Consider the following 92,010-nt stretch of genomic DNA (forward strand, 5'->3'; position numbering starts at 1 on the left):
AGGCCCCGAGCGCCGCGCCCGAGGCTCCCGAGCAGCCCGACTGGGAGGAGCGGATCACCGAGGGCCGCTTCGCCGGGCAGACCGTCGTGGTGACGGGGGCGGGCTCCGGCATCGGCCGCGCCACCGCGTCGCGCGTCGCCCGCGAGGGCGGCCGCGTGATCGCGCTCGACATCTCCGCGGACCGGCTGACCGCGTTCGCGGCCGAGCACGACGGCCTCGACATCACCACGGTCACGGCCGACGTCACCAAGGACGAGGACATCGCGCGGGTGCTCGAGGCGGCGGGCGGTGCCATCGACTCGCTCGCGAACGTCGCGGGGATCATGGACAACATGACCCCGCTCCACGAGGTCTCGGACGAGGTCTGGGAGCGCGTGTTCGCGGTCAACGTCGTCGGTCTCATGAAGCTGTCGCGGGCCGTGCTGCCCCGCATGCTCGAGGCCGGCCGCGGGTCGATCGTCAACATCGCCTCCGAGGCCGGCCTGCGCGGCTCCGCGGCGGGCGTCGCCTACACGGCGTCGAAGCACGCGGTGGTCGGGATCACGCGGTCGAGCTCCTTCATGTACGGCCCGAGCGGCATCCGGGTCAACGCGGTGGCGCCCGGCGGCGTCATCACCAACATCGAGGCGCGGTTCGACTCCACGCTCGGCCAGGACCGCGTGATGGGGGCCCTGGCCGTCGCCCCGCCGCCGGTGACCGCGGACCAGCTCGCGGCGTCGATCTGCTTCCTCCTGAGCGACGACGGCGTCAACCTCAACGGCGTGATCCTCCCGTCCGACGGGGGCTGGTCGGCGATCTGAGCCACCGCATCGTCCCGCCGAAGGCCCCCGGAGCGTGTCCGGGGGCCTTCGCTACGGTGGTCGCATGATCCTCACGCATCGCGGCAAGTCCCCGACCATCGATCCGACCGCGACGGTGGCGCCCACCGCCGTCGTCTGCGGGGACGTCCGCGTCGGGCCCGGCGCACGCATCCTGCACGGCGCCGTGCTGACGGCGGAGGACGGCCACGTCAGCGTGGGCGAGGACACGGTGGTGATGGAGAACGCGCTGGTCAAGGCGCGTGCGGGTCATGACGTCCGGATCGGCGACGCCGTGGTGATCGGGCCCCATGTCCACGTCAACGGGGCCGAGGTGGGCGACGAGTGCTTCATCGCGACCGGCGCGGCGATCTTCCCCGGCGCGGTGATCGAGCACGGGTGCGAGGTGCGGATCCGTGGCGTGGTGCAGGTCAACACGCGGCTCACGACCGGGACCGTCCTGCCCATCGGATGGATCGCCGTGGGCACCCCCGCGGCCATGCTGCCCCCCGAGCGCCACGAGGAGGTCTGGGCCATCCAGCAGGACCTCGACTTCTCGGGCACCGTGTACGGCGTCGACCGCACCACGTCCATGCGCGAGCTGCTGCGACGCCAGAGCGAGTTCTACGGGGCGCACGCGGACGACGAGGTCATCGGCTGAGGTTCCCCTCGCCGGGAGGCCGGCACGACGCGAGCGAGGCCCCGAGGGCGCGTCCCTCGGGGCCTCGCGGCGTCCCCGGACTCGTGCCGCCGGGGGCGGGCCGGGCGACGGTCTCGATCCGCCGCCGTCCGGTCACGTCAGTCGGTGCTGACCTCGATGCGGCGCGGCTTGGCCGACTCGGCCTTGGGCACCGTCACCGTGAGCAGCCCGTCCTTGTAGGTCGCGGCGACCTTGTCGGGGTCGACGCGGTCGGGCAGGCGCACCGCGCGGTGGAAGCGTCCGAAGCGCCTCTCGACGCGCCGGAAGCCCTCGGCGTTCTTCTCCTCGTAGAAGTCGCGCTTGCCGGAGACGGTGAGCACGTTCTCCTCGAGGGACACGTCGACCTCGTCGGGCTTCACCCCGGGCAGCTCCACGTGCATGGTGAAGCCGTCCTCGGTCTCCTCGACGTCGAGGGCGGGGCTGAAGGCGCCGGACAGGGTGGTGTCGGTGTCGCCGAGGAACTGCTGGACGATCCGCTGGAAATCGTCCGGCCACGGCGTCGCGGCTGAAGCCGGAACGGAGCGACGGAGAACCTCTCGTGCCATGATCTGACCTCCTGAACAGGACTCGTGGCCCGGGAGGGATGGCGCCCTCTCGGGCGAGCGCGGGATGCGCTCCGCCTTCAGGATAAGACTTGAGCGGCCTGGACTCAAGTCTTGTTCCACCCCTCTCCGGACGGTCCGCACGGATCTCGCCGGGACACGCCGTCCGGGGACCGCGCGGACCTGCGACACGCCGCGGAACCAGGACCGACTCCGTGCGGAGCGTCCGAGGGCGGGCGGGGCGGCGGGGCGCGGAAGTGCCGCCGGCGGGGCCGGGAGTAGTCTCGGGACACCGACGTCGGCCGCCGCCGGGCGGCCCGGTCGCAGCGAGAGGGGCCCCATGGCCGACTTCGATGGCATCCTCCAGCCGGGGGACCGGGTCCCCGACGGCGCGCGCTACCTGCCCGCGGACCCGGCGCTCGTCCACTGGGGCCGGCTGCCGCGCCGCGGCGACGCCGCCGTCATGGCGGTGGACCCCGGCGAGGAGCTGGTGGTCGACACCGTGAGCCACGAGGGCATCCTCGCGGACCAGGGCTCCGACCCCGTCGGATTCTTCGGTGGCCACGGGGTCGACCGGGAGGGCGTCCTGGACGACGCGGTCGCGATCGCTGCGACCCGGACGCGCGAGGCGGCGGACGGACCGCACGTGGTCACGGGGCCCATCGAGGTGCGGGGCGCCCGGCCGGGCGACCTGCTCGCGATCACCCTGCTCGACGCCACCCCGCGCGTCGACTACGGGGTCATCTCGAACCGGCACGGGCGCGGAGCCCTGCCGGGCGAGTTCCCGCAGGCCCCGGGGGAGGTGAGCGTGTTCAGCCCGATCGCGCGGGACGATGCGGAGGGCGAGGACGGCGGCGGATGGACCGGTCGGCTGCCTCTCACCCCGGACGGCGAGCGCGTGGTGCGGTTCCCGCTCGCCCCGTTCCTCGGGATCATGGGCGTGGCCACCGATACCAGCGAGCGCGCTCACTCGGTACCTCCGGGCGCGCACGGCGGCAACATCGACATCCGCCACCTCACCGCCGGTGCCACCCTCTACATCCCGGTCCAGGTGCCGGGCGCGCTGGCCTACGTGGGTGATCCGCATTTCGCGCAGGGTCACGGCGAGGTCTCGCTCACCGCGCTCGAGGCCTCGCTGCGCGCCCGGATCCGGCTCGACCTGATCGACGCCACCGCGGCGGCGCGCGACTTCGGCGATCTCGCCTCGCCGCTCGCCGCGGACGCGACCCATCTGATGCCCACCGGCCTCGACGAGGACCTCGACGAGGCGATGCGGGCCTGCGTCCGCCAGGCCATCGCCCTGCTGGGCGCGCGCTACGGGATGGCCCCTCACCTCGCCTACGCCTACCTGTCCGCCGCGACGGACTTCGAGATCTCCCAGGTGGTGGACCTGGTCAAGGGCGTCCACGCCCGCATCCGCCGCTCCGACTTCGAGGGGGTCGCCCGTGCCTGAGCCGATCATCCATGTGGCGGGAGCGGCTCCCGCTCCCGCTGGCCTGGTCGACGCCGTGCTCGGCTACGAGGCGGCCCTGATCGCCGACGACCTCGACGCGCTGGCGGACTTCTTCGAACCCGGTCCCGACACCGTGCGTGCCGACCGCTCGGGTGTGCTCGCCGGGCACGACCGCATCACCGGCTTCCGCGGCCGCCGCGGCGGGATCGGGGCGCGACGCGTGGTCGAGATGCGGATCCACCCGGTCGACCTCCACTCCGCGCACGTGGTGACCGTCAACGCACCCGCCGCGGGCGGCCGTGGGGCCGTGTCGCAGCTGTGGCGCCGTGCCGCGGACGGCGCCTGGCGCGTCGCCGCCGCGCATGTGTCGGCGCCCGCGCCGGCGCTCGACCGCTCCATCTGGCGCGAGATCGGCTCGCCGCTGGTGCCGGGCAGCCCGGACGGGCCCCTCGCCGGTCACACCGTCGCGGTCAAGGACCTGTTCGCGGTCGAGGGCCGGCGCATCGGGGTCGGGGTGAAGGCGTTCCTCGCCGAGGCGCCGGTGCAGCACGCGAACGCCCCCGCGGTGCAGGCGCTGCTCGACGCGGGAGCGGATGTGCTCGGCATCGCGCAGACCGATCAGTTCGCCTACTCCGTCGCGGGGCTCAACCCCGACTACGGGACCCCGCCGAACGGCGCGGTCCCCGGGGCGATCCCCGGCGGATCGAGCTCCGGTCCCGCGAGCGCGGTCGCGCTCGGCCACGCGACCATCGGGCTCGGCTCGGACACCGCCGGCTCGATCCGTGTGCCGGCCTCCTATCAGGGACTCTGGGGTCTGCGGCCGACGCACGGGGCCGTGAGCCTCGAGGGCGTCCATCCGCTCGCGCCCCGGTACGACACCGCGGGCTGGCTCACCCGCGACGGCGGGACGATGCGCACGGTGGCCGAGGCCTGCCTGGTCGGGCGTCCCGCGGTGGCGCCCGCGACGCGGCTGGTCGCCGCCCCGGCGGTCGGGATGGCGTGCGCACCCGAGGTGCGCGCCGCGTTCCACGCCGCGCTCGAGCGGCTGGTCGAGGGCGGGCGGGAGATCTCGCCGGTCGACGTCCCGGACCTGGGCGAGCTCCTGATGGCGTTCCGCGTGACGCAGTCCGCGGAGGCGTGGCGCAGCGACGGCGACTGGGTCGCGTCGCACCCGGGCGCGCTCGCACCCGACGTCCAGGCGCGCTTCGACTGGGCGCGCGACGTCACGCCCGAGCGCGAGCAGGACGCCCTGGCGGACGTCACGCGCCTGGCGATCGCGATCGAGGAGTCGCTCGGCGACTCGGTGCTGCTGCTGCCGTCCGCCGCCTCCGCAGCCCCGTCCCTGGACGCGGACGAGTCGACGCTCGAGTCGCGGCGGCAGGCGACCCTGAGCATGACCGCCATCGCGGGGCTCACGGGACGTCCGGGGCTCTCCGTCCCGCTGCTCCACACCCCCGGGGGGCCGGTCGGGCTGTGCCTGGTCGGTCCCAAGGACTCGGAGCGCGCCCTGGTCGCCCTCGGTCTCGCCCTGGAGCGCGAGCTCGCGCCGTAACAACGGCGTCACACCCGTCCGTCACACTGTGTAGGTCACATCAACATTCCCGGAGGCGCGCATGTCCCTGCCCGGCCCGATCGATCCGCCCGCCCGGCTGCTCATGGGCCCCGGCCCGATCACCGCCGACCCGCGGGTGCTGCGGGCCATGTCCGCGCAGCTGGTCGGCCAGTACGACCCGTTCATGACCGACGCGATGAACGAGGTCATGGGGCTGTACCGGCAGGTGTTCGTCACCGGGAACCAGCAGACGCTCCTGATCGACTCGACCGCCCGCGGTGCGATCGAGGCCGCGCTGGTGTCGCTGCTCGAACCCGGGGACCGCGTGCTCGTCCCCGTCATGGGACGCTTCGGGCACCTGCTCGTGGAGATCGCCCAGCGGTGCGGAGCGGAGGTCCACACGGTCGACATCGAGTGGGGCCGGATCGCCGAGCTCGACGTCATCGAGGCCGCCCTCGAGCGCGTGCGTCCGACGCTGCTCGCGACGGTTCACGGCGACACCTCGACCACGGTGCTGCAGCCCTTCGACGGGCTCAAGGAGCTGTGCGAACGGTACGACTGCCTGCTGTACGCGGACGTCACCGCGACCATCGGCGGCAACCCGTTCCTCACCGACGACTGGGGCGTGGACGCCGCGACCGGCGGCCTGCAGAAGTGCCTCGGCGGGCCCTCGGGCTCCGCGCCGGCCACCTTCTCCGCGCGCGCGGTCGAGGTGATCGAGCGGCGCAAGTCGATCGAGGCCGGCATCCGCGCCGAGGGCGACGCCGTCGCGGCGCACCCGATCCGGTCGAACTACTTCGATCTGGGCATGATCTTCGACTACTGGTCGTCGCGCCGCCTCAACCACCACACCGAGGCCACCACCATGCTCTACGGGGCGCGCGAGTGCGCGCGGCTGGTGCTCGAGGAGGGGCTGGAGGCCTACCAGGCGCGTCACGCCCTCCACGGGCGGGCGATGCTCGCGGGCGTCCAGGGGCTCGGCCTCGAGGTGTTCGGTGATCTCGAGCACAAGATGGCGAATATCGTCGGCGTCGTCATCCCCGACGGCGTCGACGGCGAGACCGTCCGCGGCACGATGCTGGCGGACTTCGGCATCGAGATCGGCACCTCCTTCGGGCCGCTCGCGGGCAGGGTGTGGCGGATCGGGACCATGGGGTACAACGCCCGGACCGACGCCGTCCTCACCACGCTGAGCGCCCTCGAGACCGTGCTGCGCCGCGTCGGCGTCGCGGTGCCGACGGGCGGCGGCGTCGACGCCGCGTACGACGCCTACGGCACGGCGGCATGACCCGCGCCGACCAGGCGACCGCGGTCGACGCCGCTGAGGTGCTCGCGCGGTGCGACCACCTCGGCACCCTGACCGCCGTGCCCGGCATCATCCACCGCGCCTACCTCACGCCGGAGCACGCGGCGGCGAACGCGGCGACCGCCGCGTGGATGGCCGCCGCCGGCATGGACACCTGGACCGACGCCGCGGGCAACATCGTCGGACGCTACGAGGGCGCGGACCCGGAGGCGCCGGTGCTGCTGCTCGGCTCGCACCTGGACACCGTCCCGAACGCCGGCCGCTACGACGGTCCGCTAGGGGTGATGCTCGCGATCGCGGTGGTCGCCCGGCTCCACGAGCGCGGCGAGCGCCTGCCGTTCCCGATCGAGGTCATCGGCTTCGGCGACGAGGAAGGGACGCGCTTCGGCTCGACCCTGCTCGGCTCGCGCGCGGTCGCCGGCACCTGGGACGCGCGCTGGTGGGAGCTCCGCGACGCCGAGGGCGTGACCCTGGTCGAGGCGTTCCAGACCTTCGGGCTGGACCCGTCGCGCGTCGGCGAGGCCGCCCGCGACCCGCAGCGGGTGCTCGGCTACCTCGAGGCCCACATCGAGCAGGGGCCGTACCTCGAGGAGGCAGGGCGACCCCTGGGCGTGGTGTCCGCGATCGCGGGAGCGCATCGTTTCCAGCTCACCATCACCGGCAAGGCCGGCCACGCGGGCGGCGTCCCGATGGACCGCCGGCGCGACGCGCTCGTGGGTGCGTCGCAGGCGGTGCTCGACATCGAGCGGCTCGCCCGCGAGATGGACTGCGTCGCGACCGTGGGGATGATCGAGGTGGCGCCGGGCGCGGCCAACGTGATCCCCGGCGAGGCGAGCTTCTCGCTCGACGTGCGCGCCGCGACGGATGAGGGGCGTGACGCCTGCTGGCGTGCGATCCAGGACGCGATCCAGGAGTTCTGCCAGGAGCGACGCCTGGTCCTGTCCATCGAGGAGACGCACTCGGCGCCCGCGGAGGCGCCCGCACCGCGCCTGGTCGACGCCGTCCGCGCGGGGATCGCCGCGACCGGCGACGACGACCCGCTGGTGCTCCTGTCGAAGGCGGGCCATGACGCGATGGCGATCGCCGCGATGACCGACTGGGCGATGCTGTTCATCGCGTGCGCCGGCGGCGTGAGCCACCACCCCGCCGAGGCCGTCACGGAGGCCGATGTCGCGGCCGCTCTCGACGCCTTCGAGGCCGCGGTGGTGAGCCTCGTGCGATAGCGGCGGTACAGTCGAGTCCTCATCGAGTGAGGGGCACATCGTGAGGACTCTGGTGGAGGAGCGCGGCCGCGTGAGCGTGGTCCGGCGCGGCAACCTCCGCTGGCACGTCGCCGGACAGGTCATGGTCGGCGCCTACCTGCTGCTCCTGGTGCGCAGCGTGCTGCTGGTCAAGGGCGGCGCGATGATCCTCACGGTGCTGCCGCTGGTCGCGGGCGGGGCCATGGCGCTGCTGGTGCCGGGGATCGTCGTGATCCTGATGGTGGGGCGCGACGGGCGCACCCGCGTCGCCGAGATCGTGCGCGAGACGCCGTTGTCCGACGGAGTGCTGCTCACCGTCAAGGACGTCTCGGGCAAGGTCCGTGAGTACCTGGTGACCCGCGAGCTGGCGGACCGCTGCCGCGCGGCGATGCGTCGCGGGAGCGCGCGGCGCAACCCGCGCTGAGCGGGTGCTACTGCGCGTCGACGTCGTCGGCGGCGCCGAGCCCGGTGCAGTCGACCTCCGTCACGTGGTGCGCGCTCAGGTAGTGCGCCGCGCCGCGCGAGCCGCCGACCGTGGCGAGCAGCGGCCCGAGGTGCGCCCCGCCCACGAGCACCGGGTGTCCCGGGCTGCCACCGTCGTTGGCACGGGCCAGGACCGTCGGGTCGCCCGTCCACAGGGCGGCGACGCGGGTGACCGCCTCGGGCTCCAGGTGCGGCAGGTCCACGAGCGTCACCAGCACGGCCTGCGCGTGCACCGCGCGCGCCACCTCGATCCCGGCGTGAAGGCTCGCGCCGATGCCCTCGCGCCAGCGCTCCGCGACCACGCCGTGGGCCCCGTGAGGCAGCAGGTGGCGCGCCTCCTCGGCGCCCGCGCCCAGCACGGCGATGACCGTGGAGCAGCCGGCGTCCGCGAGCAGCCCGCACGCGCGCGGGAGCCAGGCCCCCGCATCGTCCCGTGCCAGGGCCTTCGGCATGCCGAAACGGGTGCCCGCACCCGCGGCGAGCACCACCCCGACCAGGCCTTCCGCCATGTCTCGCATCCTAGGATGGAAGCATGATCGAACCCACTCGGAACGACCTCCTCACGTGCCTGCGAGTCGAGCGCTGGGCGGACACGGTGGCGTCGCGCGCGTACGGGGGCATGCTCGAGCTCGAGCGGGCCGCCGTCTCGGCCGCGACGCCGTTGACGCCCACGGAGATCGAGGAGGCGCTCGCGGCGCACCCGCGGATCGGGGATCGCCGCGAGGGCGAGGATGCGGAGGCGCGGTTCTCGCGCGCCGAGCAGGCGTCCTCGGAGTCCGAGGACGAGGCGCTCGCGGCGCACCTGGCGGACCTGAACGCGCTGTACGAGAAGCGGTTCGGGCGCGTGTTCCTCATCCGCGCGGCCGGGCGGTCGCGTGCGGAGATCGTCGCCGAGCTCGAGAGGAGGCTCGGCAACGACGACGTGGCCGAGCTCGCGGAGGTCGCCGACCAGCTGCGCGGCATCGCCCTGCTGCGCCTGCGCCAGATCTATGGAGGTGAGTCATGAGCCACGTGACCACGCATGTGCTGGATTCCGTCCACGGCCGCCCCGCGGCCGGGCTGAGCGTGCGGCTGCTGCACGGCGACGTCGAGGTCGCCACGGGGGTGACGGACGCCGACGGCCGGGTGTCCTCCCTGGGTCCCGATCAGCTCCACGAGGGCACGTACCAGCTGGTCTTCGCCACGGGCGCCTGGTTCGCGGACCGCGGCATCGCGACGTTCTACCCCGAGGTGCGCATCGCGTTCGGGGTCGACGGTGACCCGCACTATCACGTGCCGCTGCTCCTCAGCCCCTTCGGGTACTCGACGTACCGGGGCTCCTGAGCGGACCCGCACGCCCCCGGTCCACCGGCGGGGCCGGATGTCCGACCACCCCATGAAGCGATTCGTGTCGGACTCCCCGCCGGAACGGTCCCCATGAAGGGAATCCGGACGGCCCGAGGGTAGTTGACGCGTCCAGGAATGGAGCCGGAGTCGTGTACGTTCTGCGGGCATGACTATCGAGATCGAGATCTGGTCGGACATCGCGTGCCCCTGGTGCTACCTGGGCAAGAGGCGGCTCGAGGAGGCCATCAGCGCCTCGGGCGACGACGTCGCCGTCCGGTACCGCAGCTTCCAGCTCGACCCCACCATCCCCGCCGGTCAGGCGACCCCGCACGCCGAGGCCCTCGCGAAGAAGTTCAACACGACGCCGGACCGTGTCAAGGAGATGAACGGCCGGCTCGAGTCGCTCGGCGCCGAGGCCGGCATCGCCTACGACTTCGACCGGTACATGTCGACCAACACCCGCGACGCTCACCGCGTGCTGCATCTCGCGCACGCGCACGGGCTCGGCGCGCAGATGAAGGAGCGCCTGATGAAGGCGCAGTTCTCCGAGGGTGCCGTGGTCTCCGACGCGGACACCCTGGTGGCGCTCGCGACCGAGGTGGGGCTGGACGCGGACCTGGTGCGCGGCGTGCTCGACTCCGACGCGTACGACGCCGATGTCCAGGCCGACATCGACCAGGCCGCGGCCTACGGTGCGACCGGGGTGCCGTTCTTCGTGTTCGACCGTGCGTTCGCGGTGTCCGGCGCCCAGCCGGTCGAGACCTTCGCCCTCGCGCTGTCCAAGGCGCGCGAGGCGCGCGAGTCCGCGACCGTGTGACGCGACGAGGGGCCGGGTCCCGTCGGACCCGGCCCCTCGTGTCAGTCCCGCGGGACTACGAACGGTTCGCGCGGTAGTACGCGATCAGCGCCTGGGTGGACGCGTCCTGCGCGGCGAGCGCCGCATCGTCGCCCTCGATGGCCGGGGCGATCTCGAGGGCGAGCTTCTTGCCCAGCTCGACGCCCCACTGGTCGAACGCGTTGATGCCCCACACCACCGACTGGGTGAAGGTGATGTGCTCGTACAGTGCGATGAGCTGGCCCAGCACCGACGGCGTGAGCGACGGCGCGAAGATCGAGGTGGTCGGGCGGTTGCCGGCGAAGGTGCGCGCGGCGACCAGGGCGCCGGTGGTGCCCTCCGCCTCGACCTCCTCGGCCGTCTTGCCGAAGGCGAGTGCCTTGGTCTGCGCAAGGAAGTTCGCGAGGAACAGCGCGTGGACGTCCTGGCCGCCGTCCTCGAGCGGGTACGCGGGGTTGACCACCGCGATGAAGTCCGCCGGGATCAGCTTGGTGCCCTGGTGGATCAGCTGGTAGAAGGCGTGCTGGCCGTTGGTGCCGGGCTCGCCCCAGAAGATCTCGCCGGTCTCGGTGGTGACGGGGGTGCCGTCCCACTTCACGGACTTGCCGTTGGACTCCATGGTGAGCTGCTGGAGGTACGCGGCGAACCGGTGCAGCTGCTGGGCATAGGGCAGCACCGCGTGCGACTGGGCGCCCAGGAAGTTGACGTACCAGACGTTGAGCAGGCCCATGAGGACGGGCACGTTCTCCTCGAGCGGGGTCTCGGCGACGTGGCGGTCGACAGCGTGGAAGCCGGCGAGCAGCTCGCGGAACACGTCCGGGCCGAGCGAGATGGCGAGCGACAGGCCGATCGCCGAGTCGACCGAGTAGCGGCCGCCCACCCAGTCCCAGAAGCCGAATGCGTTGGTCGGGTCGATGCCGAAGGCCGCGACCTTGTCCAGCGCGGTGGAGACGGCGACGAAGTGGTGGGCGACGGCGGCGTCCTTCTCCGCGTCGGTCGAGACGGGCACGCCTGCGGCGCCCAGCGTCTCCCACAGCCAGTCGCGCGCGAGGCGTGCGTTGGTGAGCGTCTCGAGGGTGGTGAACGTCTTCGAGGCGACGATGAACAGCGTGGTCTCGGGGTCGAGGCCCTTGACCTTCTGGCCCATGTCCGTGGGGTCGATGTTCGACACGAAGCGCGTCTCGATGCCCGCGGTCGCGTACGGCTCGAGGGCCTCGTAGACCATGACGGGCCCGAGGTCCGAGCCGCCGATCCCGATGTTGACGATGTGCGTGACCTTCTTGCCGGTGACGCCCTTCCACTCGCCGGAGCGGACCCGGGTGGCGAACGCGTCGATCGCGCTCAGCACGGACTGGACGTCCGTGTCGACGTCCTGGCCGTCCACGACCAGCGCGGGCTGTGCGCCCGCCGGGCGACGGAGCGCGGTGTGCAGCACCGCGCGGTCCTCGGTCGTGTTGATGTGCTCCCCGGCGAGCATGGCCGCGTAGCGCGAGGCGACGCCGGTCTCCTCGGCGAGCTTGACCAGCGACGCGAGGATCTCGTCGGTGACGAGGTTCTTCGACAGGTCGACATGGAGGTCCGCGAGGGGGAGCGAGAAACGCTCGACGCGGGTCGCGTCCTCGGCGAACCAGGCGCGGAGGTCGGGGGCGAATCCGTCCTTGAGGGCGGAGAGCTCGGCCCAGGCGGACGTGGTCGTGGGATCGATGGGTGCAGTCACGGTTGCCAGGCTAGTCCGAGTCGGGACGATGCGCGTAGGACCTGGGTGGGGCGGCGTCAGGCGGACTCGGTCGCCCGGGCATCGGTCCTCGCCGCGGCATCGGCGGCGCCGCGCGGCGCGAGCGTCTGGATCACGACGGCGGCTCCGACGAGCGCCGCCGCGAGCGGCATCGCGAAGTTGTGCAGCACCGCCGTCACGATCCCGAACACGTGCAGCGCGGGCTCGGCGTTGAAGCCCACCACGTCCTGGAACCAGACCAGCAGGTTGGTGCCGTAGACGGACATCAGCACGCCCACGGCGAGCAGCACCCCTGCCCAGATCAGGCACCTCTTGGCGACCGGATGCATGTGAACCCCCCCCTCGTACACGCCGTCCTGTGGAGCCTACAGCTCCGGCGTGACCGCCCGCCTGCCCTGGACGTAGACGCCCGCGATCGCGGGCTGACGCATCCCGACCAGCAGCGTGAAGAGCTCCTCGAGCGTGGCCTGCTCCTCGTCGTCGGCGCGGATGCCCATCGACAGCATCCCCTCGAGCGGCTCCCAGCGGGACGTCTCGATCAGCAGGAAGTCCGCATCCTTGCCCACGTCGAGGTTGCCGAACGCATGCTCCATGTCGAGGGCCCGCGCGCCCGCGAGCGTGGCGGCGAACAGCAGCTCCGCGGGGTGGAGGGCGGTCCCCGCGTCGCCCTCCTCCGAGATGTGGACCTTGTAGGCGTCGCCCGCGACGCGGGAGATCAGCCACTCGTCGCCGGCCCCGATGTCCGTGCCCAGCGCGATGTTGACGCCGGCCGCGACGGTCGCCCGCCACGGCATCGTCCCGGAGCCGAGGAACAGCTGGGAGGTCGGGCAGTGGGCGATGGACGTCCCCGTCTCCGCCATGCGGTCGAGCTCCCGCGGCTGACAGTGCACCGCGTGCGCGAGGGTGGAGCGGCGCCCGAGCAGCGTGTGCCCGCCGGTCTTCGAGCCGGGTAGGAAGCGGCCGTCGTAGGTGTCGAGGTACGCCTCGACGCCGTAGCTCCCGAGCACGGCCGCGATCTCGCCGTCGCCCTTGCGGTTGTTCTCGTTGAGATGGCTGTGGAAGTACACGCCGTCGCCGCGCGCGTGGTCGTACAGCTCGCCCAGCGCGGCCAGCGTGCGCGGCGTGACGGACAGCGAGAAGCGCGGCACGACACCCACCTGGATCCGCGCGGTGCGCGGGTCGCCGGTGTCGATCGCGTGCCACCGGTCGATCTCCTCGGCGGTGAGCCGGATCGCGTCCCCCTCGGACGTGATCAGGGACGATGCGGCCGCCGGCCCCACCGTCTGGATGCCGCGCCCGGAGACGATGCGGAGGCCGGCGGCGTCGGTCCACCGGTACAGGGCGTCCTGAGCGACCGGGAAGGCGGAGCCGAACACCATCGCGGCGGTGGTGCCGGCGGCGATGCGGCGGCGGGTGAAGTAGCGCGCGGCGCGGTCCGCGAACTCCGGGTCCGCGAACTGCGACTCGGTGGGGAAGATGCAGTGGTCGAGCCACTCGAGCAGCTGGCCCCCGCCGTGCGCCGCGGTCGCGTACGACTGCGGGTAGTGCAGGTGGCTGTCGACGAATCCCGGGAGCAGGTAGTCGGCGCGGGTCACGGGCGCGTCGGCGAAGGCGTCGGGCAGGTCCGCCCACGGGCCCAGGTGGACGATGCGGCCGTCGCCGTCGACGACCAGCGCGCCGTCGGGGTGGCTGACGAGGGCCCGGTCGACCTGGTCCTGCGCGGGCGAGCCGGCGATGTGGAAGATGTGCGCCCGATAGACGTGCATGTCAGACCAGGCCGCTGTACTGGTCCCAGGCGGGACCCGCGTCCGGCGCCCCCTCGACGGTGACGGAGGCCTGGATGAGCCCGTAGGGACGGTCGTCGGCGTGGAAGACCTCGTTGTGGTTCTCGATACCGAAGCGCGCGAGGTCGTAGGCGAAGTGATGCTTGTTGGGTGCGCTGAGACGCACCTCGACCAGCTCGGGCACGGCCTCGATGGCGGCCTTGCCCATCTGGAACAGCGTCTGCTGGAGGGCGAGCGAGTGGAAGGAGGCGAAGGTCTCCACCATGGCGGTCGTGATCGCGGCGTAGGCGGCGTCGAAGTCGAACGTCGCGACGTCGACCGCGCCGAATCTCCACTTCGCGACCAGCGAGGTCGCCATGATGCGGTCGGAGGTCGGCTCGAGCACGGTGTACTCGTCCTCGAGGAAGCCGTGGAACTCGGAGCCGCTCGACTTGAGCACCACCAGGTCCTTGAGCCCGCCGGTGATCCACGCCGAGCCGTCCGCGTCCACGGTGACCGCCACCGTCCGGACCTCCCGGCCCGAGCGGACCCAGCTGAAGTCGTGCTCCGCGCCCCCGACGCTCACGCGCTCCCAGGCGAACTCCTCGAGCTCGACGCGCGCCTGGTCGACGGGCTCGACGTCGTCGACGAAGTGCACGGCCAGGGCGTGGGCGTACCGCTCCAGCGACGCGAGACCCACGGTCTTGGCGTACGCGTACGACGTCTGCTTCTGGGTGTCCGTGGGCAGCACCTCGCCCTGATCGCCCGTGAGGTGGGCCGCGTCGAAGCGTCCGCGGAGGCACGTCGAGACGTTGACGTCCCGGATCTCGTGCCGCGGGGTGTCACGCACGATCCGGACGATGCGGTTCTCCGCCTTGCCGTACTGGTGGTCGCCCAGGATGATCGCCATGGTTGCTCCTCGGGGTGGGAACGCGTCGCGTCGAGCCGTCGCTCACACGCTACGCGGTGTTGATTTCATCGACATTTCTGCCAGGGGAGTCGCGGCGGATCCGGCCCCGCCACGCATCACGGCCTGCGGAGCTGCTCGCCCTCGCCGCTCTCGGATCCCGCGAGCCAGACGCGCGCCGCGCGCCCCACGAGAGCGTGCCCGTCGAACGCGCTCACCGGGTTCTTATGCGCCAGCTCGGCGGCGTGCACCTCGAAGGGCGCCTCCGGGTCGAAGGCCACCAGGTCCGCGTCGCGGCCGACCTGGATCGCGCCCTTGCGCTGGAGCCCGGCCCAGGCGGCGGGCCTGCCGCTCATCCAGGCCACCGCATCGTCCAGGCGGTAGCCGCGGGCCCTGGCCCCCGTCCACACGGCTGCGAGCGAGACCTGCAGCCCCGCGATGCCGCCCCATGCCACCCCGAAGTCGCCACCGCCGGCGAGCTTGAGGTCCGCGGTGGCGGGAGAGTGATCGGACGCGACGAAGTCGATGGTTCCCTGCGCCAGGGCCTCCCACAGCCGCTCGCGGTTCTCCGCCGACCGGATCGGCGGGCAGCACTTGTACTGCGTGCCCCCGGCCGGGATGTGCTCGGCGTCGAAGGTGAGGTAGTGGGGGCAGGTCTCGACGGTCAGAGGGAGACCCTCCGCCTTCGCGGCGCGGATCGCCGGCAGCGCGGCCGCCGAGGACAGGTGGAGGATGTGCGCCCGCACCCCGGTCGCCCGGACCCCGTCGATGACCGCGTCGATCGCGGACGTCTCGGCAGAGTCGGGCCGGGACGCCACGAACGGCGCGTAGTCGGCGCCCGCGGGCGGCGGCGCATCGTCGAGCACCTCGGGGTCCTCGGCGTGCACGATCAGCCGACCGCCGAACCCCGCGATCTCCTGCATCGCGGCGCGCAGCCGGGCGCGGTCGAGGTGACCGAACTCGTCGACCCCCGAGGGTGCGAGGAAGCACTTGAAGCCGAACACCCCCTCGTCCCACAGCGCCTCGAGGCTGCCCAGGTTCTCGGGCACCGCGCCTCCCCAGAAGCCCACGTTCACGTGGGTCTTGCCGAACGCCGCCGCCTTCTTGGTCTCGAGAGCGGCCGGCGACACGGTGGGCGGGATCGAGTTGAGCGGCATGTCGATCACCGTGGTGACGCCGCCCGCGCGGGCGGCACGCGTCGCGGAGTCGAAGCCCTCCCACTCGGTGCGGCCCGGCTCGTTGATGTGGACGTGCGTGTCGACGGCGCCCGGGATCAGGACCTGGCCGTGGGGCAGCTCGACCTCGGCGTGCGCGGCGAACGGCTCGTCCTCGGCGCCGATCGCCGCGATCGCGCCGTCCGCGATCGCGACGGCGGCCGGCATCGTCCCATGGGGCAGCACCGCGTGCGTCGCGCGGATCACCAGGTCGTATGTCATGAGCGGGTCCTTCCAGACGGTGGGCGGGGAGCGGTGGCGGCCCGGCGGCACGCGCCATGGCCCGCCCTACACTGGCCAGCATGTTCGAGATCGCGGCCCAGGCGCTCGCCGAGCTGGACGCGGGCCGCGCCCTCGGCGTGGTCGTGGTCACCGGCGTGCACGGCTCGACCCCGCGCACCCCCGGCTCCGCGATGGCCGTCACGGCCGACGGCCGCGCGATCGGCGCCATCTCGGGCGGCTGCATCGAGGCGGAGGCATACGAGCTCGCGCGCGAGGTGCTGGCGAGCGGCGATGCGCAGGCCCTCACCATGGGCGGCGAAGGCGACCTGCTGCGTCCGGGGCTCGCGTGCGGCGGCGCGGTGGACGTCGTCGCGGTGCGCGTGGGTCCGGGCGACGAGACCGTGGTCGACCCGCTGCGGGCGAGCCTCGGCGACGGCGCCGTCGCGCTCGCGCTCGCGGGGCCCGACGGGCCGGTGCGGCTGGAGCGTCCGCGCGCGCCGCGACTGGTGATCGTCGGCGCGGTCGACTTCACGCCCGCGCTCGCGTCGGCGGCGCGGCTGATGGGCTTCCGCGTGGTCGTCGTGGACCCGCGGCCCGTGTTCGCCACGCCGGAGCGCGTCCCTGACGCCCATGAGGTCATCATCGCCTGGCCGGACGCCTGGCTGCGAGGTGAGGCGCTGGGGGAGGACGATGCGGTCTGCGTGCTCACGCACGACGACCGCCTCGACGTCCCCGCGCTCGAGGCCGCGCTCGCGACCCCCGTCCTCTATGTGGGCGCGATGGGTTCGCGTCGGGTGGACGGGCGCCGCCGCGAGGCGCTCGCCGAGCGCGGCGTGGGGGACGATGCGCTCGCGCGGCTCCGCTCGCCCATCGGGCTCGACCTGGGCGGCTCGACGCCCGCAGAGACCGCGATCGCGATCATGGCCGAGGTGCTGCTCGCGCGCGCGGGCGGCACGGGGCTCCCGCTGCGTGAGGTCTCGGGGCCGATCCACCGTCGCCAGGAGGACTGAGCGTCCCGACGGGCGCGGTTCCTCGCGGATCGGAGGACTGAGTGTCCCGACGGATGGCGGGCGGGTCATGAGCCGCGCTGCGAGGCCGCCCGCCAGACACGGTCGCGCGTCATCGGCAGCTCGTGCAGGCGCACCCCGAGGGCGCGACGGATCGCGTTCGCCATCGCGGGTGCCACCGGGTTGTACGGCGCCTCGGACATCGACTTCGCCCCCCGCGGGCCGAGCCGGTCGGACGTCGAGGCGAAGAGCACCTCGGTGACGGGAAGGTCGGCGATCTGGGGCACGCGGTAGACCCGGAAGGCGGGGTTGCCGACGGTGCCGTCCTGGTCGACCAGCACCTCCTCGTACAGCGCCGAGCCGATGCCCTGCGCCACGCCGCCCTCGATCTGGCCCCGCAGCTGCGCGGGGTTCATCACCACGCCGGCATCGGCCGCCTGGACCGAGCGAAGGATGCGCACGGCGCCGGTCTCGGGGTCGACGGCGACGCGGAAGCCCTGGACGTTCCAGGCGAGCGAGCGCACGGCGCCGTCCTCCCGCCCGGTGCCGCGGACGCCGTCGGCGTCGCGGGTCTCGGCAGGCGCGGCGGCGATCAGGTCGGCGAGGCCGACCCTGCGCTGGGCGCCGTCGAGAGAGACGGCGACGGCGCCCAGCGGGTCGAGGGTCCACTCCACCCCGTCCCCATCCCGCGTGCCGGCCACCGCGGCGGCCGTCTCCAGCAGGATCCCCCTCAGGTCCATCGCGGCGGCGTGCACCGCCTTGCCGGCGATCACGACGCCGGTCGAGCCGTACGCGCCGGTGTCATGCTCCGTGGCATCCGTGTCGGACGCGACCAGGCGCACCCGGTCCGGGCTGGTGCCGAGGGCGTCCGCGGCGAGCTGCGTCTGCACGGTCTGGGTGCCGTTGCCGAACTCGGCGGTGCCGACCCTGACCACGTAGGTCCCGTCCGGAGTCGCGGACACCGACGCGGTCGCGTGGTGCCCGCGCGGCGGCGCCGTCGCGATCATCGCGAGCGCCATCCCCTCGCCGACCGCCCAGCCGTCGGGCACGGGGACGGCGGGCGCCGCATCGTCGCGCGCGAGCGCGTCCCTCACCAGGTCGAGGCACTCGTCGAGGCCGAAGGAGCCGAAGATCAGGTCGTCGTGCGGCTCGAGCGAGGTGATCGCCAGCGGGTCGCCCGGTCGGACGGTGTTGACCCGGCGCAGCTCGAACGGGTCCATCCCGAGGGCCAGGGCCAGCTCGTCCATCGCGCACTCGATCGCGTGGATGACCTGCCCGAGCCCGTAGCCGCGGAAGGCGCCCGCGGGCACGGTGTTCGTGTAGACCGCCTCGGCGTCGACGCGCTTGGCGGGGGCGTTGTACGCGGCGACGGACTCCGAGCACCCGTGGAACAGCACGCCCGCGGCGTGGTTGCCGTAGGCGCCGGTGTTCGAGAGCACGTCGACCTTCATCGCGGTCAGCCGGCCCTGGGCGTCCGCGCCGAGCGTCGCGGTCACGCGCATGGGGTGGCGCGTCGCCGTGCGCTGGAACTCCTCGGCGCGCGTCATCTCGTAGGCGACCGGGCGCCCGGTCGCGAGGACCGCGAGGCCCACGATGTCCTCGGTGAAGATCTCCTGCTTGCCCCCGAAGCCGCCGCCGAGCCTCCTGGTGAACACGCGCACGCGGTCGCGGTCCAGGCCGAGGACCACCGCGAGCTCGTCGCGGACCAGGAACGGCACCTGCGAGGAGGTGCGCAGCGTGAGGCGGCCGTCGTCGTCCAGCCAGCCGATCGACCCGTGGGTCTCGAGCTGTGCGTGGGTCACGCGTGCCGACGACCAGGTCCCCGTCGCCACGGCGGCCGCCCCGGCGAGGCCGGCGTCCACGTCCCCGTAGCCGCCGTGGATCGCGGCCACGACGTTGCGAGCCGCATCCGCGACCCCGTCCTCGGGCGTCGCGTCGGGATGGATCGACGGGGCGCCGGGGGTGCGGGCCTCCTCGGGATCGGTGACGTGGGGGAGCACCTCCCACTCGATCTCGATCAGGGCGCACGCCGCCTCGGCGATCGCGGCGGTCTCCGCGACCACGGCGGCGACCCGCTGACCGGCGAAGCGCGCGACGGAGTCGAGCAGCCGGGTGTCGCGGGGGTCGTCCAGCCGGTTCTGGTGCCTCCCGGTCGAGTAGCGCACCGCGGGCGCGTCCTCGTGGGTCAGGACGGCGACCACGCCGGCGAGCGCACGGGCGCGCGACGTGTCCATGGCGACGATGCGCGCGTGCGGGTGAGGCGAGCCCAGCACCTTGAGGTGGGTGAGGCCGGGCACCGCGGTGTCGAACGTGTACTCCTCGCGTCCCTGGACCACCGCGGTCGCGGCGGGCGGTCGCACGGAGGACCCGACGGCCGCGCCCGATCCGGGGCCGCAGACCCCGGGGCAGGAGCCGTCGACGCCGCAGCCGCGCACGCTGTGCTCGACCGCCTCGCGGATGGGCCGGTAGCCGGTGCAGCGGCACAGGTTGCCCTTGAGCCGGCGGTCCAGGTCGGGCAGGTCCTCCTCGGTCAGGGTCGACGCGGTCACCGTCATGCCGGGCGTGCAGAAGCCGCACTGGAACGCGAAGTGCTCGACGAAGGACTCCTGGACGGGATGCAGCTCGCCCTCGGGTGCGAGCCCGGCGGCGGTGGTGACCTCGCGGCCCTCGGCGCGCACGGCCGGGTAGATGCACGAGTGGACGGGCGTGCCGTCGACCAGCACGGTGCAGGCGCCGCAGTCGCCGGAGTCGCAGCCCTTCTTGACCTCCGTGCGGCCGTGCTCGCGCAGGAACGTCCGCAGGCACTGGCCGGGCGCGGGGATGCCGTCGAGGGGTGCGCCATCGGCGACGATGCTCATGCGTCCTCCTCATCGCCGTGCGCCAGGTCCGTGGCCACCCGCGCGGCCAGCGCGCCGGCGACGTGCCGCCGCCAGTCGGCGGCGCCCAGGGGATCCGTGTAGAAGTCGTCGGCGGAGCGCGCGGCGTCCGCCGCATCGTCCGGCCGCGGGGGAGCGTCGAAGCGCAGCACGTGCGGCGTGAGGGTCGCCGCGGTGACCACGATGACGGTGCGCCCGTCGGCGTGCGCCCGGCCGCTCACCACGGCGCCGGAGCGCCCGAGCTCGGCGAGGGCGACCTTCCGGAGCGCGGTCCGCGTCGCCAGCTCCTCCGCGCCGATGCGCACGCTCTCGATCAGCTCGCCATGGCCGAGCACGGTGGTGCCGTTGCCCGTGGGGAGGGAGGCGACGGGGACCGTGCGACGGCCGCCGTCGACGCCCCGGACCGTGGCATCCGCGTCGAGGGTCGCGCAGGCCGCCGTCATCGCGCCGGCGGCGAAGGCGCGGGCGATGTTGCCCAGCACCGTCGCCTCGTTCCAGATCTTGAAGCCCGCGAGGAGCGCGTTCGCGGCGTCGCGGAACAGCGGCTGCGCGGTCCACCCGGGCTGCGGCTCCAGCGCCAGCAGCCGCGCGATGGTGCAGCCGGGCCCGAGCGTCAGGCCGGCCCGGTCCGCGGTGAGATGGGGCCCGGGGAGGGTCGTGACGTCGACCAGCCCGGTGACGTCGCGGTTGGGCTCGGAGAACATCCAGGTGCCCCCGGCGAGGTAGCGCTCCCCGGGCGCGAGCGTCAGGTCCGCGTCGGAGGTCGCGCGGCGGTAGGCGCTCACGGTGGTGAGATCCATGCCGCCTCCCAGGCTCCCTGGGGCCCGTCCGAGCCCGTCTGCGGGCAGTGTGACATGTCCAGATGACGCGATCGTTGCACGATCGTTAGCCGATTTAACGTCCGCGAAACCAGGATGCGCATGTTGGCGAAATCTACATTCCCTAGGGTCGCCGCGTGGCGTGGTGAGGCACCGGAAGGGCGGTGACCCGCGCTCCACCGAATCAAGGGAGACACACATGAGTTTCACGTTCGGTCGCGCCGGCAAGCGCACCGCCATGGTGGCCGCTGCCGCGGTCGCCTCGTTCGCGCTGGCGGCCTGCAGCTCGAGCAGCGCCGACGTCGAGGCCAGCGGCGTCGCCGCCGGCGAGTCGATGGAGGCCGAGGCCCCGGCCTACGGTGACTTCACCGTCCAGCTGTCCTGGATCAAGAACGAGGAGTTCTCGGGCGAGTTCTTCGCGACCGAGAACGGCTACTTCACCGAGTCGGGCTTCGACTCGGTCGAGCTGGTGCCCGGTCCGTCGACCGGCGCCGCCGAGCTCGTGTCGAACACCGTCGACGTCGCGCTCTCCGACGCCGTGTCGATCGGTGCGGCCGTCGCGAACGAGGGCGCCCCGCTGAAGATCATCGGCGCGACCTACCAGAAGAACCCCTTCACCGTGCTGTCGCTGGCCGACGGCGGGAACATCCTGACGGCCGAGGACATGGTGGGCAAGAAGATCGGCGTCCAGGACTCCAACATGTCGCTGTTCCTCGCGCTGCTGGCCGCCAACGGCCTCACCGAGGACGACGTCGAGATCGTGCCCGTCCAGTACGACCCCGCGCCGCTCACCAACGGCGAGGTCGACGGCTTCATCGCCTATCTGACCAACGAGTCGATCACCGTCTCGATGGCCGGCTACGAGACCGCCAACCTGCCGTTCGCGGACAACGGCCTGCCGTTCGTCGCGGAGACCTTCACCGTCACCGACGAGTCGATCGCTGACAACCGCGACGCCCTCAAGGCGTTCCTGGTCGCCGAGATCAAGGGCTGGGCCGACGCGGTCAACGACCCGGCCGAGGGCGCCCGCCTGGCGTACGAGGTCTACGGCGTCGACCTGGGTCTCGACCCGGAGGCCTCGGAGGCAGGCGCGATCATGCAGGCCGAGGAGCTCGTCGTCTCGGACGAGACCGTGGCCAACGGCCTGTTCACCATCTCGGACGAGCTGCAGTCGGAGACCATCGCCTCGCTGGCCGGCGCCGGCATCGAGATCGAGGCGGCCGACCTGTTCGACCTCTCGATCCTCGCCGAGGTCTACGCCGAGAACCCCGATCTGGTCGCGTACGCGGGCTGATCCCAAGGATCCTCGTGAGCTCCACCGCGAAGGCCGGTGCCCAGGGCGACGCCCTGGGCACCGGCCTGCAGATCTCGAACCTGTCCAAGGTGTTCACCACGCGCGGCCGTCAGGTGGTCGCGCTCCAGGACACCGACCTGCACACCGACCAGGGGACCTTCCTGGCGCTGCTGGGTCCCTCCGGATGCGGCAAGTCGACCATCCTGCGGATCCTCGCGGGGCTCGAGGAGCCCACGACGGGCAGCACCCGGGTCGACGGGCGCAGCCCCAAGGACCTGCGGGCGTACAACGAGCTGGGCATCGCGTTCCAGGACTCCGCGCTGCTGCCGTGGCGCTCCGTGTACGCCAACATCAAGCTTCCGTTCGAGGTCGCGGGCAAGCCCGTCGACCACGCCTACATCGAGGAGCTCATCGCGCTGGTCGGGCTCAAGGGCTTCGAGAAGGCCAAGCCCGCGCAGCTGTCGGGAGGCATGCGCCAGCGCGTGTCGATCGCCCGCTCGCTGGTGCTGAAGCCCTCCGTGCTGCTGCTCGACGAGCCGTTCGGCGCGCTCGATGACATGACCCGCCAGAAGCTCAACGTGGAGCTCATGCGCATCCTCGCGGCGAAGCCCGCCACCACGCTGCTGGTGACGCACGGCATCTCCGAGGCGATCTTCCTCGCCGACCAGGTCGCGGTCATGAGCCCGCGGCCCGGGCGCGTCAAGGAGATCATCACCATCGACCTGCCCCGCCCTCGCACGCCCGACATCATGCGGTCGCCCGAGTTCCACGCGTACGTGGACCAGGCGTCGGAGCTGCTGTTCGGCGTCGGAGGAGCGGCCGCGGACGAGGACCACTGATGGCCCGCCGCCTCCCGCCGTGGGCCACGGGGCTGATGGGCGCGCTGGGCATCCTCGCGTTCTGGTGGATCTCCTCCGTCACCATCTTCGCGAACGTGGGCTCGGGCAACACCAAGGCCATCCCGACGCCCGTCCAGGTGATCCAGGGCTACGCGGACGTGGGCTGGGACTTCTACGCCAGGAACTTCGCGGTCACGCTCAACGAGGCCGCCCAGGGCTACCTCTGGGGCAACGGCCTCGCGCTGGTGCTGGCGGGCCTGGTGCTCGTGGTGCCCAAGCTCGAGGGCGTCGTCAACCAGCTCGCGGTGATCACCTACTGCATCCCGATCGTCGCGATCGGGCCGATCGTGCTCCTCATCGTGGGGCCGCCCAAGTCGGGGGAGCCGTCGGGAACGGCGGTCTTCCTCGCGGCCCTGTCGGTGTTCTTCACCACCGTGGTGGGGGCCCTGCTCGGGCTCAAGTCGGCGGACAAGGCGAGCCTCGACGTGGTCGAGGTGTACGGCGGCTCCCGCATGGCGCAGCTGCGCAAGGTGCGCGTCATCGCCGCCGCGCCGGCCATCCTGACGGCGCTGCAGATCGCCGTCCCGGCCGCGTTCCTGGGCGCGGTGCTCGGCGAGTACTTCGGCAAGGTCGAGACCGGCGTGGGGCCGGCGATGGTGATCGCCCAGCAGTCGCTCAACTCGCCCCGCGTGTGGGGGATCGCCCTCGCCTCGGGCGCCGTGGCGCTCACCGGCTACCTGCTCGTGGGGCTGCTCACGCGTCTCGCGACGCCCTGGTCGAGGGGGGCGGCGGCATGAGCCTCGCATCGTTCACCGGCACCCAGCTGGCCGTCGACCTCAAGCGCCAGTCGCGCCGCGCCACGCTCCGCGCGCTCGGCTCCTCGCTGCTGACCCTGGTGCTCACGCTCGTCGCGGTCCTGGTGCTCTGGCAGGGCGCCATCTGGGCGTTCGACCTGTCGCCGTTCGTGGCCAAGAGCCCCGCCGACGTGCTCGAGTTCATGCTCACCGACGAGGACGCCTCGGAGGTGTTCGAGAACCTCCTGGTGACGCTGGGCGACGCAGCGGTGGGGTTCGTGGCGGGACTCGTGGTCGCGCTGCTGGTGGCGTCCGGCTTCCAGCTGTCCAAGGGTTTCGAGCACGCGGCGATGCCGATCGCGCTCCTGCTGCGCTCGGTGCCGCTGATCGCGTTCGCGCCGGTGATCATCATGATCTTCGGACGGGACTTCATGACAACGGCGGTCATGGGCGGGATCGTCGTGCTGTTCCCCGCGCTGGTGAACATCGCGTACGGGCTCAAGAGCGCCTCGCCGCAGATGCACGACGTGGTCTCCGTCTACGGCGGCTCTCCCGCGACGGCGCTCCGGAAGGTGTCGCTGCCGAGCTCGCTGCCGGCCTTCTTCGCCGCCGTCCGCATCTCGGCGCCCGGCGCGATCACCGGCGCGCTCCTCGCCGAGTGGCTCGCCACCGGGCGCGGCGTGGGCGGCTCGATCGGCGGCTACATCTCGTCGGCGCAGTTCTCGCTGGTGTGGGCGTCGGTCGTGGTGGTCACGCTGGTCTCGCTGCTGCTCTACAACGTGGTGCTGACGGTCGAGAACACGGTGCTCGCACGGATGGGCATGCACCCCGAGAAGCGCGTCTGAGATGACCGAGTCGACGACGACGTCCGATGAGGGCGCCGCCCGGCTCGGCGCGCGCCTGCGGGAGCTCCGCCAGCAGCGCCGTATGACCCTGGTGCAGCTGGCGGCTGCGACCGATCTGTCGCATCCGTTCCTCAGCCAGGTCGAGCGCGGCCTCGCGAACCTCTCCCTCCCGTCGCTGCGGCGCATCGCGCGCGCGCTCGAGACCAGCCCCGTCGAGCTCATGGCCGCGGCCGAGTCGGACGATGCGCGCCGCCGCCGGGTCGAGGTCACCCGCGCCGCGGCGCGACGCCCGACGCCCGACGGCTTCGCTCGCGGGGTCGCCCAGGCGCTGGTCAAGGCGGGCCGGCCGTTCATGCCGATCCTGGTGGAGTCGGAGTCGGAGGATCCCGAGGAGCCGTTCGTGCACGCGGAGGACGAGTTCGTGCTGGTCCTCGACGGCAGGGTCGTGCTCGAGACCGACGGGCGTCGCCACGAGCTCGGGCCCGGGGACTCGGTCTACTTCGCCGGCGGGGTGCGCCACCGGGTCTGGTCGCAGGGCGGGCCGTACCGCCTGCTCGTCGTGAAGGAGCAGAAGGGGACGTAGGCGCGGTCAGCCGCGGAGCCGCTGCCCCTCGGCGACCACGCGCCGCGCGATCGCCGCCTCGTCGGCCCGCACCAGGCGGCCGTCCGCGACCACGTCGCGGCCGTGCACCAGCAGCCTCCGCAGGACCGGCAGGGAGCCCAGGCCGAGCGCCGCGACCGGGTCGGCGATCCCCGCGTGCTCGACCGCGCCGAGCTCCCACACGGCGATGTCGGCGAGCTTGCCGGGCTCCAGCGAGCCGATCTCGGCCTCGCGCCCCAGCACCCGGGCGCCACCGATCGTGGCGAGCCGCAGCGAGTCGCGCACCGACATCGCGCCGGCACCGTCGCGCAGGCGTGCCGCGAGCACCGCCTGGCGGATCTCGCCGCCCAGCCTCCCGTGCTCGTTGGAGGCGGCGCCGTCCACACCGAGCCCGACCGGCACGCCCGCGTCGACCATCGCGCGCACCGGAGAGATTCCGGCCGCGAGCCGGGCGTTCGAGGAGGGGCAGTGCGCGACCCCGGTGCCGGTGTCCGCGAAGCGCGCGATGTCGTGATCCGACATGTGGACGCAGTGCGCCATCCACACGTCGGCGCCGAGCCACCCCAGGTCCTCGAGGTAGTCCGTCGGGCCCATGCCGAAGCGCTCCTGGCAGAAGGCCGCCTCCTCGACGGTCTCGGAGCCGTGCGTGTGGAGGCGTGCGCCCAGGTCGCGCGCGAGCGTGGCGGACTCGCGCAGCAGGTCGGAGGTGACGGAGAACGGGGAGCACGGTGCGATCGCGACGTGGACCATCGACCCGGGGCTCGCGTCGTGGTAGCGGGTGACGGCTGCGGCGGAGGCGGTCAGCGCATCGTCCGTCGTCTCGACCGCGAAGTCCGGCGGCAGCCCGCCGTCGGACTCGCCCAGGTCCATCGAGCCGCGCGTCGCCGTCAGGCGCAGGCCCAGGTCGTCGGCCTCGTGCACGATCGCGCCCACCAGGTCGCCCGCGCCCCGCGGGAACACGTAGTGGTGGTCGGCGACGGTGGTGCATCCGGAGCGCGCCAGCACGGCCATCGCGCCCGCGGCGGCGGCGCCCACCGAGTCGGCGTCGATCCGCGCCCACGTCGGGTACAGCGCGACCAGCCAGTCGAACAGGATCGCGTCCTGCGCCATCCCGCGGGTGAGCCACTGATAGAGGTGGTGGTGGGTGTTGACCAGGCCGGGGGTGACCAGGGCTCCGGAGGCGTCGATCCGGTCGGGGAAGGCGTCGCGGACGTCCGACGGCGCAGCGCCCTCGCCGAGGGCGACGATGCGGCCGTCGCGGACGGCGATCCAGCCGCGGGCGTGCTCGGTGCCCGCGGCGTCGACGGTCACGACGTGTCCGCCCTCGATGAGCATGCTGGGTGCCAACGCGTCAGCCTCCGGTCGCCGAGAAGTGCATCCAGTCGTCCAGATCGGTCCAGGTGCCGCCCCAGGTCCAGCCGAGCGCGGTGAAGTCGGCGATGGTCTGCTGCTGGGTCTCGATCATCCCGGGGCGCAGCCACTCGCGGTCGATGTAGGCCTCCGCCAGCTCGGGGAAGACGTACCCGTCGCGCACCCACGGGTTGTGGAACGGGTTGATGTCGACCGCGAGACCGCTGGCGTGCTGGCTCCACACCGAGAAGCCGCCGGTGACCTTGCGGCACTCGAAGGAGATGGTGACGTTGAGGTCGCCGTAGTGGGTGCCGTTGACCTCGTCCCACGTCGTGACGCGCATCTCCTCGATGGGGAAGCGGCGCTCGTACATCTTCTCGAACACCGAGACCAGCTCGTCGGCGTGCGCGGCGTTCGTGATCATCTCGCCGGTGTGGGGCTGCAGGTCGAAACCCCAGAACGTCATGACGATGTACGAGAGCTCCTCGGGTGCGACCGGGCACTCCTCGCGCCAGCTCGAGCGCGCGAGCACGTCGGCGGGCACGGCGGTGACGGTGGCCGCCCACTCGTCCGTCTCAGGGTCCGGGTACGCGCCGGGCCGCGGCTCCAGGCGGCGGTCGCGCAGCTCCGCGGGCGTCTCGCCGGGGTCGCCCAGGTCGTTGTCGTTCTTCACCAGCGGCGTGGTGGCGAGCCACGCGGGACGTGCGAAGGGCGTCGCGGTCTCCGTGACGGTGGGGCCGGGGACGATGCTCGGCTCGGGTGTCGCGGTGACGGTCGCCGTCGCCGTCACGGTCGCCTGCGGGGCCGGGGTGATCATGCTGCATCCCGCGAGCGCGGCGACGGCGACGGCCAGGGCGGCGAGCGGGGCGGGACGCATGCGCACAGGGTAGCGGGGCAGGATGTCCGGCAGATGGCGTGTGGGTGTCGGACCGTCGTGGTGGGATAGGGGGCGTGACCGACCCCCGCGCCCGCCATCAGCAGCTCGTCCAGGAGATCGAGGCGCACCGCCACGCCTACTACGAGCTCGCCGCTCCCACGGTCTCGGATGCCGGGTACGACGCGCTCGAGCGGGAGCTGCGGGACCTCGAGGCGCACTGGCCCGAGCTCGTGACCCCGGAGAGCCCCACGCAGACGGTCGGCGGCACGGCCGCGATCGGCTTCGCGTCCGTCAAGCATCGCGAGCGGATGATGAGCCTCGACAACGCGTTCTCGGTCGAGGACGTCGCGGCGTGGTTCGCGCGGGTCGAGAAGGACGCGGGTCCCCAGCGCGTGGTCTGCGAGCCCAAGATCGACGGCCTGTCCATCTCTCTCACCTACGAGCGCGGCGCGCTGGTCCGCGGCGTCACCCGCGGCGACGGCACCACCGGCGAGGACGTGACGGCCAACGTCCTCACCATCGCGGGACTGCCGCGCCGGCTGGCGGGCGAGCACGTGCCCGCGCTGGTCGAGGTGCGCGGCGAGGTGTTCCTGCCGGTCGCTGCGTTCGAGGAGCTCAACGCCCGCCTGGTCGAGGACGGCAAGGCGCCGTACGCGAACCCGCGCAACACCGCGGCGGGGTCGCTCCGCCAGAAGGACGCGACTGTCACCGCGACCCGGCCGCTCGCCGTCACCACGTACGCCCTCGGCGCGCTCGACTGGGGGGCCGCGGAGCCCGACCCCCGCGCATCGTCCCAGCACGGCATCTACGAGGTGCTGGCGTCCTGGGGCCTGCCCGTGACCGAGCACGCCCGGGTGGTGGAGGGCCTCGACGCGGTCGAGGAGTACCTGCGCGACCTCGAGGCGAGGCGCCACGCGCTCGTGCACGAGATCGACGGTGCGGTGCTGAAGGTGGACGACCGGTCGGTGCAGGGCGCGCTCGGGTCGACCAGCCGGGCGCCGCGGTGGGCCATCGCCTACAAGTTCCCTCCGGAGGAGGTGCACACCACGCTCGAGGACATCCGCGTCGACGTCGGCCGGACGGGCCGGGTGACCCCCTACGGCGTGATGACGCCGGTGCTGGTCGCGGGATCGACCGTGACCTACGCGACCCTCCACAACGCGCACGAGGTCGCGCGCAAGGGCGTCATGATCGGCGACACGGTGGTGCTGCGGAAGGCGGGAGACGTCATCCCCGAGATCGTGGGCCCGGTGGTCGCGGCGCGCACCGGGGAGGAGCGGGCGTGGACCATGCCCGCGGAGTGCCCCTCGTGCGGCACCGCGCTGGTCGAGCAGAAGGAGGGCGACAAGGATCTGCGCTGCCCGAACTCCGAGGCGTGCCCGGCCCAGATCATCGACCGGATCGCCTTCATCGGCTCGCGCGGCGCGTTCGACGTCGAGGTGCTCGGGGAGAAGGCCGCGGCCGCGCTCGTGGAGTCCGGCGTGCTCGTCAACGAGGCAGGCCTCTTCTCGCTCACGGAGGAGGACCTGCGGCGGGTGCCGCTCTTCACGTACGAGGTGGATGAGAAGCTCTCCCGACGTCAGCTCGAGGCCGGCGTGCAGGGGCGCAAGGCGGGCGACGTGTCCGCCAACGGGATGCGACTGCTCGAGAACCTCGGTGCGGCCCGGACGCAGCCGCTGTGGCGCGTGCTCGTGTCGCTGTCCATCCGCCACGTGGGTCCGACGGCCTCGCGCGCGCTCGCCACCGCCTTCGGGTCCATGGAGGCGATCCGCGGGGCCTCGGAGGAGGAGCTGGCCGCGGTCGACGGCGTCGGGCCGGTCATCGCGGAGTCGGTGCTCCAGTGGTTCACGGTGCCGTGGCACGTGGAGATCGTGGAGCGGTGGAGCGAGGCCGGGGTCCGCATGGAGGACGAGCGGGACGACTCGGTCGCGCGCACCCTCGAGGGGCTCACGATCGTCGCGACCGGCTCGCTCGAGGGCTTCACACGTGACTCCGTGAAGGAGGCGATCATCTCCCGCGGGGGGAAGGCGGCGGGCAGCGTGTCGAAGAACACGGACTACGTGGTGCTCGGCGCGAACGCGGGCTCCAAGGCCGCCAGGGCCGAGGCGCTCGGCGTGCCGATGCTCGACGAGGCCGCGTTCGTCCGCCTGCTCGAGGGCGGCCCCGCCGCCCTCGCCTGACACGGCGATCTAGCAGGCCGGACGCGGTCCTCGGGTTTCGCCCTGCCGTAAGCGGTTGCGGCTATGTAGTCTGGAGATGAGGCCCAGCGGGGCCTCGTGGAGGAGCCATGGACGTCAGCATCATCATCGGCATCGTCGCCGGCGTGATCGTCCTCGCCGCCGTCGTGTGGGTCATCGTCTCCACGCTGCGTGCGAAGCCGAAGCCGCCCGAGGATCCGGGCCGCGGGCCGACCGGCCAGAGCGAGGACCCGACCATCGGGACCCCCTCCGAGACCTCGACGCCGCACTGGGACCGCCGCCCCGAGGGCCGTGAGGGCCCCCTGTGACGTCGATCCGGGTGGTGGCTCCCGACGAGAAGTCACGACTGCAGGAGATCGGCGAGCTCACGGCGCTGGCGTATCTGGCGGACGGCCTGATCGACCACGCCCACCCGTACGTCCCGCAGTTGCGGGACGCCGAGGCCCGCGCACGCCACGCCGACCTGCTCGCGATGTTCGACGGCCAGGACGGCGCGGGCTCGATCGTCGGCACCATCACGCTGGTGCCGCCGGGGAGCCCCTTCACGGAGCTCGCGCAGTCGGGCGAGTACGAGCTGCGGATGCTCGCGGTGTCACCCATGGAGCGGGGTCGCGGGATCGGTCGCACGCTCGCCCGCGCCGCGATGGACCGGGCGGTCGAGCTCGGCGCCCAGCGCATCGTCCTGTCGACCATGGACACCATGCACGCCGCCCACCGGCTCTACGAGAAGATGGGCTTCGCGCGCCGGGAGGACCTCGACTGGGTGGTCGAGGACAACGCCGACGGCACGGTGTCGCGGCTCGACCCCGACGTGATCGCCACCGAGCCCTCGCGCGCCCAGGCCGGCGTGCGGCTGCTCGGCTACAGCTGGGAGCCGTAGGCCCCGGGCGGGTCCCGCCCACGCACTAGAATCGCCACCATGTCTTCCCTTGAGAGAAGCGATGTGGCGCGCCTGGCGGCGCTCGCCCGCATCGAGATGACCGACGCGGACCTCGACCGGCTCTCGGGCCAGCTCGCCGTGATCGTCGACGCCGTGGCCAAGGTGGCCGAGGTGGCCGGCGAGGACGTGCCCGCGACCAGCCACCCGATCCCCATGGCGAACATCCACCGCGCCGACGAGGTCCGTCCGTCGCTCGCGCAGGACGCCGCGCTGTCGGGGGCCCCGGAGGCCGAGGACGGCCGCTTCCGTGTGCCCCAGATCCTGGGGGAGGAGGCATGACCGCCGTGGACGCAGCCGCCCGCGACTGGACCCGTGCCACCGCTGCGGAGATGGCCGACGCCCTCGCCACCGGCGAGGTGACCTCGGTCGCTCTGGTGCAGGCGCACCTCGACCGCATCGCCGCCGTCGACGGCACGGACCCGTCGAACGGCGTCCACGCGTTCCTGCACGTCAACGCCGAGGAGGCGCTCGCGACGGCGGCCGCCGTCGACGCCGACCGATCCGCCGGCGTCGCGCTGCCGCGCATGGCGGGCGTGCCGATCGCGGTCAAGGACGTGGTGGTGACGCAGGGCATGCCGTCGACCGCCGGCTCCCGCATCCTCGAGGGCTGGATCCCTCCCTACGACGCGACGGTCACGCGCAAGGTCCGCGAGGCCCGGATGCCCATCCTGGGCAAGACCAACATGGACGAGTTCGCCATGGGCTCCTCCACCGAGCACTCCGGCTACGGCCCGACCCGCAACCCGTGGGACCTCGAGCGGATCCCGGGCGGCTCGGGCGGTGGCTCCGCCGCGGCGCTCGCGGCGTTCGAGGCGCCCCTCGCGATCGGCTCCGACACGGGCGGCTCGATCCGCCAGCCCGCCTCGGTGACCGCGACCGTGGGGGTGAAGCCGACCTACGGCGGGGTCAGCCGCTTCGGCGCGATCGCCCTCGCCTCCTCCCTCGACCAGCTCGGACCGTGCGGCCGCACCGTGCTCGACACGGCGCTGCTGCACGAGGTCATGGGCGGGCACGACGTCATGGACGCCACGTCCCTCGACGAGCCGGTGCCGGCCGTCGTCGAGGCCGCCCTCGCCGGTGCGGCCATGGACCTCACCGGCGTGAAGGTCGGAGTCGTCAAGGAGATCTCCGGCGAGGACGGCGGCTTCCAGGACGGCGTCAAGCAGCGGTTCGAGGAGTCGCTCGACCGGCTCCGGGCCATGGGGGCGGAGACCGTCGAGGTCTCCTGCCCGTCGTTCGAGTACGCGCTCGCCGCCTACTACGTGATCCTGCCCTCGGAGGCCTCCTCCAACCTCGCGAAGTTCGACTCGGTCCGCTTCGGCATGCGGGTGGAGCGCGAGACGGTCGAGAAGACGATGCTCGCGACCCGCGCGGAGGGCTTCGGCGACGAGGTCAAGCGACGCATCATCCTGGGCACCTACGCGCTGAGCGCCGGCTACTACGACGCCTACTACGGCTCCGCGCAGAAGGTCCGCACGCTGGTGCAGCGGGACTTCGACGCGGCGTTCGCGCAGTGCGACGTGCTCGTGTCGCCCACGACGCCCACGACGCCGTTCAAGATCGGCGAGCGCATCGACGACCCGCTGGCGATGTACCTCAACGACGTCGCGACCATCCCCGCGAACCTCGCCGGCATCCCCGGCATGTCGCTGCCCGCGGGTCTTGCGCCCGAGGACGGGCTCCCGACCGGCTTCCAGATCCTCGCGCCCGCGCACGAGGACGCCCGCCTCTACAAGGTCGGTGCGGCGCTGGAGGCGTCGCTCGTTGCCGACTGGGGCGGCCCGCTGACCGCACAGGCTCCGGAGGTGGCCCAGTGACCACGATGACCTACGCGCAGGCGATGGACGAGTTCGACCCGGTCTTCGGCATCGAGGTCCACGTCGAGCTCAACACCAGGACGAAGATGTTCTGCGGCTGCGCGAACGAGTTCGGCGCGGAGCCCAACACCCAGGTCTGCCCGGTGTGCCTGGGCCTGCCCGGCGCGATGCCGGTGACGAACGAGAAGGCCGTCGAGTCGGCGATCCGGCTGGGCCTGGCGCTCGGCTGCTCGATCCGCGAGTCCTCGCGCTTCGCCCGGAAGAACTACTTCTACCCGGACCTCGCCAAGGACTACCAGATCTCGCAGTACGACGAGCCGACCTGCTACGAGGGCGCCCTCGACGTGGTGCTCGACGACGGCACCGTGGTCGAGATCGGCATCGAGCGCGCGCACATGGAGGAGGACGCCGGCAAGAACACCCACGTGGGTGGCACGGGCGGCATCCAGGGCGCCGACTACTCGCTGGTCGACTACAACCGCGGCGGCGTGCCCCTGGTCGAGATCGTCACCAAGCCGATCACCGGCATGGGCGACCGCACGGCCGAGGTGGCACGCGCCTACGTCGCGACCATCCGCGACATCGTGCGGGCGCTCGGGATCTCCGACGGCCGCATGGAGCAGGGCTCCGTCCGCGCCGACGTCAACCTCTCGCTGCGACCCAAGGCCGTGGCGGGGGAGTCGCAGGACGACGTCCCGTTCGGCAAGCGCTCCGAGACCAAGAACGTGAACTCGCTGCGTGCGATCGAGCGCGCGGTCCACTTCGAGGCGGCACGCCAGGCGTCGCTGCTGCTCGCCGGCCGACCGGTGGTGCAGGAGACCCGTCACTGGCACGAGGACACCTCGTCGACCACGCCGGGCCGCTCCAAGGAGGAGGCGGAGGACTACCGGTACTTCCCGGAGCCCGACCTGCTGCCGGTCCAGCCGGCCCGCGAGTGGGTCGAGGAGCTGCGCGGCACCATCCCCGAGCACCCCGCCAAGATGCGGGCGCGCCTCAGGGAGGAGTGGGGCTTCTCGGATCTCGAGATGCGCGACGCGGTCGCGGCGGACGCGCTGGGCCTCATCGCCTCCACCGTCGAGGCGGGCACCACCGCTCAGTCCGCCCGCAAGTGGTGGATGGGCGAGCTCTCGAGGGTCGCCAACGACCGCGAGGTGGCGCTCGGCGAGCTGCCGGTGACACCGGCCGCGGTGGCGGAGCTCCAGGGCCTGGTCGACTCGGGCAAGATCAACGACAAGCTCGCGCGTCAGGCGCTCGAGGGCGTCCTCGCGGGCGAGGGCTCGCCCACGGAGGTGGTCGCGTCCCGCGGCCTCGAGGTCGTGTCGGACGACTCGGCGCTCGAGAAGGCCGTGGACGATGCGCTCGCCGCCCAGCCCGACGTCCTCGCCAAGATCCAGGACGGCAAGGTGCAGGCGGCCGGCGCCATCGTGGGGGCCGTGATGAAGGCGACCCGCGGCCAGGCCGACGCCGCGCGCGTGCGCGAGATCATCCTCCAGCGCGCGGGAGTCGAGGGCTGAGCCCCGGCTCGACCGGCCCACCTGGCCCCGCCGAATCCCGACTGCAGAGCGAGCACCCATGCTGACCGAGACCCCCGTGAGCCGCGCGGCCCGCGGGGGTCTCGACGCATCGGTGCCCATCGCTGCGCTCACGTTCGACGACGGCCCCAACGGCGCCGACACGCTCCGCCTGCTCGACCACCTGCGCGAGCGGCGCATCCGGGCGGTGTTCGCGGTCATCGGGGAGAACATCCTCGCGCCGGGCGGGGGCGACCTTCCCTCGGGCGCCGAGGTGCTGCGCCGCATCGTCGCCGACGGCCATGTGCTCTGCAACCACGGCATGTCCGACACGGACATGGGGGAGTGGGACGCGTTGACCGTGCGCGACGATCTCCTGAAGGTGCTCGACGTGATCGAGCAGGCGGCGGGTGACGCGGTGCCGGTGCCCTACTGGCGCGCGCCCCGCGGATCCTGGGGCGTCACCGCCCCCGTCGCGACCAGGCTCGGCATGCAGCCGCTCGCGGTCACCGGCACGATCGGCGACTGGGAGGAGCAGGACCCCGCGGTGCTCGCCTCCCGGCTGCGGGTCGCCATGGAGCCCGGCGCCGTGGTGCTCGCCCACGACGGTGGTGGCGATCGCGCGGGAACCATCGACGCGGTCATCGAGGTGGTGGACGAGCGCCTCGCCGACGGCTGGCGCTTCGTGCTCCCCGAGATGCCGTAGAGGGCTCTCGCTCGCGGCTGGCTGGACCTTCAGCACCTACCGGTCCGTGCCCGGGTGGCGACACACGCCACGACCGCGAGCGTCGCACCTGGCAGATGGCTCGAGGGTTGCGCTGGCCCGAGATGAGATCGAGCCGGTAGGCGCCCAGCGACCACCTACCCGACCTCCACCACCGGCAGCCGCGGCTCCTCTCCCGTGAGCCGGCGCACCGGCCCGACCAGGTCCACGGTCACGGTGGCGCGGCGCCGCTCGCTCGTCCCCGTCCACAGCTCCACCTCGCCCGGCTCGACCACGCGCGCGAGATCCACGCCGGAGAACGCCAGCCGGGACGTCGGCACCCGGAATCGGACGATGCGCGACTCCCCGGGCGCGAGCGGCACCCGGGCGTACGCGAGCAGCTGGGCGACGGGCCGGGGCAGCGAGGCGCGCACGTCGCGCCCGTAGAGCTGCACCACCTCGGTGCCGGCGCGCGCGCCGGTGTTCACCACCGAGACCTCCGCCTCGATCCAGCCGTCGGTCGCCGCGGGCCCCGCCACGCCCAGCTCCTCGTGCGAGAAGGCCGTGTACGACAACCCGTGCCCGAACTCGGCGGCGGGCGTCGGATCCACATGCGTCACCTCGGTCGCGCCGCCCAGGCGGCTGTGCAGGTAGGTGTACGGCTGGGCGCCCGCGGAGCGCGGCAGCGTGATCGGGAGCCTCCCGGACGGGTTCACGTCGCCGGCGAGCACCGCCGCCAGGGCCCCGCCCCCCTCCTCCCCGGGGAAGTACGCCTGGACCACGGCCGCGCATCGTTCCATGGCCCAGCCCAGGGCGTACGGCCGCCCGGTCAGGGCCACCAGCACCACCGGGGTGCCCGTCTCGAGCACGGCCTCGACGAGCGCGCGCTGGACTCCGGGCAGCTCGAGCGAGTCCGCGTCGCAGCCCTCGCCCACCGTGCCGCGTCCGAACAGGCCGGCGTGGTCGCCCACGGCGATCACCGCCACGTCGGCGCCGCGCGCCGCCTCGACGGCCGCGTCGAATCCGGATCGATCGGGGTCGGACACCCCGCAGCCCCGCGCGACGGTGACGGGCGCCTCCCACCGCGCGGCGAGGGCCGCCGCCATGGTCGGCGCCTCGATCCCCATCGCGACGCCCGGCCGCTGGGCGAGCACGTGGTTCACGAACGAGTAGCACCCGAACAGCGCCTGCGCCCGGTCCGCGTTGGGGCCGATCACGGCCAGGCGCGAGGCCGGCGACAGCGGCAGGGTGCCGTCGTTGGAGACCAGCACGATCGACTCCTCCGCCAGCGCTCGGGCCACGGCACGATGCTCCGGAGAGTCCAGGTCCACGCCGCCGGGGGGCGCCCCGGCGAAGTCGCGGTCGAGCAGCCCCAGCCGCTCCTTCTGCGCGAGCACGCGCACGACGGACCGGTCCACCAGCTCCTCGGGCACGGAACCCGCGCGCACAGCCGCCGCGAGCGGCGCGAGGTACGCATCGCCCGTGGGCAGCTCGACATCGACGCCTGCCGCCAGCGCCATCGAGGCGGCCTCGCCCAGGTCGGCGGCCACGTCGTGCAGCACGTGCAGGAAGGCCACGCCGAAGTAGTCCGCGACCACCACGCCGTCGAAGCCCCACTCGTCGCGCAGCAGCACGGTGAGCAGCCGCCGGTCCGCGACCGAGGGCACCCCGTCGACCGCCGTGTACGCGTGCATCACCGCCCGCGCGCCACCATCCTTCACCGCCATCTCGAACGGCGGCAGCACCGTGTCCGCGAGCTCGCGCGGGCCCATCGACACCGGCGCGAAGTTCCGCCCGGCCGCCGAGGCCGAGTAGCCGGCGAAATGCTTGAGCGTCGCGTCGACGCCGGCCGACTGGAGCCCGCGGACGTACGCCGTCCCGATCGACCCCACCAGCAGCGGGTCCTCGGAGATCGCCTCCTCGGTGCGCCCCCAGCGGGGATCCCGCACCACGTCGAGCACGGGCGCGAGCCCCTGGTGGATCCCTAGCGCCGCCATGGACGAGCCGATCAGCGCGCCCATCCGCTCGACCAGCGCATCGTCGAAGCTCGCGCCCCACGCGGGCGGCGACGGGAACGTCGCCGCCTTCCAGGCCGCCAGCCCGGTGAGGCACTCCTCGTGCACGATCGCGGGGATGCCCAGGCGCGTCCCGGTCACCAGGGCGCGCTGGCGCTCCCACAGCCAGGCCGCGCGCTCGTCGGGCTCGACGGGGTTGGTCCCGTAGGCGCGGGTGATCTGCCCGAGGCCGTGCCGCATGGCCTCGCCCGCGCCGCCGGTCGAGGACAGCTCCCCCTGGAGCGGCGCGACCGAGTCGCCCTCCTCGCCCTCCCAGAAACCCACCAGCTGGGCGAGCTTCTCCTCGAGCGTCATCTCCGCGAGCAGCGCGGCGACGCGAGGGGACACGGGTACGGCGACGGCGGTGGTCACGGCGCTCACCCCTTCACCGCGCCCGACAGGCCGCCCACGATCCGCTTCTCCATCAGCGTGAAGAACGCGAGGGCGGGCAGCATCGCCACGGATGTGAACGCAAGGATCGCGGCCGTGTCCGACGAGTACTGCGAGGAGAACCGCGCGACGCCGAGCGGCAGCGTGTACGAGTCGGGCGAGGTCAGCACCAGCAGCGGCATCAGGTAGGCGTTCCAGCTCGCGACGAACTGCAGCACGCCCACGGTCACCATCGCGGGCACCGCCAGCGGCAGCAGGATCCGGAAGAAGAACCCGACCCTCGTGGTGCCGTCCACGAACGCGGCCTCCTCCAGCTCGCGCGGGATCGCCTTGAGGAACGGCCGCAGGATGATCACCGTGATGGGCAGCGCGAACGCGACCTGGGGGATGATCACGCCCCAGTGCGTGCCCAGCAGGTGGAGGTCGCGCAGCTGCAGGTACAGCGGCAGGATCGCGACGCCGATGGGGAACAGCAGGCCCAGCACGAACACCAGGTAGAGCGCCTCGCGCCCGCGGAAGCGGTAGCGGGCCAGCGGATACGCGGCCATGGTGCCCGTGATGATCACGCCGGCGGTCGTGCCGACCGCGATCAGCGTCGAGTTGAGCACCTGCTGCCAGAAGTCGCCGGAGCTCAGCACCCTCCCGTAGTTGGACAGCACCCACGGGTCGGGCAGCGCGGTGGGGGCGGAGGCGATCTGGCCGTTGGTCCGGAAGCCGGAGGTGATGACGTACAGCACGGGGACGATCGTCACCGCGATCACCGCCAGGACGATCACGTACTGCAGGATGGTGCTCGCGCGCAGCGGCGCGCGGCGGGACGATGCGGCGGCCGGGGGCGTCGGCGGGGTCGCGGGCGCGGGGCGGTCGGCGAGGGCGGTCATGTCACGCCTCCCTGTCGTCGGACGAGGTGTTGTCGGAGCGGAGCACGAAGCGGATGTAGACCAGCGCCGCGACGAAGCTGATGGCGAAGAGGATGACGGCGACGGCCGAGCCGTAGCCGAACTGCGAGCGTTCGAAGCCCTGCTGGATCATGTAGGTCGCCATGGTGTGCGAGGACCCGGCCGGTCCGCCGTTGGTCATCACCTTGACCATGTCGAACAGCTGGAGCGAGCCGATCACGGACACGAACGCCCAGATGCGGATGGTGGGGCCGAGCAGCGGGATGGTGATGCGCCGCTGGATCTGCCACCACGAGGCGCCGTCGATCGCGGCGGCCTCCTCGAGCTCGGGGTTGATGCCCTGCAGGCCCGCGAGGAACAGGATGATCGCGAAGCCGATGTACTTCCAGCTGATCACCAGCAGCAGGGTCCACAGCACCACGTCGGTGTCCGCGAGCCATAGGGGCCGCGGGCTGTCGACGCCGAGGGTCTGCAGCAGCCCGTAGACGGGGGAGAGCGCCCAGTCGACCAGCCCGTGCGGCTGAAGCATCAGCGTGAACATCACGCCGGCGATGACCTCGGACAGCACGTAGGGCACGAAGATCAGCAGCCGGAACGCGCCACGGCCGCGCATCCTGCGGTTCATGAGCAGCGCGACGCCCAGGGCGATCGGCAGCTGCACCGCGATCGAGCCGACCACGAAGAACAGGTTGTTGCGCAGGGCGCGCAGGAAGTCGTCGTCGGTGAGCGCCCGCGTGTAGTTGTCGAGGCCGATGAACTTGGTGAGCTCCTCGATCCCGTTCCAGTTGTAGAGGCTGTAGTACCCGGCGCGAGCCACGGGCACCAGCACGAAGAGGATGAACAGCAGCAGCGCGGGGGCCACGAAGACCCCGATCTCGAGCCACTTGCGGGCGGTCTGGGCGCGCCGCGCGGGGGCGGCCTTCGTGGACGGCTCGTGCGAGCCGTCCACGAAGGCCGCTGCGCGACCCGGCGTCTCCGTCATGGTCACGGCGATCCCTGCTCGAGGGTCAGCCGTTGTCCGCGGCGGCCTGCATGGCAGCCGGGATGTCGGCGGCCGAGGCCTGACCGGAGAACATGGCCTCGACGGTGTCGTTGAGCGCACCACCCACGTTCGGCCCGAAGCCGATGTCCATCCACAGCTGGACGTAGGCGGCGTCGGACGCGACCTCGATCTGCTCCTGGGTGGTCGGCTGGGAGACGCCGGCGGCGGCGGCCGGGATGACGGGGACGCCGCCCACGATCTCCGCGAAACGGGTCTGCACGTCCTCGGAGAGGATGTACTTCAGCAGGTCCACGCACGCGGTCGGAGCGTCGACGTAGCAGGAGAAGCCGTCGCCTCCGCCCATGGCTGCGGTCGGGTCGCCCGCGCCCTCGACCTCGGGGAACGGGAACCAGTCGAGGTCCGCCGTCAGCGCGTCGGGGTCGTCGACCAGGCCCGTCATGACGAACACGTTCCAGTGGCCCATGAGCTCCATCGCGGCGTTGCCGGTGGCCACCAGGCCCGCGGAGCTGGACGCGCCCTGCTGGGCCGACGTGCCCGCGAAGCCCTCCTGGAACGGCTCGGCCGCGAGCAGCTCCTCGACCTTCTCGCCTGCCGTGACGAAGCACGGGTCGGAGAAGTCGCCGTTCGCGCCCGCCTCGTTGATGGTGTCGAGCGTGCACGAGCGCAGGGCGAAGTTGAACCACCAGTGCGCGGCGGGCCACTGGTCCGCGGCGCCGACGGCGATCGGGGTGACGCCTGCGGCCTTGAGCTTGTCGACCGCGGCGTACAGGTCGTCCATCGTGGACGGCTCCTCCGTGATGCCGGCCTGCTCGAACAGCGACGGGCGATACCAGATGCCCTCGATGCCGAACTGGAAGGGCAGGCCGTAGTAGGTGCCGTCGACGCTCCACGGGGCGGCGGTGCCGCCGATCGCGGCGAGCTCGTCGTCGACCAGGCCGGTGAGGTCCATCAGGTGACCGGCCTCCGCCTGCTGCGCCATCTCCCCGCCGCCCCACTGCTGGAACAGCGACGGGGCGTCGCCGGACTGGAGGGCGACCGCGATGCGGGTCGAGACGTCCTCGTTCTGGATCGCCTCGATCTCGACGGTGACGTTCGGGTTGGCCGCCTCGAACTCGTCCGCGACGGTCTGCCAGAAGCTGTTGAGCGGGTCCTCGGTGCCGTTGTGCCACCAGGTGAGGGTGACGGGGCCGTCACCGTCGGGGGAGTCGGACGAGCCGGTGCTCGCGTCTCCCGAGCTGCATGCGGCGAGCAGCACCGCCGCCGTGGTGGCGAGCGCCGCTGCCGCGCCTGTGCGCCTGCGAACCTTCATGTATCCGGGTCCTCTCTGTCCTCGTTGACATCTCCGGTGCTGTCGAGTCTGTGGCCGGTCCCAGGCATCGTCAAACGTTTTCGACAACGTTTTCGTTTCCGTGACAATCCTGTTACCATCGCCGCCATGGAGCCCGAGGGAAGGGTCAAGCTCGCCGACGTCGCCGAGCTCGCCGGTGTGTCGATCGCGACCGTGTCGAAGGTGGTGAACGGCCGCTACGGGGTGGCCGCGCACACCGTGGCGCGGGTGCGCCGAGCGATCGACGAGCTCGCCTACGTGCCGAACCTGTCCGCCTCGAGCCTGCGGTCGAAGAGCACCGGGGTGCTCGGCTTCCTGGTCGCGGACTTCGAGCCCTACGCCGCCGAGCTGATGAAGGGCGCCGCGCGCGCGGCGCACGGCACCCAGTACGAGCTGATCGCCCACGCGGGCGGCTGGTCGCCGGGGTGGGAGCGACGCTCCCTGGCCCGCATGGGCGGCACCCTGGTCGACGGTGCGGTGGTCGCCACGCCCACCGTCCAGCACGCCTCGACCGCGATCCCTGTGGTCGCCGTGGACCCGCACTACGGCCCGAACCAGGTCCCGACGATCGACTCCGACACCTTCGAGGGCGCCCGGGAGGGCACCGCGTACCTGCTGTCGCTCGGGCATCGTCGCGTCGCCTTCATCGGCGGCCGCAAGGACCTGGGGACGTCCCGCCTGCGCGAGGCGGGCTTCCGCGCCGCGATGAAGTCCGCCGGCGTCCCCGTCGACGAGTCGCTGATCGCGTACGCCCGCTACGAGCCGCAGCTCGCCGGCGAGGCGGCGCGCGCGATGCTGGGGGTGGCGCGCCCGCCGACCGCGATCTTCGTCTCCAACGACGTGATGGCGATCCGCGTGATCGAGGTCGCCCAGTCGCTGGGGGTGCTGGTGCCGGAGGACCTCTCCGTGCTCGGCTTCGACGACGTCCCCGAGGCCTCGATGGTGCCGCGCGGGCTCACCACGGTGCGCCAGCCGCTCCAGGCGATGGGCTTCGCCGCGATGGAGATGCTGCTGCGCCTCCTGCGGGGGGAGCCCGGGAGCGAGCACGTGCGGATGCCGACCGAGCTGATCGTGAGGGGGACGTGCGCGCCGCCGCGCAGCGTGTGATCCCCGCTCCGCTGCGCCCGCGGAGTGCATCGCGCGACGGTTCCAGCCCGATGCGTCGCGCGGTGCACTCACAGCGCGCGCCGGTGCGGCGGGGCAGCGCTTGACCTTCCCGTCCGCTGGAAGGAATAACGTGCGGAGGCGTTGACTCTTCCAGGAGGTCCCCATGAGCCACGAGCACGGCCGCGACACCATGACCGCGGATCACGACCACGACCACGACGCCCACCACGGCCACGACATGAGCGGCGAGGAGCCGCACGGCGACCACGGCAAGGGTGGTCACGAGATGACCGGCCACGAGCACCATGGCACCGACCACAGCGGCCACGCGATGGTGTTCAAGCGCCTGTTCTGGTGGAACCTGCTGGTCGCCATCCCCGTGATGGCGACCAGCACCATGGTCGAGGGCTGGTTCGGCTACGACCTCCCGGGCAGCGCCTGGATCCCGCCGATCCTCGGCACCGTCATCTACCTGTGGGGCGGGTGGCCGTTCCTCAGCATGGCCTGGCGCGACGAGATCACCGTCCGCCGACCCGGCATGATGACGCTCATCTCGCTCGCCATCACGGTCGCGTTCGGCGCCTCGCTCGCCGCGACGTTCGGCGTCGGCGACTTCAACTTCTGGTGGGAGCTCGCCGGCCTGATCGTCATCATGCTGCTGGGGCACTGGCAGGAGATGAAGGCGGTCGGCCAGGCGCGCGGCGCCCTGGCCGCCCTGGCCGAGCTGCTCCCAGACGATGCGGAGCGCGTCTCCGGCGACGGCGACGCCACCGAGCACGTCAGCATCGGCGACCTGGTCGAGGGCGACGTCGTGATCGTCCGCCCCGGCGGTCGGATCCCCGCCGACGGCGACATCGTCCGCGGCGACGCGAGCGTCGACGAGTCGATGATCACCGGCGAGTCCGCGCCCGTCGCCAAGGCCCAGGGCGACCGAGTGGTCGCCGGCACCGTCGCCACCGACGGCTCCCTCCGGATCGAGGTGACCGCGACCGGTGACGGCACCGCCCTCGCCGGCATCCAGCGCATGGTCGCGGACGCGCAGAACAGCCGCTCCGGCACCCGTCGCCTCGCCGACCGCGCCGCCGCGTGGCTGTTCTGGATCGCGCTCGGCGCCGCCGCGATCACGCTGCTCGTGCACGCGGTGCTCGGGGACCTCGGCGGCGGCCTGACCGCCGCGGTGTCGGTCCTCGTGGTCGCGTGCCCCCACGCGCTCGGCCTCGCCATCCCGCTGGTCATCGCCATCTCGACCGCGCAGAGCGCCAAGCACGGCATCCTCATCAAGGACACCGCCGCGCTCGAGGCGATGCGTACCGTCGACTCCGTCCTGTTCGACAAGACCGGCACGCTCACCGAGGGGTCCCACCACCTCACCGGCATCGCGACCGTCGACGGCTGGAAGGACGATGCGGTGCTCGCGCTCGCGGCGGCCGTCGAGTCCGAGTCGGAGCACCCCATCGGGCGCGCGGTGGTCGCCGCCGCGAAGGATCGCGGCCTCGACATCCCTGCGCCGAGCGACGTCGACACGGTTCCCGGGAAGGGTGTGAGGGCCGCCGTGGACGGGCAGGAGGTCGCGGTCGGTGGCCCCGCGCTGCTCGAGGAGCTGGGCGTCGAGGCGCCGGGCGGCCTGGACGATGCTGCGGACGCCTGGCGTGAGAAGGGCGGCGCGGTCCTGCACGTGGTGGTCGACGGCACGGTGGTCGGCGCGTTCACGACCGCCGACCCCGTACGTCAGGAGTCCCGCGCGGCCGTCGACGCCCTGCACTCGCGCGGCGTCGAGGTCGCCCTCATCACCGGAGACGCGCGATCCGTCGCGGACGCGGTCGCGGGCACCCTCGGCATCGACGACGTGTTCGCGGAGGTCCTGCCGGACGACAAGGACCAGGCGGTCGAGGACCTGCAGGGCACGGGCAAGCGGGTCGCGATGGTCGGCGACGGGGTGAACGACGCGCCGGCCCTCGCGCGCGCCGACGTGGGGCTCGCGATCGGCGCGGGCACGGACGTCGCCATGGAGGCCGCAGGCGTGGTGCTCGCGAGCTCCGACCCGCGCGGCGTGCTCGGCGTCATCGAGCTCTCGCGCGCGACCTACCGGAAGATGCGCCAGAACCTGGTGTGGGCCACCGCCTACAACGTCATCGCCATCCCCATCGCGGCGGGTGCGCTCGCGCCGCTCGGCATCACCATGCCGCCGGCGATCGCCGCGATCGCGATGAGCCTGTCGACCATCGTCGTCGCGCTGAACGCGCAGCTGCTGCGTCGGGTCGAGCTCGACGGCGACGTGCTCGCACCCAAGCGCTCCGACTGGGCACGCTGACGGCCGACGCTCCGCACCTACCGGCCGGGCTCACGGCGGTGGCTGCACATTGCGGCGCAGCGTCATCCCTGCTAGATCGGTGCCGGCTGGCAAGCCCGGGGGTGACGGGTCGCGGCGGTAGGTGCGCAGCGTCCGGGACGGGCGGCGTCAGCCGAGGACGCCGACGCCGATCATCGCGTACACCATCAGCGCGATCGCCACCCCGGTGGCGACCAGCACGGGCATCCCGTAGCCGAGCCAGAGCGCGATGATCGCCGACTTGCGGTTCGAGGCGCTGCCCGAGCGCTGCCGGCGGAGGCTGACGTGGCCCATGGCGATCGCGAGGGGGAACAGCAGCACCGCGGCGGCGGCGAGGGCGGCCTTCGCGATCCAGTCGTCGCGGTGGAGCGGATGCACGCCCAGGTACGGGTGGTAGCCGTGCGGCAGCTCCGGGTGCCCGACGTAGCCGAGCTCGTCCTTGTAGGTCATGACGCCCTCCCCAGGCCAGGCGCCGGGGGGCGCCCGATGGGAGCAGGGTAGACCCGTCGCGGTCTCGGCGGAAGGGTGCACACAGGACGAAGCCCTCGCGACCCCACAGAAAAGGAAAAGGAAGAGGACGCGAGGGCTCCGCCGGGACAATGCTACGGCGTCGGAACTACCCCTCCTGGGACCCGAGGCCCTTCAGCAGGAGCGTCTGGGCGACGATCATCCTCTCGATCTCCTCCGGGTCCACGCTCTCGTCCGAGGCGTGGATCCGGGAGCCGGCCATGTCCTCGGGTCCCCACAGGACGAACTCCGCCCGCGGAGCCACCCCGCGCAGGGTCTCGAGCAGCGGGATCGACCCGCCCGAGCCGACCTCGGACACCGCTCGGCCGAACGCCGCCTCCATGGCACGCTGCGCGGCGGTGACCAGCGGGCCGTCCGTCGAGCACAGGAACGGCGGTGCGGTCTTGCTGGGCGTGACCTCGACCTGCGCGCCCCACGGCGCGTGGCTCTCGAGATGGGCGACCAGCGCGGCCAGCTCGGCCTTCGGGTCCGTGCCGGGGACGATCCGCATCGACACCTTCGCGCTCGCGGCCGGATGGATCACGTTGGAGGAGTCCGCGATCGAGGTGATGTCGACCCCGATCGCGTTGATGGAGGGCTTGGCCCACAGCCGGTCGCCGATGCGTCCGGTGCCGATGGTCTCGACGCCCGGCAGCAGCGCGGCGTCCGCGCGGAACTGCTCCTCGCTGACGGACGTCCCCGGCCACGTGCCGCCGGTGACGCCGGCGACGGCCACGTCCCCCGCATCGTCCACCAGCGTCGACAGGAGGCGCGCGAGCGCCATCATCGCGTCCGGCGCGGCGCCGCCGAAGACACCGGAGTGGAGGGGGTGGTCGAGCGTGCGGACCGTGACGGTGCACGACACGTCGCCGCGCAGGCCCGTGGTGAGCACGGGCTCCCCGACCACGAGGTTGCCCATGTCGGTGATGACGAAGAGGTCGCAGTCGAACAGGTCGGGGTGCGCCTCGACGAACTCCTCCAGGTTGCTCTCCGTCTCCTCCATGCCCTCGAGGATGATGCGCAGCGTGACCGGAGGCTTCCCGCCGAGCGCGCGCAGGGTGCCCAGGTGGGTGACGATGCCGGACTTGTCGTCGGCGGCTCCGCGGCCGTAGATGCGACCGTCGTCCTTGCGCGTCGCGGTGAACGGCTCGGTGGTCCAGCCCTGGCTCACGGCGGCGGGCTGCACGTCGTAGTGGGCGTAGAGCACCACCACGGGGGCGTCGGGCGGGCCGGGGATCTCGCCGTAGATGGGCGGGTAGCCCCAGGGGACGTCCATGAGCTCGGCGTTCGCGAAGCCGGCCTCGCGCACCAGCTCGAGGGTGCGCCGCGCCATGCGCTGGACGGGCTCCTCGGGGTAGCCGGGGAAGGCGATCGAGGGGATCGCGATGAGCTCCTCGAGGTCCGCGATGACGCCGGGCATGAGCCCCTGGACGGTGGCGATGATGTCGTCTGAAGTCACCCGATCGATGCTACCGACCGCGCCGACCGCCCCTCTCTCTCCTCCCGCCCCCGGACAGTCCGCACGGATCTCGACGCGACACGCCGCGCATGGCGGCGGCTACGGGGTCGACACGCCGCAGACCCGGGACCAGCTCCGTGCGGACTGTCCAGGGAGGGGGAGGCGGGCGTCAGGGGAGGTAGGACGATGCCGCCGCCGTGTAGGCCTCCATGATCTCGGGGCGGGTGTCCTTCGCGGGCGCCGCGACCACCGCGAGCGGCCACTCGGGACGCGATCCCGTGAGCGCCCACGCGGCCTGGACCGCCGCGCCGGCGGCCACGTACTCGCCGGGCTCGGGCACCTCGACAGGCACGTCGAGCACCTGCGCCGCGATCGCCTGCACGGCGGCGTTCTGGGCCGAGCCCCCGACCAGCAGCGCGCGCTTCGCCACCACGCCCGCGGACAGGATCGCCTCCATGCCGACCGCCTGCGCCGCGAGCATGCCCTCGATCGCGGCGCGCGCGATGTTTTCGCGCGTCGTGTTGGCCAGCGTCATGCCGTGCAGGGACGCGGTGGCCTCGGGCAGGTTCGGCGTGCGCTCGCCCTCGAAGTACGGGACCAGCGTGAGGCCGCCGGCACCCGGCTCGGCCGCCATGGCGAGCGCGCTCAGCTCGTCGTAGCCCACCCCGAGCACCGTGGCGAAGGCGTCGAGCACGCGCGAGGCGTTGAGGGTGCACACCAGCGGCAGGTACTCGCCCGAGGCGGAGGCGAAGCCGGCCACGATCCCGGTCTCGTCGCGGAAGCCCTGCTCGGTCACGGCGAACACGGTCCCCGACGTGCCGAGCGACACGACGACGTCGCCCACGGTCGCCCCGAGGCCGAGCCCGGCGGCGGCGTTGTCGCCCGCCCCGGGGCCCACGATGCAGGTCGCGCCACCGGTGAGGTCGCCGTGCACGGTGCCGGCGCTCTCGCCGGCGCCCAGCACGCGCGGCACCACCGCATCGTGCCCCAGGGCGGCGATCAGCAGGTCGCGGTCGTACTCGCCCGTCGCGGGGTTCCAGTAGCCGGTGCCCGACACGTCCGAGCGGTCGGTCGTCAGCTCGGACAGCACCGGACCGAGCGGCGACGATGCGGCGGGCCCGTAGCCCCGCAGCCGCCAGGTCAGCCAGTCGTGGGGGAGGGCGACGGCCGCGACCCGCGCCGCGTTGTCCGGCTCGGCGTCGCGCAGCCAGCGCAGCTTGGTCGAGGTGAACGATGCGACGGGCACCAGCCCCGTGCGCTCCGCGAGGGCGGTGGCGCCGAACTCCTCGGTGAGGTCGCGCGCGGCGCCCGCCGAGCGGGTGTCGTTCCACAGCAGCGCGTCGCGCACCACCTCGCCGTCCGTGGACAGCGCGACCATGCCGTGCTGCTGGCCGCCCACGGAGATCGCGGCGACGTCGGCGAGGCCGCCCGCCTGCTCGATCGCGGCGAGGAGGGCCGTCCACCAGGCCGCGGGGCCGACGGACGTGCCGTCGGGGTGCGAGGCGCGGCCGGAGCGCACCACCTCGCCGGTCGACAGGTCGCGGACGACCACCTTGCAGCTCTGCGTCGAGGAGTCGACGCCGGCGACGAGCGTCATCGCGCGTCCTTTCTGATCACGTTCGAGAGGGAGAGGCCGATGCCCGCTCGCCCCAAGGAGGAAGGGCGGGCGGGCATCGGCGGGGGAGGGGGTGGGTCTAGCGGGCGCCCATGAGGTGCTCGACGGCCAGCTGCTGCAGCTTGACGAAGCCGAAGCCCTTGCCGTCGAAGTAGACGTCGGGCTCGAAGTCCTCGTACGCCGAGGGGTCGGCCAGCAGGTCCGCGGTGGTCTCGCCCTCGCCGAGCGTGGTCTGCGCGAGATCGCCCTGGCGGGTGGCGGCGATGGCTTCCTGGACCTCCGGGTCGGCGCGGAAGGCCGCGGCGCGCTCCTTGAGCAGCAGGTACATGCGCATGTTGGCCTTGGCCGACTCCCACACGCCGTCGATGTCCTCGGTGCGCGACGGCTTGTAGTCGAAGTGGCGCGGGCCCTCGTAGGCCTTGCCGCCGCCGGGGCCGCCGTTCTCGAGCAGGTCGACCAGCGAGAACGCGTTGATCAGGTCGCCGTGGCCGAACACCAGGTCCTGGTCGTACTTGATGCCGCGCTGACCGTTGAGGTCGATGTGGAACAGCTTGCCGTGGTCGAGCGCCTGCGCGATGCCAGCGGTGAAGTTGAGACCAGCCATCTGCTCGTGGCCCACCTCGGGGTTGAGTCCCACCAGCTCGGGGTGGTCGAGCGTGTTGATGAACGCCATCGCGTGGCCCACGGTCGGCAGCAGGATGTCGCCGCGAGGCTCGTTCGGCTTGGGCTCGATCGCGAAGCGCAGGTCGTAGCCCTTCTCGAGGACGTAGTCGCCGAACAGGTTGGCGGCCTCGCGGTAGCGCTCCAGGGCGACGCGGATGTCCTTCGAGAAGTCGTACTCGGCGCCCTCCCGCCCGCCCCACATCACGAACGTCTTCGCGCCCAGCTCGGCGGCGAGGTCGATGTTGCGCAGGATCTTGCGGATGGTGAAGCGACGCACGGCGCGGTCGTTCGACGTGACTCCGCCGTCCTTGAACACCGGGTGGGAGAACGTGTTGGTGGTGATCATCGGGATGGTCATCCCGGTCTCCTCGCACGCCTTCTTCAGCGCGTCGATCGCCGCGCGCCGGTCCGCCTCGGAGCAGCCGAAGGGGAACAGGTCGTCGTCGTGGAAGGTCATGCCGTAGGCGCCGAGCTCGGCGAGCTTGTGGATCGCCTCGACCGCGTCGAGCGGCCCGCGCGTGGCGGAGCCGAAGGGGTCGGCGGCGTTCCAGCCGATGGTCCAGAGGCCGAACGTGAACTTGTCGGCCGGGGTGGGCGTGATCGCCATGCGAGCTCCTCTGCTCTGTGCGGGTGCACGTGATAAGTTTCTGGCATAAACATATGACGGGTGGGGCGTCGTGTCAAAGCGACGGCGGGGGATCGCGGCGCGACGATGCGGCGGTTTCAGCATCGTCCCTCGGTCCCGGCATACTGGCGGGCGACACAGGAGGTGCGCGTGGGCGCAGGCGACGCGACGATGGCGGCCGAGCAGGCCGCCTCCCCGGCCATGCGCGCCCGCGGGAGCCGCAACGACCAGACGAGGCGCCACAACCTGTCCGCGCTGCTGACCGCGGTCCACTACGGCGGGCCCCTGACCCGCGCGCAGCTCACGCGCGACACCGGTCTGAACCGCTCGACCATCGGCGGGCTGGTCGCGGAGCTCGCGGACCTGGGCCTCGTCGTCGAGGACTCGGCGGCGGAGACGGGCGCGGTCGGCCGCCCCAGCCTGATCGTACGGCCGCGCACGGACGTGGTCTCGCTCGCGATCCACCCCGACGTCGACGCGCTCGAGGTGGGGGCGGTCGCGATCGACGGCACCGTGGTGGGACGGCGCCGCGTCGCCCTCGACGCGCCGCCGAGCGCGGAGCGCGCCGTCGAGATCGCCGCCGCTGAGGCACGGTTCCTCCTGGGCTCGATGCCGGGCGTGCGGGTCGCGGCCGCGGCCGCGGCGGTGCCCGGCCTGGTCGCGATGGACGCGTCGACCGTGGTCGACGCGCCGCACCTGGGCTGGCGCGGCGTGTCGTTCGGCGAGCGCCTCTCCGACGCGCTCGGGATCCCCGCGACGGTCGGCAACGACGCGAACCTCGGCCTGCGCGCCGAGTGGGGCTACGGCGCCGCGAAGGGCCACGACAACGTCGTGTACCTCAACGGCTCCGCCTCGGGCATCGGCGGCGCCGCGCTGCTCGGCGGCGTCATGCTCCGCGGCGGCCGCGGCTACGGCGGCGAGTTCGGTCACATGATGATCCGCTCCGAGGGGGTCGAGTGCTCGTGCGGTCGCACCGGCTGCCTCGAGACCGAGCTCAACGCCGTCGCCCTCGACGCCGCGGCCCACGACGACGACGCCCTCGACGCGCTCGCGAGGACCCTGGCGCGCGCGGTCGCCAACCTCGAGTGCGCCTTCGACCCGGACGTGGTGCTGCTCGGCGGGTTCCTCGGGACGCTCTACGAGGAGCGCGAGGCGCTCATCGAGACCGAGGTGGACCGCCACAGCTTCCTGCCCAAGGCCGAGGGGGCCTCCATCGCCCGCGCGGCGCTGGGCGGCAACCGGCTGCTCATCGGCGCCGCGGAGCGCGCCTTCATGCCGCTGCTCGCGGACCCGGCGGGCACCGTCCTCATCCAGCGCTGACCGATCCCGAGGGCTCGAGCCGCCCACCCGTCCCGTCCTGGCAGACTGGCGGCATGATCACCGTCTCCGTGCCGGCACAGGAGGTGGCGGACGCCCTGGGCGACCTGGGGTCCGACGCCCGCGTCATCGTCTGGGATCCACGCGAGTCCGACCCGCCCGCCCACGAGCGGGAGCGGATCACCATCGCCTGCCTGCCGCACTGGAGCGGTGGCCGGAAGGTCTACGGCCGGCTCGGCATGTGCCCCGACCTCAAGGTGATCCAGATCGCCTCCGCCGGCTACGAGCACGCGCTGCCGTTCATCCCCGCGGGCGTGGCGCTCGCGAACGCGCGCGGGGTCCACGACACGCGCGTGGCGGAGATGACCCTCGCCCTCGCGCTCGCCTCGCAGCGCCGCCTGCCTCAGTTCCTCGACGCCCAGCGCCGCGGCGTCTGGGAGCCGGACTTCTCCGCGCCCTCGCTCGCGGACTCGCGCGCCCTGGTGGTCGGCTACGGCAGCATCGGCGAGGCGATCGCGACGCGGCTGCGGGCGTGCGAGGTCGAGGTCGAGGGGGTCGCGCGGTCCGCGCGCATCGCGACCGACGGCACGCTCGTGCACGCCGCCGCGGACCTGCTGAGCCTGCTGCCGCACCAGGACGTCGTGGTGGTGGTCACGCCCCACGACGAGTCGACCGACAAGCTGGTGGACGCCGCCTTCCTGGCGGCGATGAGGGACGGCGCGCTGCTCATCAACGTCGGCCGCGGCAAGGTCGTCGACACCGACGCGCTCGTCGCCGAGCTTCAGACCGGCCGCATCCGCGCGGCGCTCGACGTCACGGACCCCGAGCCGCTGCCCGAGGGCCACCCGCTGTGGAATGCGCCCGGGTGCATCGTCGTGCCGCACGTCGCGGGGGTGGAGACCCTCCTGAACCGTCGCTACACCGACCTGGTGCGCCGCCAGGTGGAGGCGCGACGGCACGGCGACGACCCGGTCAACTTCGTGATGATGGGGGCGTTCCCGGCCTAGGGATCGCGGCGGTCAGGCGGCGTCGCGCATCGCGATCCAGGCCTGCACGATCGCGGTGAGCTCGTCGCGTCGCTCCTCGGCCTCGGCGATCGAGATGAACGTCATCGACCGCCCCTCCTTGCCGTCCCCGAGCAGGTGGGGGAAGGTGCCGGGGATGAGCGCGCCCTGGTGGAACATCAGGGACGCGTGGCGGGTGGCCTTGGGGAAGAAGCTCGCGATGTTGCCCTTGTAGGTGAAGGTCGGTGCCTGCCACTTGATGCATTCGTCGACCCGGTCGTCGGCGTGAAGCATGATCCGCCTGACCCGCTCGACCACGTCCTTCATGGGGTTGTCGTAGCGAGTCATCCACAGGTCGACCTCGTTGTCCGCCATGAGGTCACCGTACTCCCGCGGTATCAGTCCTGGAAGGGCCGTTCGTGCTCGAGCAGCCAGCGCTTGCGCTCGACCCCGCCCGCATAGCCGGTGAGGGAGCCGTCAGCGCCCACCACCCGGTGGCACGGCACCAGCACCGTGAGCCGGTTGCGGCCGATGGCGCCGGCCACGGCGCGCACCGCGGTGGGGCGGCCGATCGCGTCCGCCACCTGCGCGTACGTCCGGGTCTCGCCGCACGGGATCGCGGAGAGCGCGGCCCAGACGCTGCGCTCGAAGTCGGTACCCGCGGCGAGCGTCGCTACCGGCGGCACCGCCGTCGGGTCCTCCAGGTAGGCGGCGTAGGCCGCCTCGGCGGCATCGAGCACGGCGTGCACCGGCGGGCGGTCGAGGCCGTCGAGCTCGGGGCGCCGGCGGTGGTCGTCGAAGTAGGCGCCGACGAGCGCCTCCTCCGAGGCGACGAGCGTGAGCGGACCCATCGGCGTGGGGATGTCGCGTGCGACCTGGGTGGTCATGGGGTTCTCCCTTCAGAGACGGCGGTCCACAGGTGGAGGGCCGCGTAGGCGCGCCAGGGCCGCCAGGCCTCGGCGCGAGAGTCCAGCTCACGGGGGGTGAGGCCCGCTGCCTTGGCGAGCACCAGGTCGGTCGCGGGGAACGCGTCCGGGTCGCCGAGCGCGCGCATCGCCAGGTACTCGACCGTCCACGGGCCGATCCCGCGGATCCCGAGCAGGGTCGCGCGCGCGGCGTCGCGGTCGGCGCCGGGACCCAGGTCCAGGTCGCCATCGAGCATCGCCTGGGCCACGGAGGAGATCGCTCGCCAGCGCGCGGCCGGCAGCAGCCCGGAGCCGGGATCGACGTCGACGAGCGCCTCGGGCCCCGGAAACATCCCGGTCGGGACGCTCAGTCCTCCGGGAGCGCCCTCATGCGAGCCTGCCGGGACGCTGAGTCCTCCTCCGTACGCCTCGACCAGCCTCCCGAGCGTACGCCGCGCACCGGCGACGGACACCTGCTGCCCGACGATCGCCCGCACGGCCATCTCGAAGCCGTCGACGGCGCCCGGCACCCGGAGCCCGGGCGCGGCGGCCACGAGCGGCGCGAGCAGGGGGTCGGAGCCCAGCGCATCGTCCACCGCGACCGGATCCGCGTCGAGGTCGAGCAGCCGGCGCACCCGCGCGACGGCCGCCGCGAGGTCGCTGACGTCGGCGAGCTCCAGCACCGCGCGCACGCCGCCGGCGACCGCGCTCAGCGCGACCCGTGCGGCCCCGCGCGGCAGCCGCATCGTCCGCTCGTAGGTCTCGCCGTCCCAGGTCTCGACCCCGTCGATCGCGCGCACCCCCAGGAAGGCGAGGGTGCGCCCGAGCGTCGCGGGCGCGCGCAGCCTCAGCCGCAGCTCCACCCGTGCGTCGCCGGTCGCGCGGGTCCCCGCGCGACCGCGCACCTCGCCCGGCGTGAGGTCCCAGGCGCTGCGGGCCGCGTCGTTGAACTGCCGCACCGAGCCGAAGCCCGCCGCTCGCGAGACCGCGTGCACCGGCAGATCGGTCCCCTCGAGCAGGGTGCGGGCGTGCTGGAGGCGATGCGCGATCGCCAGCGCGAGCGGACCCGCACCGAGCTCCTCGGTGAGCAGCCGCGACACGTGCCGCTCGGTGTAGCCCAGGCGCGCGGCGAGGCCCGCGACCCCCTCGCGCTCGATGACGCCGTCGTCGATCATCCGCATCGCCCGCGACGCGACGTCGGCGCCCACCCGCCAGCGGGGCGAGCCGGGAGCATCGTCCGGGAAGCACCGGCGGCATGACCGGAAGCCGGCCCGCTGCGCTGCGGCCGCGCTGGGATAGAAGTCGACGTTCGCGCGGGCGGGGGTGCGGGCGGGGCAGGACGGACGGCAGTAGATGCCGGTCGAACGGACGGCCGTGACGAACTGCCCGTCGTAGCGTGCGTCGCGTCCGCGGATCACCGCGTAGCGCGTCTCGTCGTCCCACATGCCTCGAGTGTCGCGCATCCTGGGCGCCGCGGATGGCGGATTTCGGACATCGCGGTGCGGGGTTGCCGCCGGCGGCGGCGCGTCAGCCGACGATCAGCCGCGCGGTCGCGGCGCCCTGACCCAGCACCACCAGCGAGATGAACGCGGCGAGGGCCATGAGCGCCGCCATGTAGCCCAGCCCGAGCGCGAGCGGCGCCCGGGACGATGCATGGGCGCGCCCGTCCCGGACCGCCCGGATCGAGAGGTGCCCGAGCACGAGCGCGACGGGGAACAGCCCGATCACCGCCGCGGTGAGCGCCGCGCGGGCCATCCAGTCCTCCGGGCGCTCGCGACGATGCGCGAGGTAGGGGTCGTAGCCGTGCGGGAGCTCGGGATGGCCGATGAAGCCGTGGTCCGATGAGGTGGCGCCCATGCGTGCCCTTCCTGTCCGGGCGGCACGCGAGGGGCAGGGCGCGGCCGGTGGCCGTGCGCCCAGGCGGGCGCCCTCGTTGGCTTTCCGCCACCGTAGCCCGCGCGCGTTACGACGGGATGACCGCGGTGCTACGTCTCAGCGCAGCTCCTTGCCCCGCTGGAAGTCCGCGAGCGAGACCTCCCGTTCTGCCTTGTGGTCGACCATGGGCTCCGGGTACGCCGGGGTGTCGAGCTCGGGCAACCAGCGCTCGACGTAGCGCCGGTCGGGGTCGAACTTCTTCGCCTGGGACTCGGGGTTGAAGATCCGGAAGTACGGCGCCGCGTCCCGTCCCGTGCCGGCGACCCACTGCCAGTTGAGCTGGTTCTGCGCGTGGTCGTAGTCGAGCAGCGCCTTGCGGAAGTACGCGGCGCCGCGCTGCCACGGCAGATGCAGGTCCTTGACCAGGAAGCTCGCGACCACCATCCGCACGCGGTTGTGCATGGTGCCGGTGGCGGCGAGCTCGCGCATGCCCGCGTCCACCAGCGGGAACCCGGTGCGCCCGTCGCGCCAGGCCATGAACGCCTCGTCCGCCTCGGACCCCGTCGCCCATGCGTCCTCGGGGATCACCGGCGTCAGCGATTCGCGCTGGGCGCGGGGGTGATGGTGCAGCACATCGGCGTGGAACTCGCGCCAGGCGACCTCCGACTCGAACTTGCGCGCGGCGTCCGAGCGCAGGCGGGACGATGCGGCGAGGACCGTCCGCGGATGGATCTGCCCGTAGGCGAGGGGCACGGACAGGTGCGACGTGGCGTCGAGATCGGGCCGGTCGCGCTCGCTCGCGTAGCGGTCGATGTCACCGGCGAGGAAGTCGGCGAGCTGGTCGCGGATGCGTGCCTCGCGGAACTCGGCGCGCTCCGCGAGCGGGTCGTCGGCGTCGCCGTGGGCGGCGCGCTGGTCGAGGTCCACATCGCTCTCGACGCGCACGAACCCATCAGGATCGGCATCCGGGGCGGGGGAGCGCCAGCCGTGCTCGCGCCAGGCGCGCAGGAAGGGCGTGAACACCTTGAACTCGGTCCCGTCGCCCTTGCGCACCCGCCCGGGCGCGACCGCGTACGGCGAGCCGATGAACCGCAGCTCGCGCCCGTCGGCCCGCAGCGCCGCCGCGACGGCCTCCTGCTCGCGCACGCCGGCGGGCGAGAACTCCTGAGCCGCCCAGACCACCGGCGCATCGTGCTCCCGCGCGACCGCGAGCACCGCATCGTCGGCGGGACCGCGACGGACGCCGAGCGCACCCCCGGTGTCCTCGCGCAGACTCCACCAGACGCGGGCCAGGTGGGCGCGGCGACGTCCCGACCAGAGGTGGATCGCGGGGGTCCACACGGCGGCGGCGGCGGCGGGGCCGTCCTCCAGAGCGCTGACCAGGGCGGGATTGTCGGCCAGGCGCGCGTCGCGCCGGACCCACCACACGGATGTCATGTCCGGCACAACACGAGGGGCCCGCCGGAAGATTCCGGCGGGCCCCTGAGAGGTGGGTGAGCGTCAGGCGCCCACGGCCACCGGCGCGTGCGCCTCGACGTGCGCGACCGCGGCGGCCAGGAAGCCGGACAGGATCGCCTTGACCGCGTCGTCGACCACGGCGCCGTCCGGGCCGAAGGCGGCGGGGTTGTACTGGAAGAACACCTCGGGCTGGCCCATGGTCAGCGCGTTGAAGTGGCCCAGGATCGCGCGCAGGTGCTGCTGCGCGGCGGCGGTGCCGACCGAGCTGATCGAGGCGCCGGCGATCGCGACGGGCTTGCCGTTGAAGGAGTTGGTGCCCCACGGACGGGCCGCCCAGTCGAGCGCGTTCTTCAGGGAGCCGGGCAGCGAGCGCGAGTACTCGGGCGTGAGGATGATGATGCCGTCGACCGACTCGATCGCGTCCTTCCACGCGGTCGCCTCGGCCGGGTAGTCGGCGTCGTAGTCCGGGGTGTAGAGCGGCAGGGCGCGGAAGTCGAGCTCGACGAGCTCGACGTCGGCGGGTGCGAGACCGACCAGCGCCTTCGCGACCTGGCGGTTGATGGACGTGCTCGAGAGCGATCCGACGATGTAGCCGATGCGGGTCATGAGTGTCTCCTCAGGGGTAGGGGGGTGGAGTCTCCGACGACGCTGGCGGACAGTCACGAGAACTACGGTGACACGTCAACTATTCCAGAAGATGACAAGTCAACAAAATGCCCTGGTGCGCGCGGCGCGTCGCTGTGAGGGCGGGGGAGCGATGTGGGGAGGGGACGATGCGGCCGGCCGCAGGAGCCGGCCCGCGCCTCAGCCCGGCGCGCCGGTGGTGGTCTCGGTGGAGAACGCGAGGATCGCCGGATCCCCGGTGGCCACGAGCGGGTCGATGGTCGACGCCGTGTCGACGAAAGGGCTCGGTGTGCCGTCGACCGGGCTGGCGGGACCGCCGTCGCCCCTCACCTCGAGCCGCTGGAGCACGCGCATGGGACGGCGGGTCTCCTCGGTCGACAGGCGGCCCGCCGCCGTGTCGATCACGGGGCGCTCGGCGGTGGCGACGCGCTCGCGGCTCAGATGCGCGACGTAGCCCGCGGCCGCCGAGACCAGCTCGCTCACCTGCGAGTCGAGCTCGGCGTCGACGCAGCGTCCGGATCCGCCGAAGCAGTGCGGGGCGACCGCGAGCGTCCGCTCGGGCTGCCCCATCAGGCGCGCGCCGGCGTCGTTGAGCACGGTGCGCAGGTGCTGCAGCGCGGCGAAGTATCCGGAGCGGGGCGCGGAGGCGCCGGCGATCACCACGGGCTTGCCCTCGAGCGAGCTCGGCGAGGCGGACGCCCAGTCGATCGCGTGCTTCAGGGCGCCGGGGATCGAGCGCTCGTGCGACGGGGTGATGATCAGCAGCCCGTCGACGTCGGCGAGCGCACGCTTGAAGGCGATCGCCCCCGCGGGCGTCGGCATGTCGGCGTAGGGGGCGTGGAACGGCAGCTCGGCGGTCGAGATCTCGACCAGGGTGGTGCCGCTCGGCGCGGCGGCGTGAAGCATGGTGGCGAGCTGGCGAGCAGTGCGGGCGTGCGGGAGCTGGCCCAGCAGCAGTCCAATGACCGGCATCTGCGGTCCTTCCTCGGAAGCGATGATGTCTCGACACTGCGACCGCAACCCCTCGCGGACACCCTCACCAACCAGGGGTGACGCAGAGACATTCCCGACACCTGCTCAGCCGCGGTGTCGAGAGGCCGTGCTCAGTCTGACAGACCGCTCGCGTACACGGCGATCGCGTCCCGCAGGAGCTCGGCCGTGCCGTCGCCGAACTTGTCGTACGTCGCCCGGAAACGCGGGTCATCCGCGTACATCCGGCCCAGGCCTTCGTAGGCCTCCCGGCCCGGCGTCCAGAACAGCGACACCCAGGCATGGTGGCGCGCGATCAGGGCCTGGAGCTCCTGGTCCTCGGGCGAGACCTCGGCGGCCGCGAGCCGCGCGACGCCCTCCGCGATCGCCGTGTGCTCCGCCTGGTGGCGGCGCTGCCCCTCGACCCCGAGCGAGGCCCAGACGGCGTTCGACGTCTCCACGGCATCGTCCCCCCAGCGCTCGCGCGCCTCCGGCTCGTAGCGGTGGTGGTCGAAGCCCTCGAACATGTCGGCGGGGGTCATCGGCAGTCCCTTCTCGAGGTGGGTGAGGGTGGTCTCGACCGTCTCCGCCAGGGCGGCGTAGCGGTCGCGGCGGGCGAGGAGCGCGGCGTGATGGTCGCGGAGGAACGATGCGGTGAGCGCCGGGTCGTCGGTGTCGACGATGCTCGCGATGGTCTCGAGCGGCACGTCGAGCTCGCGCAGCACCAGGATGTGCTGGAGCCGGAGCAGCCCGGGCTCGTCGTAGTGCCGGCGCCCGTCGGGTGTGGTCCACGCGGGAGGCAACAGGCCGATCGCGTCGTAGTGACGCAGCGTGCGGCTGCTGACGCCGGCGAGTCGCGAGAGCTCCGAGATGTCCATACCCACCACGGTAGAAGTTGACGTAGCGTCAAGCGCAAGCGGTGATGCGCGCGGACCGGGGATGCCTCGCTCTCCACGCTCCCGTGTTCATGCACGAGCGCGCATCGTCACGGTGGGCGGGGTGAGGAGGCACCCGTTCGTTCGTGCATGAATACGGGAGCGTCCGGCGAAGGGGTAGGCGACGCCCCGTAGACCGCGCCGCGGTGACACGAGGGCCCCGGGGCCGGCGTGACGGAGCCGGCCCCGGGGCCGCGCGCGAAGCCGGCCCGCGCATCGTCCTAGACTCGGCACATGAGCCAGACCCCCGACATCAAGCCCCGTTCGCGCCAGGTCACCGACGGCCTGGAGGCGACCGCCGCGCGCGGCATGCTGCGCGCCGTCGGTCTCGGTGACGAGGACTTCGCGAAGCCGCAGATCGGCATCGCGTCCTCGTGGAACGAGATCACCCCCTGCAACCTCTCGCTGCAGCGCCTGGCGGCCTCGTCGAAGAACGGCGTGCACGCCGCCGGCGGCTATCCGCTCGAGTTCGGCACCATCTCCGTCTCCGACGGCATCTCGATGGGTCACGAGGGCATGCACTACTCGCTCGTGTCGCGCGACCTGATCGCGGACTCCGTCGAGACGGTGATGATGGCGGAGCGTCTCGACGGCTCCGTGCTGCTCGCCGGCTGCGACAAGTCGCTGCCCGGCATGCTCATGGCCGCGGCCCGCCTCGACCTGGCGAGCGTGTTCCTGTACGCCGGCTCGATCATGCCGGGCCACGTGACGCTGTCGGACGGGACGTCGAAGGACGTCACGATCATCGACGCGTTCGAGGCCGTGGGTGCGTGCGCCGCGGGTCTGATGTCCGAGGAGGACCGCCTCGCGATCGAGAAGGCGATCTGCCCGGGTGAGGGCGCCTGCGGCGGCATGTACACCGCCAACACGATGGCGTCCGTGGGCGAGGCGCTCGGGATGTCGGTCCCCGGCTCCGCGGCCCCGCCGAGCGCGGACCGCCGCCGTGACTACTACGCGCACAAGTCGGGCGAGGCCGTGGTCGAGATGCTCCGGAAGGGCATCACCGCCCGCCAGATCATGACCAAGGAGGCGTTCGAGAACGCGATCGCCGTGGTCATGGCGTTCGGCGGGTCGACCAACGCCGTGCTGCACCTGCTGGCGATCGCGAACGAGGCGCAGGTGGACCTCACACTCGACGACTTCGCCCGCGTCGCCTCGAAGGTGCCGCACCTGGGCGACCTCAAGCCGTTCGGCCAGTTCGTGATGAACGACGTCGACCGCGTGGGCGGCGTCCCCGCCGTCATGAAGACCCTGCTGGACGCGGGCCTCATGCACGGCGACGTCATGACCGTGACCGGCAAGACCCTCGCCGAGAACATGGACGAGCTCAAGCCCGCCAAGATCGACGGCCGCGTGGTCCGCGCGCTCAACAACCCGATCCACAAGACCGGCGGCATCACCATCCTCAAGGGCTCGCTCGCTCCCGAGGGCGCGGTGGTGAAGTCGGCGGGCTTCGACGACGACGTCTTCGAGGCCACCGCCCGCGTGTTCGACCGCGAGCGTGCCGCGCTCGACGCGCTCGAGGCCGGCGAGATCCAGAAGGGCGACTGCGTGGTCATCCGCTACGAGGGCCCGAAGGGCGGTCCCGGCATGCGCGAGATGCTCGCGATCACCGCGGCGATCAAGGGTGCGGGCCTGGGTAAGGACGTGCTGCTGGTCACGGACGGACGCTTCTCGGGCGGCACCACCGGCCTGTGCGTCGGCCACATCGCCCCCGAGGCGGTGGACGGCGGGCCGATCGCGTTCGTGAAGGACGGCGACAAGATCACCCTCGACGTCGCCAACGGCACCCTCGAGGTGCTGGTGCCGGCCGAGGAGATGGAGGCGCGCCAGGAGGGCTGGGCGCCGATCCCGGCGCGCTTCACCACCGGCGTGCTCGGCAAGTACCAGAAGCTGGTGGGCTCGGCGTCGAAGGGCGCCGTGCTCGGCTGAGCCTCCGCGTCGTCGAATCGCAGGAGCCCCGTCCGGTCCGTCCGGGCGGGGCGTTCCGCGTCACCGGCCGGTGAGGGACCGCCGCACGTCGTCGAGCACGGTGGTGGCGATGCCGAGGCCCAGCAGCACCAGGATCGCCGCGATGAGCCAGTCCTGACGCACGACCTCGATGAGGACGAGCACGGTCAGGACGGCGGCCAGCGCGAACTCGATGCGTGCGGAGCGCGGCGGCACCCGGGTGGTGTCGATCGGCGTCATCGGCGATCTCCTCATGTCATCGGGAGACGTCATCGGCTCCCGGTGTTTCGAAAACTAGCAGACCCTGCGGCGTGCGGATGAGACGCAGGTCCCGGGTGGAGACACCCACCCCCCGCCGTCCCGCCCCTCCCGCGTGTCGGGACACTCAGTCCTCAATCTCGGGCGCATGCGCGCCTGCCGGGACACTCAGTCCTCGTGAGCGCGCGGCACCGTCCACGCAGGTCGCGATCCGCCGGACCGTGGCTGCTCTCGGCGGGGTCGAGGCGATGAGGACTGAACGTCCCGGGAGGCGCGGGAGGGCCTCGATAGGAGGACTGAGTGTCCCGAGCGCCACGAGGGGGCTGGATACGCCACGCCAATCTCACTATTCAAGATCGTGAACCAATATGTGAGATAGTTGGTCCGGATGGTGAGCCGTTGCCCCGACCCCGGCGTAGAGTCGCTGCATGCAGACGATCCTTGTACGAGTTATCGGGCGCGCGGACCGCACCCCGTAACCCACGCAGACGTCCGCGCGCATCCCCCGACCGGCCACCGGGCAGGGGGACTTTTCATGCGAGGCGGACGTGAGGGCCGCCGCAGTCCACGAACCCAGGAGAGAAGATGGCACAGGTCCAGGCCAAGCCGGGCGTTCCCGCGTCCCGCATCGCCCGTGAGCCCGCGAGCGTCACCTCGCTCGCGCAGCCCACGCCTCAGTCGAACCCGGATCCGTCGCTCAACGGCGTCGAGATGACCGGTGCTGAGGCGATCATCCGCTCGCTCGAGAGCGCCGGCGCGACCGACGTCTTCGGACTCCCCGGTGGAGCGATCCTCCCGACCTACGACCCGCTGATGGACTCGACCAGGCTCCGTCACATCCTGGTGCGCCACGAGCAGGGCGCCGGCCACGCCGCCCAGGGCTACGCGCACGCCACCGGCAAGGTCGGCGTCTGCATCGCCACCTCGGGTCCCGGCGCCACCAACCTGGTGACCCCGATCGCGGACGCGAACATGGACTCGATCCCGCTGGTGGCCATCACCGGCCAGGTGGGCGCCTCGATGATCGGCACGGACGCCTTCCAGGAGGCGGACATCGTGGGCATCACCGCGCCCATCACCAAGCACAACGTGCTGGTGACGGACGCCGCCGACATCCCCCGCGCGATCGCGGAGGCCTTCTACATCGCGAGCCACGGTCGGCCCGGCCCGGTGCTCGTCGACATCGCGAAGTCCGCGCAGCAGGCGACCACCACGTTCCAGTGGCCCGGCCGCATCGAGCTGCCCGGCTTCAACTCGGGCGCGCGCCCGCACCACAAGACGGTGCAGGAGGCCGCGCGCCTGCTCGCGACCGCCCGTCGCCCCGTGCTGTACGTGGGCGGCGGCGTGATCCGCTCCGGCGCGAGCGCCGGCCTGCGCAAGCTCACGGACCTGTCCGGCGCGGCCGTGGTCACCACCCTGATGGCGCGCGGCGCCCTGCCCGACAGCCACCCGCAGAACCTGGGCATGCCCGGCATGCACGGCACCGTCCCCGCGGTGGCCGCCATGCAGAAGGCCGACTTGATCGTCGCCCTGGGCGCCCGCTTCGACGACCGCGTGACCGGAGCGCTCAGCAGCTTCGCGCCGCACGCGACGATCGTGCACGCGGACATCGACCCTGCGGAGATCGGCAAGAACCGCGCCGTCGACGTGCCGATCGTGGGCGACCTCAAGGAGGTCTTCGAGGCCCTGGTGCCCGCCCTCGCGGAGGAGCACGTCAAGCACGGCAAGCCGGACCTCGAGGCCTGGTGGGCGCAGCTCGACGACTGGCGCACCACCTACGCGCTCGGCTACACGCCCACCAAGGACGGCCTGTCGAGCCCGCAGCATGTGATCCAGCGCCTGGGCCAGCTCAACGACCCGGAGCAGACGATCTACGTCGCCGGCGTGGGCCAGCACCAGATGTGGGCCAGCCAGTTCATCAAGTACGAGCACCCGAACACCTGGATCAACTCCGGTGGCCTCGGCACCATGGGCTTCTCCGTGCCCGCCGCGATGGGCGCCCAGGTGGGCATGCCCGACAAGCAGGTGTGGGCGATCGACGGCGACGGCTGCTTCCAGATGACCAACCAGGAGCTGGTCACCTGCGCGATCAACGAGATCCCGATCAAGGTCGCGATCGTGAACAACTCGTCCCTGGGCATGGTGCGCCAGTGGCAGACGCTGTTCTACAACGAGCGCTACTCGAACACTGACCTGCACACCGGCCACGGCACCCGCCGCGTCCCCGACTTCGTCAAGCTCGCGGACGCCATGGGCTGCGTGGGCCTGCGCTGCGAGTCGGACGCTGACGTCGACGCGACCATCAAGCGCGCCAACGAGATCGACGACCAGCCCGTGGTGGTGGACTTCACCGTGTCGCGCGACGCGATGGTGTGGCCGATGGTGGCCGCCGGCAAGTCGAACGACGAGATCCAGTACGCCCACGGCATCGCACCCCAGTGGGACCGGGAGGACTGAACCCCATGACCAAGCACACCCTGTCCGTGCTCGTCGAGAACAAGCCCGGCGTGCTCGCGCGCGTCGCCGGCCTCTTCTCACGCCGCGCGTTCAACATCCACTCCCTCGCGGTGGGCCAGACCGAGCACCCGGAGATCTCCCGCATCACCGTCGTGGTCGACGTCGACGAGCTCCCGCTCGAGCAGGTCACCAAGCAGCTCAACAAGCTGGTGCACGTGCTCAAGATCGTCGAGCTCGAGGACGAGCGCTCCGTTCAGCGCGACCTGCTGCTGGTCAAGGTTCGCGCGGACGCGCGCCAGCGCACCGACGTCCTGCAGATCGTCGACCTGTTCCGCGCCCACGTCGTCGACGTCGCCCCGGACTCGCTGATCATCGAGGCCGTGGGCAACCCCGGCAAGCTCGAGGCGCTCCTCGCGGCCCTCGCGCCGCACGACGTCCGCGAGATCGTCCAGTCCGGCACCGTCGCCATCGGCCGCGGCGCCCGCTCCATCACGGAGCGCGCGCTCGATCGCGTCGCCACCGCCTAGCAGCACGCGGGACGATGCGGCGGTCACCCTCGCATCGTCCCTCCCGCAAGAATTCCCTACGTCAGAGAAGAAACTGAAGGAGATCCCCAGCATGGCTGAGCTGTATTACGAGCAGGACGCCGACCTCTCGATCATCCAGGGCAAGAAGGTGGCCATCGTCGGCTACGGGTCGCAGGGCCACGCCCACGCGCAGAACCTCCGCGACTCCGGCGTCGAGGTCCACGTCGCGCTGCGCGACGGCTCGAAGTCGATCGCGAAGGCGGAGGAGGACGGCTTCACCGTCCAGAACGTCGCCGACGCCACCGCGTGGGCCGACGTCATCATGATCCTCGCGCCCGACCAGCACCAGCGCGGCATCTACAACGACGAGATCAAGCCGAACCTCACCGAGGGCAAGGCGCTCGCCTTCGCGCACGGCTTCAACATCCGCTTCGGCTACATCCAGGCGCCCGAGGGCGTCGACGTGATCCTGATCGCGCCGAAGGCCCCCGGCCACACGGTGCGTCGCGAGTACGTCGCGGGCCGCGGCATCCCGGACATCATCGCGGTCGAGGTGGACGCCACCGGCGGCGCCTGGGACCTCGCGAAGTCCTACGCGAAGGGCATCGGCGGCACGCGCGCCGGCGTCATCAAGACCACCTTCACCGAGGAGACCGAGACCGACCTGTTCGGCGAGCAGGCCGTGCTCTGCGGCGGCACCTCGCACCTGGTCCAGTACGGCTTCGAGGTCCTCACCGAGGCGGGCTACCAGCCCGAGATCGCCTACTTCGAGGTGCTCCACGAGCTCAAGCTGATCGTCGACCTCATGTGGGAGGGCGGCATCGCGAAGCAGCGCTGGTCGATCTCCGACACCGCCGAGTACGGCGACTACGTCTCGGGCCCGCGCGTCATCACCCCGGAGGTCAAGGAGTCGATGAAGGCCGTGCTCGCGGACATCCAGTCGGGTGCCTTCGCCACCCGCTTCATCGCGGACCAGGACAACGGCGCGGTCGAGTTCAAGGAGCTGCGCGCCAAGGAGGAGTCGCACCCGATCGAGACCACCGGCAAGGAGCTGCGCGCCCTGTTCAGCTGGTCCGGCGCGAGCGCGGACAAGGATTACGTGGACGGTTCGGCCGCGCGCTGACCCCACCGTCCTGACCCGCCGAGGGGGAGGTCCCGTCCGGGACCTCCCCCTCGTCGTGCGTCAGGACGATGCGGTGGGCGGCGTGCGACCGAAGCCGCACGTCGATCGCCACGGGCCGAACGCGGCGAGGTGGGTCTCCCACTCCTGGGCCGTGAGGTCGCGACCCGCCGACGCGCATGCCGCCCGGCGCAGGATCTCCGGGTCGAGCGACCAGACGTCGATGCCCTCGCCGGTGGTGACCGCGAGCTCCAGCCCGTCGGACCGGAGCGCGACGGGCCAGGGGTACGGCGAGTCCGAGGCGAGCGGCCCCGCGATCCGGGTGGTGGTCGCCGTGTCGAACACCATGGAACCGTCGCCGTCGTCGCCGACGACGAACAGGTCGCCGTCGGCGCTGAACCGGATGACCGTGATGTCCTGGCCGGGCATGTCGAAGCGGCGGCGCGGCTCGAGCTCCGCGGAGAGCGTCGAGACGCCGCCCGGAGCGCCGGCCGCGACCACCCCGTCGTCGTTGATGGCCGCCTTCCACAGCTCGGGGGTGAAGGTCGAGACGGGCGCGCCGGTCGCGGTCTCGAACACCTGCACGCCGGAGGTGCCGTCGTCGGCGACGCTCGAGATCGCGACGAGGCGTCCGTCCGGCGACGACGCGACCAGGGTGGCCTTGCCCTCGACGTCGGCCGTGAGCGTCTCCGGCGCCCCGGTCGCGACGTCGATGCCCCAGGGGCGGTCGCTCCCGTCGACCACGTAGATCATGGTCCGATCGCGTGACAGGGTGAGCTCGGTCGAGGGTGCCAGGAAGAAGGTCCGCCCGAGCGCGCCGTCGGCGAGCGAGAACAGGCCGGACTCGCGAGTCTCGAACGAGAACGCCACGACCGACTCGTCGTTGACCCACGCGTAGCCCGTGACGCCGTCGTACCGCCGCACCTGCGCACCTGTGCCGACGTCCCAGGTGCTGAACTCGGTGTAGAGGTCCCACCCGACGTCGTCGGGGCGCCGGGTGCTGGTGAGCAGGCGGGTGCCGCTGGGCGAGTAGCCGTCCAGCAGGATCTGACCCTGCGCGATCGACCGGCGCACCGGGCCGTCGCCGGTGGTGGTCCACCGGGTGACCACGGGCGCGGTCGAGCCGAAGGCCGCGAGCTCGCCGTCGCCGCACGCGAGCGCCCCGGCGTGCTCCGGCTGCGTGCGCAGGACGCGGCCGGTGAGCTCCCCGGTCGCCAGATCCCGCTCGCTCACCGCGCCGTCGACGTCCGCGCAGTACAGCAGCGAGGCGGCCTCGTCGGTCGCCATCCAGGCGCACGGGCCCGAGGCCTGAGGGTCGAGCGGAGACAGCCACGTCGTGGTGCCCGAGGCGAGATCGACCGCCTGCATCGCGCCCGCGCCGGCGGTGATGAGCACGCCGTCGCGGGTGACGGTGGCGGACAGGCCGGACGTGGAGCCCATGAGCCGCGAGGACCACACCTCGGTCGCGGTCTCCATGTCCACCAGCCTGACGTTTCCCGGCTGCACGATCACCAGGCGCCCGTCCGGGGCGAGCGTGAGCGCCACCTCGTCGGTCCGGGCGCCCGAGACGCCGATGGATCCGACCGGCTCCAGGGTGGCGAGGTCACGGATCTCCACCGCGCCGTCGCCGCTGTCGACGGTCGCCACGGTGCTGCCGGCGGCGTCCACCTGGGTCTGGAGCGGATGGCTGCGCTCGGTGGGGATCGCGCCGGTGACGATCGCCGAGGCGAGCAGCCGACCGGTGGCCGTGTCGACGCTGCTCAGGACCCCGCACGGAGCAATGCCGGGGCACTCCGCGGCCTCCGCGAGCACCGCGATCCGCGAGCCGTCCGCCGCTGCGGCGACATCGCGCCGTCCGTCGGCCGCCCACGTGTCGAGCGCGGCAACCGTCCACGCCGCCGCGTTCGAACCCGGCTCGTTCAACGTGACCCCGGTCCCGGTGACCAGGACCTGGCCCTGGCCGCCGAGGTCCGCGAATCCGAGGCCGCCACCGCCGTCGAGGACCGTCGCGTCGAGCAGGTCCGGGTGCGCGGCGGCCGAGTCGAAGAGCGCCGCTCGAGCGCGCGGGTCGTCCGGGTCCCGCGACCAGATCTCGACGGCCAGCAGCGCCGCGACGGGACGCGCCCAGGTCGCCATGTCGCGCACGCGTGCGCTGATGGTGGCGACCGCGGCGTCCTGGCGACGCTCCTCCGCGATGCCGCGCAGCCCGGCGGTGGCGAGGCTGAGCGCGACGAGGGCGAGGCTGGATGCCGCGACCCATGCCCGGAGCCCCCGCGAGCGTCGCCGGATCCGTCGCTCGCGGTCGGCGGCCGCTGCCGCGACGGCCGCGGAACGGGCGAGGAACTCCCGTTCCACCCGCGTCAGCGCCGCGTCCGATCCATCGCGCCAGGTGAGGGCCGCGGCAAGGCGGGCGCCGCGGTACAGATCGTCGTCGTTCCGGTCGCCGCGGTCCCACTCCGTGGCCGCCTCCGTCAGGTGGGCGACGATCCGGCTGGTCTCCGCGTCCTGCTCCAACCAGGCCCCCAGCCGCGGCCATTCGCGCGTGAGCGCCTCGTGGGCGAGCGCATAGCCGTCCTCGCGCGCGACCACCAGGCGGGCGCCCACCAGCCGTGCCAGCGCGGCGGCGCGCGCGGCCGTCGCCTGCGCGACCGCCGGGACGACCGGATGGAGCAGCACGCCGCCGTCGGTGGACACCTCGACCAGGCGGTGCATGAGCGCTCGGCACGCGTCCCTCTCCGCCTCGCCCAGGTTGAGGTACAGGCGCTCCGCCGCGCGCGCGATCGCTCCGAGCAGCCCGCCCGTCGCCTCGTACGCCTCGATGGTGAGCGTGCCCCCGTCGCGCCGCTCCCAGGTCGCGGCCAGCGAGTAGGAGAGCAGCGGAAGGGCGGTGTCCACCCGCGCGGCGTCGTGCAGGATCACGTCGACCAGGCCGTGCTCGATCGACAGTCCGCTCCGCAGCGCGGGCCGCTCGACCGCCGCGCGGATCATGTCCGGTGTCGGGGGCGCCATGAAGTGCAGCCCGCCGCCCACGAGCGCGCCGATCGCCGGCTGCGCCACGCACCCGTCGAGCTGGAGCGACTGGACGGCGAGGATCACGCGCACGCCCCCGGCGTGCGCGTCCGCCAGCGCCTCCGCGAGAGCCGCTGCGCGAGGGCGGTCTGCGAACTCGCGGCCGATGTCGTCGAGAACCATCGGGCGGCGCCGTGAGCCTGCCGCGACGTCGCTCGGAGAGGCGCCGGGGCCCAGCAGGATCGGATCGAGCCCCCGCCGGCGAAGCGCAGGGATCACGCCGGCGCGGAGCAGCGACGACTTCCCGACCCCGGACGGACCCGTCACGGTGACGAAGCCGGTGCGGTCGAGGACCGCGAGCACGGCCGCGACGTCCTGGTCGCGTCCATGGAACAGGTGTGCATCCTGCGGCTCGTACGGTCGCAGGCCCCGGTAGGGGCAGTCGGGGCTCGGAGCACGCGCCTCGGGCGGAGCGAGCAGCGCCTCATCGTGGCGGAGGATCGCCTCCTCCAGCGCGACCAGCGGCGCCCCGGGATCGACGCCGAGCTCGTCGGCGAGCAGGCGTTGCGCACGACGAGTCGTCTCGAGCGCGTCCGCCTGGCGTTCGCACCGGTACTGCGCGAGCGCGAGGCAGCGCCATCGGCGCTCGCGGTACGGCTCGGCCGCGACGAGCGCGGTCGCGCCCTCGGCCACCGCACGGTGATCCCCGGCCGCGAGGCGCGCCTCGAGAAGGTCGTCCGTGGCGGCCTCGCGCAGCTCCGCCAGCCGCGACGCCTCGTCGCGCGCCGCCGGCCAGTCCGCGATGTCCTCGTACGGGGCGGCGCGCCACAGACCCAGCGCCCGTTCCAGCGTGGCCACGGCGCGGTGGTGCTCACCGTCGGCCGCATACTCGCGTGCTCGCGCGACCGCCGCCTCGAACTCGTCGGCGTCGGCGACGACGGTGCCGCCGTCGGCGCTCGGGACGATCCGGTACCCGGCGGGCGTGGTGGCGATCGCGTCGGGTCCGAGCGCCTTGCGCAGGCGTCCGATCGCGGCCTGGAGCTGCTTGGGCCAGGTCGCGGGCGGCGCATCCCCCCACACGGCCTCGGCGATGCGCTCGGGGCTGGCGGCGACCGGTCGGGCCACCAGCAGCGCCTCGAGGACGGCGTGCTCCCGCGGGCTGACCCCCGGTTCCGCCGAGGCGCCCGTGCCGCCCAGGACGGACACCCTCACTCTTCGAGTCTGGATCCGATGGCGGGCCCGGTCAAACGGTCGCCGCCGCATGCATACCGGGCGGATACCGACCGCTCCCGGGCGCATACCGGGGCCATACGCGCGAGGTGTGTCCTGAAGGTGCCCACGGAAGGAGGGCAGGATCATGAGGACTCGGATGAAGGTGAGGAGCCATGGCGGTGCAGCCGTCCTCGTGAAGGGGATGGGGGCCCTCGCGGGCCTGGCCGCGGCAGCCACGCTGTCGTTGGCGGCATGCGCCGACCCGAACACGGCGGAGAACCAGGCGGGTGCGGGTCAGAACGTCGGCTACGTGTACTCCGGGGGGTCGTGGGGCTCGACGCAGAGGCTCAGCGACACCGGGCTCGTGCGCGAGCCCATGACGGGAGGCCTGCCGGCCTACGCCGTCCCGGCGCCGGTCGCCGAGGAGTACGAGGCGATGCCATGCGTGCCTGACGCGTCCTGCGGTCGGGACACGGTGGGGGACGCCGTCGAGCCGATGGGCGGCATGCCGGACTACGTCCGCGAGAGCCTGGGCGACCAGGTCGACCACTACGAGCCGCTCGGAGGGGTGCCCGAGTACGCGTACTCGAGCGTCGACGAGTAGCGCACGGGGCGATGTCGGCACCTTCTCGAAGGGTGTCGGCATCGTCTTGCATGTTGAGACAATGTTGCCACCAGGTGGACAGCGGCCCTACGATACGAGGTGTTCGACCGGCGTCGCCGCCCCGCGCCCACGCGGCCGGCAGGGTGGCGCTCCGGGCCTCGTTTCGCACCGCAGGGAGACCTTGATGACCACGTACCGCCTCGCCGTCGTCGCCGGTGACGGGATCGGTCCCGAGGTGGTCGCGGAGGGGCTCAAGTGCCTCGCCGCCGCCACCGAGGGCACCGACCTCGCCTTCGAGACCACCGAGTTCGACCTGGGCGCGAAGCGCTGGCACGCGACGGGGGAGACCCTGACGGACGCCGACCTCGCCGCGATCAAGGACCACGACGTGATCCTGCTCGGCGCGATCGGCGACCCGACGGTCCCCTCGGGCGTGCTCGAGCGCGGCCTGCTCCTCAAGCTGCGCTTCGAGCTCGACCAGTACGTCAACCTGCGTCCGTCGCGCCTGTATCCGGGCGAGGTCTCGCCGCTGAGCGAGCCCGGCGACATCGACTTCGTCGTGGTCCGCGAGGGCACCGAGGGCCCGTACGTCGGCAACGGCGGCGCGCTGCGAGTCGACACGCCCCATGAGATCGCGACCGAGGTCTCCGTCAACACCCGTCACGGCGTCGAGCGCGTGGTCCGCTACGCGTTCTCGGTGGCCGCCGGCCGCGAGCGCAAGCACGTGACCCTGGTGCACAAGCACAACGTGCTGGTGCACGCCGGCCACCTGTGGCGCCGCACGGTCGAGGCCGTCGCGCCCGAGTTCCCCGACGTCACCTGGGACTACCTGCACGTGGACGCGGCGACCATCAAGCTGGTCACCGCGCCCGCGTCGTTCGACGTGATCGTGACCGACAACCTGTTCGGCGACATCCTCACGGACGAGGCGGCCGCCATCTCCGGCGGCATCGGCCTCGCCGCGTCGGGCAACGTCAACCCCGACAAGACCGGCCCGTCGATGTTCGAGCCGGTCCACGGCTCGGCGCCCGACATCGCCGGCAAGGGCATCGCGGACCCGTCCGCCACCGTGCTCTCCGTCGCGATGATGCTCGACTTCCTCGGCCACCCGGAGCTTGCCGCGAAGGTCGAGGACGCCGTCGCCGCCGACGCGGCCGCCAAGGTCGCCGCCGGCGCCGCGGGCTCGCAGCGCACCACCGCCGAGATCGGCGACGCGCTCGCCGCCCGCATCCGCGGCTAGCGGTATCCCGCCGGGACGATGCGGTGACCGCCGCATCGTCCCGGCGCTACTCTCTCCCCACGACACCAGGAAGGCAAAGAAGTGACCGACACTCTCGACTCGTCCACCTCGGAGGCCTTCCGCGTCGTCCGCCACCCGAGCCCCGCGACGGACGAGGAGCGCGCCGAGAAGCTGCGCGACCTCGCCTTCGGCCTCCAGTTCACCGATCACATGGCGCGCGTGACCTGGGACGCGGAGCAGGGCTGGCACGACCGCCGCGTCGAGCCCTACGGCCCCATCCCCATGGACCCCGCCGCCTCCGTGCTGCACTACGCGCAGGAGGTCTTCGAGGGCCTCAAGGCGTACCGCTGGGCCGACGGCTCGATCCACCTGTTCCGCCCCGAGGCGAACGCCCTGCGCCTGCAGCGCTCGGCGGCCCGCATGGCGCTGCCCGAGCTGAGCGTGCTGGACTTCATGGAGTCGATCCGCTCGCTGCTCGCGCTCGACCACGCGTGGGTCCCGGAGGCCGACGGCACCTCGCTCTACCTTCGTCCCTTCCTCATCGGCACGGACGTGTTCCTGGGTCTGCGCCCCCCGAAGAAGGTCGACTACCTGCTGATCGCCTCGCCCTCCGGCCCCTACTTCGCCGGCGGCGTGAAGCCGGTGAGCATCTGGGTCGAGCGCGACTTCCACCGCGCCGGCCCGGGCGGCACGGGAGCGGCCAAGTGCGGCGGCAACTACGCGGCGTCGCTGCTGCCGCAGGTCAAGGCCTACGAGCGCGGCTTCGACCAGGTGCTCTATCTGGACGCCGCGACCGGCTCGGTGCTGGAGGAGCTCGGCGGCATGAACGTGTTCGCCGTCCGCCGTGACGGCACGGTGCTGACCCCCGTGATCAACGGCAACATCCTCGAGGGCATCACCCGCTCGAGCATCATCCAGCTGCTCGAGGACAACGAGCTGAAGGTGGTCGAGCGTGACATCACGCTCGCGGAGCTTCAGGACGGCATCGCCGAGGGCGAGATCACCGAGGTGTTCGCGTGCGGCACGGCCGCGATCGTCACCCCGGTGGGCCGGATGGCGTCGTCCGACTTCGAGGTGACGGTGGGGGACGGGCAGCCCGGCCCCGTGACGCTCGCCGTCCGGGACCGCCTCATGGGCGTCCAGTACGGGCGTGTGGAGGACACGTACGGCTGGATGGAGCGGGTCCGCTAGCTCGCCGCGCCCGCGCCCGCGCCCCGCTCCCGCCTGGACAGTGCGCACGGAGTCGGTCCCGGGTGCGCGGCGTGTTTCGGGACGATGCGCGCGGCCCGTCGGTGTGTCGGAACGAGGTCCGTGCGGGCTGTCCGGGCTGTCCGCGGCGGGGCGCGCACCCGCGTGTCCGGGGCCTCCAGCGGCCTAACCTACGGAACCGTAGGTTAAGATCGATCCATGGCCCCGATGCACATGTCCTCCCCGAGCCTCGCCACCGTCGACGAGCACCTCAACCTGGCCGCGCTGCTGCGTGAGCGCGCCACCGCCGCCCCCGCCGCGCCCTTCGCCGAGGTGAAGGACGACGCCGGGGAGTGGACCCCCGTCTCCCTCGCCGAGTTCCACGCGCGCGTCCGCGACGTCGCCAAGGGCCTGGTCGCGCAGGGCGTCGGCCCCGGCGACCGCGTCGGCATCATGGGCGACACCAGCCTCGAGTGGTCCGTCATGGACTTCGCCGTCCTCACCGCGGGCGGCGTCTCGGTGCCGATCTACCCGTCCTCCTCGGCGAAGCAGTGCGCGTGGATCGTGGACGATGCGGGCCTCGCCTTCGTCGCCGCCGAGACCGCGGAGCAGCGGGAGATGATCGCCGGCCTCGACTCGGAGCCGACGGCGCTCGCGCTCACCGCCGCCGGGCTCGACCAGGTCGCGGAGGACGGGGGTGCCGTCACCGACGCCGACCTCGACGCCCGCACCGCCGACGTGGTGCTGGACGACCTCGCGAGCATCATCTACACCTCGGGCACCACCGGACGCCCCAAGGGAGCGATGCTCACCCACGGCAACCTCGTGGTGCACTGCGCGAACATCGAGCTCGACCCGCACTTCGGCGCGTTCGTCCAGGGCGAGACCCGGGTGCTGCTCTTCCTGCCGCTGGCGCACGTATTCGCGCGGCTCGCGATGGTGCTCGCGCTGAGCTCCGGCGCCGTGATCGGCTACACCCCGAACCACAAGACCCTCGCCGCCGACCTCGCGGGCTTCCGCCCGACGTGGATGCCGCTGGTGCCGCGCGTGCTCGAGACCATCTACAACCGCGCGGACGCCGCGCAGTCGGGGATCAAGAAGAAGATCTTCCGCTGGTCCGCGTGGGTGGCGCGCAAGGTGTCGATGGCGCAGGAGACCGGCGGCCACGGCATCGTCCTCCGCGCGCAGTTCGCCGTCGCGGACGCGCTGGTGCTGAAGAAGATCCGCCACCTCATGGGCGGCCAGCTCGGCTACGTCCTCGCGGGCGGCGCGAAGCTCACCCCGCAGGTGGGCCACTTCTTCCGCGGCCTGGGTGTCACGGTCATGCAGGGCTACGGCCTGACCGAGACCACCGCAGCGCACATGGGCACCCCGAGCACCGACCAGGTCATGGGGACCGTGGGCCACCCGATCGCCGGCTGCGAGATCACGCTCGCCGAGGACGGGGAGGTCCTCGCCCGCGGCGTCAACCTGTTCACGGGCTACTGGAACGCCCCCGAGGCGACCGCCGAGGTCATGCGGGACGGCTGGTTCGCCACCGGCGACCTGGGTGAGATCCACGACGGCAACCTCACCATCACGGGCCGCAAGAAGGAGATCCTGGTCCTGTCGTCGGGCAAGAACATCCAGCCCGCGGTCCTGGAGGACTCGATCCGCTCGCACCCCGCGATCCAGGACTCCGTGGTGATCGGCGACGGACGGCACTTCGTCTCCGCCGTGGTGACGCTCGACCCGGTGCTCCTGCCGACCTGGCTCAAGGCGCACGATCTGCCGGACATGACGCTCGAGGAGGCCTCGATGAACGAGCGCGTCCGCGAGCTCATCGGCCGCGCGATCGCCGCCGCGAACGAGCACGTCTCCCGCGCCGAGGCGATCCGCGAGTACCGGATCCTGCCCCGGGAGTTCACGGAGGCGCGCGAGGAGATCACCGCGTCCCTCAAGATCCGCCGCGCCGTGGTCATGGAGCACTTCGCGGATGTGATCGAGTCGATCTACGCGAAGAAGGACAAGAACCCGCCCGGCTCGCCGGCCTGAGGCGGGTCGGCCGCGCCCGCACGATGCGGCGGCCCCGGCTCCGTCCTAGCCTGAAGGCGTGAGGCCCCGTCCCGTTCGCGACGATGCGCGCTACCGCGCCGCCGAGGCGGCGCTCTGGGCGCATCACGGCATCCCGGACCCCGTCGAGCGGTGGGTCCAGGTGCCCTCGCTCGGGATCCGGGTCCGGGTCGTGGAGCGCGGCAAGGGGCGTCCGGTGGTCTTCGTCCACGGCACCCCGTCCGCGGGCGCGAACCTGGTGCCGCTGGTCGCGGCGCTGCCGGGGGTCCGAGCGATCGTCGTCGACCGCCCCGGCTGCGGGCTGAGCGACCCGATCGACTACCGCGACCTCACCCGCGACGGCCTGCTCGCGGCACTCGAGGCGTACCTCGCGGCCGTGATCGAGTCCATCGACGAGGCACCCGTGGACCTGGTCGGCAGCTCGGCGGGCGGGATGGCGGTGCTGCACCTGGCGTCGGTGCGGCCAGACCTGGCCCGCAGCATCGTCCTCGCCGGCGTGCCCGCGGTGCGAGGCATGCGTCTGCCCGCCCAGATGAAGGCCGCCGCGACGGCGCCGATCGCCCACGCGATCCCGCGTCACTGGACCACGGAGCGGGAGGTGCGGGCATCGCTGCGTGCGGTGGGGCACGAGCGGCTCATCGCCGAGGGCGGTGTCACCGGCCCCGACATGGAGTGGCGGCTCGCTCTCGCGCGGCACACGGACACGTTCGCGCACGAGCTGCGCCTGCTGCGTCGGGTCGCCACGTGGCGGGGGCTCCGCTCCGACTGGATGATCGCGCAGGCGGGGCTCGAGGCGATCCAGGCGCCCTCGCTGTGGCTGGTCGGCGATCGCGACCCGTACGCGTCCCCGGAGCGGGTCCGCGGGTGGGCGGCGCACGCGCGCGACTCGACGGTGGTCACGCTGCCTGGGGTCGGCCACCTGCCCTGGCTCGACGACGCGGCGGGCGTCGGGGCCATGATCGCGCGGTGGTGGGCCGATGCCCCGGTCCGCATGGCGGATGTCGGAGGGCGGATCTAGCCTGACGGGGTGCGCTCCCGCCCCGGGGATGCGCCGGAGGAGGCGCCATGTCGGACCTGGTCATCGAGACCGCCGGACTGACCAAGATCTACGGCAGGCAGCGTGCCGTCGACTCGATCGATCTGAGCGTCCCGCGCGGCGGCGTCCACGGCTTCCTCGGTCCCAACGGGGCGGGCAAGACCACGGCGATCAGGATGCTCTCGACGCTGATCCTTCCCGACGAGGGCAGCGCGCGCGTACTCGGGTACGACGTGGTGCGTGAGGCGGACCACGTGCGCAGCCATGTGAGCCTCACGGGCCAGTTCGCCTCGGTCGACGAGGACCTCACCGGCCACGAGAACCTGCGCCTGCTCGCGCGGCTGCACGGCTACCGCGGCACGGCTGCGGGGGAGCGTGCCGACCAGCTGCTCGCGGCCTTCGGGTTGGACGATGCGGCGGGCAAGCAGGTGAAGAAGTTCAGCGGCGGCATGCGTCGCCGGATCGACATCGCGGCCTCCCTGGTGGTGACGCCTGAGCTGCTGTTCCTCGACGAGCCGACCACGGGCCTGGACCCGCGGGCACGCAACGAGGTGTGGGACATCGTGCGCGCGCTGGTCGCCCATGGCACCACCGTGCTGCTCACCACGCAGTACCTTGACGAGGCTGACCACCTCGCGGACCGCATCAGCGTGATCGACCGCGGCCGCATCATCGCCGAGGGGACGTCGTCGGAGCTCAAGGCGTCGGTCGGCTCGGGGACGCTCCACGTGCGCGTCATGCACCGCGCCGATCGAGCGCGCGCCCGCGACGTGCTGGTGCGCGAGCTGGGCGTCCCGGTGGAGGAGGCGCACGACCCGCAGCTGCTCGTCGCCGCCATCGAGGACCGCGGCCGCGTGACCCGCGCACTGACGGCCCTCGAGGAGGAGCGGCTCGAGCTCGCCCAGTTCGCGCTCGGCCAGCCGACCCTCGACGAGGTGTTCCTGGCCCTCACCGGCCATGCCGCCGACGACGCGGACGCGGAGGAGGCGGCATGAGCGCGGAGACCAAGGCGAGCGTCGCATCCTCCGCCCCGACCATCGCGGATGCGCTCGCGTCGGCGAGCCGGCCGCCGCGCGCGAACGCGCTCAGCACGTCGATCACGTTCGGCTGGCGGGCGCTGCTGAAGATCAAGCACGTCCCCGAGCAGCTGTTCGACGTCACCGTGTTCCCGGTGATGATGACGCTGCTGTTCACGTACCTGTTCGGCGGGGCGATCGCCGGATCCACCGGCGAGTACATCGCCTACATCGCGCCGGGCGTCCTGGTGCAGTCCGTGCTCTTCATCACCATGTACACGGGCTCGAACCTGCGCACCGATATCGACCGGGGGGTCTTCGACCGCTTCAGGTCCCTTCCCATCTGGCGACCGAGCCCGCTGGTCGGGATGCTGCTGGGCGACGGCGTGCGCTTCCTGGTGGCGTCGCTCATCACCGCGGCCGTCTGCCTGGCGATCGGCTGGCGTCCCGCGGGCGGCGTGATCGGCGTGCTCGCCGGCATCGCGCTGCTGCTGGTCTTCGCGTTCTCGCTCGGATGGATCTGGACGTTCCTGTCGCTGATCCTGCGCACGCCGCAGGCGATCATGGGCGTGGCCGGCTTCACGCTGATGCCGCTGCTGTTCGGATCCAACATCTTCGTCGATCCCGCCACCATGCCGGGCTGGCTGCAGGCCTGGGTGAGCGTCAACCCCGTCTCGGATCTGGTGACCGCGGTGCGCGCGCTCATGGACGGCGCGCCCGTCGGCGGGGAGCTCGGGATCGCGCTCGCGTGGTCCGCCGGGCTGGTCGCGGTGTTCGGATCGCTCACCATGTGGCGGTACCGCGACCCCCGTTAAGGCTCACATCGCAGCCGAGACAATAAGGCACCCGGTTCCTCCTTGTGCGAATCGATTCGCGATGCCTAACGTCGGAATCACCCCCCACTCTTCGCCGCGACGATGCGGAAGGAGGCCCAGCATGATGCCCATGGTCGAGGTCGGTGAGCTGGTCACCGCTCCGTTCGAGTTCACGTGCGTCGCGAAGCACCATCACGACATCGAGGAGGTGCGCCTCTCCGCCATCCGCGAGGTGGTGGACCGGCGCTTCAAGGACGGCATCCGCGTCGAGCTCAGCTGGCAGGGCTACTGCCCATGCTGCGGGCGCCGCGTCTCCGTCGAGCCGATCCACGGCTCGGTCGCCGTCTGAGCGCACTCTCAGTTTCACGAGGCACCATGGACTGATCAGTCCAGCCGAGGGAGCGTGAGAGTCATGGCCGAGAGGCCGTCGCGACGTACCGCGCTGACGCTCGGTCTGGTGGGCGTCGGGACTGTCGGCGCGGGGCTCGCGGGGCTCAAGATCGCCGGCGCGCCGCCGTTCTCGGAGCCCGTCGCCTCGACCTCGCCCTCCGCCGCCGACGCGACCGGCGGCGGCGCTACCTGGGCCGAGCCCCCGGTGCTCGCCAGCGAGGACGGCTTCCTCGAGCTGGACCTCACCGCGGCGCCCACCCAGGTCGAGGTCGCGGGCGGGACCGCGACCATGCTCGCGTACAACGGCTCCGTCCCGGGCCCGACGCTGCACCTCAGCCCCGGGGACACGCTGCGGATCCGCCTCACCAACGCGCTCGACGAGCCGACGAACCTCCATACCCACGGCCTGCAGGTGTCGCCGCTCGCGGACGGCGACAACCCCTTCATCAGCATCGAGCCGGGGCAGTCCTTCGACTATGTGATCGTGATCGACCCGGATCACCCGCACGGGGTGTTCTGGTACCACCCTCATCACCACGGCACGGTCGCTGACCAGGTCTTCGGGGGGCTCTACGGCGCGATCGTGATCGACCGCGACGACTGGTCGCAGCGCGCCCCGCGGGTCGCGGTGGTCTCCGACGTGACGCTCGTGGACGGGGGCGTCGCCACGGTCTCGGCAGCCGAGCGGCGTCAGGGCCGGCTGGGCGAGGCGGTGCTGGTCAACGGCTTGCTCGCGCCCGACCTGGCGACGGCGCCGGGCGCGACCGAGCGCCTGCTGCTGATCAACGCGTGCGCCAGCCGGTACCTCGACCTCGATCCCGGAGGTGCGACGGTGCGGGTGCGCGGCATCGACGGCGGCACCTTCGACTCGCCGCGGGACGGGTCGGGGTTGCTGCTCGCGCCAGGCAATCGTGCCGACCTCGAGATCGACATGGTCGACGCGCCGGTCACGCTGACCGCCCGCGCCCACGGCATCGGCTCGAGGGGCATGGGGATGATGAGCGCCGGCGTCGAGCCCGACGACGCCCTGCTGCTCACGCTGGTGCCCGACGCGAGGGCCGACACGCCGGTTCCCGTGCCGCCCGCATCGTTCCGGCCCCGGGACCTGCGCGAGGCGGACGTCGACGCCCGCCGCACCCTGAGCTTCACCATGGCGATGGGGGGAGGCGGGATGCGCTTCCTCATCGACGGGGAGGAGTTCGACGCCACGCGGATCGACCAGCAGGCCGACGTGGGCACCGTCGAGGAGTGGACGCTGCGCAACCGCACCATGATGGATCACCCGTTCCACCTGCATGTGTGGCCCATGCAGCTCATGGAGGCGGACGGGATCGACCTGCGCGACGTGGTCGATGTCCCGGCGGGCGAGGACGTGGTGGTGCGGATCGGCTTCGACCGGGTGCCCGGGACCACCGTGTACCACTGCCACGTCCTCGACCATGAGGACCTCGGGATGATGGGTGTGATCGATGTCGCACCTGCCGTACAGACCGGTGCGGAGGTCCCGGAGGACTCCGCGGACGTGGAAGGATGATGGGCTCGTGAGCATCTCCGCTGAAATCGAACCCCGGACCTACTTCAGCAGCCTCGAGAACGCGCTGGGCGACTTCCAGCCGCCGTACGAGGCCCTCCCCGTCATCCGCGACGTGGCGCGCGGACTCGACTACACGCACGTCTTCATCCCCGAGTCCCGGGCCCACATCGGGCTCGAGGCGGCCGGCGGCGGCGAGCCGATCGCGTACATCTTCCCCGGCTTCATCGCGCTGCACCCGCGCGGCGGCGTGAGCTCGTTCGTCGAGCTCCCGCAGCCCCTGGCCGAGGAGGCTCCCGCCCCGGCGACCGCCAAGGCCTCCCGGGCCGCCGAATCGTCGCCCGCGAAGGTCGTCCAGGCCGAGCCCGTCGCGTGCGCCGGCTGCTTCACAGCGCTGCCCGCCTCGGGCCGGTGCGACTACTGCGACTGACGGGGCCCTAGGCTCTGGTGTCCGTGAGCCTCGCCGAGATCTGGGACCGCCTGTGGGTGGACGTCACCACGCCCGTCGACGTCGCCCAGTCCACGGTGCTGATCGCGCTCGCGGTCGTGGTCGCATGCATCGTGGTCGCCCCGCTCTGGGGGATCGTCCGCCACGCGGTCACCATCGCGCACGAGGGCGGTCACGCCCTGGTCGCGGGGCTCACGGGGCGACGCGTCTCCGGCATCCGGCTGCACTCGGACACCTCGGGCCTGACCACGTCCTACGGCGAGGCCAAGCGCTTCCCGCTGACCCTGGTCGCGCTCGCCGGCTATCCGGCGCCCGGCGTGCTCGGGCTCGCCGCCGCGTGGGCGATCGCCGCCGGTCACGCGGTGGCGGTGCTGTGGGTGCTCGAGGCGGTGCTGCTCCTCATGCTGGTGAGGATCCGCAACTGGTACGGGCTGCTGGTGATGGTCGTGGCGATCGCCGGGCTGGGCGCGGCCGCCTGGCTCCTGCCCGACCCGTGGCGGGTGGGACTCGCATGCGGGCTCGCGTGGCTGCTGATGATCGGCGCCGTCCGTGCGGTGGTCGAGCTCGGCTCCTCCCGCCGCGGCGGTCGCGGGCGAGGGTCGGACGCCGACGCGCTGGCGCGGCTCACCACGGTTCCCGGCGGCGCATGGGTCGCGGTGTTCTGGCTGCTGACCGCCGGATGCGCCGGCCTCGGCGGCTGGTGGCTGCTGGCGTCGTAGCGCGGTCTCAGCGCACGTCGTAGGTGAGGGTCACGTGGCCCGCGGGGAGCATCTCGGCCTCGACCAGATCGAGGCCGCGCGGGTGGCGCAGCCCGGGCGTGGCCGTCCGACCCTGGCCGATGAGGATCGGGACGATGCGCAGGCGGACCCGGTCGACCAGCTCCGCCTGGAGCAGCGCGCCGGCGAGCTGGAGGCTGCCCCAGACGACGATGTCGCCCGCGTAGTGGAGCTTGAGGCGGCGCGCGGTGTCGCGCGGCTCACCGTGCTCGACGATCGCGGAGGAGTACGAGCCCCACGGGGCCGCGGCGAGCGTGTTGGTGACCACGTGCTTCGGAAGCCGGTTGAGGTGGTCGGCCATGGGCTCGTCGTCGGTGGTCTTGTCGGGCCAGTACGCGGCGAACAGCTCGTAGGTGGTGCGGCCCAGGAGGATGGCCTCGGTGTGCTCGAGCATGTCGAGCTGGCCGGGGTCCGTCGGGTCGAACGGGCCCGGCATGCGCATGAAGTCCAGCTCGCCGTCCGGCCCGCATGCGAAGCCGTCGGCGGTGAGGATCTGTTCGACGATGAGGCGGCCCATACGGCCAGGATAGGCCGCGTGGAGTTGGCCACACAGGACTTGCCTCCCGGGGGCTGGAGACGCTGTAATGCTCCGACCAAGTCCATGATCGACCAGGAGTGATAGTCGTGCCGTTGCCACCGCCGGGATGGATGTCCGATCCGTCCCAGGTGGGTCTCGAACGGTGGTGGGACGGCCAGCGCTGGACCACCCGGACGCGCGACGCGGTCACCCTGATCGAGGGGCCGCCGCCCGCATGGCAGGCGCCCGCGGCGCCGTACCGCGCGGCTCAGCGCTCCGCCTGGCGGTTGCAGGTCACGGAGCAGGAACGCGCATCGTTCAGCCTGGGCCGTGTGGCCGGTACCGTCACGGCGATCGTCGTGATCGCCGCACTGGTGCTCGTGTTCGACACCCCGTTCTCGCGCGCCCTGCACGCGTACGGCTTCCTTCCGGACGACGCCCTCTCGGTGGTCGCCGCCGCCGATTCCGCGGGAGCGGTGCCGGCGGCGAGGCCGGTCCCCGCCGTGGTCGAGCACCCCGTGACCGGGTCGACGGAGCTCGTGCGGTATCTCGAGGCCGCGATGATCGCGCGCGAGGAGAGCATCGACATCTCCTCCTGGACAGCGGGCGCCGAGGGTGTCGCCGCCGTGGAGGACGCGATGCTCGAGGCGCTGACCCAGAACCCCTACGTGTTCGTGCAGGGCTGGCAGACGCTGACGCTCAACGGTCGCGCCGTGAGCCTCGAGCCCGAGTACGTGTACGACGCCGAGGAGACCCGCGCGCGCCAGGACGCCACCGCGGCCGCGGTGGACGAGGCGCTCACGGTGCTCGACCTGGGCGCCCTCGGCCCTGCCGACCAGGTCACCGCGATCCACGACTACGTCGCGCAGGCAGCGACCTACGACTACGAGGCCGCCGATCTCATCAACACGGGGGAGCGGAACCTCCAGGTGGCGCAGTCGCAGGAGGCCTACGGGATCCTGGTCGCCGGCTCCGCGGTCTGCAACGGCTACGCGCAGGCCTTCAAGGCGATCGCCGATGCGGCCGGGCTCGAGGCGGTCACGGTCACCGGCCAGGCCTGGTCGGGCCCGACCTCCGGCGGGCACGCGTGGAACCGCGTGCTGATCGACGGGCGCTGGCTCGTGGTCGACGCGACGTGGGACGACGGGGGAGACCTCGCGCCCGTGCCCGACGACTACCTGATGGTCGAGCCGGGCGACCCGGCGCTCATCACGCGGGACGCCGACTCCGACTGGGCGGTCGACGGGTCGATCGCGGGGTTCGGGGGCTGACGTGGACCCGAGAGTGACGGGATCGATGTCGACGCGTTGCCCCGGTGCTCGCGCCAGTGCTTCTCAAGCCATCCCAGGTGTTGATCGCTGACCACCGCGCGAAGCGCTTCGCCGTGCAGGGTCGCGTACTGGGGGTACTCGCCCAGCGGCTCCGAGACGTCGAGCTTCAGGGACGTTGGATCTACGGCGATCCAGCCGTCGTCGAAGAGCCGGTGTACATCGCGCCGCAACAGCAGGCCACCGTGCTCGTGGTGCTCCCCCAGTTCCGCGTAGCTGTAGAGGTGTCCGGCGTCGAGCACGCGTTCAGGTGCGCGGCCTGTAAACGCGCAGTTATTGCCCTGTGCTTCGAGCAATCGACGTCGGAACTGCTGTTGGCCGCGCCGGACACGCACCGTGGCCGTCGTGTGTCCCGATGGAAGCGAGACGCGAGTTTCGAACTCCGGGACGTATAGGTCAGGTGCCCTGGCAACGGCGCGCGACAGCGCGAACGTCGCGCCGTGCGCTTCAAGCTCGGACGCAAAGGCGGTCCAATTGAGCGAGCGCATGCTGTGTTGGCTTCGTGGCGAGAGGCAGAGGCGACGTAGTGCGTCGGCGCCTAGGAGTCCTTCAAGCGGTGTCCAAGCGGCGTCGTGTCGAGAACGGTAGGCGACAACGTCGATGAATTCGATCGTTGGGTCATCAAACTCGGCGCCGCACTTCTGGCACTTGTACTTCGGAGACTTTGTGGCGCGTGACTGAATGTTTGCGCGGCCGCACACGGGACATCGAAATCGCTGCTTCCGCGAATCTTCCGGGCGCACTTGCTCGACGACTGAGACTCCAAGGAGTCGCCGCTTGTCCCACAGTGCGATGAAATCCCCGGGTTTCACGCTTCCATGATTCTTCACGGTGCTGTCCCACGAGTAGGAGACGTCGATCTCATCCTCGTAGCCTGAGTTGCCGCCGTACTGCCTGTCTTCGCCAGCAGCCAGAAGCAGCCACGCCGCCGGTTGCTGATCTGGAGCCATCCACGCAGCTTGGCAGCTGGCGCCATAACGGGCAATACCACCGTTGACTGGATGCACCTCGAAGTGACGGAGGCTCCGCGATCATGACCACCCGCGGCGCTATCGGTGGGGAGCCGACCGGCTACGAACAGGAGTGCTGGAGCGTGGACGGACGGATGGCGCGGGTGCTGTCGGGTCGGTCGGAGGTGGACCGCAAGCGCTGGGCACTCGAGGGTGCACTTCGACGGCATCGAGAAAACCATCCACTGACGCAGCTCCATCTAGGGCACTCAGTGTCGGCCGAGTGACCTGGGCCAAAAGTCACGGTTGCCGGAATATTCCGATCTTGTTCGCATCGGTTTCTTGTCGAGTGTGGGCGAACTCACATGGGATCCAGCGCCGCCCCGTCGTACCCATGGGAGTATCGACTTTAGGCGTGTGGCCAACCCGCGCCGTGTATTCAATCCTGAGGGGAAACCATGAGCAAGCACATTCTTGCGCCGATTGCGGGCGCTGCGGTCGTCGCGCTTCTGATTACGGGCTGCGGGGCCAGCGAAGACCTCGCCCAGGCCGAGGACGAGCCCACGGCAGCTGCCACCACCGAGGCCGCGACCGAAACCGAGTCTGCCGAGCCGGCCGTCGAGGAGACGACCGAAGAGGCAGCGGGCCAGCAGGACCTCGTGGTGGAGGACAGCGAGTTCTGGCGCAATTCCGACGGTGACTGGGAGTACTTCGTCACGGTCTACAACCCCAACGAGGACTACCTTTGGCAGTTCGCCGCGTTCGACGTTGAGCTGCTCGACGCGGACGGTGTGATCCTCGACACGGGCTCCGACTACGGCAACCTTCTACCGGGCGAGACGTTCGCAATGGTGGGGACCTTCTATGACAGCGCCGACTGGCAGGCTGAGAGCATCAACGTGCGCGGCCCCGAGGACGGCACATACATGCCGGACCAGGAGTTCGGAGCCTTCATCGTCAGCGAACCCGAGTACAAGAATGACGACTGGAGCGCGACCGTTTCCGGAACCGTAGAGTCCACCTTCGTTGAGGACCAGGAGTCGGTGCGGATGGTTGCGGTGGTCTTCGACGCGGACGGCAGCCCGATCGCGACAGACTGGACGTACCTGGATCGAATCCCGACCGGCGGCAAGGCGCGGTACGAACTCAACTTCTACGACCTCAAGATCGCCGCTGACAACACGATCAAGGTCTGGGCGCTGCTCTAGCACCAATGCACGCCGCGAGGGCGGGTGGGTCTGCGACACGCAGGCTCGCCCGCCCTTATTCCTTGCATCGCGAGGGCCACACGCACGCGACGCTCGACCTGTCAGGCGACGAGAACGTCAGTCGGTGACCTTGGCGGCGTGCCGCACGGGTGAGGCTCCCTGAGGGCGCGCGGCGTGGTCGCGGTCCACGATCGGCGTCACCAGCGCCTCGATGTGCTCCGTGGGAGGCGTGGGAAGGCCGCAGACTCTCGCTAGGAGGCGATCCTCGTGGACGGCCCACTGCACGAGCGCGGCAGCCTCCCAGATGTCGTACTGGAGCGCGGGTCGCTCCACGTCAGCGGGCGCCGTGATCGTGCCGTCCGCGTGGAGCTCCACGTAGAAGCCTTGCTGCTTGGCGATGTTGTCGGCGTGTGCCCACATCTCAGGCGTCGGCTCCTCGGGCGAGTAGAACTCAGGGTCGGTCAGGAACGAGGTGGCCTCGACCAGCTTCGGCACGTGGTGGCGCCCGTGCTCGCGCAGTTCAGGCACGTCACGAGGCGTCTCGTCGCCGGTCTCCCACGCCTTCCAGAACGCGCGCTGGACCCAGACCGCCTTGCCGATCTCCTCCCGCGCGAGCACCGAGAGCGACTGGGCGCGGGGCGACGGGTAGAGCAAGTCCGCCTCCGTGACCAGCCGCGCGGCGTTCTCGACGAGCGCGAGCCAGAGGGCGCGGGCGCTTTCGGGCGTAATGCGGGTCACGAGCACAGGCTAGGTGCAGCTCCCAACAGGACTGGGCGCTCGTCGCGTAGCCCCAGCCCGGAATACCCTCGAAGTGAAGGAGGTTCCGCGATCATGACCACCCTCGGCATCATCGGCTCCGGCCACATTGGCTCCAACGTGGCTCGCGCCGCCGTCGCGGCGGGCTACGACGTCCTCATCAGCAACAGCCGCGGCCCCGACACCCTGGGCGATCTGGTCGCCGAGCTCGGCCCGCGCGCCACCGCGGTACATGCCCGCGACGCCGCGCTGAAGGGCGATCTGGTCCTGGTCGCGGTCCCGCTGGGCAAGATCGACCAGCTCCCGCTCGAGCAGCTGCGCGGCAAGGTGGTGATGGACGCCAACAACTACTACCCCCAGCGCGACGGCCGCATCGCCGCGCTCGACGCCAACCGGAAGACCACCTCCGAGCTGCTGCAGGACCTGCTGCCCGCGTCGCACGTGGTCAAGGCCTTCAACAGCATCTACGCGCGGCAGATCCCGGCGGACACCGCGCCCGCCGGCTCCCCGGTGCGCCGCGCCATCCCGATCGCGAGCAACCACCCCGAGGCGACGCACCTGGTCGCCTCCTTCCTCGACACGATCGGCTACGACGCCCACGACATGGGGCCGCTCGCGGAGTCGTGGCGCGTCGAGCGCGACACCCCGACCTACGGGGTCCCCACCACGGCCGCCGAGTACGAGGAGATCCTTCCCGGCGTGGAGCGCGTCCAGCAGGTCTGAGCAGGGGATACGCTCGCGGGAAGACCGTCACGGGGGGCGACGATGAACTTCACCAGCGGGATGCCCAAGCTGCCGCCGTTCGCACATCACGGAGCGACGCCCACCTCGGACCCGCTGATCCCCGGGATGACGGCGGGCGGCGACAGCGCGCAGCCGCCGACCGAGCGCCCGCGCCGCGGGATCCTGCTCCTGTCCATGGTGCTGGTGCTCGTGGCCGGCGCGCTCGCGATCTGGGTCCTGTTCCAGCCTCGCGGGGACGAGGCGGTGGCCAGGGACGCCGCCGCCTCCCTCGGTCTGACGGTGACGGACGATGCGGAGGTGGCGCTCAACGACGCGACCATCGCGGGCGGTCTCCGGGTCCGCTTCGTGGGCGAGACGGACCAGGCCGTCGAGCAGGGCTACTACTTCGACCTCGACGTCGTGACGGCGCGCGAGCCGGGGGACGACTGGATCCCGACCGACGTCGCCGGCGCGACCGGCGCGTGGTTCGTCGGTGATCCGCCGACGGCCATGTACCTCCAGCAGGGCGATCGCTGGTGGGTGGCGAGCCCCGGGACGCCGTCCATCTACGGCGATGATGCGACCGCGCGGCAGGCCTGGCACCACCTGCGCAACGCGCTCCTCTTGACCGACGCGTCCTGACCACGCCCCCAGAAGTAGGGGCTACCGACGGCGCGATGACGCTGTGATGCTGGCACCGTGAACATGCACGGTCGTCTGCTCCGCGTCCTGTCTCAGATCTCCGGTCTGGCCGCGCTGGCATGGTGGCTCGAGACCCTCGCCGGCGTCGGCCTCCCGATCCGTCTCGCCTCGCTCGCGGCGATCGTGGTCGGCTCCGTGTGGATGCGGTACCGCGTCCGGTGGGTGATCGAGCGCGAGGGCCTCGCCATGTGCGTCAGCGTCTGCGCGATGCTCGGCGCCGTCGGGAGCTTCGCCTACATGGCGACCGGCCTGTGGATCGGCGCCCTGGCGCACCTGATCCTGGTGGCCTCCGCGGTGCGCGTCACACTCGAGGAGTTCGGGGTCACCCGCGCGCTGGCGTAGGAGAGCGCAAACAAAGAAGGTTAACTTGCAAGGCAACCTTCCAAAGTCGTAGCCTGGTGGCGTGACCCGCCCCGAGGACCCCGCCGCGCTCGCCCCTCGCCTGCGCATCGTCGCCGCCCGGCTCAACCGCCTGGCTCGCAACGCCACCCCGGAGGCGCACCTCACGCCGTCGCAGGAGTCCGCGATGCGCATGATCCGCAAGCGCGGCCCGCTCACCACCGCCGAGCTAGCCGAGATCGAGCACGTCCGCCCGCAGTCCATGGGACAGGTGGTGCGCGCGCTCGGTGAGGCGGGCCTGGTCGACCGCACTCCCGACCCCGACGACGGCCGCCGCGAGCTCCTCGCGCTCAGCGACGCGGGGGAGGAGTCCCTCGCCGCCGTGTCCCGCGAGCGTGACGCCGCGTTCGCGTCCCTGCTCGCCGAGCGCCTGGCCGACGCGGACCGTGACGCCCTCGCCGCCGCGCTCCCGCTGCTCGAGACCCTGGTCGCGGAGAGGTGACGCCCACCCAGGGCTTCGGCGCCCGGTTCGCGCTCCCCGTGCTGACGGGGCCGGCGATGAACCCGCTCAACACCACCATGATCGCGGTGGCGCTGGTGCCCATCGCCGAGGCGACCGGGGTGACCGTCGCCCAGGTGATGTGGCTGGTCGCCGGCCTGTACCTGGTCAGCTCGGTCGGCCAGCCCGCGTGCGGTCGCCTCGCCGACATCTACGGGCCCCGGCGCGTCTACCTCGCGGGCCTGACCGCGACGGCGATCGGCGGCATCGTCCCCGCGCTCTGGCCCACCTTCACCGGCGTCCTGGTCGCACGCCTGCTGATCGGCCTGGGGACCTCGGCCGCGTACCCCTCCTCGATGGCGCAGATCTCCGCCCAGTCCGCGCGCCTGCGCCGCGAGCCCCCGCCGATCCTGCTGTCCGGCCTGTCGATGGCCGCCCTCACCTCCATCTCGATCGGGCCGGTGCTCGGCGGGCTCCTGGTGCACTGGTTCGGGTGGCAGTCGATCTTCCTGGTCAACGTGCCCGTCGCGATCGCCGTCGCGGTCATGACGCTCCGGTGGCTGCCACGGGACGATGCGCGGGTCGCCCCGGGCACGTCCGTCGCCCGGGCGATCGACCTGCCCGGCATGGTGCTCTTCACGCTCACGCTCACCCCGACGCTGGTGTTCCTGCTCGACATCGACCAGCACCAGTGGTGGCTGCTCGCCGCGCCCGCGCTCGCCGGCCCGGCCCTGATCTGGCACGAGCGCCGCACCGAGCGCCCCTTCATCGACGTCCGCATGCTCGCCCGCAACCGCGCGCTGTCGCGTACCTACCTGCGATTCTTCCTCAGCTACGTGGGCATCTACCTGGTGACCTACTCCATGACGCCGTGGTTCCAGAGCGCCCGCGGTCTCGATGCCGACGTGACGGGACTGATGATGATCCCGGCCGCGGTGGTCGCCTTCGCCGCGAACCTCATCGTCGCCAGGCAGCCGCGCCCGCGGCGCACCCTGATCATCGCCGCAGGCGTGCCGCTCGTCGGCGGCGTCCTCGTGACGGCGATCCATACCGGCACGCCTCTCGCCTGGGTGCTCGCGGCGATCGCGCTGTTCGGCATCCCGCAGGGCCTGGTGTCGGTGACGAACCAGGCGGTGCTGTACCGGCAGGCCCCCGCGGGGCAGATCGGCACCGCGGCGGGACTGTCGCGCACCGCTCTCCAGATGGGGGCGATCGCCGCTTCGGTGGTGATCGCCGGCGCCGTGGGTGACACTCCGACCGATGCGAGCCTGCACACGGTCGGGATCGTGATCGCGGCGGTGTCCGCCGTGGTGCTGGTGCTGGTGGTCGCCGACCCGGGTCTGCGGTCGGACGTGCACCGCGTACGCGACGCGCGGCGGATGCGCCGGGAGAGCCGTTCGGCCCAGGGCGCCCCGGCGGGCTCCCACTAGTCTCGGACCATGTCCTCGAACTGGTCGCTCCTGCTCCCGGGCGTGATCGTCGCGATCGTCGCCGGCATCACCATCGGCGGCACCATCGACATCGGCCGCCGCACCGCCGAGCTCCGCGCGCGCCAGCGCCGCTTCGAGGCCGAGGGCCCGCTCGCGCTCGCGGCCGCGCACGACCTCCTGGTCGCGGGCATCCCGCGTGACCCGTCCTCGCTGGTCCCGCCGGAGGCGTTCGTCCGCCCGGTGCGCGACCAGGTCGCGACCCTGCAGCTCGGCTCGCGACGCGCGAAGTCCGAGCTCCCCGCGATCGCGATGCTCGACGGCCTGGACCGGCTGCTCGAGGAGATGACCGTGAGGGGCCGCATGCTCGACGCCGCCCTGGTCGCGGCCTTCAGCAAGGACCGTACGGAGGCCGAGACGCGGTTCATGCTCAAGCTCGCGCGCCAGGCGATCCAGCGCGACCCGCAGCCGGCGGGCGACGAGGTACCCGAGATCGATTCCGAGCCCGTCAACGCGATCCTCGAGGGTGACGCCGACCTCCGCGCCCGCATCGTCCAGTACCGCCACCTGCAGGAGCGTCTCTTCAACGTCGCCGACGCCTTCGTGGATCACTGGTGGGTGGTGCGCGGGCTGCGCCTCGACGCCGCCGCCCGCACCGCGACCGCGACCCTCGAGGGCGGGCCCGTCGCCCGGTGGCGCGTGGCCCGCGACATCGACCGCAAGCTGCACGCGGACATCGTCCACGACTTCCTGCCGCGCTGGCAGGAGCTCACCGCGGCGCTCGGGAAGGGCAGCGCGGCGCGCTAGCCGTGACACCACGGCCCGACGCGCGCCGGGTCTAGGCTCGGCCCCATGGAGACCACCACGCCCGCACCGTTCACCGTGATCCCGAACCGGCGCCCCGCGTCCGACGAGGAGCGGTGGCTCGCGATGGAGGACCCGGTCTTCGGCAAGGTCTTCACCGACCACATGGCGCGCGCGACCTGGCGCGACGGTGAGGGCTGGACCCAGCGTCGCATCGTCCCCCTCGCCCCCCTCCCGATGCACCCCGGCGCCGCCGTCCTCCACTATGCGCAGCAGGCCTTCGAGGGCCTCAAGGCGTACCGGCACGAGGACGACTCCATCCACCTGTTCCGTCCCGAGCGCAACGCCGCCCGCCTGGCCGCGTCCGCGCGCCGGCTCGCCCTGCCCGAGCTCCCGGCCGAGGACTTCCTGGCCTCCCTCGAGGAGCTCGTGACCATCGACCAGCAGTGGGTCCCCGGCACGCCCGGCGCGAGCCTCTACCTGCGGCCGCTGCTCATCGCGACCGAGCCCAGCCTCCTGGTCCAGCCGTCCGACGAGGTCGACTACCTGGTCACCGCGTCGCCCGTGGGCGCCTACATCGCGACCGGCGACCAGGGCGCCTCGATCTGGGTGTCGAAGGGCTACCACCGCGCCAACGCGGGCGGCACCGGCGAGGCCAAGACCGCCGGCAACTACGCGGCGAGCATGCTCCCGCAGCTCGAGGCCAAGGCCCACGGCTGCCAGCAGGTGCTGTTCCTCGACGCCAAGGAGGACCGCTACGTCGAGGAGCTCGGCGGCATGAACCTCATGGCGGTGCGCGCCGACGGCACGGTGCTCACGCCGTCCCTGAGCGGCACCATCCTCCCGGGCGTCACCCGCGACTCGATCCTCACGCTGCTGAAGGACTCCGGGCGCACCGTCGAGGAGCGCGACATCGAGCTCGCCGAGATCCTCGAGGGGATCGAGGCGGGGGAGATCGTCGAGCTGTTCGCCTGCGGCACCGCCGCCGTGGTGACGGCCATCGGTCGCCTGGTCTCCGACGACTTCGACGTGACCGTGGGCGACGGTTCGCCGGGCCCGGTGGGAGCTGAGATGGTCGGCGCGCTGACCGACATCCAGTACGGCCGCGCCGAGGACACGCACGGCTGGCTCCACCGGGTGGTCTGATGCGGACGATGCGCGCCGTGGGCGTCGCGCTCGCTCTCGCGTGGGTGCTCGCCGGGTGCACGGGCGGCGACGATGCGTCGACGTCGCCGAGCGCGTCGACGCCCGCCGCGTCCGAGAGCCCCTCTGTCGCGACACCGTCGGCGACGCGCTCGGCCGCGCAGACGCCCACGCCGTCGCCCACCGCATCGTCCTCCCCGGACCCCGCCGGTCCGGTACCCGTGACCGCCGCGAACCTCGAGGATGCGCTCGCGACCGCGGGCTTCGAATGCGGCGACCTCGACGGGGTGCTCAACTGCGCGATCGGCGGGTCGAACGTGCCGTTCGGCGTGCCCGACGACTGGGCCGCCGACACCGAGCTGCGTCGCGATGCCTGCGAGCAGGGGTACCTGTCCGCCGACTATCAGGTGGTCGGCGACGACGCGACCTGGTACGCCGCGCCGGATTACGTGGAGGACGCCGAGACCCTCATCGAACGGCTCGCCGCGGCGGGCTACACGACGGACTTCTTCGACTACTGCCCGGCCTGACGGGGCACCGCCCGGTGTCGGCGCGCGGCCGTACAGTGAGGCGGTGCCCGCGAACGACTACACCCTCACACGACGCCGGATGAAGAACATCCGGATGACGGTCCGCGCGGGGACCGGCGAGGTGCGGGTGTCCGCGCCGCTGCGGACGCCGCGCCGGGTCATCGACGCCTGGGTGGAGTCGAAGGCGGAGTGGATCGAGCTGCAGCGGTCGAAGGCGCTCGCCGCGCCCGCCCCGCTCGCCCCCGGTCCCGAGGCGGACGCGCTGCGGCGAGAGCTCCGGCCCGTGCTCGCGGAGCTGGTCGCGGCATGGGTGCCGCGCATGGGCGTGCCCGAGCCGACCTGGCGTGTCCGGATCATGCGCTCGCGGTGGGGCAGCTGCAATAAGGACGCGCGCTCGCTGAACTTCAGCCTCGAACTCGCGCGCAAGGACCGGCACCTGGTCGAGTACGTGGTGGTCCACGAGCTCGCGCACCTGATCGAGTCCAATCACGGTCCCGGCTTCTACGCGGTCATGGACGCGCACCTGCCCGATTGGAAGTCGCGGCGCGCGGAGCTCAACGGCCGCTGAGCTGCGTCTGCTCGCTCCGCCCCCACCGTCTCGTCGTCTCACCGTCTTCTGCTGCGGGGAAGCCAGCGCCCCTCCCGAGCGATCCCCGACTCCTGCGGGAGACTCACAGCCCTTGGGCCGATTCCTGCAGCGGCTCCGCGTGCGGGGCTGTGGGGACGTGGTGTCGCGCGGATAGTGTCGTCGCATGCGTGAGGGAGATCTGCTCCGTCCGGACGGGCGCCGGGTCCATTGGTACGACGGCGGGCCAGAGGACGCCGAGCTGGTGCTGTTCTGGCACCACGGCACGCCGAACATCGGTCAGCCTCCCGGTCCCCTGATGGCGCCCGTGACCGAGCGCGGGTGGCGGTGGATCTCGCTGGACCGCCCGGGGTACGGGGGATCGGACCGGCGGGAGGGACGATGCGTGGCGGACGTGGTCGACGACGTCGCCGACGTCGCGGCGGCGCTGGCGGTGCCCCGGTTCGCGGTGGTCGGGCACTCGGGTGGAGGGCCTCACGCGCTCGCTTGCGCGGCTGTGCTCGGGCCGGAGCGCGTGCGGGCGGCGGTGTCGATCGCGGGTCTGGCGCCGTTCGGTGCCCCCGGCCTGGACTGGTTCGGGGGCATGGCCCCCGGCGGACGCTCCGAGCTGGAGGCCGCCGCTCTCGGACCGGCCGCGCTCGCGGCACAGCTCGAGAGCGAGGAGTGGGATCCCGAGAGCTTCACCCCCGGTGACCACGCCGCGCTCGAGGGGGAGTGGGGCTGGTTCGGTTCGGTGGTGGAGGCGGCGCTCTCCCTCGGACCGGACGGGATGATCGACGACGACGTCGCCTATGTGTCCGACTGGGGGTGCGCGGTGGAGGACGCCGGGAGCGTGCCGGTGCTGGTCGCGCATGGGGAGGACGACCGTGTGGTGCCGGCGGCTCACGGGCGGTGGCTGGCGGACGCGATCCCGGGCGCCGAGGCGAGATTTCTCGAGGATTCCGGGCACATCTCGGTCCTCCTGGACGCCGGGGCGCTGCTGGACTGGCTCGAGACCCACGCCTAGAGCCGATCTACCAGGGGCGACACGCCCGGGTGTCACGACACGCCCAGCGGATTGGACATGCCCGAAACACCTGTGTAACTTATTCCGAGTTGCCAGGGACGAGGTCCGAAAGGAACGAGGCCCTGAACCTCCAGATCACAGCTGATCGAGACTGCGTAAGCGGTCGGACGAGCGTATGCTGGAGGTCCTCCTCGAACCGAGACACACCGACACGGTGAGTTGACATGGTGCGAGAGAGTGTGTAACTTAGGA

86 protein-coding genes (1 of these 86 running past the window's edge) are annotated in these 92,010 nt (G+C 72.3%); 54 read left to right on the forward strand and 32 right to left on the reverse strand.

Annotated elements, in window-relative coordinates:
* Positions 1-800 carry the 3' portion of an SDR family NAD(P)-dependent oxidoreductase gene (locus QQX13_RS05670; RefSeq protein WP_301152760.1) on the forward strand. The gene continues 283 nt to the left of window position 1, outside the view, so the window shows 800 of its 1,083 coding nt (coding positions 284-1,083); the start codon falls outside the window, past its left edge; its stop codon occupies positions 798-800.
* A gap of 64 nt (positions 801-864) precedes the next feature.
* Entirely contained in the window at positions 865-1,458 is a 594-nt protein-coding gene (locus QQX13_RS05675; protein WP_301121049.1) for a gamma carbonic anhydrase family protein, read from the forward strand.
* Positions 1,459-1,595: 137 nt separating this feature from the next.
* On the opposite strand, the gene QQX13_RS05680 is transcribed toward QQX13_RS05675, so the two are convergent.
* Complete coding sequence (locus QQX13_RS05680) at positions 1,596-2,042, reverse strand: Hsp20/alpha crystallin family protein (RefSeq protein ID WP_301121054.1); 447 nt, start codon at positions 2,040-2,042, stop codon at positions 1,596-1,598.
* Positions 2,043-2,379: 337 nt separating this feature from the next.
* Between QQX13_RS05680 and QQX13_RS05685 the strand changes: the two genes are divergently transcribed.
* The 5 genes from QQX13_RS05685 to QQX13_RS05705 all read left to right on the forward strand — a co-directional run bounded on the left by QQX13_RS05685 (position 2,380) and on the right by QQX13_RS05705 (position 8,015).
* On the forward strand, positions 2,380-3,492 hold the full coding sequence (locus QQX13_RS05685; protein ID WP_301152761.1) for an acetamidase/formamidase family protein: 1,113 nt from the start codon (positions 2,380-2,382) through the stop codon (positions 3,490-3,492).
* Positions 3,485-5,044, forward strand: coding sequence for an AtzH-like domain-containing protein (locus QQX13_RS05690; RefSeq protein ID WP_301152762.1), 1,560 nt, complete (start codon positions 3,485-3,487; stop codon positions 5,042-5,044). Before QQX13_RS05685 ends, QQX13_RS05690 begins: the two co-directional genes overlap by 8 nt.
* 61 nt (positions 5,045-5,105) lie before the next feature.
* Complete coding sequence (locus tag QQX13_RS05695; RefSeq protein WP_301152763.1) at positions 5,106-6,332, forward strand: pyridoxal-phosphate-dependent aminotransferase family protein; 1,227 nt, start codon at positions 5,106-5,108, stop codon at positions 6,330-6,332.
* On the forward strand, positions 6,329-7,573 hold the full coding sequence (locus tag QQX13_RS05700; protein WP_301152764.1) for an allantoate amidohydrolase: 1,245 nt from the start codon (positions 6,329-6,331) through the stop codon (positions 7,571-7,573). The genes QQX13_RS05695 and QQX13_RS05700 overlap by 4 nt, the downstream gene beginning before the upstream one ends.
* Positions 7,574-7,613: 40 nt before the next feature.
* Positions 7,614-8,015, forward strand: a complete 402-nt coding sequence (locus QQX13_RS05705) for a hypothetical protein (RefSeq protein ID WP_301121069.1) — start codon at positions 7,614-7,616, stop codon at positions 8,013-8,015.
* A gap of 7 nt (positions 8,016-8,022) precedes the next feature.
* On the opposite strand, the gene QQX13_RS05710 is transcribed toward QQX13_RS05705, so the two are convergent.
* A complete protein-coding gene (locus tag QQX13_RS05710; protein ID WP_301121071.1) occupies positions 8,023-8,583 on the reverse strand; it encodes a nucleotidyltransferase family protein in 561 nt (186 codons plus the stop codon).
* A gap of 23 nt (positions 8,584-8,606) precedes the next feature.
* On the opposite strand from QQX13_RS05710, the gene uraD reads away from it, so the two are divergent.
* The 3 genes from uraD (at position 8,607) to QQX13_RS05725 (ending at position 10,217) form a co-directional block, all read left to right on the forward strand.
* On the forward strand, positions 8,607-9,080 hold the full coding sequence (gene uraD, locus QQX13_RS05715) for a 2-oxo-4-hydroxy-4-carboxy-5-ureidoimidazoline decarboxylase (RefSeq protein WP_301121073.1): 474 nt from the start codon (positions 8,607-8,609) through the stop codon (positions 9,078-9,080).
* Positions 9,077-9,397 carry a hydroxyisourate hydrolase gene (uraH, locus tag QQX13_RS05720; RefSeq protein ID WP_301121075.1) on the forward strand — a complete coding sequence of 107 codons (321 nt, stop codon included), beginning with the start codon at positions 9,077-9,079 and terminating at the stop codon, positions 9,395-9,397. The genes uraD and uraH overlap by 4 nt, the downstream gene beginning before the upstream one ends.
* 169 nt (positions 9,398-9,566) lie before the next feature.
* Positions 9,567-10,217 carry a DsbA family oxidoreductase gene (locus QQX13_RS05725; RefSeq protein ID WP_301121077.1) on the forward strand — a complete coding sequence of 217 codons (651 nt, stop codon included), beginning with the start codon at positions 9,567-9,569 and terminating at the stop codon, positions 10,215-10,217.
* A 55-nt stretch (positions 10,218-10,272) separates the two neighbouring features.
* On the opposite strand, the gene pgi is transcribed toward QQX13_RS05725, so the two are convergent.
* The 5 genes from pgi to allB form a co-directional block, all read right to left on the reverse strand.
* Positions 10,273-11,952 (reverse strand): glucose-6-phosphate isomerase, encoded by a 1,680-nt coding sequence (gene pgi / locus QQX13_RS05730; RefSeq protein ID WP_301152765.1) that lies wholly within the window; start codon positions 11,950-11,952, stop codon positions 10,273-10,275.
* 56 nt (positions 11,953-12,008) lie between these two features.
* On the reverse strand, positions 12,009-12,299 hold the full coding sequence (locus QQX13_RS05735; RefSeq protein WP_301121081.1) for a hypothetical protein: 291 nt from the start codon (positions 12,297-12,299) through the stop codon (positions 12,009-12,011).
* Between the two features lie 36 nt (positions 12,300-12,335).
* Positions 12,336-13,736, reverse strand: a complete 1,401-nt coding sequence (locus tag QQX13_RS05740; protein WP_301152766.1) for an amidohydrolase family protein — start codon at positions 13,734-13,736, stop codon at positions 12,336-12,338.
* A gap of 1 nt (position 13,737) precedes the next feature.
* Positions 13,738-14,643, reverse strand: a complete 906-nt coding sequence (pucL, locus tag QQX13_RS05745) for a factor-independent urate hydroxylase (RefSeq protein WP_301152767.1) — start codon at positions 14,641-14,643, stop codon at positions 13,738-13,740.
* A gap of 116 nt (positions 14,644-14,759) precedes the next feature.
* A complete protein-coding gene (gene allB / locus QQX13_RS05750) occupies positions 14,760-16,076 on the reverse strand; it encodes an allantoinase AllB (RefSeq protein ID WP_301152768.1) in 1,317 nt (438 codons plus the stop codon).
* 80 nt (positions 16,077-16,156) lie between these two features.
* On the opposite strand from allB, the gene QQX13_RS05755 reads away from it, so the two are divergent.
* Complete coding sequence (locus QQX13_RS05755; protein ID WP_301152769.1) at positions 16,157-17,086, forward strand: XdhC family protein; 930 nt, start codon at positions 16,157-16,159, stop codon at positions 17,084-17,086.
* Positions 17,087-17,151: 65 nt separating this feature from the next.
* On the opposite strand, the gene QQX13_RS05760 is transcribed toward QQX13_RS05755, so the two are convergent.
* Both QQX13_RS05760 and QQX13_RS05765 read right to left on the reverse strand, forming a co-directional pair.
* Positions 17,152-19,941 (reverse strand): molybdopterin-dependent oxidoreductase, encoded by a 2,790-nt coding sequence (locus QQX13_RS05760; RefSeq protein WP_301152770.1) that lies wholly within the window; start codon positions 19,939-19,941, stop codon positions 17,152-17,154.
* The gene (locus tag QQX13_RS05765; RefSeq protein ID WP_301152771.1) at positions 19,938-20,759 is read right to left on the reverse strand and encodes an FAD binding domain-containing protein; all 822 of its coding nucleotides are present in this window, start codon (positions 20,757-20,759) and stop codon (positions 19,938-19,940) included. The genes QQX13_RS05760 and QQX13_RS05765 overlap by 4 nt, the downstream gene beginning before the upstream one ends.
* Before the next feature lie 217 nt (positions 20,760-20,976).
* Here QQX13_RS05765 and QQX13_RS05770 point away from each other — a divergent pair, with 217 nt between their 5' ends.
* From QQX13_RS05770 to QQX13_RS05790, 5 genes are read left to right on the forward strand one after another with little or no spacing between them, the layout of a single operon-like run.
* Positions 20,977-22,071, forward strand: a complete 1,095-nt coding sequence (locus QQX13_RS05770) for an ABC transporter substrate-binding protein (protein WP_301121095.1) — start codon at positions 20,977-20,979, stop codon at positions 22,069-22,071.
* Positions 22,072-22,079: 8 nt separating this feature from the next.
* On the forward strand, positions 22,080-22,910 hold the full coding sequence (locus tag QQX13_RS05775; protein ID WP_436968563.1) for an ABC transporter ATP-binding protein: 831 nt from the start codon (positions 22,080-22,082) through the stop codon (positions 22,908-22,910).
* Positions 22,910-23,707 (forward strand): ABC transporter permease, encoded by a 798-nt coding sequence (locus QQX13_RS05780; RefSeq protein WP_301121099.1) that lies wholly within the window; start codon positions 22,910-22,912, stop codon positions 23,705-23,707. The genes QQX13_RS05775 and QQX13_RS05780 overlap by 1 nt, the downstream gene beginning before the upstream one ends.
* Complete coding sequence (locus QQX13_RS05785) at positions 23,704-24,549, forward strand: ABC transporter permease (protein ID WP_301121101.1); 846 nt, start codon at positions 23,704-23,706, stop codon at positions 24,547-24,549. The genes QQX13_RS05780 and QQX13_RS05785 overlap by 4 nt, the downstream gene beginning before the upstream one ends.
* A gap of 1 nt (position 24,550) precedes the next feature.
* Entirely contained in the window at positions 24,551-25,132 is a 582-nt protein-coding gene (locus tag QQX13_RS05790; protein ID WP_301121103.1) for a helix-turn-helix domain-containing protein, read from the forward strand.
* A gap of 6 nt (positions 25,133-25,138) precedes the next feature.
* On the opposite strand, the gene QQX13_RS05795 is transcribed toward QQX13_RS05790, so the two are convergent.
* A complete protein-coding gene (locus QQX13_RS05795) occupies positions 25,139-26,497 on the reverse strand; it encodes an 8-oxoguanine deaminase (protein WP_301152773.1) in 1,359 nt (452 codons plus the stop codon).
* Between the two features lie 4 nt (positions 26,498-26,501).
* Entirely contained in the window at positions 26,502-27,377 is an 876-nt protein-coding gene (locus QQX13_RS05800) for a M15 family metallopeptidase (protein ID WP_301152775.1), read from the reverse strand.
* A 74-nt stretch (positions 27,378-27,451) separates the two neighbouring features.
* Between QQX13_RS05800 and ligA the strand changes: the two genes are divergently transcribed.
* The 7 genes from ligA to QQX13_RS05835 all read left to right on the forward strand — a co-directional run bounded on the left by ligA (position 27,452) and on the right by QQX13_RS05835 (position 34,549).
* The gene (gene ligA, locus QQX13_RS05805; RefSeq protein WP_301152776.1) at positions 27,452-29,557 is read left to right on the forward strand and encodes an NAD-dependent DNA ligase LigA; all 2,106 of its coding nucleotides are present in this window, start codon (positions 27,452-27,454) and stop codon (positions 29,555-29,557) included.
* Between the two features lie 107 nt (positions 29,558-29,664).
* Positions 29,665-29,883, forward strand: coding sequence for a hypothetical protein (locus QQX13_RS05810; RefSeq protein WP_301152778.1), 219 nt, complete (start codon positions 29,665-29,667; stop codon positions 29,881-29,883).
* Complete coding sequence (locus QQX13_RS05815; protein WP_301121113.1) at positions 29,880-30,455, forward strand: GNAT family N-acetyltransferase; 576 nt, start codon at positions 29,880-29,882, stop codon at positions 30,453-30,455. The genes QQX13_RS05810 and QQX13_RS05815 overlap by 4 nt, the downstream gene beginning before the upstream one ends.
* Positions 30,456-30,494: 39 nt before the next feature.
* Positions 30,495-30,794 carry an Asp-tRNA(Asn)/Glu-tRNA(Gln) amidotransferase subunit GatC gene (gene gatC / locus QQX13_RS05820; RefSeq protein ID WP_301121115.1) on the forward strand — a complete coding sequence of 100 codons (300 nt, stop codon included), beginning with the start codon at positions 30,495-30,497 and terminating at the stop codon, positions 30,792-30,794.
* Positions 30,791-32,332 (forward strand): Asp-tRNA(Asn)/Glu-tRNA(Gln) amidotransferase subunit GatA, encoded by a 1,542-nt coding sequence (gene gatA, locus QQX13_RS05825; protein WP_301152779.1) that lies wholly within the window; start codon positions 30,791-30,793, stop codon positions 32,330-32,332. Before gatC ends, gatA begins: the two co-directional genes overlap by 4 nt.
* A 5-nt stretch (positions 32,333-32,337) precedes the next feature.
* The gene (gatB, locus tag QQX13_RS05830; RefSeq protein ID WP_301121237.1) at positions 32,338-33,846 is read left to right on the forward strand and encodes an Asp-tRNA(Asn)/Glu-tRNA(Gln) amidotransferase subunit GatB; all 1,509 of its coding nucleotides are present in this window, start codon (positions 32,338-32,340) and stop codon (positions 33,844-33,846) included.
* Positions 33,847-33,904: 58 nt separating this feature from the next.
* Positions 33,905-34,549 (forward strand): polysaccharide deacetylase family protein, encoded by a 645-nt coding sequence (locus QQX13_RS05835; protein ID WP_301121119.1) that lies wholly within the window; start codon positions 33,905-33,907, stop codon positions 34,547-34,549.
* Positions 34,550-34,704: 155 nt separating this feature from the next.
* Here QQX13_RS05835 and QQX13_RS05840 read toward each other — a convergent pair whose 3' ends face one another.
* Genes QQX13_RS05840 through QQX13_RS05855 form a run of 4 tightly spaced genes read right to left on the reverse strand, consistent with a single transcriptional unit; the run spans position 34,705 to position 40,201 of the window.
* Complete coding sequence (locus QQX13_RS05840; protein WP_496111609.1) at positions 34,705-36,981, reverse strand: beta-xylosidase/alpha-l-arabinosidase; 2,277 nt, start codon at positions 36,979-36,981, stop codon at positions 34,705-34,707.
* On the reverse strand, positions 36,978-37,871 hold the full coding sequence (locus QQX13_RS05845; RefSeq protein WP_301121121.1) for a carbohydrate ABC transporter permease: 894 nt from the start codon (positions 37,869-37,871) through the stop codon (positions 36,978-36,980). The genes QQX13_RS05840 and QQX13_RS05845 overlap by 4 nt, the downstream gene beginning before the upstream one ends.
* Before the next feature lies 1 nt (position 37,872).
* Complete coding sequence (locus QQX13_RS05850; protein ID WP_301152827.1) at positions 37,873-38,871, reverse strand: carbohydrate ABC transporter permease; 999 nt, start codon at positions 38,869-38,871, stop codon at positions 37,873-37,875.
* Between the two features lie 25 nt (positions 38,872-38,896).
* The gene (locus tag QQX13_RS05855) at positions 38,897-40,201 is read right to left on the reverse strand and encodes an extracellular solute-binding protein (RefSeq protein ID WP_301121123.1); all 1,305 of its coding nucleotides are present in this window, start codon (positions 40,199-40,201) and stop codon (positions 38,897-38,899) included.
* Positions 40,202-40,327: 126 nt separating this feature from the next.
* Between QQX13_RS05855 and QQX13_RS05860 the strand changes: the two genes are divergently transcribed.
* Entirely contained in the window at positions 40,328-41,326 is a 999-nt protein-coding gene (locus QQX13_RS05860) for a LacI family DNA-binding transcriptional regulator (protein WP_301121126.1), read from the forward strand.
* A gap of 163 nt (positions 41,327-41,489) precedes the next feature.
* Positions 41,490-43,637 carry a heavy metal translocating P-type ATPase gene (locus QQX13_RS05865; RefSeq protein WP_301152781.1) on the forward strand — a complete coding sequence of 716 codons (2,148 nt, stop codon included), beginning with the start codon at positions 41,490-41,492 and terminating at the stop codon, positions 43,635-43,637.
* A 147-nt stretch (positions 43,638-43,784) separates the two neighbouring features.
* Here QQX13_RS05865 and QQX13_RS05870 read toward each other — a convergent pair whose 3' ends face one another.
* From QQX13_RS05870 to xylA, 4 genes are all read right to left on the reverse strand, one after another.
* Positions 43,785-44,105 (reverse strand): hypothetical protein, encoded by a 321-nt coding sequence (locus QQX13_RS05870; protein ID WP_301121129.1) that lies wholly within the window; start codon positions 44,103-44,105, stop codon positions 43,785-43,787.
* Between the two features lie 166 nt (positions 44,106-44,271).
* Positions 44,272-45,621, reverse strand: coding sequence for a M20/M25/M40 family metallo-hydrolase (locus QQX13_RS05875; protein ID WP_301152782.1), 1,350 nt, complete (start codon positions 45,619-45,621; stop codon positions 44,272-44,274).
* 169 nt (positions 45,622-45,790) lie between these two features.
* Positions 45,791-47,218 carry a xylulokinase gene (locus QQX13_RS05880; RefSeq protein ID WP_301152783.1) on the reverse strand — a complete coding sequence of 476 codons (1,428 nt, stop codon included), beginning with the start codon at positions 47,216-47,218 and terminating at the stop codon, positions 45,791-45,793.
* Between the two features lie 97 nt (positions 47,219-47,315).
* On the reverse strand, positions 47,316-48,506 hold the full coding sequence (gene xylA / locus QQX13_RS05885) for a xylose isomerase (RefSeq protein ID WP_301152784.1): 1,191 nt from the start codon (positions 48,504-48,506) through the stop codon (positions 47,316-47,318).
* A 168-nt stretch (positions 48,507-48,674) separates the two neighbouring features.
* Between xylA and QQX13_RS05890 the strand changes: the two genes are divergently transcribed.
* Together QQX13_RS05890 and QQX13_RS05895 are read left to right on the forward strand one after the other, a co-directional pair.
* Complete coding sequence (locus QQX13_RS05890) at positions 48,675-49,844, forward strand: ROK family protein (RefSeq protein WP_301152786.1); 1,170 nt, start codon at positions 48,675-48,677, stop codon at positions 49,842-49,844.
* Between the two features lie 53 nt (positions 49,845-49,897).
* The gene (locus QQX13_RS05895) at positions 49,898-50,848 is read left to right on the forward strand and encodes a 2-hydroxyacid dehydrogenase (protein ID WP_301152787.1); all 951 of its coding nucleotides are present in this window, start codon (positions 49,898-49,900) and stop codon (positions 50,846-50,848) included.
* 12 nt (positions 50,849-50,860) lie between these two features.
* Here the strand turns inward: QQX13_RS05895 and QQX13_RS05900 are convergent, their stop codons facing one another.
* From QQX13_RS05900 to QQX13_RS05935, 8 genes are all read right to left on the reverse strand, one after another.
* Entirely contained in the window at positions 50,861-51,220 is a 360-nt protein-coding gene (locus QQX13_RS05900; protein ID WP_301121163.1) for a DUF1801 domain-containing protein, read from the reverse strand.
* 23 nt (positions 51,221-51,243) lie between these two features.
* The gene (locus QQX13_RS05905; protein WP_301121165.1) at positions 51,244-51,732 is read right to left on the reverse strand and encodes a methylated-DNA--[protein]-cysteine S-methyltransferase; all 489 of its coding nucleotides are present in this window, start codon (positions 51,730-51,732) and stop codon (positions 51,244-51,246) included.
* Positions 51,729-53,195, reverse strand: coding sequence for a DNA-3-methyladenine glycosylase 2 (locus tag QQX13_RS05910; protein ID WP_301152789.1), 1,467 nt, complete (start codon positions 53,193-53,195; stop codon positions 51,729-51,731). The genes QQX13_RS05905 and QQX13_RS05910 overlap by 4 nt, the downstream gene beginning before the upstream one ends.
* An 82-nt stretch (positions 53,196-53,277) precedes the next feature.
* The gene (locus QQX13_RS05915) at positions 53,278-53,607 is read right to left on the reverse strand and encodes a hypothetical protein (protein WP_301152791.1); all 330 of its coding nucleotides are present in this window, start codon (positions 53,605-53,607) and stop codon (positions 53,278-53,280) included.
* A 135-nt stretch (positions 53,608-53,742) separates the two neighbouring features.
* Positions 53,743-55,062: a cryptochrome/photolyase family protein gene (locus QQX13_RS05920; protein ID WP_301152793.1), complete on the reverse strand. Its 1,320-nt coding sequence runs from the start codon at positions 55,060-55,062 to the stop codon at positions 53,743-53,745.
* A 63-nt stretch (positions 55,063-55,125) separates the two neighbouring features.
* The gene (locus tag QQX13_RS05925; RefSeq protein WP_301121173.1) at positions 55,126-55,689 is read right to left on the reverse strand and encodes an NADPH-dependent FMN reductase; all 564 of its coding nucleotides are present in this window, start codon (positions 55,687-55,689) and stop codon (positions 55,126-55,128) included.
* A 198-nt stretch (positions 55,690-55,887) separates the two neighbouring features.
* On the reverse strand, positions 55,888-56,679 hold the full coding sequence (locus QQX13_RS05930) for an NADPH-dependent FMN reductase (protein WP_301152794.1): 792 nt from the start codon (positions 56,677-56,679) through the stop codon (positions 55,888-55,890).
* Positions 56,680-56,810: 131 nt separating this feature from the next.
* A complete protein-coding gene (locus QQX13_RS05935) occupies positions 56,811-57,554 on the reverse strand; it encodes a MerR family transcriptional regulator (protein ID WP_301152795.1) in 744 nt (247 codons plus the stop codon).
* A gap of 291 nt (positions 57,555-57,845) precedes the next feature.
* On the opposite strand from QQX13_RS05935, the gene ilvD reads away from it, so the two are divergent.
* A complete protein-coding gene (gene ilvD, locus QQX13_RS05940; protein ID WP_301121179.1) occupies positions 57,846-59,543 on the forward strand; it encodes a dihydroxy-acid dehydratase in 1,698 nt (565 codons plus the stop codon).
* A gap of 60 nt (positions 59,544-59,603) precedes the next feature.
* On the opposite strand, the gene QQX13_RS05945 is transcribed toward ilvD, so the two are convergent.
* On the reverse strand, positions 59,604-59,801 hold the full coding sequence (locus QQX13_RS05945) for a hypothetical protein (protein WP_301121181.1): 198 nt from the start codon (positions 59,799-59,801) through the stop codon (positions 59,604-59,606).
* A 603-nt stretch (positions 59,802-60,404) separates the two neighbouring features.
* Here QQX13_RS05945 and QQX13_RS05950 point away from each other — a divergent pair.
* The 3 genes from QQX13_RS05950 (at position 60,405) to ilvC (ending at position 63,926) form a co-directional block, all read left to right on the forward strand.
* Positions 60,405-62,276 carry an acetolactate synthase large subunit gene (locus tag QQX13_RS05950; RefSeq protein ID WP_301152796.1) on the forward strand — a complete coding sequence of 624 codons (1,872 nt, stop codon included), beginning with the start codon at positions 60,405-60,407 and terminating at the stop codon, positions 62,274-62,276.
* A gap of 5 nt (positions 62,277-62,281) precedes the next feature.
* Positions 62,282-62,803 (forward strand): acetolactate synthase small subunit, encoded by a 522-nt coding sequence (gene ilvN / locus QQX13_RS05955; protein ID WP_301121185.1) that lies wholly within the window; start codon positions 62,282-62,284, stop codon positions 62,801-62,803.
* Positions 62,804-62,894: 91 nt separating this feature from the next.
* Positions 62,895-63,926, forward strand: a complete 1,032-nt coding sequence (gene ilvC / locus QQX13_RS05960) for a ketol-acid reductoisomerase (RefSeq protein WP_301121187.1) — start codon at positions 62,895-62,897, stop codon at positions 63,924-63,926.
* Between the two features lie 60 nt (positions 63,927-63,986).
* Here the strand turns inward: ilvC and QQX13_RS05965 are convergent, their stop codons facing one another.
* Positions 63,987-68,144 (reverse strand): nSTAND1 domain-containing NTPase, encoded by a 4,158-nt coding sequence (locus QQX13_RS05965; RefSeq protein WP_301152797.1) that lies wholly within the window; start codon positions 68,142-68,144, stop codon positions 63,987-63,989.
* A gap of 145 nt (positions 68,145-68,289) precedes the next feature.
* On the opposite strand from QQX13_RS05965, the gene QQX13_RS05970 reads away from it, so the two are divergent.
* From QQX13_RS05970 to QQX13_RS06020, 11 genes are all read left to right on the forward strand, one after another.
* Entirely contained in the window at positions 68,290-68,748 is a 459-nt protein-coding gene (locus tag QQX13_RS05970; protein WP_301121191.1) for a hypothetical protein, read from the forward strand.
* Positions 68,749-68,932: 184 nt separating this feature from the next.
* Positions 68,933-69,988, forward strand: a complete 1,056-nt coding sequence (locus tag QQX13_RS05975; RefSeq protein WP_301121193.1) for a 3-isopropylmalate dehydrogenase — start codon at positions 68,933-68,935, stop codon at positions 69,986-69,988.
* A gap of 81 nt (positions 69,989-70,069) precedes the next feature.
* A complete protein-coding gene (locus QQX13_RS05980; protein WP_301121195.1) occupies positions 70,070-71,179 on the forward strand; it encodes a branched-chain amino acid aminotransferase in 1,110 nt (369 codons plus the stop codon).
* A gap of 216 nt (positions 71,180-71,395) precedes the next feature.
* Complete coding sequence (locus tag QQX13_RS05985; RefSeq protein WP_301152798.1) at positions 71,396-73,210, forward strand: AMP-dependent synthetase/ligase; 1,815 nt, start codon at positions 71,396-71,398, stop codon at positions 73,208-73,210.
* 58 nt (positions 73,211-73,268) lie between these two features.
* Positions 73,269-74,246, forward strand: coding sequence for an alpha/beta fold hydrolase (locus tag QQX13_RS05990; protein WP_301152799.1), 978 nt, complete (start codon positions 73,269-73,271; stop codon positions 74,244-74,246).
* Between the two features lie 47 nt (positions 74,247-74,293).
* Entirely contained in the window at positions 74,294-75,259 is a 966-nt protein-coding gene (locus QQX13_RS05995) for an ATP-binding cassette domain-containing protein (RefSeq protein WP_301121202.1), read from the forward strand.
* Positions 75,256-76,095, forward strand: coding sequence for an ABC transporter permease (locus QQX13_RS06000; RefSeq protein WP_301121203.1), 840 nt, complete (start codon positions 75,256-75,258; stop codon positions 76,093-76,095). Before QQX13_RS05995 ends, QQX13_RS06000 begins: the two co-directional genes overlap by 4 nt.
* A 121-nt stretch (positions 76,096-76,216) precedes the next feature.
* Positions 76,217-76,444, forward strand: a complete 228-nt coding sequence (locus QQX13_RS06005) for a hypothetical protein (protein ID WP_301121204.1) — start codon at positions 76,217-76,219, stop codon at positions 76,442-76,444.
* A 63-nt stretch (positions 76,445-76,507) separates the two neighbouring features.
* The gene (locus tag QQX13_RS06010; RefSeq protein ID WP_301152800.1) at positions 76,508-78,019 is read left to right on the forward strand and encodes a multicopper oxidase family protein; all 1,512 of its coding nucleotides are present in this window, start codon (positions 76,508-76,510) and stop codon (positions 78,017-78,019) included.
* A 7-nt stretch (positions 78,020-78,026) separates the two neighbouring features.
* Complete coding sequence (locus tag QQX13_RS06015) at positions 78,027-78,446, forward strand: hypothetical protein (protein ID WP_301152802.1); 420 nt, start codon at positions 78,027-78,029, stop codon at positions 78,444-78,446.
* Positions 78,447-78,469: 23 nt separating this feature from the next.
* Positions 78,470-79,183 (forward strand): M50 family metallopeptidase, encoded by a 714-nt coding sequence (locus QQX13_RS06020; RefSeq protein ID WP_301152803.1) that lies wholly within the window; start codon positions 78,470-78,472, stop codon positions 79,181-79,183.
* Between the two features lie 7 nt (positions 79,184-79,190).
* Here the strand turns inward: QQX13_RS06020 and QQX13_RS06025 are convergent, their stop codons facing one another.
* The gene (locus QQX13_RS06025) at positions 79,191-79,757 is read right to left on the reverse strand and encodes a dihydrofolate reductase family protein (protein WP_301152804.1); all 567 of its coding nucleotides are present in this window, start codon (positions 79,755-79,757) and stop codon (positions 79,191-79,193) included.
* A 131-nt stretch (positions 79,758-79,888) separates the two neighbouring features.
* On the opposite strand from QQX13_RS06025, the gene QQX13_RS06030 reads away from it, so the two are divergent.
* Positions 79,889-81,028, forward strand: a complete 1,140-nt coding sequence (locus QQX13_RS06030) for a transglutaminase domain-containing protein (protein WP_301152806.1) — start codon at positions 79,889-79,891, stop codon at positions 81,026-81,028.
* Here the strand turns inward: QQX13_RS06030 and QQX13_RS06035 are convergent.
* Positions 80,932-82,035, reverse strand: coding sequence for an HNH endonuclease (locus QQX13_RS06035; RefSeq protein ID WP_301152807.1), 1,104 nt, complete (start codon positions 82,033-82,035; stop codon positions 80,932-80,934). The two genes, QQX13_RS06030 and QQX13_RS06035, sit on opposite strands and share 97 nt — an antisense overlap.
* 458 nt (positions 82,036-82,493) lie before the next feature.
* Between QQX13_RS06035 and QQX13_RS06040 the strand changes: the two genes are divergently transcribed.
* Entirely contained in the window at positions 82,494-83,243 is a 750-nt protein-coding gene (locus QQX13_RS06040; RefSeq protein ID WP_301152808.1) for a hypothetical protein, read from the forward strand.
* Between the two features lie 117 nt (positions 83,244-83,360).
* Here QQX13_RS06040 and QQX13_RS06045 read toward each other — a convergent pair whose 3' ends face one another.
* Entirely contained in the window at positions 83,361-83,981 is a 621-nt protein-coding gene (locus QQX13_RS06045; protein WP_301152810.1) for an AbiV family abortive infection protein, read from the reverse strand.
* 93 nt (positions 83,982-84,074) lie between these two features.
* On the opposite strand from QQX13_RS06045, the gene QQX13_RS06050 reads away from it, so the two are divergent.
* The 10 genes from QQX13_RS06050 (at position 84,075) to QQX13_RS06095 (ending at position 91,758) form a co-directional block, all read left to right on the forward strand.
* Positions 84,075-84,722, forward strand: a complete 648-nt coding sequence (locus QQX13_RS06050) for an NADPH-dependent F420 reductase (protein ID WP_301121211.1) — start codon at positions 84,075-84,077, stop codon at positions 84,720-84,722.
* A gap of 42 nt (positions 84,723-84,764) precedes the next feature.
* Positions 84,765-85,364, forward strand: a complete 600-nt coding sequence (locus QQX13_RS06055) for a hypothetical protein (RefSeq protein WP_301152811.1) — start codon at positions 84,765-84,767, stop codon at positions 85,362-85,364.
* Positions 85,365-85,421: 57 nt separating this feature from the next.
* Positions 85,422-85,766 (forward strand): hypothetical protein, encoded by a 345-nt coding sequence (locus QQX13_RS06060; protein ID WP_301152812.1) that lies wholly within the window; start codon positions 85,422-85,424, stop codon positions 85,764-85,766.
* A gap of 61 nt (positions 85,767-85,827) precedes the next feature.
* A complete protein-coding gene (locus tag QQX13_RS06065; RefSeq protein WP_301121216.1) occupies positions 85,828-86,265 on the forward strand; it encodes a MarR family winged helix-turn-helix transcriptional regulator in 438 nt (145 codons plus the stop codon).
* Positions 86,262-87,692: an MFS transporter gene (locus tag QQX13_RS06070; RefSeq protein ID WP_301152813.1), complete on the forward strand. Its 1,431-nt coding sequence runs from the start codon at positions 86,262-86,264 to the stop codon at positions 87,690-87,692. The genes QQX13_RS06065 and QQX13_RS06070 overlap by 4 nt, the downstream gene beginning before the upstream one ends.
* Positions 87,693-87,701: 9 nt before the next feature.
* On the forward strand, positions 87,702-88,496 hold the full coding sequence (locus QQX13_RS06075; RefSeq protein ID WP_301121220.1) for a hypothetical protein: 795 nt from the start codon (positions 87,702-87,704) through the stop codon (positions 88,494-88,496).
* A gap of 45 nt (positions 88,497-88,541) precedes the next feature.
* Positions 88,542-89,639, forward strand: a complete 1,098-nt coding sequence (locus QQX13_RS06080) for a branched-chain amino acid aminotransferase (RefSeq protein ID WP_301121223.1) — start codon at positions 88,542-88,544, stop codon at positions 89,637-89,639.
* An 8-nt stretch (positions 89,640-89,647) separates the two neighbouring features.
* Positions 89,648-90,166 carry a hypothetical protein gene (locus QQX13_RS06085; protein ID WP_301152815.1) on the forward strand — a complete coding sequence of 173 codons (519 nt, stop codon included), beginning with the start codon at positions 89,648-89,650 and terminating at the stop codon, positions 90,164-90,166.
* 43 nt (positions 90,167-90,209) lie between these two features.
* Positions 90,210-90,734: a M48 family metallopeptidase gene (locus QQX13_RS06090; protein ID WP_301121227.1), complete on the forward strand. Its 525-nt coding sequence runs from the start codon at positions 90,210-90,212 to the stop codon at positions 90,732-90,734.
* 184 nt (positions 90,735-90,918) lie between these two features.
* Entirely contained in the window at positions 90,919-91,758 is an 840-nt protein-coding gene (locus QQX13_RS06095) for an alpha/beta fold hydrolase (protein ID WP_301152816.1), read from the forward strand.
* Positions 91,759-92,010: the final 252 nt, after the last annotated feature.

Source organism: Demequina lignilytica (assembly GCF_030418375.1).
Classification (GTDB): domain Bacteria; phylum Actinomycetota; class Actinomycetes; order Actinomycetales; family Demequinaceae; genus Demequina; species Demequina lignilytica.

What these genes read in the sequence shown, in the direction of transcription:
- QQX13_RS05675 (WP_301121049.1), top strand. Translation starts at nt 865, where the DNA reads ATGATCCTCACGCATCGCGGCAAGTCCCCGACCATCGATCCGACCGCG.
- QQX13_RS05680 (WP_301121054.1), bottom strand. Translation starts at nt 2,042, where the DNA reads ATGGCACGAGAGGTTCTCCGTCGCTCCGTTCCGGCTTCAGCCGCGACG.
- QQX13_RS05685 (WP_301152761.1), top strand. Translation starts at nt 2,380, where the DNA reads ATGGCCGACTTCGATGGCATCCTCCAGCCGGGGGACCGGGTCCCCGAC.
- QQX13_RS05695 (WP_301152763.1), top strand. Translation starts at nt 5,106, where the DNA reads ATGTCCCTGCCCGGCCCGATCGATCCGCCCGCCCGGCTGCTCATGGGC.
- QQX13_RS05700 (WP_301152764.1), top strand. Translation starts at nt 6,329, where the DNA reads ATGACCCGCGCCGACCAGGCGACCGCGGTCGACGCCGCTGAGGTGCTC.
- QQX13_RS05710 (WP_301121071.1), bottom strand. Translation starts at nt 8,583, where the DNA reads ATGGCGGAAGGCCTGGTCGGGGTGGTGCTCGCCGCGGGTGCGGGCACC.
- uraD (WP_301121073.1), top strand. Translation starts at nt 8,607, where the DNA reads ATGATCGAACCCACTCGGAACGACCTCCTCACGTGCCTGCGAGTCGAG.
- uraH (WP_301121075.1), top strand. Translation starts at nt 9,077, where the DNA reads ATGAGCCACGTGACCACGCATGTGCTGGATTCCGTCCACGGCCGCCCC.
- QQX13_RS05725 (WP_301121077.1), top strand. Translation starts at nt 9,567, where the DNA reads ATGACTATCGAGATCGAGATCTGGTCGGACATCGCGTGCCCCTGGTGC.
- QQX13_RS05735 (WP_301121081.1), bottom strand. Translation starts at nt 12,299, where the DNA reads ATGCATCCGGTCGCCAAGAGGTGCCTGATCTGGGCAGGGGTGCTGCTC.
- QQX13_RS05740 (WP_301152766.1), bottom strand. Translation starts at nt 13,736, where the DNA reads ATGCACGTCTATCGGGCGCACATCTTCCACATCGCCGGCTCGCCCGCG.
- pucL (WP_301152767.1), bottom strand. Translation starts at nt 14,643, where the DNA reads ATGGCGATCATCCTGGGCGACCACCAGTACGGCAAGGCGGAGAACCGC.
- allB (WP_301152768.1), bottom strand. Translation starts at nt 16,076, where the DNA reads ATGACATACGACCTGGTGATCCGCGCGACGCACGCGGTGCTGCCCCAT.
- QQX13_RS05755 (WP_301152769.1), top strand. Translation starts at nt 16,157, where the DNA reads ATGTTCGAGATCGCGGCCCAGGCGCTCGCCGAGCTGGACGCGGGCCGC.
- QQX13_RS05760 (WP_301152770.1), bottom strand. Translation starts at nt 19,941, where the DNA reads ATGAGCATCGTCGCCGATGGCGCACCCCTCGACGGCATCCCCGCGCCC.
- QQX13_RS05765 (WP_301152771.1), bottom strand. Translation starts at nt 20,759, where the DNA reads ATGGATCTCACCACCGTGAGCGCCTACCGCCGCGCGACCTCCGACGCG.
- QQX13_RS05770 (WP_301121095.1), top strand. Translation starts at nt 20,977, where the DNA reads ATGAGTTTCACGTTCGGTCGCGCCGGCAAGCGCACCGCCATGGTGGCC.
- QQX13_RS05780 (WP_301121099.1), top strand. Translation starts at nt 22,910, where the DNA reads ATGGCCCGCCGCCTCCCGCCGTGGGCCACGGGGCTGATGGGCGCGCTG.
- QQX13_RS05785 (WP_301121101.1), top strand. Translation starts at nt 23,704, where the DNA reads ATGAGCCTCGCATCGTTCACCGGCACCCAGCTGGCCGTCGACCTCAAG.
- QQX13_RS05790 (WP_301121103.1), top strand. Translation starts at nt 24,551, where the DNA reads ATGACCGAGTCGACGACGACGTCCGATGAGGGCGCCGCCCGGCTCGGC.
- QQX13_RS05800 (WP_301152775.1), bottom strand. Translation starts at nt 27,377, where the DNA reads ATGCGTCCCGCCCCGCTCGCCGCCCTGGCCGTCGCCGTCGCCGCGCTC.
- QQX13_RS05810 (WP_301152778.1), top strand. Translation starts at nt 29,665, where the DNA reads ATGGACGTCAGCATCATCATCGGCATCGTCGCCGGCGTGATCGTCCTC.
- gatC (WP_301121115.1), top strand. Translation starts at nt 30,495, where the DNA reads ATGTCTTCCCTTGAGAGAAGCGATGTGGCGCGCCTGGCGGCGCTCGCC.
- gatA (WP_301152779.1), top strand. Translation starts at nt 30,791, where the DNA reads ATGACCGCCGTGGACGCAGCCGCCCGCGACTGGACCCGTGCCACCGCT.
- gatB (WP_301121237.1), top strand. Translation starts at nt 32,338, where the DNA reads ATGACCTACGCGCAGGCGATGGACGAGTTCGACCCGGTCTTCGGCATC.
- QQX13_RS05835 (WP_301121119.1), top strand. Translation starts at nt 33,905, where the DNA reads ATGCTGACCGAGACCCCCGTGAGCCGCGCGGCCCGCGGGGGTCTCGAC.
- QQX13_RS05845 (WP_301121121.1), bottom strand. Translation starts at nt 37,871, where the DNA reads ATGACCGCCCTCGCCGACCGCCCCGCGCCCGCGACCCCGCCGACGCCC.
- QQX13_RS05850 (WP_301152827.1), bottom strand. Translation starts at nt 38,871, where the DNA reads ATGACGGAGACGCCGGGTCGCGCAGCGGCCTTCGTGGACGGCTCGCAC.
- QQX13_RS05855 (WP_301121123.1), bottom strand. Translation starts at nt 40,201, where the DNA reads ATGAAGGTTCGCAGGCGCACAGGCGCGGCAGCGGCGCTCGCCACCACG.
- QQX13_RS05860 (WP_301121126.1), top strand. Translation starts at nt 40,328, where the DNA reads ATGGAGCCCGAGGGAAGGGTCAAGCTCGCCGACGTCGCCGAGCTCGCC.
- QQX13_RS05865 (WP_301152781.1), top strand. Translation starts at nt 41,490, where the DNA reads ATGAGCCACGAGCACGGCCGCGACACCATGACCGCGGATCACGACCAC.
- QQX13_RS05870 (WP_301121129.1), bottom strand. Translation starts at nt 44,105, where the DNA reads ATGACCTACAAGGACGAGCTCGGCTACGTCGGGCACCCGGAGCTGCCG.
- QQX13_RS05880 (WP_301152783.1), bottom strand. Translation starts at nt 47,218, where the DNA reads ATGACGCTCGTCGCCGGCGTCGACTCCTCGACGCAGAGCTGCAAGGTG.
- xylA (WP_301152784.1), bottom strand. Translation starts at nt 48,506, where the DNA reads ATGGCGATCACGCCCACCCCGGCCGACAAGTTCACGTTCGGCCTCTGG.
- QQX13_RS05895 (WP_301152787.1), top strand. Translation starts at nt 49,898, where the DNA reads ATGATCACCGTCTCCGTGCCGGCACAGGAGGTGGCGGACGCCCTGGGC.
- QQX13_RS05900 (WP_301121163.1), bottom strand. Translation starts at nt 51,220, where the DNA reads ATGGCGGACAACGAGGTCGACCTGTGGATGACTCGCTACGACAACCCC.
- QQX13_RS05905 (WP_301121165.1), bottom strand. Translation starts at nt 51,732, where the DNA reads ATGACCACCCAGGTCGCACGCGACATCCCCACGCCGATGGGTCCGCTC.
- QQX13_RS05910 (WP_301152789.1), bottom strand. Translation starts at nt 53,195, where the DNA reads ATGTGGGACGACGAGACGCGCTACGCGGTGATCCGCGGACGCGACGCA.
- QQX13_RS05915 (WP_301152791.1), bottom strand. Translation starts at nt 53,607, where the DNA reads ATGGGCGCCACCTCATCGGACCACGGCTTCATCGGCCATCCCGAGCTC.
- QQX13_RS05920 (WP_301152793.1), bottom strand. Translation starts at nt 55,062, where the DNA reads ATGACATCCGTGTGGTGGGTCCGGCGCGACGCGCGCCTGGCCGACAAT.
- QQX13_RS05925 (WP_301121173.1), bottom strand. Translation starts at nt 55,689, where the DNA reads ATGACCCGCATCGGCTACATCGTCGGATCGCTCTCGAGCACGTCCATC.
- QQX13_RS05930 (WP_301152794.1), bottom strand. Translation starts at nt 56,679, where the DNA reads ATGCCGGTCATTGGACTGCTGCTGGGCCAGCTCCCGCACGCCCGCACT.
- QQX13_RS05935 (WP_301152795.1), bottom strand. Translation starts at nt 57,554, where the DNA reads ATGGACATCTCGGAGCTCTCGCGACTCGCCGGCGTCAGCAGCCGCACG.
- ilvD (WP_301121179.1), top strand. Translation starts at nt 57,846, where the DNA reads ATGAGCCAGACCCCCGACATCAAGCCCCGTTCGCGCCAGGTCACCGAC.
- QQX13_RS05945 (WP_301121181.1), bottom strand. Translation starts at nt 59,801, where the DNA reads ATGACGCCGATCGACACCACCCGGGTGCCGCCGCGCTCCGCACGCATC.
- QQX13_RS05950 (WP_301152796.1), top strand. Translation starts at nt 60,405, where the DNA reads ATGGCACAGGTCCAGGCCAAGCCGGGCGTTCCCGCGTCCCGCATCGCC.
- ilvN (WP_301121185.1), top strand. Translation starts at nt 62,282, where the DNA reads ATGACCAAGCACACCCTGTCCGTGCTCGTCGAGAACAAGCCCGGCGTG.
- ilvC (WP_301121187.1), top strand. Translation starts at nt 62,895, where the DNA reads ATGGCTGAGCTGTATTACGAGCAGGACGCCGACCTCTCGATCATCCAG.
- QQX13_RS05970 (WP_301121191.1), top strand. Translation starts at nt 68,290, where the DNA reads ATGAGGACTCGGATGAAGGTGAGGAGCCATGGCGGTGCAGCCGTCCTC.
- QQX13_RS05975 (WP_301121193.1), top strand. Translation starts at nt 68,933, where the DNA reads ATGACCACGTACCGCCTCGCCGTCGTCGCCGGTGACGGGATCGGTCCC.
- QQX13_RS05985 (WP_301152798.1), top strand. Translation starts at nt 71,396, where the DNA reads ATGGCCCCGATGCACATGTCCTCCCCGAGCCTCGCCACCGTCGACGAG.
- QQX13_RS05995 (WP_301121202.1), top strand. Translation starts at nt 74,294, where the DNA reads ATGTCGGACCTGGTCATCGAGACCGCCGGACTGACCAAGATCTACGGC.
- QQX13_RS06000 (WP_301121203.1), top strand. Translation starts at nt 75,256, where the DNA reads ATGAGCGCGGAGACCAAGGCGAGCGTCGCATCCTCCGCCCCGACCATC.
- QQX13_RS06005 (WP_301121204.1), top strand. Translation starts at nt 76,217, where the DNA reads ATGATGCCCATGGTCGAGGTCGGTGAGCTGGTCACCGCTCCGTTCGAG.
- QQX13_RS06010 (WP_301152800.1), top strand. Translation starts at nt 76,508, where the DNA reads ATGGCCGAGAGGCCGTCGCGACGTACCGCGCTGACGCTCGGTCTGGTG.
- QQX13_RS06025 (WP_301152804.1), bottom strand. Translation starts at nt 79,757, where the DNA reads ATGGGCCGCCTCATCGTCGAACAGATCCTCACCGCCGACGGCTTCGCA.
- QQX13_RS06030 (WP_301152806.1), top strand. Translation starts at nt 79,889, where the DNA reads ATGTCCGATCCGTCCCAGGTGGGTCTCGAACGGTGGTGGGACGGCCAG.
- QQX13_RS06035 (WP_301152807.1), bottom strand. Translation starts at nt 82,035, where the DNA reads ATGGCTCCAGATCAGCAACCGGCGGCGTGGCTGCTTCTGGCTGCTGGC.
- QQX13_RS06040 (WP_301152808.1), top strand. Translation starts at nt 82,494, where the DNA reads ATGAGCAAGCACATTCTTGCGCCGATTGCGGGCGCTGCGGTCGTCGCG.
- QQX13_RS06050 (WP_301121211.1), top strand. Translation starts at nt 84,075, where the DNA reads ATGACCACCCTCGGCATCATCGGCTCCGGCCACATTGGCTCCAACGTG.
- QQX13_RS06055 (WP_301152811.1), top strand. Translation starts at nt 84,765, where the DNA reads ATGAACTTCACCAGCGGGATGCCCAAGCTGCCGCCGTTCGCACATCAC.
- QQX13_RS06075 (WP_301121220.1), top strand. Translation starts at nt 87,702, where the DNA reads ATGTCCTCGAACTGGTCGCTCCTGCTCCCGGGCGTGATCGTCGCGATC.
- QQX13_RS06080 (WP_301121223.1), top strand. Translation starts at nt 88,542, where the DNA reads ATGGAGACCACCACGCCCGCACCGTTCACCGTGATCCCGAACCGGCGC.
- QQX13_RS06085 (WP_301152815.1), top strand. Translation starts at nt 89,648, where the DNA reads ATGCGCGCCGTGGGCGTCGCGCTCGCTCTCGCGTGGGTGCTCGCCGGG.
- QQX13_RS06095 (WP_301152816.1), top strand. Translation starts at nt 90,919, where the DNA reads ATGCGTGAGGGAGATCTGCTCCGTCCGGACGGGCGCCGGGTCCATTGG.